Annotated in this window: 80 protein-coding genes, 2 pseudogenes and 2 riboswitches (1 of these 84 only partly in view); of the genes and pseudogenes, 51 read left to right on the forward strand and 31 right to left on the reverse strand. The window is 46.3% G+C overall.

All coding sequences use genetic code 11. From position 1 onward, the window contains the following. On the forward strand, positions 1–63 hold the final stretch of the coding sequence (locus tag FEF09_RS15420; protein ID WP_146305947.1) for a FecR family protein. The gene continues 1,098 nt to the left of window position 1, outside the view; 63 of the gene's 1,161 nt are visible here — the last part of the coding sequence; the start codon falls outside the window, past its left edge; it ends in the stop codon at positions 61–63. A 5-nt stretch (positions 64–68) separates the two neighbouring features. Here FEF09_RS15420 and FEF09_RS15425 read toward each other — a convergent pair whose 3' ends face one another. Both FEF09_RS15425 and FEF09_RS15430 read right to left on the reverse strand, forming a co-directional pair. Further along, positions 69–1,682 (reverse strand): Na+/H+ antiporter, encoded by a 1,614-nt coding sequence (locus FEF09_RS15425; RefSeq protein ID WP_146305948.1) that lies wholly within the window; start codon positions 1,680–1,682, stop codon positions 69–71. Positions 1,683–1,725: 43 nt separating this feature from the next. Beyond that, positions 1,726–2,388 carry a response regulator transcription factor gene (locus FEF09_RS15430; protein WP_146305949.1) on the reverse strand — a complete coding sequence of 221 codons (663 nt, stop codon included), beginning with the start codon at positions 2,386–2,388 and terminating at the stop codon, positions 1,726–1,728. 836 nt (positions 2,389–3,224) lie between these two features. Between FEF09_RS15430 and FEF09_RS15435 the strand changes: the two genes are divergently transcribed. Beyond that, positions 3,225–4,010 carry an SGNH/GDSL hydrolase family protein gene (locus tag FEF09_RS15435; protein ID WP_146305950.1) on the forward strand — a complete coding sequence of 262 codons (786 nt, stop codon included), beginning with the start codon at positions 3,225–3,227 and terminating at the stop codon, positions 4,008–4,010. 49 nt (positions 4,011–4,059) lie between these two features. Here the strand turns inward: FEF09_RS15435 and FEF09_RS15440 are convergent, their stop codons facing one another. The 4 genes from FEF09_RS15440 to FEF09_RS15455 all read right to left on the reverse strand — a co-directional run bounded on the left by FEF09_RS15440 (position 4,060) and on the right by FEF09_RS15455 (position 10,363). Further along, positions 4,060–7,104, reverse strand: coding sequence for an efflux RND transporter permease subunit (locus FEF09_RS15440; protein WP_146305951.1), 3,045 nt, complete (start codon positions 7,102–7,104; stop codon positions 4,060–4,062). A gap of 40 nt (positions 7,105–7,144) precedes the next feature. Further along, positions 7,145–8,215 carry an efflux RND transporter periplasmic adaptor subunit gene (locus FEF09_RS15445; protein ID WP_146305952.1) on the reverse strand — a complete coding sequence of 357 codons (1,071 nt, stop codon included), beginning with the start codon at positions 8,213–8,215 and terminating at the stop codon, positions 7,145–7,147. Between the two features lie 25 nt (positions 8,216–8,240). Beyond that, a complete protein-coding gene (locus FEF09_RS15450; protein WP_222596989.1) occupies positions 8,241–9,557 on the reverse strand; it encodes a TolC family protein in 1,317 nt (438 codons plus the stop codon). A gap of 203 nt (positions 9,558–9,760) precedes the next feature. Further along, the gene (locus FEF09_RS15455; RefSeq protein ID WP_146305954.1) at positions 9,761–10,363 is read right to left on the reverse strand and encodes a TetR/AcrR family transcriptional regulator; all 603 of its coding nucleotides are present in this window, start codon (positions 10,361–10,363) and stop codon (positions 9,761–9,763) included. Positions 10,364–10,462: 99 nt separating this feature from the next. Between FEF09_RS15455 and FEF09_RS15460 the strand changes: the two genes are divergently transcribed. From FEF09_RS15460 to FEF09_RS15475, 4 genes are all read left to right on the forward strand, one after another. Continuing rightward, a complete protein-coding gene (locus FEF09_RS15460) occupies positions 10,463–11,425 on the forward strand; it encodes an NAD-dependent epimerase/dehydratase family protein (protein ID WP_146305955.1) in 963 nt (320 codons plus the stop codon). A 58-nt stretch (positions 11,426–11,483) separates the two neighbouring features. Further along, positions 11,484–11,594: riboswitch (SAM riboswitch) on the forward strand. A 164-nt stretch (positions 11,595–11,758) separates the two neighbouring features. Continuing rightward, positions 11,759–12,931, forward strand: coding sequence for a trans-sulfuration enzyme family protein (locus FEF09_RS15465; RefSeq protein WP_146305956.1), 1,173 nt, complete (start codon positions 11,759–11,761; stop codon positions 12,929–12,931). A 47-nt stretch (positions 12,932–12,978) separates the two neighbouring features. Then, positions 12,979–14,298: an amidohydrolase family protein gene (locus FEF09_RS15470; protein WP_146305957.1), complete on the forward strand. Its 1,320-nt coding sequence runs from the start codon at positions 12,979–12,981 to the stop codon at positions 14,296–14,298. 38 nt (positions 14,299–14,336) lie between these two features. Further along, complete coding sequence (locus FEF09_RS15475) at positions 14,337–15,638, forward strand: YdcF family protein (protein ID WP_146305958.1); 1,302 nt, start codon at positions 14,337–14,339, stop codon at positions 15,636–15,638. Here FEF09_RS15475 and FEF09_RS15480 read toward each other — a convergent pair. After that, complete coding sequence (locus FEF09_RS15480; protein WP_146305959.1) at positions 15,583–16,845, reverse strand: dicarboxylate/amino acid:cation symporter; 1,263 nt, start codon at positions 16,843–16,845, stop codon at positions 15,583–15,585. The two genes, FEF09_RS15475 and FEF09_RS15480, sit on opposite strands and share 56 nt — an antisense overlap. A gap of 684 nt (positions 16,846–17,529) precedes the next feature. Between FEF09_RS15480 and FEF09_RS15485 the strand changes: the two genes are divergently transcribed. Further along, positions 17,530–18,021 carry a CPCC family cysteine-rich protein gene (locus FEF09_RS15485; protein ID WP_186774363.1) on the forward strand — a complete coding sequence of 164 codons (492 nt, stop codon included), beginning with the start codon at positions 17,530–17,532 and terminating at the stop codon, positions 18,019–18,021. 228 nt (positions 18,022–18,249) lie between these two features. Here the strand turns inward: FEF09_RS15485 and FEF09_RS15490 are convergent, their stop codons facing one another. Next, positions 18,250–19,005 carry a hypothetical protein gene (locus FEF09_RS15490; RefSeq protein WP_186774364.1) on the reverse strand — a complete coding sequence of 252 codons (756 nt, stop codon included), beginning with the start codon at positions 19,003–19,005 and terminating at the stop codon, positions 18,250–18,252. A 179-nt stretch (positions 19,006–19,184) separates the two neighbouring features. On the opposite strand from FEF09_RS15490, the gene FEF09_RS15495 reads away from it, so the two are divergent. The 5 genes from FEF09_RS15495 to araA all read left to right on the forward strand — a co-directional run bounded on the left by FEF09_RS15495 (position 19,185) and on the right by araA (position 25,028). Next, positions 19,185–19,841, forward strand: a complete 657-nt coding sequence (locus FEF09_RS15495) for an HAD family hydrolase (protein WP_146305961.1) — start codon at positions 19,185–19,187, stop codon at positions 19,839–19,841. Between the two features lie 433 nt (positions 19,842–20,274). After that, complete coding sequence (locus tag FEF09_RS15500) at positions 20,275–20,979, forward strand: NUDIX hydrolase (RefSeq protein WP_012791627.1); 705 nt, start codon at positions 20,275–20,277, stop codon at positions 20,977–20,979. A 171-nt stretch (positions 20,980–21,150) separates the two neighbouring features. Next, complete coding sequence (locus FEF09_RS15505; protein ID WP_146305962.1) at positions 21,151–22,794, forward strand: ribulokinase; 1,644 nt, start codon at positions 21,151–21,153, stop codon at positions 22,792–22,794. Then, on the forward strand, positions 22,791–23,492 hold the full coding sequence (locus tag FEF09_RS15510) for an L-ribulose-5-phosphate 4-epimerase (protein ID WP_146305963.1): 702 nt from the start codon (positions 22,791–22,793) through the stop codon (positions 23,490–23,492). The genes FEF09_RS15505 and FEF09_RS15510 overlap by 4 nt, the downstream gene beginning before the upstream one ends. A 30-nt stretch (positions 23,493–23,522) precedes the next feature. After that, positions 23,523–25,028, forward strand: coding sequence for an L-arabinose isomerase (araA, locus tag FEF09_RS15515; protein ID WP_146305964.1), 1,506 nt, complete (start codon positions 23,523–23,525; stop codon positions 25,026–25,028). A 665-nt stretch (positions 25,029–25,693) separates the two neighbouring features. Here araA and FEF09_RS15520 read toward each other — a convergent pair. Together FEF09_RS15520 and queG are read right to left on the reverse strand one after the other, a co-directional pair. Continuing rightward, positions 25,694–26,236, reverse strand: a complete 543-nt coding sequence (locus FEF09_RS15520; protein WP_146305965.1) for an RBBP9/YdeN family alpha/beta hydrolase — start codon at positions 26,234–26,236, stop codon at positions 25,694–25,696. Between the two features lie 101 nt (positions 26,237–26,337). Continuing rightward, a complete protein-coding gene (gene queG, locus FEF09_RS15525; RefSeq protein WP_146305966.1) occupies positions 26,338–27,264 on the reverse strand; it encodes a tRNA epoxyqueuosine(34) reductase QueG in 927 nt (308 codons plus the stop codon). A gap of 99 nt (positions 27,265–27,363) precedes the next feature. Between queG and FEF09_RS15530 the strand changes: the two genes are divergently transcribed. The 6 genes from FEF09_RS15530 (at position 27,364) to FEF09_RS15555 (ending at position 35,873) form a co-directional block, all read left to right on the forward strand. Then, positions 27,364–29,382: a DUF3858 domain-containing protein gene (locus tag FEF09_RS15530; protein WP_146305967.1), complete on the forward strand. Its 2,019-nt coding sequence runs from the start codon at positions 27,364–27,366 to the stop codon at positions 29,380–29,382. A 3-nt stretch (positions 29,383–29,385) separates the two neighbouring features. Further along, entirely contained in the window at positions 29,386–31,314 is a 1,929-nt protein-coding gene (locus tag FEF09_RS15535; protein ID WP_146305968.1) for a DUF3857 domain-containing transglutaminase family protein, read from the forward strand. A 152-nt stretch (positions 31,315–31,466) separates the two neighbouring features. Further along, positions 31,467–34,082, forward strand: a complete 2,616-nt coding sequence (gene clpB / locus FEF09_RS15540) for an ATP-dependent chaperone ClpB (protein WP_146305969.1) — start codon at positions 31,467–31,469, stop codon at positions 34,080–34,082. Positions 34,083–34,205: 123 nt separating this feature from the next. Beyond that, the gene (locus FEF09_RS15545) at positions 34,206–34,769 is read left to right on the forward strand and encodes a Crp/Fnr family transcriptional regulator (protein WP_146305970.1); all 564 of its coding nucleotides are present in this window, start codon (positions 34,206–34,208) and stop codon (positions 34,767–34,769) included. A 67-nt stretch (positions 34,770–34,836) separates the two neighbouring features. Further along, positions 34,837–35,166: a DMT family transporter gene (locus tag FEF09_RS15550; RefSeq protein WP_146305971.1), complete on the forward strand. Its 330-nt coding sequence runs from the start codon at positions 34,837–34,839 to the stop codon at positions 35,164–35,166. A 227-nt stretch (positions 35,167–35,393) separates the two neighbouring features. Continuing rightward, entirely contained in the window at positions 35,394–35,873 is a 480-nt protein-coding gene (locus FEF09_RS15555) for a nucleoside deaminase (RefSeq protein WP_146305972.1), read from the forward strand. A gap of 239 nt (positions 35,874–36,112) precedes the next feature. Here FEF09_RS15555 and FEF09_RS15560 read toward each other — a convergent pair whose 3' ends face one another. The 3 genes from FEF09_RS15560 to FEF09_RS15570 form a co-directional block, all read right to left on the reverse strand. Beyond that, on the reverse strand, positions 36,113–36,295 hold the full coding sequence (locus FEF09_RS15560) for a hypothetical protein (protein WP_146305973.1): 183 nt from the start codon (positions 36,293–36,295) through the stop codon (positions 36,113–36,115). A 142-nt stretch (positions 36,296–36,437) separates the two neighbouring features. Then, complete coding sequence (locus tag FEF09_RS15565) at positions 36,438–38,642, reverse strand: hybrid sensor histidine kinase/response regulator (RefSeq protein WP_146305974.1); 2,205 nt, start codon at positions 38,640–38,642, stop codon at positions 36,438–36,440. A 202-nt stretch (positions 38,643–38,844) separates the two neighbouring features. Then, positions 38,845–39,081, reverse strand: a complete 237-nt coding sequence (locus FEF09_RS15570) for a signal peptidase (protein ID WP_146305975.1) — start codon at positions 39,079–39,081, stop codon at positions 38,845–38,847. Between the two features lie 299 nt (positions 39,082–39,380). Here FEF09_RS15570 and FEF09_RS15575 point away from each other — a divergent pair, with 299 nt between their 5' ends. Beyond that, entirely contained in the window at positions 39,381–41,612 is a 2,232-nt protein-coding gene (locus tag FEF09_RS15575) for a transferrin receptor-like dimerization domain-containing protein (RefSeq protein WP_146305976.1), read from the forward strand. Between the two features lie 112 nt (positions 41,613–41,724). On the opposite strand, the gene FEF09_RS15580 is transcribed toward FEF09_RS15575, so the two are convergent. Continuing rightward, a complete protein-coding gene (locus FEF09_RS15580) occupies positions 41,725–42,420 on the reverse strand; it encodes a LytR/AlgR family response regulator transcription factor (RefSeq protein WP_146305977.1) in 696 nt (231 codons plus the stop codon). A gap of 127 nt (positions 42,421–42,547) precedes the next feature. On the opposite strand from FEF09_RS15580, the gene FEF09_RS15585 reads away from it, so the two are divergent. From FEF09_RS15585 to FEF09_RS15605, 5 genes are all read left to right on the forward strand, one after another. Beyond that, a complete protein-coding gene (locus FEF09_RS15585; RefSeq protein ID WP_146305978.1) occupies positions 42,548–42,913 on the forward strand; it encodes a hypothetical protein in 366 nt (121 codons plus the stop codon). Between the two features lie 78 nt (positions 42,914–42,991). After that, positions 42,992–44,413, forward strand: coding sequence for a TolC family protein (locus FEF09_RS15590; protein WP_146305979.1), 1,422 nt, complete (start codon positions 42,992–42,994; stop codon positions 44,411–44,413). 18 nt (positions 44,414–44,431) lie between these two features. Further along, entirely contained in the window at positions 44,432–47,590 is a 3,159-nt protein-coding gene (locus FEF09_RS15595) for an efflux RND transporter permease subunit (RefSeq protein WP_146305980.1), read from the forward strand. Beyond that, the gene (locus tag FEF09_RS15600) at positions 47,583–48,671 is read left to right on the forward strand and encodes an efflux RND transporter periplasmic adaptor subunit (protein ID WP_186774365.1); all 1,089 of its coding nucleotides are present in this window, start codon (positions 47,583–47,585) and stop codon (positions 48,669–48,671) included. Before FEF09_RS15595 ends, FEF09_RS15600 begins: the two co-directional genes overlap by 8 nt. A 125-nt stretch (positions 48,672–48,796) precedes the next feature. Next, positions 48,797–48,991, forward strand: coding sequence for a hypothetical protein (locus FEF09_RS15605; RefSeq protein WP_146305982.1), 195 nt, complete (start codon positions 48,797–48,799; stop codon positions 48,989–48,991). Here the strand turns inward: FEF09_RS15605 and FEF09_RS15610 are convergent. Both FEF09_RS15610 and FEF09_RS15615 read right to left on the reverse strand, forming a co-directional pair. Beyond that, positions 48,988–49,929, reverse strand: a complete 942-nt coding sequence (locus tag FEF09_RS15610; RefSeq protein ID WP_146305983.1) for a metallophosphoesterase family protein — start codon at positions 49,927–49,929, stop codon at positions 48,988–48,990. The two genes, FEF09_RS15605 and FEF09_RS15610, sit on opposite strands and share 4 nt — an antisense overlap. Before the next feature lie 324 nt (positions 49,930–50,253). Beyond that, complete coding sequence (locus FEF09_RS15615) at positions 50,254–51,126, reverse strand: phosphatase PAP2 family protein (protein WP_146305984.1); 873 nt, start codon at positions 51,124–51,126, stop codon at positions 50,254–50,256. Positions 51,127–51,284: 158 nt separating this feature from the next. Further along, a riboswitch (Fluoride riboswitch) is annotated at positions 51,285–51,370 on the forward strand. A 58-nt stretch (positions 51,371–51,428) separates the two neighbouring features. Here FEF09_RS15615 and FEF09_RS15620 point away from each other — a divergent pair. Beyond that, a complete protein-coding gene (locus FEF09_RS15620) occupies positions 51,429–52,715 on the forward strand; it encodes a voltage-gated chloride channel family protein (protein WP_261387522.1) in 1,287 nt (428 codons plus the stop codon). 67 nt (positions 52,716–52,782) lie between these two features. Further along, positions 52,783–53,688: an NADP-dependent oxidoreductase gene (locus tag FEF09_RS15625; RefSeq protein WP_186774366.1), complete on the forward strand. Its 906-nt coding sequence runs from the start codon at positions 52,783–52,785 to the stop codon at positions 53,686–53,688. 519 nt (positions 53,689–54,207) lie between these two features. Here the strand turns inward: FEF09_RS15625 and FEF09_RS15630 are convergent. Then, complete coding sequence (locus tag FEF09_RS15630; protein ID WP_146305987.1) at positions 54,208–55,152, reverse strand: aldo/keto reductase; 945 nt, start codon at positions 55,150–55,152, stop codon at positions 54,208–54,210. A 580-nt stretch (positions 55,153–55,732) separates the two neighbouring features. Between FEF09_RS15630 and FEF09_RS15635 the strand changes: the two are divergent. After that, positions 55,733–57,837 (forward strand): annotated as a pseudogene (locus FEF09_RS15635) (bifunctional alpha,alpha-trehalose-phosphate synthase (UDP-forming)/trehalose-phosphatase); the annotation flags it as partial. 219 nt (positions 57,838–58,056) lie between these two features. Here FEF09_RS15635 and FEF09_RS15640 read toward each other — a convergent pair. Beyond that, a complete protein-coding gene (locus FEF09_RS15640; protein WP_315898164.1) occupies positions 58,057–59,871 on the reverse strand; it encodes a glycoside hydrolase family 15 protein in 1,815 nt (604 codons plus the stop codon). A gap of 66 nt (positions 59,872–59,937) precedes the next feature. Between FEF09_RS15640 and FEF09_RS15645 the strand changes: the two genes are divergently transcribed. The 3 genes from FEF09_RS15645 to FEF09_RS15655 all read left to right on the forward strand — a co-directional run bounded on the left by FEF09_RS15645 (position 59,938) and on the right by FEF09_RS15655 (position 63,847). After that, positions 59,938–62,385, forward strand: a complete 2,448-nt coding sequence (locus FEF09_RS15645) for an AsmA-like C-terminal region-containing protein (RefSeq protein WP_146305989.1) — start codon at positions 59,938–59,940, stop codon at positions 62,383–62,385. Between the two features lie 57 nt (positions 62,386–62,442). Then, the gene (locus tag FEF09_RS15650) at positions 62,443–62,868 is read left to right on the forward strand and encodes a hypothetical protein (protein ID WP_146305990.1); all 426 of its coding nucleotides are present in this window, start codon (positions 62,443–62,445) and stop codon (positions 62,866–62,868) included. 70 nt (positions 62,869–62,938) lie between these two features. Continuing rightward, entirely contained in the window at positions 62,939–63,847 is a 909-nt protein-coding gene (locus FEF09_RS15655) for a YihY/virulence factor BrkB family protein (RefSeq protein WP_146305991.1), read from the forward strand. Here FEF09_RS15655 and FEF09_RS15660 read toward each other — a convergent pair whose 3' ends face one another. Further along, positions 63,848–64,090, reverse strand: a complete 243-nt coding sequence (locus FEF09_RS15660; protein WP_012791660.1) for a hypothetical protein — start codon at positions 64,088–64,090, stop codon at positions 63,848–63,850. A 305-nt stretch (positions 64,091–64,395) separates the two neighbouring features. On the opposite strand from FEF09_RS15660, the gene FEF09_RS15665 reads away from it, so the two are divergent. After that, positions 64,396–66,537 (forward strand): S9 family peptidase, encoded by a 2,142-nt coding sequence (locus FEF09_RS15665; protein WP_261387523.1) that lies wholly within the window; start codon positions 64,396–64,398, stop codon positions 66,535–66,537. Positions 66,538–66,546: 9 nt separating this feature from the next. Next, the gene (locus tag FEF09_RS15670; protein ID WP_146305993.1) at positions 66,547–66,927 is read left to right on the forward strand and encodes a hypothetical protein; all 381 of its coding nucleotides are present in this window, start codon (positions 66,547–66,549) and stop codon (positions 66,925–66,927) included. Between the two features lie 187 nt (positions 66,928–67,114). Here FEF09_RS15670 and FEF09_RS15675 read toward each other — a convergent pair whose 3' ends face one another. Genes FEF09_RS15675 through FEF09_RS15685 form a run of 3 tightly spaced genes read right to left on the reverse strand, consistent with a single transcriptional unit; the run spans position 67,115 to position 69,296 of the window. Then, positions 67,115–67,759 carry a VIT1/CCC1 transporter family protein gene (locus FEF09_RS15675; RefSeq protein WP_146305994.1) on the reverse strand — a complete coding sequence of 215 codons (645 nt, stop codon included), beginning with the start codon at positions 67,757–67,759 and terminating at the stop codon, positions 67,115–67,117. A gap of 6 nt (positions 67,760–67,765) precedes the next feature. After that, positions 67,766–68,998: an ornithine--oxo-acid transaminase gene (gene rocD, locus FEF09_RS15680; protein WP_146305995.1), complete on the reverse strand. Its 1,233-nt coding sequence runs from the start codon at positions 68,996–68,998 to the stop codon at positions 67,766–67,768. 37 nt (positions 68,999–69,035) lie between these two features. Beyond that, positions 69,036–69,296 (reverse strand): acyl-CoA-binding protein, encoded by a 261-nt coding sequence (locus FEF09_RS15685; protein ID WP_146305996.1) that lies wholly within the window; start codon positions 69,294–69,296, stop codon positions 69,036–69,038. Between the two features lie 129 nt (positions 69,297–69,425). On the opposite strand from FEF09_RS15685, the gene lepA reads away from it, so the two are divergent. Next, positions 69,426–71,213, forward strand: a complete 1,788-nt coding sequence (gene lepA, locus FEF09_RS15690) for a translation elongation factor 4 (protein WP_146305997.1) — start codon at positions 69,426–69,428, stop codon at positions 71,211–71,213. 392 nt (positions 71,214–71,605) lie between these two features. On the opposite strand, the gene FEF09_RS15695 is transcribed toward lepA, so the two are convergent. Both FEF09_RS15695 and manA read right to left on the reverse strand, forming a co-directional pair. Beyond that, positions 71,606–72,202: a DUF6580 family putative transport protein gene (locus FEF09_RS15695; RefSeq protein ID WP_146305998.1), complete on the reverse strand. Its 597-nt coding sequence runs from the start codon at positions 72,200–72,202 to the stop codon at positions 71,606–71,608. A 34-nt stretch (positions 72,203–72,236) separates the two neighbouring features. Further along, positions 72,237–73,463, reverse strand: a complete 1,227-nt coding sequence (gene manA / locus FEF09_RS15700) for a mannose-6-phosphate isomerase, class I (RefSeq protein WP_146305999.1) — start codon at positions 73,461–73,463, stop codon at positions 72,237–72,239. A gap of 75 nt (positions 73,464–73,538) precedes the next feature. On the opposite strand from manA, the gene FEF09_RS15705 reads away from it, so the two are divergent. Further along, positions 73,539–73,895 carry a YraN family protein gene (locus FEF09_RS15705; RefSeq protein ID WP_146306000.1) on the forward strand — a complete coding sequence of 119 codons (357 nt, stop codon included), beginning with the start codon at positions 73,539–73,541 and terminating at the stop codon, positions 73,893–73,895. 784 nt (positions 73,896–74,679) lie between these two features. On the opposite strand, the gene purB is transcribed toward FEF09_RS15705, so the two are convergent. Beyond that, positions 74,680–76,020, reverse strand: a complete 1,341-nt coding sequence (gene purB / locus FEF09_RS15710; protein WP_146306001.1) for an adenylosuccinate lyase — start codon at positions 76,018–76,020, stop codon at positions 74,680–74,682. A gap of 64 nt (positions 76,021–76,084) precedes the next feature. Here purB and FEF09_RS33105 point away from each other — a divergent pair, with 64 nt between their 5' ends. The 3 genes from FEF09_RS33105 (at position 76,085) to FEF09_RS15720 (ending at position 77,729) form a co-directional block, all read left to right on the forward strand. Beyond that, entirely contained in the window at positions 76,085–76,561 is a 477-nt protein-coding gene (locus FEF09_RS33105; RefSeq protein WP_261387524.1) for a menaquinone biosynthetic enzyme MqnA/MqnD family protein, read from the forward strand. Positions 76,562–76,577: 16 nt separating this feature from the next. Beyond that, a complete protein-coding gene (locus FEF09_RS33110; RefSeq protein WP_261387525.1) occupies positions 76,578–76,826 on the forward strand; it encodes an MqnA/MqnD/SBP family protein in 249 nt (82 codons plus the stop codon). Between the two features lie 243 nt (positions 76,827–77,069). Beyond that, positions 77,070–77,729: an NADPH-dependent F420 reductase gene (locus tag FEF09_RS15720; protein ID WP_146306002.1), complete on the forward strand. Its 660-nt coding sequence runs from the start codon at positions 77,070–77,072 to the stop codon at positions 77,727–77,729. A gap of 137 nt (positions 77,730–77,866) precedes the next feature. Here FEF09_RS15720 and FEF09_RS15725 read toward each other — a convergent pair whose 3' ends face one another. Next, a complete protein-coding gene (locus FEF09_RS15725) occupies positions 77,867–79,507 on the reverse strand; it encodes a M1 family metallopeptidase (protein ID WP_146306003.1) in 1,641 nt (546 codons plus the stop codon). Positions 79,508–79,600: 93 nt separating this feature from the next. On the opposite strand from FEF09_RS15725, the gene FEF09_RS15730 reads away from it, so the two are divergent. From FEF09_RS15730 to FEF09_RS15765, 8 genes are all read left to right on the forward strand, one after another. After that, the gene (locus FEF09_RS15730) at positions 79,601–81,277 is read left to right on the forward strand and encodes an ABC transporter substrate-binding protein (RefSeq protein ID WP_261387526.1); all 1,677 of its coding nucleotides are present in this window, start codon (positions 79,601–79,603) and stop codon (positions 81,275–81,277) included. 58 nt (positions 81,278–81,335) lie between these two features. Then, complete coding sequence (locus FEF09_RS15735; RefSeq protein ID WP_146306004.1) at positions 81,336–82,076, forward strand: AraC family transcriptional regulator; 741 nt, start codon at positions 81,336–81,338, stop codon at positions 82,074–82,076. A gap of 35 nt (positions 82,077–82,111) precedes the next feature. Further along, positions 82,112–82,222 carry a helix-turn-helix domain-containing protein gene (locus FEF09_RS15740; protein ID WP_222596990.1) on the forward strand — a complete coding sequence of 37 codons (111 nt, stop codon included), beginning with the start codon at positions 82,112–82,114 and terminating at the stop codon, positions 82,220–82,222. 77 nt (positions 82,223–82,299) lie between these two features. Continuing rightward, positions 82,300–83,322, forward strand: coding sequence for an oxidoreductase (locus tag FEF09_RS15745; protein WP_146306006.1), 1,023 nt, complete (start codon positions 82,300–82,302; stop codon positions 83,320–83,322). Between the two features lie 713 nt (positions 83,323–84,035). Then, positions 84,036–84,152: a TonB-dependent receptor gene (locus FEF09_RS15750; RefSeq protein ID WP_146306007.1), complete on the forward strand. Its 117-nt coding sequence runs from the start codon at positions 84,036–84,038 to the stop codon at positions 84,150–84,152. A 2-nt stretch (positions 84,153–84,154) separates the two neighbouring features. Then, positions 84,155–85,243 (forward strand): cytochrome-c peroxidase, encoded by a 1,089-nt coding sequence (locus tag FEF09_RS15755; RefSeq protein WP_146306008.1) that lies wholly within the window; start codon positions 84,155–84,157, stop codon positions 85,241–85,243. A 111-nt stretch (positions 85,244–85,354) separates the two neighbouring features. Continuing rightward, positions 85,355–85,852 (forward strand): molybdopterin-dependent oxidoreductase, encoded by a 498-nt coding sequence (locus tag FEF09_RS15760; protein ID WP_146306009.1) that lies wholly within the window; start codon positions 85,355–85,357, stop codon positions 85,850–85,852. Positions 85,853–86,202: 350 nt separating this feature from the next. Beyond that, on the forward strand, positions 86,203–86,778 hold the full coding sequence (locus FEF09_RS15765) for a fatty acid desaturase (RefSeq protein ID WP_261387527.1): 576 nt from the start codon (positions 86,203–86,205) through the stop codon (positions 86,776–86,778). An 83-nt stretch (positions 86,779–86,861) separates the two neighbouring features. Here FEF09_RS15765 and FEF09_RS15770 read toward each other — a convergent pair whose 3' ends face one another. From FEF09_RS15770 to FEF09_RS15785, 4 genes are read right to left on the reverse strand one after another with little or no spacing between them, the layout of a single operon-like run. Then, positions 86,862–87,452, reverse strand: a complete 591-nt coding sequence (locus tag FEF09_RS15770; protein WP_146306011.1) for an HAD family hydrolase — start codon at positions 87,450–87,452, stop codon at positions 86,862–86,864. Then, on the reverse strand, positions 87,449–88,180 hold the full coding sequence (locus FEF09_RS15775) for an SDR family oxidoreductase (RefSeq protein WP_146306012.1): 732 nt from the start codon (positions 88,178–88,180) through the stop codon (positions 87,449–87,451). The genes FEF09_RS15770 and FEF09_RS15775 overlap by 4 nt, the downstream gene beginning before the upstream one ends. Positions 88,181–88,213: 33 nt before the next feature. After that, positions 88,214–89,545 (reverse strand): FAD-binding oxidoreductase, encoded by a 1,332-nt coding sequence (locus FEF09_RS15780; RefSeq protein WP_146306013.1) that lies wholly within the window; start codon positions 89,543–89,545, stop codon positions 88,214–88,216. Continuing rightward, positions 89,545–90,432, reverse strand: a complete 888-nt coding sequence (locus FEF09_RS15785) for a decaprenyl-phosphate phosphoribosyltransferase (protein ID WP_146306014.1) — start codon at positions 90,430–90,432, stop codon at positions 89,545–89,547. Before FEF09_RS15785 ends, FEF09_RS15780 begins: the two co-directional genes overlap by 1 nt. A 145-nt stretch (positions 90,433–90,577) precedes the next feature. On the opposite strand from FEF09_RS15785, the gene FEF09_RS15790 reads away from it, so the two are divergent. The 5 genes from FEF09_RS15790 (at position 90,578) to FEF09_RS15810 (ending at position 96,694) form a co-directional block, all read left to right on the forward strand. Then, positions 90,578–92,275 carry a hypothetical protein gene (locus FEF09_RS15790; RefSeq protein ID WP_146306015.1) on the forward strand — a complete coding sequence of 566 codons (1,698 nt, stop codon included), beginning with the start codon at positions 90,578–90,580 and terminating at the stop codon, positions 92,273–92,275. Positions 92,276–92,345: 70 nt separating this feature from the next. Beyond that, a complete protein-coding gene (locus FEF09_RS15795) occupies positions 92,346–93,248 on the forward strand; it encodes an EamA family transporter (protein ID WP_186774367.1) in 903 nt (300 codons plus the stop codon). A 31-nt stretch (positions 93,249–93,279) separates the two neighbouring features. Beyond that, the gene (locus FEF09_RS15800; RefSeq protein WP_146306017.1) at positions 93,280–94,302 is read left to right on the forward strand and encodes a hypothetical protein; all 1,023 of its coding nucleotides are present in this window, start codon (positions 93,280–93,282) and stop codon (positions 94,300–94,302) included. Beyond that, complete coding sequence (locus FEF09_RS15805; RefSeq protein ID WP_146306018.1) at positions 94,299–94,565, forward strand: hypothetical protein; 267 nt, start codon at positions 94,299–94,301, stop codon at positions 94,563–94,565. Before FEF09_RS15800 ends, FEF09_RS15805 begins: the two co-directional genes overlap by 4 nt. Positions 94,566–95,437: 872 nt before the next feature. Beyond that, on the forward strand, positions 95,438–96,694 hold the full coding sequence (locus FEF09_RS15810) for a putative DNA modification/repair radical SAM protein (protein WP_146306019.1): 1,257 nt from the start codon (positions 95,438–95,440) through the stop codon (positions 96,692–96,694). Positions 96,695–96,925: 231 nt separating this feature from the next. On the opposite strand, the gene FEF09_RS33115 is transcribed toward FEF09_RS15810, so the two are convergent. Continuing rightward, positions 96,926–97,048, reverse strand: coding sequence for a hypothetical protein (locus FEF09_RS33115; RefSeq protein WP_261387528.1), 123 nt, complete (start codon positions 97,046–97,048; stop codon positions 96,926–96,928). A gap of 92 nt (positions 97,049–97,140) precedes the next feature. Here FEF09_RS33115 and FEF09_RS15815 point away from each other — a divergent pair. Beyond that, positions 97,141–97,710, forward strand: a pseudogene (locus FEF09_RS15815) (TIGR03915 family putative DNA repair protein); the annotation flags it as partial. Positions 97,711–98,972: the final 1,262 nt, after the last annotated feature.

Raw genomic sequence — 98,972 nt, forward strand, 5'->3', positions numbered from 1 at the left:
CTTGAACTGATCGGTGACATTCATCATACTTACGACGAGCATGGTGTATTACACCTGAAATAAGGGCTTTAGTGACTACTTCTGCCGTTTATTTCTGCCTCTTCAAGATCTAATAACGCCTCTTGTTTACGGAGCACCTCATCATCATAGAGGTGCTCTTTTTTTAGTCTGAACAACTCTTTTCGCTGCAAGGCTATCAGGTGTTTCTTAACCCCATGGAAACGCTCTATTTCATGTAATTCAGTATCGTCACATTCCAGTGATGCCAGTTTGGTGGCGGACAGAGAAATGCCGCTTTGCAGCTGCTGCTGCAGATTGGCCACCAGCTCGTTTTCTTCAATGTCTTTCCTGTAAGTGTCCTGTAACTGTTTATGCGCCACTTTCATCAACTGCAATCTGATGCCGGTTTCCTGCTCTACTTCCGGCACAATATTGTCAATCTCCTTCACATTCAGCAAACGGGTGATCAGTGGCAGGAAAAGCCCCTGAATGACCAGTGTAATGAAGATCACCACAAAGGTGATGAACAGGATCAGGTTACGGTGGGGGAAATTGGTGCCGTTGTCCAGCGCCAGCGGAATTGACAAGGCAGATGCCAGTGATACCACTCCACGCATACCTGCCAGTGCGATGACTAAGGGAGCTCTCCAGCCCGGATGGTTCTCATTGGTGCGAATGGATTTGAAAAGCAGGCGGGGAATATAGGTGGCCGGATACATCCAGAGTATACGGATGACGATGGCCAGCACACTAATGATCACACCATAACGGATGGCCTCTCCGAGGGAATAGTCGCCAAGGCCTTCCACTATTTCAGGCAATTCCAGTCCGATGAGAATAAACACAATGCCGTTTAACACAAACGCCACCGTTTTCCAGACGCTGACCGCCTGCATACGGGTGTTATAATTGAATATTTCGTGTGAACGGAAAGACAGGAATAATCCGCCGCTGACTACCGCCATGACGCCGGAGAAATGAAACGCTTCAGCGCCGATATACATAAAATATGGCGCCATGAAGGTAAGTGCCGTTGATATACTCGGTGTGGTCGGAAACCAGCGCAGGATCGCATAAAATACATGCCCGATGGCCAGTCCTGTCAGGATACCCATGATCGTTACCAGAAAGAAATCAGTGGCTGCCTCATGTATGGAGAAGGTGCCTGAGACGATGGAGAGTAAGGCAAAACGGAACACGATAAGGCTCGATGCATCATTTACCAAACTTTCTCCTTCGAGTATATAAAGTGCGCGTTTAGGTAATTTTATGTTCTTCAGGACGGCAGTGGCGGCGACTGCATCAGGCGGAGAAATGATTCCGCCCAGCAGGAATCCGAGTCCGAGTGTGAACCCCGGTATCATTGCATTGGAAACATAGGCAACGATACACGAAGTGAACAGTACTAATCCGAATGCCAACAGTGAAATAGGGCGTTTCCATTTCCAGAAGTTATGCCATGATGTATACCATGCCGCTTCAAATAAAAGCGGTGGCAGGAACACGAGAAACACTAGTTCGGGCTCCATTTTAATGCGCGGTACCCCCGGGAGGAATCCGATCACCAATCCTCCGAGCACTAAAAAGATCGGATAAGACACTTTGAGTCGCTGGCCGAGCATCATCAGCATGAAAACGACAAACAAAAGCGATAAAATCAACAACAGATTTTCGTAAATCATATATACCTGGCTTATAAGGGGAAACGCTTTCCCAGAGCCAAACTTAAGACAATATTTTGTATTGCTGTGTGAGGTTTTTTATGGCATATTTGATCAGTGAATTATGACCTGTCAGGTTTAGCTTTTTGGAAATGTTATGTCTGTGATTCTCGACAGTTTTGATACTGATGTTAAGTGTCTGTGCAATTTCTTTTGTGCTCATGCCTTCAGCGATCATCTGCATGACCCTGAATTCAGTTTTGCTGAGTTTGTGATGGGCTTCCTGTGGTATAGCGGGCACAGAAATAATGGTGGTGTGTTTATCCCTTTGTTGTACATTGAAAATGGTAAAGCGTGTAAGCCTTGACCTGATGCTCATCAGTAGCTCTTTGCTTTTGAATGGTCTGGACAGGAAGTCATCTGCGCCTAGGTTCATGCCCATGCGCATATCTTCTTTTCCTTCTTTACCGCTGATAAAGATAAAAGGAATGTGTTGCAGGGAGGTGTCATTCCGTAGTTCCATCAGGAAATGAAATCCGCTGCTACCACGCAGTTTTACGCCGCATACAACAATGTCGGGCTGGTACTGGCGGCAGATGTAAATACCTTCTTCAGCAGTGCTGGACGTATGTACGTCATAGTGATGCAGGGTTAATAACTGTTGAATCTTCCTTATTAAAGCAGCATCTTCTTCAATAACCAGTATTCTATAATTTGACTCTTTCATTGGCTATCTTAATTTGAGGCAGTTTGTTCGTCCCCGTTAGTCGCGTGTCCCTTATAATAACAGTTTGCCGAATATTCGCGTATAGTTTTTCCATTTAACGCATAACTGCTGCTAAAATTGGCAGGGGCAAAAAAATCTATCCACATAGTTATAGGTCCCTATAAAGTTTTTATGATCAAATAAGTCGTTTTAATGATCGGTGAACAATTCACTTCCTGTCGGGCCCGTAGCAATGTAATACTGGCCAGACAGGGGTAACATTTCAAATATGGTTTTTCAAGGAATGGTGGGCATTAACAGCCGAAACAGCGGGCTGCACGTAAATATGCGTCAAATATTGGGGCCTTAATAGCCTGGTCCGCTGCTCTTTCTGAAAATAAGTGTTTTCACCTAGAAACATGTGTGTCCTTACTCATTTTCTATATCAGGTTCCGAAATTTACGAAATCGACAGCAACAATTGTACATCTTTACGTAAGAAATGCATAAATCATTTAGCATGAGGTATGTTTGAAGTAAGATTTAATATCAATGTGCGCTAAATTTTATATGATTAATCGAGATATCTCACTTTATTATAATTCTGCCATATCCATATCCATAATAAAGCCACAAATGGTTTCGCAACCTGCGTATGCTGATTATGAGAATGTATACCAGATGAATGCGAAAATTTTTTAAACACAGGTTTTCATAGGATAGATAACTAAATTGCCGCTCATTCCTGAGCGGCATATTTATTTTTATTATTAATATTTATTAGCTTTAATCCCTACAGGTTTCACCATTTACGTGGTATAACCAGCCACTAAATCCATACTTAACTATCATAATTCCATGGAACAACAACAGCATTCCAACCGGAGGAGCTTTATCCGGAACGTGTCACTTGGGAGTCTGGCTGCACTTAGCCTTCCTCAGATTGTTTCAGCAGCTGTAAAGACCAGCGAAAGTGAAAGCCCGGCCCGTGCCAAAAAATTAACCCTGAAGAAGGATGCAGTTATCGTCTTTCAGGGAGACTCCATTACTGATGCAGGACGTAAACGTGATAAAATGGATCCTAATGATCAGGGCGCACTGGGTAATGGCTACGCTTATCTGGCGGCAGCTTCCCTGCTGACAGCATACCCTGAAAAAAACCTGAAAATCTATAACAAAGGGGTCAGCGGGAATAAGGTGTACCAGCTGGCAGAGAGATGGGATGCCGATTGTCTGCAACTGAAGCCGGACGTTCTCAGCATTCTGATCGGTGTAAACGATTACTGGCATACGCTGAACGGCAGTTATAAGGGTACAGTAAAAACTTACCGCGAAGACCTTATCAAACTGCTGGATCGTACGAAACAGGCACTGCCTGAGGTACAGCTGATTATCGGTGAGCCTTTCGCTGTCAATGGCGTGAAAGCGGTAGATGATAAATGGTTCCCTACGTTCAATGAATACCGTGTGGCAGCGAAAGAGATCGCTACCCAGTTTGATGCGGTGTTTATTCCTTATCAGGCCATCTATGACAAAGCACAGCAACATGCACCGGGTGCTTACTGGACTGGTGATGGCGTGCATCCGGCTATTCCGGGGGCAGGATTGATGGCGACTTCGTGGGTAGAGATGGTCAAAAAATAATTAAGCATTAAAAAAGGCGCTCATTTTATGAGCGCCTTTTTTGTTTGATTTACTGGTTGCCTGTTCTGGGCGGAATCAGTTTGTATACAACCGGCGTTACAATCCTTGACAGGAGGGTAGAACTGATCAGTCCTCCGATCAATACGATGGCTAATGGGGCAATCAGCGGATTGGTGGAGACTGCTATCGGCATCAGGCCGCCAATGGCAGTCAGGGATGTGAGCACAATCGGGAGGAAGCGGATCTCACCTGCTTCCCGGATCGCATCTTCCAGCGATTTACCCTCCTCTCTCAGCTGGTTGGTAAAGTCTACCAGCAGGATTGTATTCTTCACCTCGATTCCCGCAAGGGCGATCATACCGATAATAGCTACGAAAGACAATGAATTACCTGTTACCCATAAAGCAACGGCCGCACCTACTACACCCAGCGGAATAACAGACAATACGATCAGAGTGCTTTTGAAGGTTTTAAATTCCAGTACCAGTACTGCCACAAAGAGGAAAATAGTGACGATAATGATGCTGAGGAAGCCTCCGAATGAGTCCTGACGGGCTTCTACCTCGCCGCCCATTTCATAGCTATAACCCGCTGGCAGGTGGAAGGTATTCATTTTGGCAATGGTGCTGTTGATGACACGATCTGCCAGGAAACCTTCCTGTAAAGAGGCCGTAACAGATACCACACGTCTCTTTTCCTGATGATTGATATGCAGGGGAGATGCCTCCATTTTCAGACTGGCTACCTGCGATAATGGATAAGGCTTGTCGTCCTGATTGTTTACATAAAGGTTGTTGAAGACCTCCATTGTCGGCCGGCCATCCTTATTGCGTGTCAGCAGTACATCATAGTCATTGTCGTTTTTATCGGCATAATGACCAAGGTTGAGTCCTGCTACTGCCAGACGTACCGTACGGTCAATATTTACGCTCGGAATGCCCAGCAATTGTGCCTTCTCTTTATCTATATCTACACGGATATCTGTTTTCAACAGTTTCACCGGATTGTTTACATAAATAGCGCCGGGTACTTTCTGCAGCATGATTTCTACCTGAGCCGCCAGACTGCGGAGGGTATCCAGATTATCTCCGAACAGACGTACTTCCACAGGCGCCGGCGCTGGTGGTCCCTGTTCGAAGTTGATCACTTCTACTTTTGCACCGGGATAAGGTGTCCAGCGTTTACGCATCCTGTCGATGAGTTGCAGCTTTTTATCAGGCGCTGTGTGCTCGTCCAGCTGTACGAAGATCTGTGCGTAATCGGTCCTTTCGTGCTCCTGTACGACGTTATAGTAAACACGCGGATTACCCTTGCCGACATTGGTAGCGTAGTACTGAATAGATTTCTCATTCTTCAGTTCCTGTTCTACCTGTCTGGCGATACTTTTGGTGTAGGCCAGACTGGATTGTGGCGGCGTTGTAATGTTGATCAGGAACTGTGGTTTCTCCGATGCCGGGAAGAGGCTGAAGCCCACAATCTGGAAGAGGAACATAGAAGCGCCAAAGATCAGTACTGTCACGATAATGGTGATCACAGGTCTGTTCAGCGCTTTATCCAGTAAGCGGGAATAGCTGCCGTGGATGAGTTTCTTCAGTGTACGCATGAAGATGTTACCATCCGGGTGACCGGTATGTTCTGACAACAATTTGCTGGACAGGAAAGGGATGATGGTGAGCGATACAAGCATAGAGGCAAATACGCTCAGGATAACGGCCATGGGTAAACCACGGATGAAATCACCAGCACCTTCCGGCAGGAATACCAGCGGCATAAACGCGATCATGAGGGCTGCGGTACAGCCGACTACCGCCTGACCGATCTGTTTGGTGGCCTTGAGGGTCGCTTCCATTTTGGTATGTCCTTCCAGTATCCAGCGCTCAATATTTTCAACCACAACGATGCTGTCATCTACCAGCAGACCGAGCGCTACTACCAGTCCGACGATACTGAGCTGATTGAGGTTAAAACCGAATACATTCAATAAAACCACCCCGATGGCGAGGGACAGAGGAATCGAGATCATCACGATCAGGGCAGGGCGGAAGCCTAATGGCAGGAGGGTGATGGCTACCAGCAGGATCGCAATGATGAAGTCTTTTCCAAGTCCGCCGAGACGTCTGTTAACATTATCAGCCTGATCAAAGTGCTGGATCATGTCTATATTGGAAGGCAGTGTTTTCTTGAAGGCGGTCAGCACAGGGGCATATAGTGTTTTCGTCTGACTGATATTCTCACCTTCTTTTTGTGCTGCTACCACAAAGGCACAGCGGCGGCCATTCAGTCTTGTCTCGTATTGTTCATCAGCAAAGCCATAGTAGATATTAGATACGTCTTTCAGGAAGATATTTTTGCCTTTGCTGTTGAATACAACGGTGTTTTTGATCTCTTCCAGTTGCTGGTAACTACCGCTACTTTTAATGTTGTAGCTACGGTTACCTGCATCAACGCTACCACCGGGAATGTTAGCCATTTCATTCTGTATACTGGAGATGACTTTGTTAACAGGCAATCCAAGCTGCGCGATCTTTTCCAGATTCAATTCTATTCTTACCTGTCTGCCGGGGATACCGTGGATCTCTACATTCTTCAATGCTTTTATATTCTCCAGATCATCCTGCAGTTTTTCTGCGTAGTACTGTAATTTGTCTTTAGGAGCGGTTTCCGATACCAGCGCGATCTGCATGATGTTTACATCACTGGGTTGTACGCGTTGTACATCAATATTGATATTATCAGGGAGTTCGCCGCGTTTACCATTGACTACGCGGAGTACTTCCTGATATTTGTCGTCTACGTTGCTTCTGTATTTGTATTCTACGCGGATGACGGCCAGACCGTCACCGATATTGGTACGTACGCGTTTGATATTTTCCTGAGAGGAGAGTTCTTTTTCCAGAGGATCTACTATCAGGTCTTCCATGTCTTTAGGGCTGGTACCGGGGTATACCACCACAACACTGAACATGGGTGATTTCACCTCCGGGTCTTCGGAGCGGGGCATGGAAAGGATGGTCGTCAGACCTAAAACAATAATCATGATAAAGATGACCAGTGTAAACTGGTAGTTCTTTACCGCGTATGAAGAAATTTTCATGATTCGATAAGTTTAAGGAAGTGCTTGTTCGGGAGCTGCATTATTTAACGTTGATGGTGCAGCCTTCTGTGAGGTAGGCGCTGCCGGAAATAATGAGTGCAGCTGCTTGTTGCAGGCCATCGCTGATGATGACTTTATCTGCTTCCATGCCCGAGATCGTTACAGGCACTTTGTGTGCGGTTTTGTTATCGTTTGTAATGAAAACAAAGCCTTTATTGCCGTCGCCTTCCAGTAAGGCGTCATAAGGGATTGCCCATGGACCGGTGGCGGAAGTTGCGGTAACGGTTACGGGTGTGATCACTGCTTTACCGAACATGCCAAATGCGATAGCGGAGGGTTTTTCTCCGGTGAGCTTTATATCTGCAGTAAAGGAACCGCTCTGTGGCTGTACCCCTTCTGATTTTCGGGATACGCTACCCTGAAAAGTTTTGCCGGAAACGGCTTCTACTTCTACCTCGGCTTTATCCTGTATGCTGATCGCTGCCCATTCTTTGTTGCTCACGTTTACACGGAGGAGCCAGTTGCCTGATTGTGCGCCATTCGTTTCGAGCACGGGGGTACCCGGTTGTACGAGTTGCCCTTCACTGGCCAGTTTACGCAGTACATAACCGCTGGCAGTTGCTGTGATCTGAGAGTGTGTGCGATTGAACTGAGCTGTTTTAACCTGTTCGTTTGCGATATCCAGCGCGGTTTTGGCGTTTTGTAGCTGTTCGAGGGTGGCTACGCTGTCTTTGTATAAATTATCGACACGTTTGTAGTCCCGTTGTGCTTTTTCAAAACCGAGTTGTGCCTGTTGCACCTGTGCATTGATCTCCACCGGATTCAGTACGGCGAGTACCTGACCTTGTTTTACGGCATCGCCTTCCTTTACGAGGATGCGTTGGATGATACCGCCGGTTTTGAAAGAAAGCAATACTTCATCATCGGTGGTAAACTGTCCGGATACGGAGATGGCGGGATGTGCGTTCAGCTGGCCATTGAGCGGAAGCAGTTTTACCGGAATATCTGCGGACTGACGGTCGTTTTTATTTTCAGCAGCACTGGGTGCGCCGCAGGATATTACGAGGCAGGAAAAAGAAGCCAGCAGTGAGAAGGTGATAATATTTTTCATGTTGAATATTTTTAAGGAGGATGGTTTAAAGTTTATAGGAAGCCTGTGCACGTTCGATGTCTGCGAGGGCTGTCTGTACGGCGGCGAAGGCAACGGAGAGTTGCAGGCGGGCGTTGGTCAGCTGATTCTGGGCATCGAGTAATTCTATATAGAGCAACTGTCCTGCTTTATAGACCTTGGATTGGTCGTTGTAATATTTTTCGGAGAGTTGCAGTTGTTCGTGTGCGCTGTTGAAGTTGGCCACAGAGGTGTGGTAATTGTTTTCTGCTGTCTGTTGTTCCAACTGGAAAGAAAGGTTGGCTTCATTATAAGCAGCCTGCATGTTGCTGACGTCAATAGCGGCTTGTTGTGCTTTGTACTTGCGTTGTCCGGCAGCGAAGAGGTCCCATTGCAGATTCACCCCCCACATATAGTATCTGGACTGGCTATTGACTTTGAAGTTGAAGTCCTGCGAACCGAGGTCGAGGAAGGTGCTCAGTTTTGGCACAAGGTAAGACTTCGACTGGCGGTAGGAGAGATCCGCTATTTTCTGTTGCTGGGAGAGTTGCAGCAGTTCTTCTCTGACATTGGAGGTGGCAGTGGGTGCTGCGGAGATTTCTTCCGGCGAGAAAATGGTGCTGTCCAGTATGATACCTGCTTTGAGATCCCGGTTGAGCAGGAAATTGAAATAGGCGCCGGCGTTCTGCTTTTTATTTTCAGCTTCGGTGATGGAGGCTTCGATTCTCTGCAGTTCAGCTTTAGCACGCGTCAGGGCGGTGCTGTTGGTCACGCCATTGGTCAGGAAGCTGGTGTTCACCCTGATATTCTCCTGCACCTGCAAGCGTGCGGTATTATAGATGTCCACCGCTTTCCCGGCCTGATAGTATTGATAGTAAGCTGTTTTGATGTCTCTTACGAGTCTGCGTTTATAGACGTTTACACCTGCCTGCTGGAGGCTGATATTTTCCCGGCGGATCTTCTGAGCGTACCATATTTCGGTATTGACCAGAGGAAGTGTGGTGCGAAGGTGTACGTCATAGAAATTGTCAGGATTGAGGAGTACGGACTGATTTTCCAGCTGCGGGAATTTGGAGGAGTTGGTGAGCTGGTTCAGGGTACTATACGCCGGATTGAGCAGGTCTCCGATGGGAATATCGATGGTACGGCCTCCGCCTGCTTTGGTATAGTTACCGATCAGTCCTACTTGTGGGTAGAACAAGCTTTTCGCTTCCTGTAGTGCATAGAGTGATTTATCCAGCTGGAAATGCTGCTGTTTGAGCCCCTGATTCTGTGCAAAAGCGCTCTGAATATAGTCATCCAGCACCTTGCTCTGCGCAGACCCTTGCTGCGCGGACGTCCACATAATAGCCATTAGTATTATGAACGTTTTTCTTTTCATGATGGCAGTTGACATAATGAACACTGTTTAGTAATAACTGATAAAAAAAGACACTTTGAGTGTCAGTTGAAAATGTGAATGATTTTGACGGCGTCAGATAGTACGACGATTGAGACGCGGGAATATTGTATGAAAATGGATAGCGTCATTTTTTTGACGCTATCGCCTTATTTCCTAATGAGTCGGAGATATTCGTCAACGGTATTGGTAATCAAGGCCCTTTGTTCTTCGTCAGACAGGTGCATTACTTTGATACGTTGTCTGATAAAAAGGGAAATCAGTCCGTGACCCAATGCCCAGATGGAGAGTGCTGCTACTCCGGGATCTGAGAAGCGTAGCTGATCCATGCAGGGAGTTATGGTTTTAATAAGAAAGTCGAATGACTCATCACAGTTTGGCCAATCTTCGCTGACAGCTTTCATGGGGGAGCGGAGGATAAACATCAGGTCATAGAGGTCCGGATGCTCAAAGCCAAATTTGACATAAGAATGGAGCAATTGTTCCAGTTTTTCCATTGGCTCAGTGGACGTAGCTTCTTTTTCGAAGGCTTTGTATAATTCTGCGAAGGCTTCCCCCTGCACTTCGTATAATAGTTCGTCTTTGTCTTTATAGTAGAGGTAAATGGTGGCAGGACTGTACTCTATCTTTTCGGCGATGTTTCTGATGGAGGTTTTTTCATATCCATCATTGATGAACATGTCCATCGCGGTGCCGATGATCAGTTTACGCATTTCCTGCTTTTCCCTTTCCTTACGATCACTAATACCCATGTTAATATCTTTACGATGCAAACTTACTAAACGGTGTTTAGAAAATAAAATATTTTCAATAGTTTTACGTCACTATCTTATAAATCAAAGTCGCCCTTTATGACCAGCACAGCATCAAACGTATCAGAATCAGGAATTTATACAATTTTAGGAGCCGGTGGAATTATTGCGAAGGAGTTAACATCTGTATTATTGGAAAACGGGAAGCAGGTACGTCTGGTGAGCCGGAAGGCACAGGCGGTGGACGGAGCAGCGAATGTGATGGCGGCTGATATTACAGATCCCTTACAGACCCGGAGGGCCATCAGTGGTTCTTCTGTGGTGTTTTTAGTGGTGGGGCTTACCTATAATCATAAGATATGGCAGGAAGCCTGGCCAAAGATTATTCAGAATGTGATCCATGCCTGCAGTGAAGGGGGGATTCCGCTGATCTTCTTTGATAATGTGTACATGTATGGATTGGTAGATGGAAAGATGACAGAGGACACGCCTTTTAACCCACGTAGTAAAAAAGGAGAGGTGCGGGCGTTGATTGCCGGAAAGATCATGGACCGGGTAAAAGAGGGGAGATTGACGGCAACGATTGCGCGGGCGGCGGACTTTTACGGTCCGGGTGCAGATACGACCGGTATTCTCAACATGATGGTGATAGACAAACTGGCGAAAGGGCAGACGGCAAACTGGCTGGGTAACGATCATGTAACACATAGTTACACGTATACGCCTGATGCTGGTAAGGCATTGTATATGCTGGCATCAGATCCTTCGACGTATAATCAGGTATGGCATCTGCCCACAAAGAATCCTGCACCTAACGGGAAAGAATATATTGAAATGGTGGCAGAGGCATTACATACAAAGCCAAAATATACGAAGCTGGGCAGCTTTATGATCAGGATGGCAGGCTTTTTTAACACAACGATTGCAGAGTTGCATGAGATGATGTATCAGACTACGCATCCTTACATTTTCGATAGTACGAAGTTTGAAAGGCATTTCAATTTTACACCTACTTCTTATGAAGATGGCATTGCCGAAATTGTAAAAAAGATCAAAGCCTGAAAAAATAAATTTGGAGATATAAGATTTCCAGCTATATCTTTGCATCAGTTCTTTAAGATTCTTATTAAGAAAGGCAGAGGGAAATGGCCCTGTGAAGCCTTAGCAACCATCCGGAACCACCAAACCGGAAAGGTGCTACATCCAGCCCGCATAGCGGGAAAGATAAGTCAGTAGGTTTGATCGATATTTTAATCAAAATATATTCAACTCACCTGGCTACCAGGTGAATTTTTTTGTTTTAAGACCTTCCTGTTTTCTATCTGCCATCTCTGATAAGTTCCTGCTGAGGACCTGTTTAGTCAACAATTTTCATCAAACTCAAAAACACAAGAGATGAGCACAATCACACAACTGATCCATTCCATTCCCGTAGATCCTCAGACCGGTGCTATCGCAGTACCTATTTACCAGACATCTACCTTTGTGCAGGAGGCGCCGGGCGTCAACAAAGGATATGACTATGCACGTACGAATAACCCAACCCGTGAAACCCTTGAAAAGATTGTGGCTCAGCTGGAAGATGGTGCTACAGGTATTGCGTTTTCGAGTGGGCTGGCAGCTATTGACGCCATTCTGAAACTGCTGCAGTACGGAGATGAAATTGTAGCCGTGGATGACATTTACGGAGGGGCCTTCCGGTTATTCAACAAAGTGTATCATAAGTTCGGTATCAAAGTCACTTATGTAGATACTTCGGATACGCAGGCAGTGTTCAATGCCATCACGCCAAAGACAAAACTGATCTGGCTGGAAACCCCTACCAATCCCACTTTAAAGATATCAGATATCTCTGCTATCGCGAAGATTGCAGCTGCTAATAAATGCCTCTTCTGCGTTGACAATACCTTCGCTTCACCCGTATTACAACAGCCTTTGAACCTTGGTGCAGACATCGTGATTCACAGTGCTACAAAATATCTCGGCGGACACAGTGATCTTATCGCCGGTGTAGTGGTGGCAAAGACACCTGAACTGGGGGCAGAGATTAAGTTTTACCAGAATGCCTGTGGCGCGATTCTTTCACCTTTTGACAGTTTTCTGCTGATCCGTGGCATAGAGACCCTGCACCTGCGTGTAAGGCAGCATTGCAGTAATGCGCAGATCATTGCGGAATACCTTGCGGAGCATCCACTGGTGGATAAAGTATTTTATCCCGGACTGAAAACACATCCCGGACATGAGATTGCGAAGCGCCAGTCCAAAGGGTTTGGCGGTATTGTTTCGTTTACCCTGAAGGATGATACGGAAGCCGCTGCACTGGCTTTTGTGACAGGCACCCAATATTTTAAGCTGGCAGAAAGTCTCGGCGGTATTAAGAGTTTGTTATGTCATCCGGCAGGTATGACCCATAAATCCATCCCTGATGAGACGCGGAGAGCCGCCGGGGTAGCGGATAGTCTGATCCGTTTGTCCGTCGGACTGGAAGAACCCGCTGATCTCCTTTCAGACCTTGATCTTGCCTTTCATAAAATTCAACAGGCGACCGGGTCTGTTTTAAGTTTATAGTTTCGTAGTTTGCAGTTCTGGAATGATCAAACTGCAAATTGTTAACTATGTTAAAACCGATGTTTCTCAGTGTTTGCCTTTCCGCTGTATGTTTCCATATCAATGCACAGGACAACACTGCTGTTATAATTAAAGATGTTACCTTGATTGACGGGAGCGGGGGCGCCGCCCGTTCCCATGTCAGTCTGCTGATAAAAGACGATACCATTGCCGCTGTATTACCTGCCGGCACCAATTATCCCACTAAAGGCGCAGAAGAGATCAACGGTAGTGGTAAAACGATCATGCCGCTGATGGTAGATGCCCACAGTCATCTGGGCTTGCTGAAAGGCACTGAAATTGCCGCTGCAAACTTCACTCCCGATAATGTGACACGCCAGTTGAACCAATACCTGAGTTATGGTATAGGGACTGTATTGAGTCTGGGTACAGACCAGCCTACCGGCTTTTTTATGCGTGATGCATCCCGTGCCGGCATGATGAGCGGGGCTTCCTTTTATACTGCTGGTTTTGGGTTTGGCGCTCCACGCGGTACACCACCGGTTGCATTCGGACCCAGTATCCTGCGCCCCATTAATGCCGATCAGGCGCTGGAAGAAATGCGCCATCTGGCTACGCTGAAGCCTGATTTCGTAAAGATCTGGGTGGATGGTAGTCCGAAGATCCTGCCTGAAATTTACCGTGCTATCATCGCGGAAGCACACACTCACAATATCAAAGTAGCCGCTCACGTTTATTATCTGGAAGATGCTCATCAGCTGGTAGATGCCGGTGTTGATGTGCTGGCACACAGTATCCGTGATCAGGAAGTAGATGATGCACTCATCAAAGCGATGAAGCAGAAGAATGTCTATTATATTCCTACACTTTGTATAGAAGATTTTGGCCTGTCCTATGGCCTTGTCAGCCCCGGATGGTTTACAGATCCGTTTTTTATGCGATCGCTGGAACCGGGCGTATGGGATATGCTGAACAGCGATGACTATCGCAAAAAGCAGGAGGGGGATACCGACAAAGCCCGTAAAATAAAGGCGTTTGCTATTGCTAAAAGGAACTTCCAGAAAATGGACAGCGCGGGCGTAAAAATCGCGATGGGGACAGACTCCGGTGCGCAACCGGTAAGAGCGCAGGGTTTTTCTGAACACCGTGAGCTGCAGCTGATGGCCGAATTAGGTATTCCTGCGGTAAAGGTGATCAGTTATGCCACCCACGGAGGCGCTGCCTTATTGGGTATTGACGCGGAAACCGGCACCTTGCAGCCCGGTAAAAAAGCAGACTTTATGGTACTTGATGCAGATCCACAACTTGATATCAGGGCCACTACAAATATCAGTTCTATCTGGAAAAACGGAAAACAGATACAATAATCAAAATAAGGCGTTGCCAACACGCCTGGGGAAACAACATGAGATCAGCATTAAATATTGGCTTATGCCTGTTATTGTCTGCAACAGCGTTAACGGGATATGGTCAGCACAAAAAGAAAAAGACTGTAAAAGCTAAACCGAAGGCCAGAACAGCAGTCGTTGCAAAGGCAGTGGGACCTGCTTATTCCTCCGCACAACAGTTACAGATGCGCAAATCATTCTACCTGTTATACGTGCTTGAAAGAAACGGCGCCGCGCACAATGTGGTGGTAAAGGACGCTGCATTCAATGCTGTCGCAAAGGACAGGCACGAACGGCTGGCTGCCGCTTATGCTTCCTGCGGTGACGGGCGGTGTATGGGACAGGCATTTGCGTGGACACCGGAAGAGATCAACGCTGTCAGCGATGAATTTAAGCGTTTGACAGTAAGTGATAATGATATGGCGCAGATAGTGGAAAGACTGAAGATAGAATCCCGTTATCCGCTTTATAATAACGATGCGGATACTACTTTTATCAGAAAGGCATGGGAAGATGTGGCGGCAGGTATGAACCATATTTTCAGGGTTTATCTGCAGGGTGTTGCTCCCCGTTATCCGAAGATAGATTCAATTTCCTTCCGTCCGGAAGATGCCGCTTTTGTACAGAAAGTGAAAACGGCTACCCAGCAGGTAATGGCTGTTGGTGCGGGCAGTACTTTCTTTAAACAGTCGCTGATGGGATCACTGGAAGCGCTGGAAATCAATGGCAGAGATGAGGCTATCCGTTATGAACCTTTATATAAAGGGGCGAATGCGGCGCCTTTTGCCAAGTCAAGAAGGATTAACTGGAATGCTTATAAGTATACATCTATCATGGTGCCGGGTAGCGGTCCGGGTAAGCCGGGTAAGACCATGGATACGATGGGTATGTATCGTTGCGGATTGGCGGCGGAGATGTATAAGAAAGACCTTGCGCCTTTCATTATTGTTTCCGGCGGACATGTACATCCTTATAAGACGCCATTTTGCGAAGCAATAGAGATGAAAAAGTATATGGTGAGCAAGTTGGGTATCCCTGACAGTGCGGTCATCATTGAGCCACATGCGAGACATACGACGACCAACATCAGGAATGCCGTAAGACTGGCCTATCTTTTCAATATGCCGGCGGCAAAGCCGATGTTGATCGTGTCTGATTCATTTCAGTCACTGGCGATCGAAAAGATGGCCATCCGTTTTATGAATGAATTAGGTTATCTGCCATATGAAGGATTGGAAAGGAAAAGCCCTACAGAGAATGTGATCAAGCCTGACCTGCGGGCATGGCAGCAGGATCCTGAAGATCCGCTCGATCCTTAAGCCAGTTCCGGCCCTTCATCACCCTGGTTACCATCATGGCGGCTACTGTATCTCCGGTGGCGTTCAGAATGGTGGCCAGGGGATCCACAAGGGTACCGATGACCATCACAGCCGGCAGGGCTTCTATTGGAAAGCCGTATACAGACATAACGAGCAGTTCCCCGATATAACCACCGTTTGGAATACCCCCTTCCACAATACTTACGATCACAGTAACCCCCAGTGCCAGCAGGACCGTATCCACACCTGTCAGCGGACGACCGAACATGGCGAATACCACACCGATTTTAATAATAGACGAGATGCTGGAACCATCCTTGTGCAGGGTGCCACCTAAGGGCACAACTACGTTTCCGATGTGTGCAGGAATGCCCATACGCTGTGCTGCCGTCAGATTGGCCGGGATGGTGGCAATACTGCTGCAGGAACCCAGAGCCGTAAAGGTAGGGATGAGATTATTCTTCCAGTAGATCTTCACGCCTGCGAAGCCGCCTGCAAGAAAAGCGTATACACTAAACAGTACGATAAAATAGAAGAGACCAAACCCGTAATAAACAGCCATGGAACTGGCATAGGTGCCAAAGAGCTGTGGACCGAGCGTACCGACCTGATAGGCGAAGTAAGCTCCCAGACCGACAGGACCGAGTACCATGATAATGTCCAGCAGAGATTTCATAACCTCATTGCCGGAGTGCAGGAAGTTACGGAATGCTTTACCAGATTCACCTGCTTTAAGAGCTGCGAAGCCCGTCAGTGCGGAGAAAATGATAAAGGGCAGCATATTTTTCCGGGACAGGAGTTCGAAGAATTCTCCGGTGGTCAGCAGTTTTACGATCTGTTCACCGAAACCAGCCGGATGCGCGTTTTCATCAGGTACGAAGGTGCCGGGAGCCACTGCTTTCAGTGGGAAGATCCAGACAGCTACGATCGTCAGGAATGCTGATACGAGTACAGTACCAAGGAAAACGAAGGTCATGACAGAGATGACTTTGCCTAGTTTTTGTCCGGGGTCTATATTGGCAATCGCAGAAGAAATAGCAAAGAAAACCAGCGGGATGACCGCTGTAAAGAGCAGGTTCAGGAATATATCGCCTATTGGTTTGATGACTTCCACCCGTTGCCCGAAGATCAGTCCGAGAATACTGCCGGCAATGATACCGCCGAGTAGGGTCAGCAGGCTGCTATAGTTTCTAATAATGTTCCGCATATGGCGTCAAATATATCGAAAAGTCCATTTAATAGCCAGGGAAGTAATACCGATGGCTGCTAACCATGTTTTCCGCCAGATCCCGGACAAGGAAAAATATAATTGTAAAATTGACATTTATCATTAACTTGCGTTAAGTAGCGATTGAATTTGTAAGAATCGGGTGCCCCGGTTATTCCACTGTTATAGAAGACTTATCCGCCAGATATTCTCTTCTGATTTTATTGTTCTACATATACTGATATGCCGGTTGTGCGTATCGGAATAGTGTTTACAGCTGAGTTGATTGCCTGTGCGCTTCTGGTGCTGTAAATACAGCTGTTTTATCAACAAAGGTTTCTGCGAGCTGCATGCAAATTTCCCAGGTAATTTTTGCCGCATGCGGCCGATTCAATAACGTGAACTAGATCGGCGAAGGTCGAATTCATTCGACCTTCTTCTTTTACCTCTTTTCCTGATGATCATTTTGCGGGCAATGCTTACCCTGTTGCAGGAATTGTCTGTCTCCACTTCACTTTTACCGACTACTACTGATTGCCGGTTTTTATCGTAAGATATGGCGGATTGACCCGGTCAGTGATATCCATATAGCGCATATTGATGCAGGAGAAACGTGTCAGGGTATTTTGTCAAAGACGCACGGATAATTGCTGCTTTCCCCGGAAAGAGATAATTTTAGCCCTTATGACCGACGACGAAATATTAGCTGCTTTCAGTGAAAGGAGGACGATTTACGATACTTATCTTCAGGCAAACGGGATTGAACTGTGTACCTGTCCGGGCTGTGGTTTCCCGTCACTTACTGACCGTGGAGAGTTCGAGATCTGCATTATCTGCTTTTGGGAAGATGATGGACAGGACGATAATGAGGGGAGCATCCTGAGCGGCTTATTTGAAGAGCTTCAGTTATCCGGCCCGAATGACAAGTTATCTCTCAGGGAAAACAGGATCAATATTGGTCGTATACTGGAAAGTAGTGCCGAAATGATCGATGGAGAAATAGATCTGAACACTGCGCGGGTATTAGAGACGATTGCTTTCTATCAACTACGCAGAATGGATATTGAGGGGAGGATGACGGGAGAAGAGTCCGCACAGGATCACATCTGGCTGGAGTGGCAGGAAGTGAGGAAGGATCTGCAGACAGCACTTGTAGTACCGAAAACACATGAATAAGCGCTACTAAGGCGCTTGTAGTCCGGGCGAAAACGTGGACTTGATCCGGTATTGACAGGGTGATGAGTGGGAGGCGCTATGTATGATGCTGCATGTTGAGCCGTAGGGGCAAGGCAATGAAAGTCTGACTACAGCGGGATGCTGCAGCAAAAAGAAAGGTTTTATTATCGAAACAGTCACCGGGAAAATATATACGCATCAAAATACATCATGGCAATCGTGCAGTCATTATTCTAATTGTACAATCGCTTGAGAGCGGTGTGCAGGCGTGGCGCCTGACGCGGTCTGTAAACGTTTTGACAAGCGCTGTGGATGCGTATGTGTTTTAAAACGTTTTATTGTTTTGGGTGGCCTTACTGCAATGATATCTGCTGCGATGTATCGCTGGTCACAAGAGGGACCATCTTTACGCATACCTCTTACCTGCAAGGTCAGGATCAGGGTTCCTTCTCCGGGAACGAACAAGGGGATTGTCAGTCCACCGAAAGGCTTACCTGTATGTATAGTAGTAACAACCGCATCTGAGCCGGTCACACGCCTTGTATCGAAATCAATCCGAACGGCAATGGCTTTTATTTCCAGTGTATCAAACCGACCGTATTGCGATATCTCCTGTGCGGGAATATGTAATTCTTCCTGTCGGGAGAGAGTTGGTGCTATGGCGAGAAAACGACCGATACCAGTATGCTGATTAAAGCGGAAGCCGGTTATTGCGGTGTGGTCATTGGTAGCTCCGATCAATAAGCTGTTGAGGCGATTGATGTGGGAGCTGTCACAGCGTACGTTCAATTCGTGGTAGCAGGCATGCCGGATAAGCCGGCTTTTTCTGCTGGCTGTGCCGAAGCGTCTGGCGGCGTTGCGGGTGGCGATCGTCTGCCGCACTATTGTGGGTGCGCTGCGCAGGAAATATTTACCGTTGCGCTCATAGCCGATCTGTTGGCCGAGTTTACCGGTAAAGGTGATAAAGGATTGTTGTTTTGCCATTGATGTTGATTTTGTGCATGATGAATTTAATCATAATCCGGCGGCGGAAAAAGTTCACAGCCTCAAAGGTTTTCCACTTTTTGCAGTGGCAGATGTGGAAAATGCGTGGCAGGGAGAAGCCGTTATCGACTCTTCCCTTAATTTACTAGCTTTGGGCCTGCAAATCGTAAAACAGGCATATGAAAAAGGCATTTATTTTCGACATGAACGGCACTATGATCGATGATATGGCATATCATTTAGAGGGCTGGTTTAATATTCTGAATGATGACCTGGGGGCTGGTATGACCCGGGAGGCGGTGAAGAAGGAGATGTATGGTAAGAATCAGGAGTTACTGATCCGTATTTTCGGGAAGGACCGTTTTACGGAGGCTGAAATGGACGAATTATCTATGGAAAAGGAGCGGAAGTATCAAAAAGCATATCTGCCGCATCTGCGCCTGATTCCGGGACTGGATGTGTTTCTGGATGCGGCTGAGAAAGCGGGTATCCTGATGGGGATAGGTACGGCGGCTATTCCATTTAACGTAGACTTTGCGCTGGATAATCTGCAGATCCGTCATTATTTCAAAAGTATCATTACGGCGAATGATGTGGCGACCAGCAAACCGAATCCGGAGGTTTTCCTGAAGGCGGCGGAGGAACTGGGTGTGGATCCTGCGAACTGTATCGTATTTGAAGACGCGCCAAAAGGAGTGGAAGCAGCTGCGAATGCTGGTATGAAGGCAGTTGTGCTGACGACGATGCATACTGCGGAAGAGTTCATAGGCTTTGACAATATACTCACTTTTGTACCTGATTATACGACACTTAGCACCGGTGGTCTGTTCAGGTAATAGTAATTGTCTATCAGTATCCGCTTGTGGCGGGCTTAAAATATTCAAATGGTCCTGATGATTATCAGGGCCATTTTCATTGATGGCTGCTCTCTATCAGAAAAGATAGTAAATGTGAGGACGCCGTTTTACTGATCCTGCTAACGGCGTTTGCGGTTCAATACGACGATCGTCAGCAGATATATCTCCGATGTTTGCCGGAAATATCATGGAGGACCAGCAGCTGTTCAAAGGCGTGTTCAGTGCGCATAAACGGCTGTTTACATCTCACCTGATCCTGCTGTATTGCAGGCTATTCTACTCTTTAGTAAAAATTAATTGTAAAAATGACATTTATATTTTTATATTGTGGAGAAATAAGCCGTCTGCAGTTTTAAATGCTGGCAATATCAACACTCTGTTTTATATTAGCGGAATTAAATTCCTGCAAAGTATGACACGTTATTCCCGGCAAACCCGGATGCTGGTAGCTGTAGACTGTATTATTTTCGGTTTTGACGGACAGGATCTCAAGCTTTTGCTGATCAAACGCGGCTTTGAGCCGGAAAAAGGGAAGTGGAGCCTGATGGGAGGTTTCGTTCAGCCTGATGAAGATCTCGAGCAGGCAGCGGCCCGTACGCTGACCAAGCTGACAGGGCTGGACGGCGTATACATGGAGCAGCTTGGCTCTTTCGGTCATCCCGGCAGGGACCCGATGGAAAGGACGCTTTCAGTAGCTTATTTCGCCCTGATCGACATCAATCAATACAAACAGCAGATCACCGATGAGTATAAGGCAGAGTGGTTTCCGCTCAAGGACGCCCCTAAACTGATCTTTGATCACGCCGATATGGTTGAAGAGGCTCAGGCCAGATTACGTTACAAAGCGGCCATCCACCCGTTGTTGTTCGAGCTGCTACCTACCAGATTCACGATTCCGCAGTTACAGATACTGTTTGAAGCAGTATATGATGCCGGCTTTGACAAGCGTAATTTCAGCAGGAAGGTATTATCTACCGGCTTGCTTGTTAAGCAAAAAGAAAAAGAGAGGGCTACTTCCAAAAGGGGAGCATTCTATTATAAGCTGGATAAAAGAAAGTACAGCGCCAAATTCCACGCCTTCCTCAATTTTGTTTCCGATCCGGGAAATTTGAAATAGGCCATCACTGATATGATGGTCACTGTTTGCACAGTGATAATCATATCAGCGTTTTTTTGCCTTTTTTATAATTGTCGTTTTGACAATAAAGTAGATACGAACGATTATTTCATCTTTAAATTAAGCTGCTGTTTCCTGCTATTGGCGGGAGGCAGGTCAGAATTGTACGTTATGGAAAATTCTTTTGTAATAGGTGTCGATTTTGGTACCGATTCGGTGCGCTCTCTCGTTGTAAATACACAGACCGGACAGGAAGCCGGCAGTGCCGTGCACTATTACCCCCGCTGGCAGAAAGGATTGTACTGTGATCCGGCAACCCAGCAATACAGGCAGCATCCGCTGGATTATCTTGAAGGGCTTGAACATAGTATCCGTGAGGCATTACAGCAATGTCCTCCGGGCACGGCTGCCCTTGTAAAAGGGATCGCTGTGGATACTACCGGTTCTACGCCGGGTCCGGTAGATGAAACCGGTACGCCGCTGGCTTTAGTACCCGGATTTGAAGAGAATCCCAATGCCATGTTCGTACTCTGGAAAGATCATACAGCTAATAAAGAGGCCGCCCTGATCAACGAAATCGCACATAGCAATGGAATGGACTATACGCAGTACAGTGGCGGTATCTACAGCAGTGAATGGTATTGGGCCAAGATATTGCATGTTATTACAGCAGATGATGCCGTGCGTGAAAAGGCTGCTTCATGGGTAGAGCATTGCGACTGGATCCCGGCTGTACTCACAGGAAATAAAAGCCTCAGCACCTTGTTACGCAGTCGTTGTGCAGCCGGTCATAAAGCCATGTGGCACGCCTCATGGGGTGGATTACCTCCCCGTACATTCCTCGAAAAATTGAGTCCGGCACTCACAAAATACGATCAGACATATACCGATACCGTTGAAGCGACCGTTCCTGCCGGTACTATCAGTGCCGCATGGGCTGCAAAACTTGGTCTGCCGGAAGATGTAGTCATCGGTACCGGCGCATTTGACGCCCATATGGGCGCTGTAGGCGGCGGTATTCAGTCCTACTCCCTCTGTAAAGTAATCGGTACCAGCACCTGCGATATTCTCGTGGCTCCTATGGAGGAGGCAGGGCATCTGTTTGTGAAAGGTATCTGCGGACAGGTAGATGGTTCGGTAATACCGGGTATGCTCGGACTGGAAGCGGGACAATCTGCCTACGGTGACGTATTTGCGTGGCTGCGCAAACTGATTATGGGACCGATGTACGCGCTCTTACCTGATGAGAAAGATAAACTGGCCGAAGCAGAAGGGAAGTTACTGGGCTATCTCTCCGCACAGGCGCAGCAATTGCCGCTGAAGGACAACGATCCGCTGGCACTCGACTGGTTTAATGGTCGTCGTACCCCGGACGCTAATCATACGCTGAAAAGCACCATTACAGGTTTACACCTTGGTATAGACGCTGTACAGGTGTTCAAAGCACTGGTAGAAGCAACTGCTTTCGGCGCACAAAGTATCGCAGAGCGTTTCCAGAAAGAAGGTATTGCGATCAATGAAGTAATTGCACTGGGTGGCGTGGCCAAGAAATCAGGGTATGCCATGCAGGTACTCGCAGACGTGATGAACCGTCCGATCCGCATTGTGAACAGCGAGAATGCATGTGCACTGGGTGCTGCTATGTTTGCCGCTGTAGCAGCGGGTGTATATGCAGACATTGATCAGGCACAGCAGGCAATGACGTCAGGATTTGAAACCACCTGGCAGCCGCGCGCAGAGAATGTTGCTTATTACGCTGCCCGTTATCGCAAATTTCAGGAACTGGGCGCTATCACCGAAAAATTATACGTATGAGCAAGCAATATCAAAGCATAAAAGAGCAGGCTTACGAAGCCAATATGCAATTGCCTGCACTTGGACTGGTACTCTTTACTTTCGGAAATGTAAGTGTAGCAGACCGTGCCGCCGGCGTATTTGCCATAAAACCCAGTGGCGTGCCTTATGTGCAGTTGTCACCGGATCAGATGGTGATCGTTGACTTTGACGGTAACACCGTTGAAGGGAACGGTCGTCCGTCCTCAGATACCAAAACCCACGCAGTATTATACAAACACTGGGAAGATATCGGCGGCATCGTACATACACATTCCACTTACGCAACTGCCTGGGCACAGGCACAGCGTGACATTCCCGTATACGGTACCACACATGCAGATCATCTCACGGCAGACGTGCCTTGTGCAGCGCCTATGAGTGATGAAATGATTAAAGGTAATTATGAATACCAGACCGGTTTTCAGATCATGCAATGCCTACAGGAAAGAGGTCTTTCCCATAAGGATGTAGAGATGCTGCTGGTGGGTAATCATGCACCTTTCACGTGGGGCAAAACAGCTGATAAAGCTGTCTACAATGCAGCAGTGCTCGAAGAAGTAGCACGTATGGCTTTTCTGACGGAAAGCATCCGTCCGGAATGTCCGAAGTTGAAAGAGGCACTGATTAAAAAACATTTTGAACGCAAACACGGGCCCGATGCCTATTACGGACAATAGCGCAGGTCATCACCTATAAATTCCAACAGCATGATACAGTTGAAGCAATTTGAAGCCTGGTTCATCACAGGCAGTCAGCATCTTTACGGAGAAGAAACATTAAAGCAGGTAGCAGCGCATGCTGAAAAGATTGCGCAGTCACTGAGCAATGACGCCAATATACCAGTACGCATCGTCTTTAAACCAGTCGTAAAGACACCTGATGAGATCTATCGCATTTGTCAGGAAGCGAATACCGCACCTGATTGTATCGGGGTGATTGCATGGATGCATACCTTTTCTCCTGCTAAAATGTGGATTGGCGGACTGAAAATATTACAACGTCCACTGTTGCATCTGCATACCCAGTTTAACCGTGACATTCCGTGGGGAGAGATTGATATGGACTTCATGAATCTGAATCAATCTGCGCATGGTGACCGCGAGTTTGGTTTCATGATGTCAAGGATGCGTATGGACCGTAAAGTGGTGGCAGGTCATTGGCAGGACCCGGATGTAGTAGCAGAAATCGGTGTATGGTTGCGCGCCGCAGCTGGTTGGTTTGACTGGCAGGGCGCCCGCTTTGCCCGTATAGGCGATAATATGAGACAAGTAGCTGTTACCGAAGGCGATAAAGTGGAAGCAGAACTGCAGTTCGGCTACTCCGTTAATGGCTATGGTATCGGCGATGTCGTAAAATATATCAAAGCCATCAGCGATGCAGCTATCGGTAAACTGGTACAGGAATATCAGGATACCTATACACTGGCCGCCGGCTTACAAAAGAACGGCGCCCAGCATGCCTCCCTGCTAGAAGCAGCACGTATTGAACTCGGACTGCGTGCTTTTCTGGAAGAAGGTAAATTCAAAGGATTTACAGACACCTTCGAAGACCTGCATGGCATGGAACAGCTGCCGGGGATCGCTGTACAACGTCTGATGGCAGATGGCTATGGTTTTGGCGGAGAAGGCGACTGGAAGACGGCTGCATTGGTGCGGGCGATGAAAGTAATGGGAAGCGGTCTGCCGGGAGGTAACTCTTTCATGGAAGACTATACTTATCATTTTGATCCGGATAACAGATTGGTATTAGGTGCGCATATGTTGGAAATCTGTTCTTCTATTGCGGCTGATAAGGCGTCCTGCGAGATCCATCCTTTGGGTATTGGTGGTAAAGCGGATCCGGTGAGACTGGTGTTTAATGTTGCCGGCGGACCGGCGATTAACGCTTCTGTGATTGATATGGGGAATCGGTTCAGATTGTTGGTGAATGAAGTGGAGGCCGTTGCGCCATTGCATGAATTGCCGAAGCTGCCAGTGGCGAGGGTGTTGTGGAAGCCGTATCCGGATATGCGTACGGGTTGTGCGGCGTGGATACAGGCGGGTGGTGCGCATCATACATGTTATAGCCAGAATCTGGGCGCTGCGCATATGCAGGATTTTGCGGACATGGCGGGGATTGAGTATGTGAAGATTGGCAAGCAGACGGACTTGTATCAGTTCCGGAACGAGTTGCGGTGGAATGATGCGTTTTATCTGATGAAAGGTTTTAAGTAATTATAGATCGATAGGCTGAATAAGCCAATGATGACGTGGAATATCAATCGCCGGTCCGTTTCGTACGGACCGGCTTTTTATTTTTAAGTCGGTTTTGATTGCTTTTTGCTCTGGAAGTCAGGTTTGCTGCGGGTTTGTTTTAACCGCTTCTTGCACTGGAAGTTGGTTGGCTGTGGGTTTGCTTTAACCGCTTTTTTCTCTGGAAGTCGGCTTGCTGCGGGTTGAGATGGGACGGCGGGCTGACGCCCTTTTTCGAGGTGTGCTATTGGGCGTTGGGGGGCGGGTCAGGCGGTGGGATCGTTGATGGGGATTTTGTTGGGCGGTCAGGCTCTCAAAGGGCTAAGGCCCTTTGTCTCCATCTCAACCCCTCCGCTAATAGAGACAGCTGTTTTAGTAAGATTGGGTCGTAATTAATGAGCTGTAATCGATCTTGTAGTTTTAAATGCGTAGTTTTTGCTTACTCACTTGCTTTGATAGTTCATAGACACACTATCCCCTTAATTGTACAAATTTGTAGTTTTTGTTTACTCATTTGCTTTGATAGTTCATAGGCACACTATCTCCCTTAATTGTACAAATTTGTAGTTTTCGCTTACTCATTTGTCTTGATAGTTCATGCAGGCACTATCTCCCCAATTGTCTACAAATGCTTAATTCCTGATTTTTTACAGCGTTTGCCAGTTTCTTACCAGTTCCGTTAGAAGTGTTTGTCCGATTGGCCAGTCTCCGAGGTTAGAGTCGGCGTTGATGTGGCCTTTTTCGCCGGCATTGACGAAACGGCTTCCCCATGCGTTGGCAAAAGAGCGGGAGCGTTCCAGTGTGGCATACTGATCATTGGTGCTGGATACCACAATGCTTTTGAAGGGTAATGCAGACATAGGAATGGGAGCGAAGCCGTGTGCTTCTTCCGGGAATCCGGGTCTTTCTGCATCCGCGGGAGCGACAAGTAAGGCTCCTTTGATACTGAGTTTTGTGTGTTGTGCCCAATGGGCGAGTGCGATGCAGCCCAGACTATGGGCGGCAATGACAACGTCCGGACCGGCGGCAGCAACCGCTTCTTCGATTGTCTGTATCCACTCTGTCATTTCCGGCGTGTCCCAATTCTGCTGATCAATACGTTTGTAGCCGGGATTGTGTTCCCAGATCGTTTGCCAATGTAATGGCCCTGAACCATGTAAACCTGGTGCAGTCAGTACGTTAACTTCCATAAATAACCCTTTTTTAAAATACTCCCTTTAGCAAGACAGATGATGGTATAATTGGCATAGCGTCCAACAATGTACAAAAAAGGAATAGCAATGCAAATGGCTCAACCGTTAATGAAACGCAAATTTCTGCGGATGCCCGCATATTTCGATCGCTTCATGGGAGAGCGGCGGAATATTCTCCGGAATTCTTCTTCGGTCAGTTCCTCCCAGTCTTTGGTGGAGAGGTTAAGGATCTCCGGGATGGGAGTGAATTCGGCTGTTTTATTAGGTTTGGAAAAACGATTCCATGGACAGACGTCCTGACAGGCGTCGCAGCCAAACATCCAGTTATCAAACTGTCCCTGCATGTTGTCCGGGATCAGCAATTCTTTCAATTCGATGGTAAAATAGGAGATACAACGGCTGCCGTCTACCACGCCCGGTTCGACAAGTGCGCCGGTAGGACATGCATCCAGACAGCGGGTGCAGGATCCGCAGAAATCACCTACAGGACCATCATATAATAGTTCCAGATCGGTAATGAGTGTGGCTATAAAGAAAAAGGAGCCTGCCTGTTTATGGATCAGGTTACCGTTTTTACCCAGCCAGCCTAAGCCACTGCGTTGCGCCCAGCTTCTCTCGAGTACGGGGGCAGAATCTACAAAACCTCGTCCGCTTACGGCGCCAAACTCCTCCTGCATTCTGGCCAGCAGGGTGTTCAGCTTTGCTTTTATAACTTCATGATAGTCATGACCGTAGGCGTATTTGGAGATCTTGGGCGCGTCAGTACGCTGTTGCTCCTGCGGGTAGTAGTTCAGGAGCAGGGTGATGACGGATTTCGCATTATCGACAAGCTTCCGGGGATCCACTCTTTTGTCGAAGTTGTTTTCCATATAGTGCATGGAGCCGTGCATGCCCTTATGCAGCCATTTTTCCAGCCGGCGGGCATCATCATCCAGCTGCATTGCCTGTGCAATGCCACAATGATCGAAACCGAGGTCGGCAGCATGCTTTTTTATAAAGTCCGTATATTTTCCCCTGAGATCCATGAGCGGCTGCAAGTTACGGAAAAATAAAAGTATGCTATAGCAAGTGTTGGAATATCAATTTTCCATACCTTCAACCTCAAATAATCCTTATATCCTTATATGTGTAGCAGATCTATTGTATTCCCCCTGCACCTTATAGTAGGTTGCCTTATCTCTTGTACAGCATTCTCACAATCGAAAGTTAAATTCGGAAAGATCACACCGGAAGATTTTAAACCCACATCGTTCGAGAAGGATACATCAGCCCATGCTGTAGTCATTGCAGATGTCGGATCGTCTGAATACGAAGTAGACAGAGACGATCTTAATCTGGTTTTCAGACAGTACAGGCGTATCAGAATCATTGATAAGAATGCCTACGACGAAGCCACTATCAGAGTTGGCCTCTATCATGTCGGTTCAGCAGAGGAAAAATTACAGAATGTAAAGGCCGTTGCCTATAATCTGGTAGACGGCAAGGTTGTCGAAACCAAAATGGACAGCAAGAGTATCTTCAACGACAAAGCCAGTAAAACGGTGAACATTAAAAAGTTTACCATTCCTGATGTCAAAGAAGGTACTATTGTCGAGTATTCCTATTCAGTCAGTTCGCCATGGCAGTACCAACTAAGAGGTTGGAATTTTCAGGATGAATATCCGGTGTTACTGAGTGAGTACAGGGTGGAGATTCCTGAGTTCTATGATTTCGTTTTCCTGAAACAGGACGTTAACGGTCTGCTGAAACACAAAGCAGACATTGACAGGAAAACGTTTAATCTTACCTATGAGTCCAGTCCGACTGCTGCAGCCGAGCATTACAGTCTGTCGGCCAATACGGTTAAAAACGTATGGTGGGCCGAAAATGTGCCGGCAGTAAGAGAAGAGAGTTATACAACATCTCTCTCCAATCATACTACCCGTATCGAGTTTCAGATTGCGGCATTGAAGTTTCCCAACTCTCCTGTAAAGCCGATGATATCCAGCTGGGAAAAGTTCTCAGAGGAATTGTATAAACATGAAGATTTCGGGGTTGACCTGAGTAAGAATAATGCATACCTCGGCGATGTGGTTGATGGTCTTGTGGCAGGTTTGAAGGAAGATACCGCCAAAGCGCGCCGTATTTACAATTACGTACGCATGAACTTTACCTGTACAGATCATGATGGTCTGTATCTGAGTAAGCCATTGAAAACGGTGTTTACTTCCCATAATGGCAATGAAACAGATATTAACCTGTTGCTGATCGCTATGCTGCGTCGTGCCAAATTGAAAGCGGATCCACTGATTCTCAGCACCCGCGATCATGGTGTGACCAACGAAATGTATCCGCTGGCAGCACGCTTTAACTATACAGTCGCCACATTGACAGTAGACACGCTTTCCTATTTTCTCGATGCCTCCCTGCCGTATCTTGGATTCGGTCGCCTGAGCTCATCCTGCTATAATGGACATGCCCGTCTCTTACTGGAAGGTACTACGCCTGCGCCGGTATATCTGAATCCGGATGATCTGCTGGAGCAGAAAACCACTTATGTAATGGTCATGGGTGGCGAAGGCGGTTCACTGAAGGGTAGTTATCAGCAGGTACCTACTTATTTTGAATCCTGCTCTATGCGTGCCGGCATAAAAGATAAAGGCAAGGATAACTATTTCAAAGGGCATGAAAAGGACTTCGGTGCAGAGACAGTTATCAGTGGTGTGGAAGTGGAAGATCTGAATGATAATGAAGTGCCTATAAAGGTGAAATACGACTTTGAAATAAAGCCGGATGAAGCAGGAATGTTGTATATCAATCCGCTGTTTAAAGAAGCGACCCTGAAGAATCCTTTCCTGTCTGAAACGCGTTTCTATCCGGTGGAAATGTCATATGTAATAGACGAAACCTATACTCTGAATCTGACGATACCGGAAGGCTATACAGTGGAAGAACTGCCAAAATCTTCTGTGGTGAAACTGAATGAATCAGACGGTTTTTTCCAGTATCTGATTCAGGCAAATGAAACCGCTATCCAGTTCCGTTCCAGAATCAAGTTGAGCAGAGCGGTATTTGCGCCGGATGAATATACCGAACTACGCAGATTTTATGACATGATTGTAAAGAAACAATCAGAACAAATTGTACTGAAAAGAAAAAGTTAATCGATGTTTTCGTTTTTAACCAAAAAGTACGCATATGCAGTTTGTTACTGTGTATGCGTATTACTGTCCATAGGTCCGGCTTTTGCCGGCGACCCGATCTATCCGGCGATGCTGATACCCGATTCCCTGAAGAAGCACGCACACGCAGTAACGCGCAAGGAAGAAATAACGGTGAAGATCAATGACCCGGGAGATGTGCGCGTGACCAAACACTATGTGGTTACCATACTGGATGCGGAAGGCGAAAAATTCGCGCGGTTTGTCGATAGCTATGACAAGCTGAAGGAAATCCGTTCTGTCAAAGGTACGCTTTATGATGCCCTCGGACTGCCGGTCAAAAAGCTCAAACAGAGCGATATACAGGACCTGAGTGGCGCCGGTGCTGATCTGATGAGTGACGATCGTATTAAACATCACCTCTTCTTCCATAACCTGTATCCGCACACGGTGGAGTATGAAGTGGAGATCAGATACAATCACTCATTTTATCTTCCGGAGTGGCAGCCACAGAGTGAGGAATCCAAGGCCGTGGAACAGAGTAAGCTGACTGTAATCACGCCAAAGGATTATGTACTGCGTTATAAAACGTTGAATTATAAAGGAGAACCGGTACAGGGGAATGACGGATCGGATCGTTCTTATACATGGGAGGTGAAAAATCTTCCCGCAGTTCCTGATGAACCGCTCTCTCCACACTGGGATACCCGTGCCACAGCCGTGTTACTGGCGCCGGCTTCGTTCGAGATGGCGCAATACAAAGGAACAATGAATACATGGGAGGAGTTTGGGAAATTTACGTATGTGCTCAATCAGGGAAGAGATGTATTGCCGGATAATATGAAACAGACCGTACATCAGTTGACCGACGGCCTGACCCGCGAACAAAAGATTACGAAGCTCTATGAATACCTGCAACAACATACCCGTTATATCAGCGTACAATTAGGTATTGGTGGCTGGCAGACGTTCGACGCCACCTATGTGGCATCCAAGGGGTATGGCGACTGTAAAGCACTGTCGAACTATATGTGCGCAATGCTGAAGGAAGCTGGTGTCAAAGCTTCGTGCGTGCTGGTGTATGCGGGTGAAGACAGAAGTGATGTAACGCTGGCGGACTTTCCGTCACAACGTTTCAATCATATGATTGTATGTGCGCCCGGTGAAAAAGATACTACGTGGCTGGAATGTACTAACAGCACTGTTGCAATGGGGTACATGGGAGAATTTACGGGTAACAGGGCGGTGTTGATCATAGATGAAAAAGGTGGTCAACTGGTACGTACACCCGCTTATTCTATGGAACAGAATGTACAGATCCGGAACGTTGTGGCTAAAGTGGAAGAATCCGGCGAAATGACAGTAAAGGTTAATAGCCGATACAGTGCTTTGCAGACGGATGGCCTGCATGGTGCGTTGAACAGTCTTACAAAAGAAAAACTGATGGAAGGACTCAAACAGGTCGGCTTTTTCCCTAGTTATGAGGTCAAAAGCTACGATTGGAAAGAAACGAAATCAGTGTTACCGTATATTGACGAGCAGATCGAAATCACTGCCCGTAACTATGCTACGATCACGGGTAAACGTATGTTCATCGAGCCTAATCTGATGAACAAGACTTCCAGAAGACTGTCTGTTGATTCCGTGCGCATAGCAGATATCTATCTGAGCCATTCTTATCGTGATATTGATACGGTTACGATCACAATTCCGGAGGGGTATACACCCGAAGCAATTCCACCCGCAACGGCATTACAAAGCCCTTTTGGCGTCTATTCCTCAAAAGTGACGATTGCAGGCAATGTGATCACCTATACCCGTTCTATAGACCACAAAGGAGGTACTTACCCCGCCAGTTCCTATGGCGAGCTGGCTAAGTTCTATAATAGTATGTATAAAGCAGACAGGAGCAGGATTGTTCTTGTTAAAAAGTGAAATAATTGCAGTCCGGTACCGGAAAAGCTGTAAAAACAGCAGTCCGGTACCGGTATTTCTGACAAAATGCCCCAACTGTTAACCTTGGATCAGGTTTTGTTGTTCTTTATACGTCGTTTAGAAAGACGAAAAAGGAGAAAACAAAACTGTATATGAATCTGAACAACTTCACTATTAAATCGCAGGAGATACTGCAACAAGCGCAGCAACTGGCCTTCAATGGACAACAACAGGCCATTGAGACAGGGCACTTGCTGAAGGCCCTGCTGGAAGACCAGGACAGTGCTATCGACTATTTACTTAAGAAGAATAATATAAATGTCAACTTCCTGTCTTCCAGACTGGAAGATCAAATAAAGAAATACCCCCGTATTGCCGGTGGCGAAGCCGGGCAGGTATTGAGCCGTGATGCTAATAATGCCATGCTGCGAGCTGGCGCAAGCATCAAGGAGTTTAAAGACGAATTTGTCAGTGTAGAACATCTGTTACTAGGTATACTGGGTGGCAGTGATGACACTGCCAAATTGCTGAAAGATGCAGGTTTGACAGATAAAGGCCTGAAGGCTGCTATCAAAGACCTGCGCAAGGGTAGTACAGTCAATTCCCAAACGGCTGATACCCAATATAATTCCCTGCAGAAGTATGCCAAGAACCTGAATGAGCTGGCTCGTGCCGGTAAACTGGACCCTGTCATTGGTCGTGATGAGGAGATCCGCAGGACCTTACATATCCTTTCCCGCCGTTCAAAAAATAACCCTATTCTGGTCGGAGAACCGGGGGTAGGTAAGACGGCTATTGTGGAAGGACTGGCGCACCGTATTATCAACGGAGACGTACCGGAAAACCTGCGTTCAAAGATCATCTATGCGCTTGACATGGGTGCACTGATGGCAGGTGCCAAATACAGAGGGGAATTCGAAGAAAGACTGAAATCAGTGATCAAAGAGGTGACAGAAAGTAACGGGGAACTGGTACTCTTCATAGACGAGATCCATACCCTTGTAGGTGCTGGCGCCATGGAAGGCGCAATGGACGCTGCCAACATCCTGAAACCAGCTCTGGCACGTGGGGAACTGCGTGCGATCGGTGCCACCACACTGACAGAATACCAGAAATATTTTGAGAAAGATAAAGCTCTGGAACGCCGTTTCCAGAAAGTAATGGTAGATGAGCCAAACGTAGAAGATGCGATCTCGATCCTTCGTGGTCTGAAAGAGCGTTACGAAAGTCATCACCACGTGCTGATAAAAGACGAAGCGATCATTGCAGCGGTAGAATTATCACACCGTTACATTACTGATCGTTTCCTGCCGGATAAGGCAATTGACCTGATCGATGAAAGTGCGGCTAAACTCCGACTGGAAATGAATTCCATGCCGGAAGAACTGGATGAACTGGAACGTCGTATCAGACAGCTGGAAATCGAAAGAGAAGCGATCAAACGTGAGAATGACGAAGACAAACTGCGTGAGCTGAATAGCGAAATTGCCCGTCTGGGAGAACAACGCAGCACTTTTAAAGCGAAATGGCAGGAAGAAAAAGAGATTGTAGACAAATTGCAGGCTGCCAAAGGCGATATTGAAAATCTGAAGCTGGAAGCAGAACAGGCAGAACGTAACGGGGAATATGGCCGTGTAGCTGAGATCCGTTATGGTAAGGTGAAAGAGCAGGAAGAGCTGGTCGCAAGATATACTGCGGAGTTAAATGAAATGTCAACAGACCATAAACGTCTGCTGAAAGAAGAGGTAGATGCAGAAGATATAGCAGAAAACGTTGCCAAAGCAACAGGTATTCCGGTATCAAGAATGCTGCAAAGTGAAAGAGACAAACTGCTCAATCTGGAAGATGAACTGCACAAACGTGTGGTGGGTCAGGAAGAAGCGATTATCGCAGTATCTGATGCGATCCGCAGAAGCAGGGCAGGATTACAGGATCCTAAACGTCCGATAGGTTCGTTTATCTTCCTTGGTACTACCGGTGTTGGTAAAACCGAACTGGCCAAAGCCCTTGCGGAGTATCTCTTCGATGATGATTCCATGATGACGCGTATCGATATGAGTGAATATCAGGAGAAACACGCAGTAAGCCGTCTGGTAGGTGCGCCTCCGGGATATGTAGGATATGATGAAGGCGGACAGCTGACAGAAGCCGTAAGGCGCAAACCTTACTCTGTCGTGCTGCTGGATGAGATAGAAAAGGCGCACCCGGATACTTTTAACATTCTGTTACAGGTATTGGACGATGGTCGTCTGACAGATAATAAAGGTCGTGTGGTGAACTTTAAAAACACCATTATCATCATGACCAGTAATATGGGTAGCCAGATTATTCAGGAAAATTTCGAAAGGATTGACGAGAGCAATCGTGAGGATATAGTGGATGCTACCAAAGCAGAGGTGATGAACCTACTGAAACAGACTATCCGACCTGAGTTCCTGAACCGTGTGGATGAGGTGATTATGTTCCAGCCACTGCTGCGTGAAGAAATTAAGGGAATAATTAACATTCAGTTACAACAGTTAAAGGACCTTGTAGCGCAAAATGGCATGATATTGGAATTCTCTGATTACGCGCTCGACTATCTGGCCATTCAGGGTTATGACCCGCAGTTCGGGGCAAGACCACTGAAAAGGTTGATACAGAAAGAGATCATCAACCTGCTGAGTAAAAAGATACTTGCAGGAGATATCGACAAGTCCAAGCCGGTGTTGATTGACGTGTTTGACGGAGTAGTAGTAATCAGAAACAATCACACAGTAGGCGCGTAACAAAATTTTCTATTCAAATACGACGATATACAGTTACGAATACCCGGGTAATTCTTTATCCGGGTTTTTTTATGCAAATCCGATCATAATGATCTTTCCTATCTTTATAACCAATTGTATTTAATGACGCTTCAACAAATCCTGAATAATATCTATCCGCTTCCGGTGGAATCATCCGTCCTGTTAGAGCGGATCGCTGAACAAAAAAGTTACCCCCGGGGGCACTTATTGTTACGTGCAGGAAGGATTGAGGATCAGGTTTATTTCATCAAACAAGGCATTGCCCGGGCATTTTCTGAAAAACGCGACCGGAATGTGACATTCTGGTTCGGTCAGGAAGGAGACGCCGTGGTATCAATGCGTAGTTACGTTGAACAGAAGCCCGGGTACGAGCATATAGAACTGCTGGAAGATTGTGAACTCTACCAGATGGATGCCGGCAGACTTCAGGTGCTATACCGGGAGGATATCAATATTGCTAATTGGGGCAGGAAGTTTGCCGAAAAAGAGATCATCAAAACTGAAAACAGGCTGATCAAATTGCAGATTGGCAGTGCCAGCGAACGTTACAGGGAATTTATGGAGGAAAACCCAGCTTTGCTGCAGCGTGTTCCCCTCGGTCATATCGCCTCTTATCTTGGCATATCGGCGGTCAGTTTAAGCCGGATCAGGGCTGAAAAAGGCTAATTATTTAACATTTGTAAAGTCCATGCGTCCTTACACTGTCTAATTTTGCCCTGAAACAAAAAGGACTATGAACTGGATCATTCTGATAATCGGAGGACTATTCGAAGTAGGATTTACTTTTAGCTTAGGGAAAGCAAAAGAAGCGGCAGGCAATGCTGTTTATTTCTGGTATACGTGTTTTGCGGTCTGTCTGATACTCAGCATGTATACGCTGATGAAGGCCACCCAGACCTTACCGTTGGGTACCGCCTATGCGGTATGGACAGGAATCGGTGCCGTAGGGACTGTATTAGTAGGTATTCTGGTGTTTAAGGAACCGGCTACCTTCCTGAGAGTACTATTTATAGCGACCCTGATCGGTTCCATCATTGGGTTGAAAGTTGTGTCACCGCATTAAATAAAAAGCGCTTTAAAATAATTGACCGGGTCTTGCCCGGTTATGAACCTGATGAAACAGCATTCTTATATAGGGTGCGCCTTCATCAGGTTTCTTCTTTATGTCCGCTTTACCTGATAGATTGTTTTGCAGCAGTTTCCGCCTTACAGGTCTCCATCATACAAGCAGTATTATCCCTGCACACGCGGCGCGTCAATTTTGTGTATTTTTGGTACAAAGCAACATTTATGATCGGAGAAAGAGAAAAACGGTTTATGCAGATGGCGGTGGACCTTTCCCGCGAGGGAATGGAAAAAGGGGACGGAGGTCCTTTCGGCGCTATTGTTGTACGGGGAGAAGAGATCGTAGGACGTGGCTGGAATCAGGTATTGACATTCAATGATCCCACGGCACATGCAGAAGTCGTGGCTATCAGGGATGCCTGTGCCAATCTGAATACTTTCCAGCTGCACGATTGTGAGATATTTACATCCTGTGAACCCTGCCCGATGTGCCTGGGGGCTATTTACTGGGCCAGACCCCAACGCGTGTATTTTGCCAATACAAAGGATGATGCCGCAGCCATTGATTTTGATGACTCATTTATCTACCGGGAGATACAGGTACCACACTCTGACAAGAAGATCCCTTTTATAGCGTTTCCTTCTGAAGCCGCTGCTGCGGTGTTCAGGGATTGGCAGATCAAAGGAGACAGGACGCTGTATTAAATTAAGCATTAAAATTTAGGATGAAGAACTGGTGAGTCTCACTTAGTGGAGAGGCTTTCAGGGAAGGGGTGTGTCCAGAAAAACGCAATAATAAATCGGCTGCCCGATATGACCGGGCAGCCGATTTATTATTAATCAGGAATAAAAATCAAGAATTGTTCACTGTACTTATGTAGAGAGGCTTTCTATTTAAACGCAAGGCTAAGCAATTCCTGATTCTTAATTCCTGATTGAAAGAATTAAGCAGCTTTTTTAGCAGCAGCGTGATGTGCTTTATGCGCTTTAGCTGTTGTATCAGCAGCTGGTTTCTCAGTTTTAGCTTTTTCTTTTTTAGCAGGTTTCGCAGCTGGAGTTTGTGCGAAAGTGATAGCGCTAACACTCATAAATACCGCTGCTACAATAAGACCTTTTTTGATGTTCATGATCGTAAGTTTTAAAAATGTGTTTGAGAGATGAATTGTTTTCAATTACTGAAGTAAAGGTACAGCTGGAATGAGCGCGTATCGGGCGGTTTCGGTGAAAAGGGGCTAAGTGTCGTTGAAAAGCCTCAATCGGGAGTCGGAGTTAAAAAAGTAATTGCAGAGTTTCCTGCAAAGCCTGTATACACAAGCGTTTCAGGGTGTTAAACTGATCAGTTACCAATGCTTTGTCGTAGTTAAGTTCCACACGTTCAAGTGATTCCAGTATCGGGTAGAGATGTGTTTCCAGTCCGATAAAGGAAATAGTTGTTTTAAGCGTATGTGCGGTGCGACGTATATCCGTAGCTGCTTCCTCATCAATTGCCTTTTTGAGCATCGAAAGATCTTCTGGCAGCTGCGTAACGAATTGCGTCAGCATATTCTGTTCGAAAGCTTTATCTCCGCGGGAAAGCTGCTGCAGATACTCCATTTGTACAAGGGAGGATTCTCCGTTGGCAGGATATCCGTTATGTTGGTGTGCATAATGTTCCGGTGTACTGCTTTTACCCGTAAAGACCTGTATCATCCGATAGAGTTCTTCTTCCCGTATCGGTTTTGAGAGGTATTCATTCATACCGGCTTGCAGGCATTTCTCTCTTTCTCCTGCCATCGCGTGTGCGGTCATGGCCACGATTGGAATATTGGAGTGTAATTCTTCCCGTATCTTTCTGGTAGCGGTATAACCGTCCATTTCCGGCATCTGGATATCCATCAGGATCAGGTCAAAATGTTGTTTTGACAAGGTATTCAGGGCTTCCTGTCCGTTACTGACCAGCTGATAATGCAATTGTCTGTTCCCCAGCAGGTGGCGCAGCAGGTTTTGGTTCATGCGATTGTCTTCCGCTACCAGCAGACGTATATCCGGTTGTTGGGGCAGGGTAAAGTGTTCTTGTGAATAGCCGGAATGTTCTGTGCCTTCAGCCAGCAGTTCACCCTGTGTATAGGGGAGTTCTACGAGGAAGGTGCTGCCTTTTCCGGGCTCGCTTTCCACTTTGATAGTGCCATGTTGCAATTCTACCAGTTGTTTTACGATGGTGAGTCCTAATCCGGTACCGCCGTATTTACGGGTAATATCCGCTTCTGCCTGATTGAAACGGTCAAATATGGTAGACAGTTTATTTTGTGAGATGCCAATGCCTGTATCAGAGACGGTGAACAGCAGGCGCACACCGGACTCATTCCCGCTTACAGGTGAGACCCTGACATTCACGCGTCCCTGTGGGGTGAATTTGATAGCATTGTTGATCAGGTTGACAAGCACCTGTGTCAGCCGCATGACGTCTCCATAGAGGATGTCGGGCACGCCGGCGTCTATCTGGACACTCAGATCCAGTGATTTCTCCTGTGCTTTGGGCTGGAACATCAGCTGAAGGGAATGCATCATTCCCCTGAGACTAAATGATACCGGTTCAAGGCGCATCATGCCTGATTCTATTTTAGAGATGTCGAGTATATCGTTGATGATATCCAGCAGGTTTTCGCCGGCATGCTGAATAGAAGCTACATATTCCTTTGATTTCTCATTAAGGGGTTGTTGTTGCAGCAGATGAGTGAAACCCAGTACGGCGTTCATGGGTGTCCTGATCTCATGACTCATATTAGCAAGGAACTGGTCTTTCACGACGGTGAGTTTCTTTTCCTGTCGCTGCGAATGGTCGAGCGCTTCTATGAGCTGTTCCTGCTTATAAATACGGCTGGTGATATAGAGGAAAGACAGCAGACTGGATAAACAGGCAAAAAAGAGCATGATCGTGCCCCAGTTTAATGCTTTTTGTCCGCTGGTGTCTATAAGATGTGTCGTCCTGTTTACTTCCGTCTGCCGGGTACTGTCCAGCGCGTGTAATATCACATTGATTGCTTCGCCAAGGCGTTTCCCTTTCTGGGCATTGATCATCCTTTCGGCGGACCATTTCCCTTTCAGGTAAAAGCTATCCAGTACGGCTATGTTGAAGTTATTTTTCTCGTCTACGAGGTAGTTGAGCTGAGTGAGGAGTTTTTCAGTACTGTCATTCAGGACCAGTTTATTGATTTCACCCAGATCTGCTTTGATAACGGCTACTTCAGCTTCAATACCGGTAATATTGAGGGTGTCCTGAGAAATAACGGTGCCACGTACTTTGCTATCGGTTTTGGCTATATTGGTCTGCAGTTTCTGCAGTTCATTCTTGACGTTTAGTTCATCCAGCAGCTTTTCGTTGCCGGAAATGAGCTTACGGATGTTCTGAGCTGAGTTGAATTGCAGCACTATGAATAGTACGAGGCCTATTACGAACAGGCCCAGCAGGTAATATTTAATCAGCTTTGGCTGCATAGTGCTCTGCGGTGTTTTGTTAAAATTACGAATTTGTACAGTGTATTTCTCTTTCGGGGAGAAGGTATCTGGTTGGCGCCATTGTACAGTGATCAGGGGATGATGATTTTCTCACAATGCGAATGACGAATCACGAATGTGTTGCATTCGTCACCCGTCATTCGAAAATTTTGAACCAAAATCCTATTTATAGACAGCCTGCTTATTTAGCAGCTTTCTTTGCGTGATGTTTCTTGTGCGCTTTCTTTGCGTGAGGCGCAGCTGCTGGTTTGGACGGTTCCTGTTTAGCGTTAACAGTTGTAGCTTTAGTTGCTGCAGGTTTTACTGTAGCATGTGTAGTAGTAGCTTTAGCTTTTGCGGCGTGAACCGGAGTAGCAGCGAAGGTTGCGGTACCAGCGAAGATCATGGCAGCTGCCATCATTATTCCTAACTTTTTCATGACTGAATGTTTTGTTTGTGATTAACTAGTTTATAATTAGTAGTCCTTTTTAGCATTTTGCATCGGCAATCGTACTGTTATTGTGCTTGTGTTTTTTTGTTGTCCTTTTCTGTTGTTGTTCTCAGCACGACTGCCTTTGTTTGATTTGCTGACTCAAAGATAAGACGCCGCGGAACTGTGTCCGGGCGCATTTGGGTTAACAGGCATGAGTCATCGGTGGAAAAGGACGAACTGTCGTCGGGATATGTTATATTTGTTCGCCACCGCCTATCTCGACCAAAAAAAATCCTCTTTTTACAATGAATCTGAAGACAACTGCCTGCAGTATTACCCTGTTTTTGTCACTACACAGCGCCTATGCACAACAAAAGCTGAGTGGTTTCAGCAGTGAACATGCACAACAGCAACAGGATCTGGAAGCCCGTTTCGACAAAGGACTAAGCGCTGCCGCTATTGGTAATAATATCAAGACGCTGTCGGCCAGACAACATTATCTGGGCATGCCCCGGGATAAATGGGTGGCCGAAAATATCCTGCAACAATTCAAAAGTTATGGCTGGGATGCTCATATCGAAACTTATCAGGTACTGTTTCCCACACCGAAAACAAGGGTACTGGAAGCCAGCTATCCGGCAGGGTACAAAGCCGTGTTGAAGGAGCCTGCTCTGAAAGAGGACGCGAGTACCGGTCAGCCGGATGAACTACCTACTTACAATGCCTGGAGTGCCGATGGTGATGTAACAGGGGAATTGGTGTTTGTGAATTATGGTCTGCCGGAAGATTATGAATACCTCGAAAGACTGGGTATCGATGTAAAAGGGAAGATCGTCATTGCCAAATACGGTCGTTCGTGGAGAGGCATCAAACCAAAAGTAGCGCAGGAACATGGTGCAATCGGTACCCTGATCTATTCAGATCCGAAAGATGATGGGTACTATCAGGGGGATGTCTACCCGGTAGGTCCTTATAAAAGCGAATATGGGGTCCAAAGAGGCTCTATTATGGATATGGTGATATATCCGGGCGATCCGTTGACACCTGGCGTAGGAGCGACGGAAAATGCCCAAAGACTGGAAAGAGCTGCTGCCACCAATCTTTTGAAGATACCGGTATTGCCGATCAGCTACCATGATGCTGCTCCTCTGCTTGAGGCATTGGAAGGTCCGGTAGCTCCTGAAGGCTGGAGAGGTGCCTTGCCATTTACCTATCATATCGGACCGGGTAAAGCGAAAGTGCACCTGAAACTGGAATTTGACTGGAAAATGGTACCGGCATATAATGTGATTGCGATGATGAAAGGCAGTCAGTTTCCGGACCAATGGGTGATCAGAGGTAATCACCATGATGCGTGGGTATATGGTGCCGCAGATCCGATCAGTGGTCTGTCCTCTCTGCTGGAGGAGGCAAAAGCTATCGGCGAACTGGCCAGAAACGGTTACAAACCGAAAAGAACGCTGGTGTATGCTGCCTGGGATGGAGAGGAACCGGGGCTGCTGGGTTCGACTGAATGGGTGGAAGCACATGCTGCCGAATTGCAACAAAAGGCAGTGGCATATATTAACTCTGATGGCAACAGCCGTGGATTTCTTGGCGTAGGAGGTTCGCATGCACTGGAACCTTTTATGGGTGAGATTGCAAAAAGTATTACTGATCCGCAGACGAAAGTCAGCATCTTCGAAAGAAAACAGGCGTCTGATCTGGTATCTGCTGCTACCACTAAAGCTAAAAAAGATATACTGGCAAAGAAAGACATGACCATCAGTGCGCTGGGTTCAGGCTCTGATTATTCTTCTTTCCTGCAACATCTGGGTATTCCATCCCTTAATGTAGGTTTCGGCGGAGAAGGAGCCGGTGGTGAATACCATTCTATCTATGACACTTATGAGAATTATTCCCGTTTTAAAGATCCGGGATTTGAATATGGCGTAGCCTTGTCCCGTCTGGCAGGACATGCCGCTTTAAGACTGGCAGATGCCGACGTATTACCTTTTGATTTCCGCAGCCTTTCCAAAACAATCAATGGATATACTACCGACCTGCTTTCCCTGACTGAACAGATGAGAGAAACAACGGCTGTAGAAAATCAGGTGATCAGTAATAATGCCTATCAACTGGCAGGAGATGTTACGAAGCCACTGAAGGCACCTGCCGCTAAGTCAGAAGTACCTTATATCGACTTTTCGAAGCTGCAGAATGCACTGGTTGCATTGGATAAAGCAGCACAGCATATACAGGATGCCAAAAAAGGACAAGTACAGGTAGCTAAACTTGAGGCGCTGAACAAAGCCCTGTATCAGGCGGAACAGCAATTACTACATGAGGAAGGCCTGCCCAACAGAGCGTGGTATAAACACGTGATCTATGCGCCGGGATTTTATACCGGATATGGTGTGAAGACAATGCCGGGTATCCGTGAAGCGATCGAACAGCGCAGATGGAAAGAAGCGGAAGAACAGATCAGTATTGCGGCTACAGCAATCAATCGTCTGACTGACTATCTGGAAAAGACACTTGGTTCAATTAAGAATTAATTGACTGCCTGATTATTTTCAGACGGACTGTGATAACACGGCGGGAGGATACCTGATATACATAGACAATATTCAGGCATCTGTTATTAGTCAGTCTCCTTTAAGAAAATTCCTATAAAAGATTCAGTTTACTATTCAGTGCTGCGCGATAAGCATCTGCTACCGGCACTGAATTTTTGGCGATCACAATAGCGCCATCTTCTATTGAATCGATCTTGTCCAACGCCACGATATAAGAACGGTGTACTCTCATAAACCGTGGGGTGGGCAGACGTTCTTCGATTGCTTTCAGAGTAGAATGCACAGCATGAAATTTCTGGGCGGTATGTAATTTCACATAATCTCCCATTGCCTCCAGATAAAGTATATCATCGAGCTTGACACGTTTTAAGATACCGCTGTCCCGGATGAAGATAAATTCGTTATCCGTGTCATGTACTTCCTTTGTGCCCGCCTGCTGTAATTCTTTCGCTCTTTCGATCGCCTGTATAAAACGGGCAGGTGTGACGGGTTTAATAAGATAATCCGCTACGTGTAGTTCAAATGCCTCTACGGCATAGTCTTTCTTTGCGGTGGTAAAGATAATCACGGGACCATTCTTCCCTATGTTACGCGTCAGTTCCAGACCATTCATGCCCGGCATTTCAATATCCAGCAGGAGCAGGTCTATCTTTTCTTTCTGCAGCATATTATATGCCTCTATGGCACTGGCGCATTCACCGGCTACCTGAAGTTGATCCACATGGCTGACCAGTTGTTTCATGGCGGTACGCGCCAGCTTGTTGTCGTCTATAATAAGGCAGTTCATACCGCAAATATACTGAACCCCGTAATGTGGAATCGGACACAAGATTATAATTCCCTTAAAACATGACAGGAGGCTATGTATTATAAATTTGTTTAAATATCTTGCATGTGTATAAATGGGTCTCAACTTGAAACAGCTCAAAAGGCTTTTACTTTTTATTTCCTGTATCTTCCTGCTGCCTGCATTGCAGGGAGAGAGCCCTTTTACATCCTACACTTCTCACACTGTTTTACGGCCGACCAGCGCCAACACGGTTCACGCAGACGCTAATAAGGATCATGTCACCGACAGTTATTCCATCACCAGTAGTCCGCATAAATATAACCACCGTACAAGGGCGCTGAATGATTTCCACGAGTTATGTCTGTTCGTCTCCAGCATCCGTATCAAAACGATACTGATCTATATCCAGCCACAGTACAAAGGATATAAAGAATCTTATATCAGCGTTGCTGTCAACCTCAGTGACTGGCGTGGGCCTCCTATAGCCTGATCTCTCCATTTTTTCAAACATTTTCTTATTAATGCTGCAGGCGATTGCCTGTGGCCGGTTTAACACATTCTGTCAGTTATGAGTATGAAACATGCTGCAGGGATGTGGGTGATATGGCTATGTCTGCTGACAGGCCTGTCATCGCATGTCCGTGCACAGACGGAAGGGGAACATCTGCCTTTGGAAAAGGCGATTGCGCTGACCCTTCAACATTATCCGTCTTTGAAAGCGAAACAGACATTATCACAGGCAGGCGTTGCTCATACAACAGACGTCAGCCATAACTGGTGGCCTTCCGTAAAACTCGTGGAAGAAGCGACTGTTGGCACTGATAATGGCATTTATGGATCTTATTTTCCATTAGGTACCATCCCTTCTACATCAGGTGGTATCCGGGAGTCAAATCGCAGTGATGTGATGAGCGGCAACATTGCGTTGGCGCAGGTGCAATGGGAAGTCTACAATTTCGGCGCTTACCGCACCCAGAAGGAGGAGGCTGTACAGCAACAGAAAGTAGCCGGTCTGGATGCTGATATTACAGCAAATGACCTGACGGTGGCTGTCGTGCGTGACTACCTCGGTATGCTGCAATACCGGGCACTCATGAAAATTCAGGAGGACAATATAGAACGTACACGTTCTGTGCAAAGAGCGGTTACAGCGATTGTACTGCACGGCTTAAAGCCGGGCGTGGACAGCTCTGTGGCAGCAGCTGAATTATCCAAAGCAAGACTAAACTACATCGACATACAAAACAGCTATAACAGTGTGCGGATGCATATGAGTATGCTCACAGGGCTTGACACCAGCGCTATCCGTCCGGATACGCTGTACAATACCGGGCTGCTGTCATTGCTGGCCGGTACAGCAGATACTTCTTCCGTAGCGGCCTCCCATCCTGTATTACAGTATTATAACGGTTTGCTGTTACAGCAGGAGAAACATGGAGAAGTGATCCGTAAGGCAGCTTTACCAAAGGTCTCCATTCTGGCTTCGGGTTGGATGCGTGGTTCCAGTGGTGAATTCAATGATATCTATGGTAAGAACCTGCTGAACGGATTCGGTTTCAAGCGTTATAACTATCTCACAGGCGTGGCATTGACTTACAATCTCGCAGATATCGGTCATACGAAAGATAAAATGCGGGAACAGACTTTAAAGACCCGCGCTGCCGCGGAGCAACTGGAAGCCACACAGCTGGTGCTGGATAATAGTCTGCGTCAGGCGAAACTGAATATCCATACTGCGCTGGACAAACTACAGGAGATGCCCGCTCAGCTAAATGCTGCGAGGGCTGCCGCTTTACAGAAGATGGCGCTGTACAAAGGGGGACTGACCAATATTATTGAGGTGACGAATGCCCTGTATCTGTTAAACAGAGCAGAAACCGATCTCGTACAGACACGCAATGCTGCCTGGCAGGCGCTTTTTACGCAGGCTTTTGCCGCGAATGCAATACAGGAACTGGTACAACAACTGGAACAGTCCCGTGTGCAATAACATCAAAAACCGATTATTATGTCATTAGTTACCAGTGCACTGAAAAAGCCCTTGTCCGTAGTCGTACTGACCCTCGGCATGTTCCTTTTTTCATTGCTGGCAGTTTTTAATATTCCTATCGATATCTTCCCGAAGCTCAATCTGCCGACGATCTACGTCATAGAACCCTATGGTGGTATGTCGCCGCAGCAGATGGAAGGTTTCTTTGCGACCCGTCTGCAGGACCAGTTCCTGTATGTAAACGGGATCAAAAACATCAGCAGCAAGAACATACAGGGCCTGACCATGATCAAGCTCTCTTTCTACGAGAATACCAATATGGCCGAAGCGTCTGCGCAGGTGGCCTTACAGGTAAACAGGGCCATGAAATTCTTTCCTCCGGGGGCACTGCCACCACAGGTGGTACGTTTTGATGCGTCTTCGTTACCGGTAGGACAATTGGTGTTTAGTTGCCCGAACCGTTCACTGAAAGATATTTACGATCTGGCCAATACCCGTGTCAGACCCATGTTCGGATCTGTGCCGGGACTGTCCGCCCCGCCGCCGTTTGGAGCTAACTCCCGTTCTGTTATCGTGAATGTGGATCCTAATAGGCTACGTAGTTACAACATGAATGCCGATGAGGTAGTGGAAGCGATCGCCAAAAATAACGTGATGACGCCCTCCGGTAATATCCGTATTAATAACACCATGTATGTCACTACGATCAACTCGCTGGAAAAGGAAGTGCAGGATTTCGGTGAAATTCCTATTACGACGAATGGTAATTCTACTGTGTTTATCAAAGATGTGGCGAGAGTATCTGATGCTGCCGATGTGACCGTGGATTATGCGTTGGTGAATGGTAAACGTTCTGTATACATTCCGGTGGTAAAAACGGCCGATGCGTCTACATGGGATGTGGTAAAACAGCTGAAGGCAAGATTACCTGAGATGCAGAGCTTATTGCCGGAAGACGTACAGGTAACCTATGAATTTGACCAGTCTGTATTTGTGATCAATGCAGTAAAAAGCTTGATGACAGAAGGCTTATTAGGTGCGCTGCTGACCGGTCTGATGGTACTGTTGTTCCTGAAGGACCTGAGAAGTTGTCTGGTAGTAGTGATCACGATTCCTATCGCCATTCTGGCAGCAGTATTGGGCTTGCAACTGGCGGGACAAACCATCAATCTGATGACCCTCAGCGGACTGGCACTCGCGATCGGGGTATTGGTCGATCAGGCTACGGTGACGATTGAAAATATACACCAGCATCTGGAAATGGGGAAGCCGAAACGACAGGCGATCTATGAAGCGAGTGAGGAAATCGCTTTTCCGTTGTTGCTGATCTTATTGTGTATTCTGGCTGTATTTGCGCCTTCGCTGATCATGTCAGGGGTGCCCAAAGCCATGTTCCTGCCTTTGTCATTGTCTATCGGTTTTGCGATGATCGCTTCTTATTTCGCGGCACAGTCGCTGGTACCTGTATTGGCGAACTGGTGGTTGAAGGAAGGGAAATTTACGCAGCATAACCATCACCATGATGGTGGTTTCGAACGGTTCAAAAGGCGTTTTGTATCACTGGTTGAATGGCTGGGAAAACGTTCCCGGCTGGTGATCGGAGTATATATCATCATCGCCTTTGGTGCGGCAGGACTTGCTTTTATGACGATCGGGAAGGACCTGATGCCTCACGTCAATACCGGTCAGTTCCAGCTGCGTTTAAAGCAACCCGATGGTACCCGTCTGGAAAGGACGGAAGAGAAAGTGCATCAGGTATTGCAGCTGATCGATAGTACTACGAATGGTAATGTGGCGATCAGTTCAGGCTATGTGGGATTAATTCCCAGCAGTTATGGTACCAGTAACCTGTACATTTTTAACAGTGGTACGCACGAAGCGGTATTACAGGTAAATCTGAATGAGGACTACAAGGTAGACATAGAAGAGCTGAAAGATCAATTACGGGACGTTATAAAGGCACATATGCCCGAAATGAGGGTGAGCTTCGAACCGGTTGATATGACCGAAAAAATCATGGCGCAAGGGGCAGCAACACCTATTGAGGTCAGAGTTGCCGGAAAAGACATGCGGCAGATAGAAGGTTATGCCAGTCAGCTGGTGGATAAACTCGGGGACGTAGACTTCCTGAGAGACGTGCAGATTGCGCAGCCACTGCATTATCCCGTGATCAATATCAATATCGATCGTTTTAAAGTGGCGCAGATGGGACTGAATATGTATCAGGTGGCCCGTTCGGTAACTGCGTCCACTTCTTCCAGCCGTTTTACGGAGAAGAACCAGTGGCTGGATGAGAAAGTAGCCTATACTTATCAGGTGCAGGTACAGATACCGGAATATATCATGCAGACGATCAACGATCTGAAAGAGATACCGCTGGTAAAAGGACAGGCAAGACCGGTATTGGGTGACGTAGCGACTTTCTCCAACAGCGAAATGCCGGGAGAATTTGACCGGGCAGGCACAAGACGTTTTGTGACCGTGAGTGCCAATATCAAAGGCAAAGATCTGGGCGCCGCGACGAAGGTGGTAGCCGACGCCATCCGTGAGATGGGGGATCCGCCGAGAGGTCTGAAGGTGGAGATCAAGGGTAGTTCCAGTCTGCTGACAGAAACACTCGGTAGTTTACAAAACGGTCTCTTACTGGCGATCATCGTGATATTCCTGTTGCTGGCGGCCAACTACCAGTCCTTTAAAGTGAGTTTTGTGGTGCTGGTGACCGTTCCCGCGGTAATTGCCGGTGCGCTGTTGATGTTATTGGCGACAGGCGCTACGCTTAACCTGCAATCCTATATGGGGATGATCATGTCAACGGGGGTTTCTGTGGCTAATGCGATCCTTATTGTGACCAATGCGGAGAAGCTCCGGCTGGAATATAAAGACGCGTATAAAGCGGCCATTGCCAGTGCCGGATTACGTTTAAGGCCCATTCTGATGACCAGTCTGGCGATGATTGCGGGTATGATCCCCATGGCCACCGGTATGGGTGAATCAGGCGATCAGACGGCGCCACTGGGCCGTGCTGTGATCGGCGGACTGATAGCCTCTACTGTTGCCGCCCTGCTGATATTACCGCTGGTATATGCTGCTGTGCAGCGTAAAGCATCTTATGAGGATCCTTCACTGATGCCCGAAAACAAGATCGATGAACCTAAAACTGCTAATATTCATGTATAAATATGTCTTCATTATAACATTGTCAGGCGTGCTATTTACGGCCTGTCATCAGGAAAAGCCTAAAAAGAAAACCAATGCTGCAAAAGACAGTAAGGGAAAAAGATATGAACTGGTTTCCGTCGTAAAAGAGCCTTTATCTTCCAGCATACAGTTGCCCGCCGTATTGGAGGCCTATCAGAAGGTAAGCATCTATCCGAGGGTGAACGGATTTGTAAAGACGGTCAATGTAGACCGTGGTAGTGCTGTGCGTAAAGGTCAGGTGCTGATCACGCTGGAGGCGCCGGAGATCATAGAACAGTATTTTGCGGCACAGTCGAAGTATCTGCAGGCCAAGGCGGTATTTGCGGCATCAAAAGACAACTTTCAGCGTACACTTGCGGTAAGTGAGACACCGGGTACTATTTCCGCACATGATGTGGAAGTAGCGAGTGCCCGTATGGAGGCGGACAGTGCTATTATGAACAGCGAACTGGCCAATTTCCGCGCACTGGAAGCGACGCGTAGTTACCTGACAGTGACAGCGCCTTTTGACGGAGTAATCACCGAAAGAAATGTTCATCCCGGAGCACTGGTGGGGCCGGGTACCCGTGTGGATGGCGGTCCGATGCTCATGTTGGAACAGGAAGACCGGCTGCGTCTGGTGGTACAGGTACCGGAGGTTTATAGTGCACAATTATCTGCCAGCAGACAGGTGAGTTTTCATGTAAATGCGTTGCCGGGTAAGTCTTTTACCGGCAATATCAGCCGACAGGCGGGATCTTTAAGTGACCGTTACCGTTCAGAGGCGGTAGAGGTCGATGTGGTCAATAACCAACATCAGCTGAAGCCGGGTATGTATGCAGATATCTCTATTCCGGTGACAGGTTCTGTTCAGGCAATGGTGGTACCGGCGAGCGCTGTTGTAACCTCTACAGAGAAAAAATATGTAGTTGTGGTCAGAGAGGGACAGACCCGTTGGATAGACGTGCAGGAAGGCAATCGTCACAGTGATTCCACGGAGGTATTTGGTAGTTTGTTGCCCGGAGAAAAGGTGATATTACATGCCAACGACGAGATTAAAGAAGGGATTAAAATAGACTGAGTATGGTAGGATGATTGAATAAAAAACGAAGGTTGTATCAGATGATACAACCTTCTTCATTATGGGTTCCGTTTTTCTATTTTCCTCCGGCAGCATTTTTGTATCCTCTTTATAAAACGATCCGTATGACTATTAAGAAATCAACAACACAAAGACGCGTCATCAAAGAGGTAAAGCGCAAAAATGCGGGTGATACCAGCGCGGCCAAAGCGGCTCCTAAGAAGGAGTTTAACGATGACAAGAACAATACGATGGAAGGCTATGATGAGAATGAATACGATCAGAAGGACAAAACCGACGAGAAAAGGAAACAGGCTTAGACTGTCCATCCATAGGGAATGTATTCATTGTCGAAGGTACCGTCTTCATATAGATTGACCATTGCATATCCATTGTCTGTACGATACCGTTTTCCTTTCCACCAGTTGCCACTGACAGCGCCATTGCTGATGTAGGTCACGCCATTGTACTGTATCTGCTCATACAGGTGGATATGTCCGCTCATACAGAGCTTTACATTCGGATGCTCATCAAATAGGGCTACCAGTCTGGCGGAGTCTGTATGCATAGAGCCCAGTCCAAGTTCGTAACCTACATCTTCTTTGAACTTATTATCTACTACCACAGTAGCCGCTGATACGATTGGTACGTGCGAGAAGATTGCTACGGGCAATTTTGTATTTGCTTCGAGATCTTTTTTGAGCCAGTCAAACTGTTCGTCATCCAGTTTGCAGGTATACCATACGCCATCTTTCTTTGGCTGGATACTGTCCAGTACGATGAAGTGCCAGCCTGCTTTATCGAAGCTGCGGTAAGGTTTTTCCAGCTGCATCATTTCCAGCGCGTATTTCTTACCATAGAGGAGATCGCTTGTTTGTCCGGCGCCCCAGCAATCATGGTTACCGATACAATATTCTATCGGCAGACTATTGTCACTTTTCATCAATCCATGCCAGAGATTCCACTGTACTTCCACACGGTCTTTCGGTTGTTTGAGTGCATCCATGATACAATCGCCTGTATTCATGATGAAGGAAGGGGCATCTTTCTGCGCCTGTATGTGGCGGAGGCATTTTGCCAGTCCTTCGGGAGCGTGCATTTCCGGTTCGAGGTGTACATCCGTCAGATGGGCGAAACGTAATACCCGTTTTTTCGCTTTGATGATAGCGGGTGTGTTGGCGGCAAGTGTGCGGGTACCGGGGATGGCGCCGATCAATGCGCCGAGGCCGAGGTTTTTCAGTAAGGAACGACGATCCATATGTTTAATTAGAAATTAAGAATGAAGAATTGAAGATGAATAGCCGGCTAAGGGTAATACTGGCTGACTGTTCAACGGTGCAAACTTATTGGCTGGTATGTTCAGATGACAGTGGGGGAGTGGTTATTAATGTAAAAATAATATTCAGGATGATGGATGGGAAGTCGGTCTCAGGTGAAGATATCAGGCTGAGAGCATAAAGGAAAAGGCGATTTATAGAATGGAATATATGTTGCCATTTCAGAAAATTTTAGTCAATTCTCTTTGGGGCAATAAAAAAGCAGGACCCTTTAGGGAGTCCTGCTTAAGAACATAAAAGACTAATTACTTCATCATCAGCACAGCGGAAAGTCCTACGGATTTCCATTGTGTGTTGTAGTTCGGCATAAGGATCGCGCGGGTATTTGGTTCGCGGTCACGGTCCTTTGGCGTAAAGAGGCGTTGGATCCTTGGATAAGCCCAGTAAGCCGCTTTTGTACTCAGGATACCGAGGCCTGCACCGGCAACAACATCACTTAACCAGTGACGGTTGTTATAGATGCGCAGTACGCCTGTAGTAGTAGCGACCGCATAACCGGCCACACCATACCATGGACTAACATCTTTGTATTCCTCCCACATGAACTGTGCTGTCATGAACGCAACAGAAGTGTGGCCGGAAGGGAAAGAGTTGTAAGTACTACCATCAGGGCGCAGGCGACCTGTAGCATTTTTGATGAAAAAAGTAGAAGAAGTCACCAGAACGGACGACATTCCCAACAGTATGGTGCGATCTGCGAAATTATGTTTACCCTTGATACCAGCCATATTCAATGCGTATACAGCTGCTGCAGGAACATATTTCAGATAATCATCGATGCTGGTGCGGAAGGTCGGATGATCTTCCATGATCTCGTTCTTGGTGCTGCGATCCAGTGAGCGTAAGCCACCGCTAGTCAATGACACGGCGCCATAAGTTATCATGGCGGTTGGGACGATGATGCCGGCAAGTCTGGACGTATAATTGGGAATGCTGCGTTTATAGTTCAGGTTTGTGTTAAAAACCGGAACTGGCTCCATCACCTTTTCTGATGTTGTTGGCACATCATTTGCGTGATGGATAGTCGTATCCGCATTCACATTTACAATTGCTGTGTCAGCAGTAGCATAGACACAGTACGTCGACAGTTGCAGGCTAAGCAGTAAGAACAATCTCATGTTTGATGCTGGTGAATTCTTTATGTTACCGTTAATACTATTTAAATTACTACAAATTTCACAAAAGATTCTGTAGAGAATCTGAAAATCCCCCTTCTTTAACTATATTTTCACTAATTTTAACGCATAACTGGTATATTTGTGTTATATCAGTATCACCCTTTACAGGAAATGGTGTCTTCCTGCACAGAACCGTCTTCGCCCTGATCACATCTCCGGCAAGTCTGATGGCGCCTACAAATAAACATGGATCTTCCTGCGCATATCGGGAAGATGATAAATTTGTATTTATTTGTAGGCTAATGAAATATATCAAACACTCTGTAGAACAACTGACAATTGCATACCAGCTGCTACGCTGGACAATCATCATCGTCCCTGTCTCTGTTGTTGTCGGTTCTCTTGTTGCTTTATTTTTATGGTTACTGGATCAGGTCACTCAGTTGCGCTGGCAGCATGGCTGGTTGCTTTGGTTATTGCCCATAGCGGGTATATTGATCCACTTTTTATACAAGAAGCTGGGTGGTAAATCAGAAGCAGGTAATAATTTGATTATGGACGAGATCCATGAACCCGGCGGTGGTGTACCAGCCCGTATGGCGCCACTGGTTATTGCTACTACTATTATCACCCATTTATTTGGTGGATCGGCCGGAAGAGAAGGTACTGCTGTGCAGATAGGAGGCAGCATGGCGCATATGCTGGCCCGCTGGTTCCGCTTGTCCGCTGCAGATGTAAAGATCATCCTGATGACGGGGATTGCTGCCGGCTTCGGGGCTGTATTCGGAACGCCGCTCACAGGAGCCGTGTTTGCCCTTGAAGTACTCGCCATCGGTCTGATACGCTATGACGCCCTGATCCCCTGCCTGATCTCCGCCGTATTTGCAGATATCGTATGCTCCGCATGGGGTATTCATCATACACATTATCAGATACTTTTTGAAAGTAATCATATCTCTTTCCACTTCGTTCACTTCGATTTTATCCTACTTATCAAAGTAGTTGTCTGCGGTGTTGCGTTCGGTCTGGCCAGCTTTCTGTTTGCCACCTGCATGCGTAATATCAAAAGTTATTCAAAAGCATGGATAAAAACTGCATGGCTGATTCCCGCTATCGGCGGACTTATCGTCATCGGTAGCTGCTATCTGCTGGGTACGCGGGATTATATCGGGCTGGGAGTTACCACCCCCGACCCTGATGGTGTCAGTATCGTCAATGCCTTTACCACAAAAGAGATCTCTTCGTGGGGATGGCTGTGGAAATTACTCCTGACCGCTATCACACTCGGCATGGGTTTCAAAGGTGGTGAAGTCACCCCACTTTTCTTTATCGGTGCTACCTTAGGTCATACACTCGCGGTTTTAATGGGCGCACCGGTGGATTTGTTTGCAGGTCTCGGATTTATTGCCGTATTTGCAGGCGCCACCAATACTCCCATTGCGTGTACGTTGATGGGGGTCGAACTTTTTGGCACAACTCATGTGCTATATTTTGCTGTAGCGTGCTTCACCGCGTATTATTTCAGCGGGCATGCGGGTATTTACAGTGCGCAACGTATAGCCGTACCAAAGAACCATCATATTGATTAACCACACAACTGAATTTTAGCTTATGAAGGCTGTAGCCGTTCAGCAATTTAAGGGTGTTCCTGAAGTAATGGAACTGCCACGCCCTGAGGTAAAGCCGGGCACGATCCTCGTACGTGTAGCCGCTGCTGGTATGAATCCATTTGACTGGAAATTAATAGATGGCATCCTCGATGGGAAAATGCCGCATAAATTCCCGCTTGTGCTGGGAGTTGATGGTGCCGGTACCGTCGAAGCAGTGGGCGAGGGTGTGACGCTTTTCAAACCCGGTGATCAGATCTATGGTCAGTTTATCCATTCTCCTGTAGGAGAAGGGTCTTACGCGGAATACGTCGCTGTGCCGGAGAAAGCAGCCATCTCTCATGCGCCGAATTCCATTTCTCTCGTGGAAGCTGCTGCCATGCCTACCGCAGGGATGACGGCACAGCAGATCATCGAGCGTTCCGGGCTGAAACATGAGCAGATATTATTGCTTGTCGGAGCGACTGGCGGCGTGGGATCTTTCGTCGTGCAACTGGCAGCGATGCAGGGGATCTATGTGATTGCTACTGTTAGCAGTGATGAGGATGAGGTGCGGATGAAAAAGCTGGGGGCGAAAGAGACGATTAATTATAAAAAACTGTCGATAGAGAAGGAAATTCGTAATCGCTATCCTTCGGGAGTGGATGGGTTGATAGATCTGGTTAGTCCGGCGGAAGTGTTTAAGGCGTTGACGGAGTTGGTGGTGGTAAAAGGAGTGGCGTTGACGACGGCTTTTGTGGCGACGCCGGAGGTGTTGAAGGCGAGAGGGCTGAGTGGTGGGAATTTTGAGACGCAGGGGACGCCGGCGTCGTTGGATGCGTTGACGGATGCGGTGGATAATGGTGCGTTGGTGGTGCCGGTTGGGGAGGTGATCGGGATGAAGGATGTGCCGGGGGCGATATCGGAGAGTAGGGGGCTGAAGGGGAAAGGCAAGACGGTTATTAAGATTGAGTAGTGGCGGCGGCTGTTGTTGATTAGTTGCTTCTGGGGCTGCGGCGGGAATTGTGTGGGTCTTACTGCGTTCAAAGCAGAGGGGACCACAGGCTGTAGTTCTTTGAAGTTCCTTTCTATGGGGCTTTGGTTGGGAGGTTTGGGCAGTTGGGGGTGGATTAAACCCCTGGTTGCATGGGCTCAGCGTACTTCAAATAACTAAGGCCAGTGGTCTCCCTCTGCATTGAACGCGGTTGGCGACTGAATGGCTGATTAATGTTCTGAAGTCGTAATTGAGTGGTTGTATTGCTTGTATCTTTGTTTATTTACGGATAGGATAAATTTTTTAAGGCCAGCAGATTTCTCTTTTGCTAAATGTTAAGAGAAGTCTGCTGGCCTTTATTATTTTTTCAGACGATGTCATAGCGTTTGCGCTTCCTTCGTTATGCTCATCATATGGTATCATATACCTATCATCTGTGTGATATCCTACCATCCTATATAATTCCTTTCAGATGATGTCATAGCGTTTGCGCTGCCTTTGTTATTCATAGTCGCTTGCGATATTCAGCTTTTCTATGGCACCTGCATCCAATCCTAAATTTGTGGCCTTTAAAAGGTCTTCTAATTGTTGGGTGCTGGTGGCGCTCACGATGGGAGCGGTGATGCCGGGACGTTGTACAAGCCACGCGATGGCAACACTGGTAGGTGTTGTTTTGTAGTCGGCAGATACTTCGTCGAGGGTTTCGAGGATGCTTTGTCCGCGTTCGTCGAGATAGCCTACTGCTTTATCGCCACGGGTGCTTTTGGAGGCGTCTTCCTTTTTTCTGTATTTACCACTCAGGAAGCCGCTGGCGAGAGAATAGTAACTGATGACGCCAAGATGGTAGCCTTGTGTGATCGGTTGGTATTCGCGCTCAAATTTCTGACGGTCGTAAAGGTTATATTCAGGTTGTAAGGATTCGTATCGGGGGAATCCGTTGGTTTCACTGGATTCAAGTGATTGCAGCAGTCTTTCCGGACTGAAGTTGGAAGCACCAATCACGCGTACTTTACCCGCTTTTACCAGTTTGTCATAAGTGGCGAGTGTTTCATCTATCGGTGTTTTAAGATCATCATAATGCGACTGATACAGATCAATATAATCTGTTTGTAGTCTGCGTAATGATTCTTCTACCGTCTTCTCTATGTAAGCAGGAGAGAGGTCTTTTACTTTCCCTCCACCTACTTTGGTAGCGATGATCACCTGATCACGTTTACCACTTTTCTTTAACCATTTACCAATAATCGTTTCTGATTCACCGCCGCTGTTACCGGGCGCCCAATGAGAATAGGAGTCCGCCGTATCAATCAGGTTAAAGCCCGCTGCCACAAATGCGTCGAGAAGAGAGAAAGAAGTAGCTTCATCTGCTGTCCAGCCGAAAACATTTCCGCCAAAAGCCAAAGGTGCCACCTGTAATGCCGATTTTCCCAATTGTCTTTTTTCCATTATCGTCGTTGATTTGGTTTTTATGATGAGTAAAATTAGTTACTGTTTGTACGTGTCAGGGTGATTGTTCACCGTACTGTTGCTGTTGTTTTATTGTGCGTTTTTTTATACGCGGATAAGGATCTTTATTCATTTCTGCGTGTATGGTTATATTTATTTTTATCTGTGCATGATCAATTTTCCTGACACAACTCCAATGATATTGATCGTTGCAGATTTTTTATTTATACCATACATATTTTTTTGCAGAACTGCTGATGCCTTTTGTTGCTATCATGCTGATCCTTTATTGATAGTGCGTTTCAGCCTGCTTGTTTTTATTGTTTCGGTGAATGGACAACTTGATTTTTCTCCATTCATACTTCAATGTACGAGTTTGTTTCAAAACGAATACCATAAATTTCCGTATATTGGCAGCTATTGTCGTCTATTTGTCGTCGAACACCTGCAGTCATCGTTACCTGTTTATCAGACTGCTTTCTTTCCGTATCTATTTTCAGGTGCGTTTTTTGTAAAGTGCTTTCCGTATATCGGGACTGGCATTGATATCAGCATAGATTTTTTGATTTAAAACTGTATTATGAGTAAAACCATTATTGTATCTAACAGGCTACCGGTAAAGATCACTGAAAAGGATGGAGACTACGTGTTGAATCCCAGTGAAGGTGGTCTGGCTACAGGCTTGGGTTCCATTTACAGGCAAGGCTACAATATCTGGATAGGATGGCCGGGCATAGATGTGAGTGAGGCTGCACAACCAAAAATTACTGAACAATTAAGTGACATGAATCTGATGCCTGTGTACCTGACACAGGAGGAGATCAACAACTATTATGAGGGATTTTCAAACGAGATACTGTGGCCTGTTTTCCACTATATGTCCGTTTATGCCCGCTATGAACAGGTATATTGGGATTTTTACTATCAGGTAAATAGTAAATTCAGAGACGCTATCCTGAGAGTCGCCGAACCGGGGGATGTTATCTGGATCCACGATTATCAATTACTATTATTACCGGGCATGATCCGCGCGGAAGTGCCTGATGTGGCAATTGGCTATTTCCAGCATATTCCTTTCCCTTCATTCGAACTTTTCCGCCTCATACCATGGCGTGTGGAATTGCTGGAAGGTATGCTGGGTGCAGATCTCTTAGGTTTCCATACCTTCGATGACAGCCATCATTTCCTGAACGCTGTTACCCGCCTGCTGCCAGTGAATGCATCGGCTAACGTCGTAACAGTGAATGATCGCGCAGTGATCGCTGAAACCTTTCCGATGGGTATCGACAACGAGAAGTTTGAACAACTTTCTTTTGATCCCGAGGTATTACGACAACTCGAAAGTCTGAAAGAAACATTCCATGATACACACATGGTCTTGTCAATCGACCGCCTCGATTATAGCAAAGGGATTATTCAGCGTTTACAGGCATTTGAACTCTTCCTGCAACTCTATCCGGAATACACAGAGAAAGTGGTACTGTATATGATCGTTGTTCCTTCAAGGGATACCGTTCCGCAATACAAAGAATTAAAAGAAGCTATCGATATGCTGGCCGGCGGTATTAACGCGCGGTTCCGCACTATGAACTGGCATCCGGTGAATTATTTCTATCGCTCATTTCCGGTGGAAGTGTTGTCTGCCTTGTATAACTTCGCTGATGTCGGACTCGTAACGCCCATGCGTGACGGTATGAACCTTGTCAGCAAAGAATACGTAGCCAGCCGGAAAGATAACGACGGCGTACTGATTCTGAGTGAGATGGCCGGTGCATCTAAAGAACTGATTGACGCACTGATCGTAAACCCCAATAATATCGGTGCTATCGCAAGAGCTTTACACGAGGCGATTAATATGCCGCAGAAAGAACAGGAACGTCGTATGAAATCAATGCGGCAGGTCGTGCAGAAATTCAATATTTCTCACTGGGTAAAACTGTTCATGACACGTCTGCAGGAAGTAAAACAACTGCAGCAATCAATGCTGGCCCGTCGTATGAGTATGGACATGCAATCACAGGTACGCAATCATTATAAGAAAGCACCTGAACGTGTCATCTTCCTCGACTATGATGGTACACTCGTCGGCTTTCAGGCAAATATAGACCTCGCATCTCCCGATCAGGAACTCTATCAGCTGCTCAAAACACTCACGCATGATAAAGCAAATCATGTTGTGATGATCAGCGGCCGTAAACACGAAACACTCGAAGAATGGCTTGGACAATTGCCATTAGACCTGATCGCAGAACATGGTGCATGGCATAAGAAATATGGTGAAGACTGGCAGAAAATCCCCGGACTAAATGCTAACTGGAAACAAGATATCATGCCTATTCTCGATACCTATATGGACCGTACTCCGGGTTCGTTCATCGAAGAAAAAGTTATTCCCTCGTATGGCACTACCGTAAGGTAGAAACAGGTCTGGGTGAATTACGTGCGAATGAACTGATGAACACTCTCCGCTATTTTACCAATGATATCGGATTACAGATATTGCCGGGTGATAAAGTGATCGAAATAAAAAATGTGGAGATCAATAAAGGGAAAGCTACGCTGGCCTGGTTGCAGGACAGAAAGTTTGAATTTACGCTTGCAATCGGGGATGATCATACTGATGAAGATATATTCAAAGCCCTATCCGGTGATGCTGTGACAATCAAGGTGGGAAGCCAGGTGTCAGCAGCAAGATATTATCTGAGAAACCATCATGAGGTAAGAGCATTTTTGAGAACCCTCGTAGCAGGATAAACCATTCCGCTGATTACTAATGCAACATAAAAAAGGGCTCCGCCGCAGGCGGGCCCTTTTTACTTTTACCGTTTATTTAGCTAGTATAAAAGGAGGATGCCCCTATTCATCACAGACATCCTCTTACTTCAACAAAAAATATCCTGACTATTAAAGAAAGATCGGCACATCCAGTTTCATGGATATTCTGTACGCCGCATTCATCAGCCCCACATGACTGTAAGCCTGCGGGAAGTTACCCCACTGACTGCCACTTTCTTCCACCACATCTTCACTGAATAACTGCAGGTGATTAGAATATTGCAGCAGATTCTGAAACTCCCGTACCGCATCATCAATACGACCTACACACGCCAATGCTTCTACATACCAGAACGCACATACGAGGAAGGTTGCTTTGGGTTTTCCGAAATCATCTGAATGCAGATAACGATAGAATAATCCCTGTGGCGTTTTCAGTTCCTTTTCCAGTGCCGCCAGATGATCGCGTGCTTTTTCTGAAGCCGGGTCCAGATAGTTCATCATGATCAGCTGTAAAGTACTTGCGTCAAGATGCTGACTGCCGGCGGCATTAGTATATACTTTCCTGACAGGATCGTAACAGCTTTCAATATGCGCTGCCGCACGATCTTTTAATGCAATCGCTTTTTCTACCAGTTGCTGATTACCGATGGTACGCGCCATTTTTTCCGCAGCAGCACAACCCGCCCATTGGAACAGGTTACTGTAACAGTGAATATTGGCGAAGTTGCGGAACTCCCATATGCCCGCATCTTTTTCATCAATAGTGTGTTCAATCTTATTCAGCAGATATTCCAGCCACCACGCAGAGTCCTTTCTTTCCGAGAAGACAAAACGATGATCCGTATATAAAGGGAGCATGGAGATCAGTACCTGTCCGTAGATATCATTCTGTATATGCTCATACGCCTGATTACCGATGCGTACCGGCTGATTTCCTTCATAACCATCCAGATGAGGCAATATCTGCTCTACGAGGTTCTTTTTGCCCGTTATGCCATATAGGGGCTGATAACGGTAGTCCCCCGAGAAGGATATATCCGCCACATAGCTGAAATACTTCTCCATTTCCTCAAAATGCCCGATATGGTTCAGTGCGGTAATCACATAATAAGTATCCCGCAACCAGCAATAGCGATAATCCCAGGTACGTCCGCTGCCCGGATATTCCGGCAAACTGGTCGTACTGGCGGCAATGATGGCGCCGGTATCTTCATATTGGTGAATTTTCAGGGTGAGGGCAGAACGGATGACGGCCGGCTGGTAGAAATTGGCAATATTGGAGTGTTTGATCCAGGTACGCCAGTAAAGGGTGGTTTCACGGAGAAACCTTTCTGCTGTGGCATTCAATGGCGCCTCCAAAGGATGGCCATAGGTCAGCAGCAGGTATTTTTCATCATTTAAAACAAAGAATTCTTCTTCGAAGAGATAACTGATGGGAATGTTGGTGGTAAGGCGTAAAGTCTCCTCACATCCCAGAAATTCAATGTGGTTGCTACCCCTCTGGGCCTTCAGAAAACCACTTCCGTAATCACATACGGGTTTACATTTCACCTGCACGCGTGGATTGCCCTCCAGTGGTTCTATCTTGCGAATCAGCATGAGGGGCTTGAAATACCGTTCATACTGATAAAAACGGGGAGCAAAGTCCGTAATACGGTACTTTCCACTCTCACTGGTGACTTCCGTACACAGTACATTGGTGTTTTCCAGATAGTACTGCTTAGAAGTATATTCACCGGAAGGGCGGATATAGAATTCTCCCCCTTTATGCTTATCCAGCATACCGCCAAAGATAAAGGAGCTGTCCATGCGTGGCCAGCAAAGCCAGTCTATGTTCGTGTTTAGATTGACATGTGCGAGGTAAGCACAATTGCCAATAATGCCTGTCTGATACGTATGTCTTTCCATAAGTGATTCATTAAGACACAAAAGCCATTCCAATACGGCACATTTTGTGTTAATTAAGAACTAAAAACCTTCTTTTTTGATTTCACGTAAATTCCCTACATGCAGAAATGGCTTCGTATAACCCTGATTGTTTCCGGCAGCCTGATAGGCCTCCTCATATTGCTATGGCTCGGACTAGCATGGCATATCCGGCATAACAAAGACCAGATTCTGCGTCAGATCAGCGATCGGCTGAATGACAGACTACATGGAGGAGAACTGTTGATAAAAGACATGGAACCTTCTCTGGTGCGCAGTTTTCCGAATGTATCGGTCGCGCTGGAAGGGGTGAGTGTTAAGGATAGCCTGTGGAATATACATCATCATCCCTTAGTTGATGTTGCACGTATCTTCGTAAAAATAAACACTTTCTCGCTACTTAAAAAACAATTGGATATCAAACAAATATCTCTGGAGGAAGGTAATATCTATTTATTCACTGACAGCACGGGTTACAGCAATGCCGGCATGCTCAAAAAGAATACAAAAGTAAAAGCGGAAGGAAAAGGAATGGCCGCGGATATTACCCGTTTTCAGCTGAATAATGTCAATCTGGTGATAGACAATCAACAGAAACATAAATTATTCAGTTTTGCTATCAGAGACCTCCGGGGTAACTTCCGCAACCATGATTCCGGTTGGGTGTGTAATATGCGCACCGCCCTGCAGGTGGCCAGTCTGGCGTTTAATACCGAAAGAGGAAGCTTCCTGAAGGATAAATCATTACAAACGGATCTGGAAATCACCTACAACAGGAATAAAAAGTTGCTGGAAATCCCGCAACAGGTATTGTATGTGGCAGATCAGAAGATCACTGCCGGGGCTTCTTTCTCCTTTGGTGACCAGCCACGTTCCTTTACTGTGCATATTATTGCCGAACAGATACCTTTCCGCCTCGCCTCGTCTATGCTGACGCCAAAGATCACAGCCAAACTCGATAGTATTAATCTGGATAATCCACTGGATGCGGATTGTGTGATCAAAGGTGTGATGCAACCGGGCGACCAACCCGGGGTCAATGTAAGCTGGAAAACAGAAAATAATCATGTGACGACAAAAGGGATGGAATTGCAGGAGTGTAGCTTTACAGGCCGTTTTTCTAATGAATGGCAGCCCGGTGAGCATACGGATGAGAATTCTGTTGTCAGCATCTATGGGTTAAAAGCCCGTACTTACGGTATTCCCGTAGCCGCTGATACCATCGATATTACCAATCTCCGGCACCCTACACTGGCCGGTTATTTTAAGGCAGATTTCCCGCTGACTGACCTGAATAATGCGCAGGGAGAGGATGGCGTCTTCAAATTTACGGGTGGAACGGCAAAGGCGGGTCTCTACTATAAAGGGGGGATTACCGCCGGGGATACGATTATTCCTTATTTAAAAGGCCAGATTCAGCTAAAAGACGGGGCGATGGAATATACCCCCAGAAACCTGCAATTCAATGCCTGTAATGCCCTGATGAACTTTAATGGCCGGGACCTGTCCATGGAAAATATCTCCATCCGTACGCAGAAAAGTAGTCTGCAGATGGAAGGAAGTGTCCGGAACATTGCCACCTTATACTTTTCAGCGCCCGAAAAACTGGAACTGGACTGGAAAGTCAGCAGTACAGGGATCGACCTGAATGAATTCAAAGCCTTCCTCGGCAAACGCCGGCAGAGCAAACGTACAAGCATAGCGGCCAACAGACGGAAGATCAGCCGTATTGCCAGTCAGCTGGATGTGATGCTGAGCTCCTGTATTATCAATATCAGTGTGCAGGTAGATAAACTGACCTATGGCAACTTTCTGGCGCAACAGGTAAAGGCCGACCTTTCCATGAAAGAGAGTAATATCAATCTGCGGCAGGTCTCGCTGGCCCATGCCGGAGGCAGTATCAATATGAGCGGAGTGATGACACAGGACGGGATTAATAACCGTTTTAAGATCAATACGGGCATCCGGAACGTCCATGTGGACCAACTGTTCCATGCGTTCAATAATTTCGGGATGCAGTCGCTGAGTTCAAAAAATCTCAGGGGCATCTTCTCGGCTACGGCAGCTATCAGCGGAAATATTCTGGATAACGGGAAGATGTCACCACAGTCGATGTATGGAACCTTGTCCTTTGACCTGCGACAGGGTGCACTGGTGCATTTCGAACCCCTCGAAGATATCGGTAATCTGGTGTTCCGCCGCCGTAATCTGGACAATATCACGTTTGACAATGTAAAAAATACACTGACCCTGCAGGGGAATAAGATCATCGTGCCACCCATGCAGATCAATTCCAGCGCTCTGTATATGGATATCTCGGGGGTATATGCGATGACAAAGGGAACCGATATGTATATCACAGTACCATTGCGTAATCCGAAGAAGGATGAAGACCTTAATAAGGAGGAAAGAAAGCTCCGGAGGAAAAAAGGGATTGTACTGCATCTGCATGCGATGGATGGGGAAGATGGAAAGGTAAAAATCAAATTAGGGGGTAAAAAGGACAAGCCAGAGGAAGCAGAATTGTAACTTTTTGAATTGAACAGCCGTTTTATATTAATTTAGCGCCTGACAATCAATTCTTCTATGAAAAAACTGCTGGTTTCGGCATTGCTGCTGCTTGCGGCCTGTAAAAAAGACGACACAACAGTCAACCAACCTGCCTATGATGGGAAATGGTATATCCATCAGGTTATTAATAAAGAATATACCATTGAGGACGGAGACACTGCCTTTACGCGGTTCGATATCGTCAATCGTCCTGGTACGGATTATATTGATTTTCAGATCGATGCTCAGGGGAAAGGAGATGCCGTGATGCTTTGGGATAATAATTCGACGACCCGGCCCTACGAGGCGGTGACACATGCCTTTTTCAGACTGGATACAACGCTTTGCGAGATCACCCATCTCACAGACAGCAGTTTTCAATTCAATAGTATTCATTTTGATGGCGTCAGTATCCCTGACAGAGTAAAGGTTACACAAAACTTTTTCATCCTCGGGCGTTAGCCTGAGTGCTTTTCACTTTAAAAAGGCATGGTTTTTATACTTTAATGAGCGGACCATGTTTTCGTAATTAATGTCCAGAGAGTATTTCAAAAGCATTATACGCACCTTACGCGTATCATTTCAGGTATTACAAAATAACGACCCGTTACGACTGGCGGGAGCGACCGCTTTTTTCGCCAGTTTCGCTTTACCCCCGATCATGCTGATCTTATTACAGGTATTTGGTCTGCTTTTCGACCGCAGGTCTATTGGCAAACAGCTTATTGGACGGCTGGGAGAACTGGTAGGGAAAGACAGCGCCCAACAGGTGGTGATCACCCTCCGGGGGTTCCGCGGACTTGCACAGACCTGGCCTGTGGCTATTGTGTTATTTATCTTCCTGTTGTTTGTCGCCACTACCTTGCTGAAAGTAATCAGGAGCTCCCTCAATCAGGTATGGATGATACGTATCGCTGTCAGGGAAAGCTTTCTGGACTCACTGCTGGGACGCTTACGTTCACTGATCGTTATCGGTGCCGCCGGTATATTGTTTCTGGCCAGTCTGATGGCTGAAAGTGCGCATGCCTTTCTGGGTAACTATGTCAATGAATTATTCCCCAGCGCTGCCTTTATATTCAGCGGGGTATTTACACAGCTGGTTTCCTTGCTGATTGTTACCTGCTGGTTCGCGGTACTATTCCGCTACCTGCCGGATGCCCGGCCGACATGGAAAGTCGCTCTCTCGGGAGCCCTGCTCACGGGAGTACTTTTTAGTATCGGGAAATTGGTATTACGCCGTCTGTTATATGGAGGTAATATTGGAATCCTGTATGGGGCTTCAGCCTCCGCTGTGCTGTTGATGCTGTTTATCTTCTATAGTGCTATTATCTTCTACTACGGCGCTGCATTTACCAAAGTCTGGAGCGAATTTAAACATCGTCCGATGCAACCCCTGCGTCATGCTACGTTTTACGAACTGGCAGATGTGGAAGCCCGCTGATTATTCTCCGCGTAAAACCATTTCTATCTGGTCTTTCACCGGATTGCTGAAACCTTCTAATTCAATTTTTGGATGCTGATCAAGATTGATACGGATCTTCCCGGTTTCATTCACAAGAGAGTCGGAGAGAGGTTCCAGTAATGCGTGCATCTGCCTTACGCCTAATTGTACCAGCTGATTCATAAAAGAGTCTTCCAATTGAAGGAATTCACGGTTCTTATAGGTATACGTTACCTGGATCATGGTGTTGCTGTTTTTCAGAGGATATTAAAAAAAATAAAGTTTGATTAAATTAGAATATACGTATTCGGCGAACATTCACAGAAATTTATACTGCAATTTTCATGCACAATTTAACGGTATAAATATATTAATTTAAGTAATAACTTGTTGTATCTCACTTGTATAAAACTTTTCCACAATAGGTTTTCCACAAACTGGACGCGCCATTTTCCCTCCAATGATTTATCTTGCCGTTTCAAATCTACCAGATGCGTTTACGTTATTTCAGCTGCCCTGGAAGCAGGGTACTCACTTTTTTAGTCTGTATGGTCGCAGGCAGCGCCAGTGCACAGCCATGGAAACATGTAAAATGGTCCGGCGACGGTAAGACTTTTTACCAGACGGAAGACAATGGCGGTATTGCCGCGTATAGTGCCAAAGACGGTCAGTCAACCCAGAAGATCGCCCCGGCCTTATTGACACCCAAAGGGCAGTCAGTGATCGAAATAGAAGATTTCTCCTATACACCGGATGAAAAAAAGTGGCTGATCTATACAAAAGCGCAGAAAGTATGGCGGTACAAAACCCGTGGTGACTACTGGGTGTTGGATATTGCCAGCGGTAAACTGGTACAACTGGGTAAAGGATTACCCGCCTCATCCCTCATGTTTGCGAAATTTTCTCCCGATGGACAAAAAGTAGCCTACGTAAGTGAGCATAATCTATACGTGGAAGAACTCGCTACCAATAAAATCAAGGCGTTGACAAAAGATGGTTCCCGCCGTCTGATCAACGGTACCTTCGACTGGGCATATGAAGAGGAGTTTGACTGTCGTGATGGTTTCCGTTGGAGCCCCGACAGCCGTGCAATCGCTTACTGGCAGATTGATGCCCGTAAGATCAGAGACTTCCTGATGATCGACAATACCGATTCCCTGTATGCTTATACCGTTCCGGTGGAATATCCGAAAGCGGGTGAAAGTCCTTCTTCCTGCCGCGTAGGTGTGGTAGACATCACTACAGCCAAAACCATCTGGTTGCAGGTACCAGGTGATGCACAACAACATTACATTACCCGTATGGAATGGAACCCGGCCCGTACAGGTCTGATACTGCAACAGCTGAACAGAAAACAGAACCAGAGCATTCTCTATACGGCGAATGCCACTACCGGTAAAACCACAGAACTTTATAAAGAAAGCGATTCTGCGTGGATAGACATCCGTTCCCGCTGGAACGATGAACTGGCAGGATGGGACTGGACCAATGGCGGTAAATCCTTCATCTGGGTGAGTGAGAAAGATGGCTGGAGACATCTCTATAGCATCGATATGAATGGTAAAGAAACCCTGATCACCCCGGGACAATACGATATCATCAACCTGCTGCGTATCGATGAGGCGCATAATCAGGCGTATATACTGGCGTCACCTGAAAATGCAACCCAGCAGTATCTGTATAAAGTGTCTCTGGATGGTAAAGGTCAGCCGGAAAGAGTATCTCCGCTGGCAGAATCAGGTACGCATGAATATGAGATCTCTCCGACTGCGGACTATGCCCTGCATAGTTTCTCCAATCATTATTATCAGCCACATTCAGAACTGGTATATCTGCCTGAGCATAAAGATGCGACCAACAGCCGTATCATCCGTGATCTGCAGACATCCCGTTTTGCCATTCGTCAGGAGTTCTTTCAGGTGACTACTGCCGATGGTGTGACAATGGATGGCTGGATGGCCCGTCCGAATAACTTCGATTCTACCAGGAAATACCCGGTGGTATTCTATGTGTACGGCGAACCGGCAGCTGCTACCGCAAAAGACGAATTTGGCGCAGGACGCAATTTCATTTACAATGGCGATATGGCCGCAGATGGTTATATCTATATCTCTATGGATAACCGTGGTACGCCTTTACCAAAAGGCCGTACCTGGCGTAAAGCGATCTACCGGAAGGTGGGTCAGGTAAATATGCAGGATCAGGCGATGGCTGCAACAGAGCTCTTTAAACGTCACGCTTATCTGGATACTTCCCGCGTAGCAGTATGGGGCTGGAGTGGCGGCGGTGGTATGACGCTGAACCTGTTGTTCCGTTATCCGCAGATCTATAAGACAGGTATTGCTATCGCAGCTGTAGGAAGTCTGTTTACTTATGATAACATTTATCAGGAGCGTTATATGGGATTGCCACAGGAAAACCGTGAAGACTATGTAAAAGGTTCGCCGGTGACTTACACCAAAGGATTAGTAGGTAATCTGCTGTATGTACACGGTACCGGCGATGACAACGTACATTTCCAGAATGCTGAGTTGCTGCAGAATGAACTGATCCGTAATGGCAAGCAGTTCCAGTTTATGTCTTATCCTAACCGTACACACAGCATCAGCGAAGGAGCAGGCACGTTCCAGCACCTTTCTACATTATATACCAATTACCTGAAAGAGCATTGTCCTCCGGGAGCGAGATAACAACGAATTATGAACAGAGCAAATATAATAGGATTAGTTTCAGTCTTGATAGTCATCGTCAGCGCATTCCTGCCATGGCTGACCATCGAAAGTAAACATCTGGCATTCACAGGCCTCAACACTACAGGTTCAAGTTTTGGTGAACCCGGTAAACTGAATATAGCCGTTGCCGTAATCGCAGCTTTATTGTTTGCATTACGCGGTAAATGGTTTGCACGTATCAATCTTTTCATCACTGCTTTTCTGGTGGCGTGGACGTTCAGGAACTTCATATTGTTTTCCAGATGTGAGATGGGTGTTTGTCCGGAGAGAGAGATAGGATTGTATCTTTCGATTCTCGCAGCGATAGTAGCGTTTGTGAGTGTGATCCTTAGTAATGGGAAGAAGTAAATGTCAATCAGTAATTGAAATACAGCGGAGATAGACGAGGATGAGTGGTGGTGAATGCTTGTAAATTGATTTCAAGTCTTATAAATAAGAAGGCCTTCACTGTTTGTGAAGGCCTTCTTATTTATAAGATTTGAAGTATCGTCAGTGAATAGTTGTTATTGAAAAACAATTCTCACCAATTCCTGATTTACCTGAATATAGTCAGCATCACATAAGCCCCCAACCAGACAGCTCCTGTATAAGCCAGATTGCGCAGAATGATCGGAATAGGTGATTGGCTGGTCAGCCGTGACTTGATAAAGCTGAAAAGTGTCATCGCAAGGAAAGTGATCATTACACTGCCGGAAGCTGCCATTGCGAAGTTCTCATTCCGGAGGTAGGAGATGAAAGGAAGAATACCTCCTATGAGGAAGAAGATACCTGTCAGTAAGCCGCTGCGGAGTGCCGTAGAGAAACTAAAATGACGTTCTTCAACATGTTCCTCACGCAGGGTTTGTTCCCATTGTTCGGCGTCCTTTTGCATTTCAGCCGCGATATTCTGTATGATCGGCTCACTGATGTTGAGCTTTTCCAGTTTTTCTCTTTCTTCCGGAGAGAGGGTGCTTTCGTCGTGTTGTGTATCACCCCGGCTGGCCTGAAAGGCGGTAATCGTCACAAGGAGGCTGCCTGCCACCCATATACAGGTATTGATGGTATAGAATAGCTGTACTGTTATTGGTAGTCCCTGTGAGAGGAAGGTAGTAAATAACAGTAGTAGCAATCCTTCAGGAAATCCGATCAGGAAATCTGTTTTCCAACCGCTGCTACGGATGGCTTTCTGCTCTTTGGACATGCGCGGCTATAATATTTCAAGACTTTTAGCAATGATGGCAACAGCTTCTTTCACCTGTGCTGCAGTGATCAGCAGTGGAGGTGCGAACCTGATCTTATCGCCATGAGTGGGTTTGGCCAGCAGACCGTTTTCTTTTAATGCGAGGCAAAGGTCCCATGCTGCTTCCGGATGAGCGTGTTTGATAACGATGGCGTTCAGCAATCCCTTACCACGGATGGTGCTGATATGAGAGGAATTGAGGGCCGCCAGTTCACTTCTCAGCAGTTCGCCCATTGCAGCAGCATTTTCTGTCATTTTCTCTTCTTTCAATACTGTCAGTGCTGCGATGGCCACTTTACAGGCCAGTGGATTACCACCATAGGTACTGCCATGTTCACCGGGTTTGATGGTGAGCATGATCTCATCATCTGCGAGTACAGCGGCTACCGGTAATGTACCTCCGGAGAGGGCTTTACCAAGAATCAGGATGTCCGGACGTACGTTTTCGTGATCGCAGCAAAGCATTTTACCGGTACGGGCCAGACCAGTCTGGATCTCGTCAGCGATAAATAATACATTGGCGTCTTCACAGTACTGACGGGCTTTGGCAAGGTATCCGTCATCGGGTACCATGACACCTGCTTCTCCCTGTATCGGCTCTACGAGGAACCCGGCAACATTACTGTCCTGCAGGGCTTTTTCCAATGCCGGCAGATTATTATATGGTATCACTTCATATCCCGGCATAAACGGACCGAAGTTCGTACGGGAAGAAGGATCTGTACTAAAGGAAATGACATTCAGGGTACGGCCATGGAAATTATTGGCGCATACGATGATCTTTGCCTGATTTTCGGGAATACCTTTCACGACATATCCCCAGCGGCGGGCCAGTTTGAGGGCTGTTTCCACTGCTTCCACACCGGTGTTCATCGGCAATACTTTGTCATAGCCGAAGTAACGGGTGATAAAAGCGGCGTATTCACCAAGCAGGTCGTTGTGAAAAGCACGGGAAGTCAGAGTTAATCGTTGTGCCTGTTCGTTTAAGGCACGGATGATCACCGGGTGACAATGTCCCTGATTCACAGCAGAATAGCCTGAAAGGAAGTCGAAGTAACGTTTACCATCGACGTCCCAGAGAAAAACACCTTCTCCGCGATCCAGCACTACGGGCAATGGATGATAGTTGTGAGCCCCGTATTGTTCTTCGAGGTCCAGAAAATGCCTGGTCTTTTCGCTGATATTAAATGTGTGTAACATACTCCCCAAAGGTAATCAGGAATTAGGGAATTCGGCATCAGGAATTGGTCAGTCTGTTAACTAATGCCACATATTCTTCCTGCGCGGCCTCTTTCGTCTTTCCCTTCAGTTTCTGCCATGCTTCATATTTTGCTTTTGCAACAAAATCAAATGGGTTAGTGGGAGCTTCGCTGTTGATATCACCTTCAGTTCCTTGTTTGTACAGTGAGTAAAGTCGCAGAAGTGTTTCATTATCAGGTTTTTGGGTCAGGGTTTTACTGGCTGTAGCGGCCGTTTCAAACTGTTGTTGGAGATCCATAAAAAGATTTTTCTTAAATGTAGATAAAATAGTACCAAATCTGACGACCGGCACTATCCGGGAATAGCAAAATTTAAATAACTTTGCGGCTTGACGCGGGGCGTTAAACGCCTGGTTTTAAAAGCATATATGAAGAATATCAGGAATTTTTGCATCATTGCACACATCGACCACGGTAAAAGTACATTGGCTGACAGGCTGTTAGAGCATACCAAGACGATCTCAGACAGAGAAATGCAGGCTCAGGTATTGGATGACATGGATCTGGAAAGAGAGAAAGGTATCACTATCAAGAGTCATGCGATCCAGATGAACTATGTTCAGGATGGAACGTCATATGTATTTAACCTGATCGATACTCCCGGTCACGTGGACTTCTCTTACGAAGTATCCCGTGCGCTGGCTGCCTGCGAAGGTGCACTGCTGTTGGTTGATGCTGCTCAGGGTATCCAGGCACAAACTATTTCCAACCTTTATCTGGCTCTGGAAAATGACCTGGAGATCATCCCCGTGATCAACAAGATCGATATGGATGGTGCTATGATCCCGGAGGTAAAAGACCAGATCATAGAATTGATCGGTTGTAAGGAGGATGAGATCCTGCTGGCTTCCGGTAAGACAGGGATTGGTATCGAAGAAATTCTGGATGCTATTGTAAAACGTGTTCCAGCTCCGAAAGGAGATCCGGAAGCTCCGTTACAGGCGCTTATCTTTGATAGCGTATTCAACTCCTTCCGTGGTATCATTGCTTATTACAGAATATTTAACGGTACCCTCAAGAAAGGGGATAAGGTTAAATTCTTCAATACAGATGAAGAATATTTTGCTGATGAAGTAGGTATTCTGAAACTCGGTCTGCAACCAACACAGGCTGTCAAAACTGGTGACGTAGGTTATATCATCACCGGTATCAAAAATGCGAAAGAAGTAAAAGTGGGTGATACCATCACTACCAGCGTGAATCCTAGTCTGGAGCCGATCAACGGTTTCGAAGAGGTGAAACCAATGGTATTCGCAGGTATCTTCCCTGTAAATACAGAAGACTTCGAAGAGCTGCGTGACTGTATGGAGAAACTGCAGTTGAACGATGCTTCCCTGACTTTCGAACTCGAAACATCTCAGGCACTGGGCTTCGGTTTCCGATGCGGATTCCTCGGTATGCTGCACATGGAGATCATTCAGGAACGTCTGGAAAGAGAGTTCAATCAGACAGTGATCACCACCGTTCCGAACGTAAGCTTCATCGCCCATACCACCAGAAAGGAAACCATCATCGTGAACAACCCTTCTGAAATGCCGGATCCAAGTACATTGGAGCGCATCGAAGAACCGTTCATCAGAGCACAGATCATTACCAAACCGGATTATATCGGTAACATCATGACCCTGTGTCTCGGTAAGAGAGGTATCCTGATGAATCAAAGCTATCTGACCCCAACAAGGGTTGAACTGATATTTGAAATGCCACTCACAGAGATCGTATTCGATTTCTATGATAAGCTGAAAAGCCAGACACGTGGTTACGCATCCTTCGACTATGCACCGATCGGTTACCGTGACAGTGACATCGCGAAGATGGATATCCTGTTGAACGGCGACAAGGTGGATGCGCTGAGCGCCCTGATCCACCGCGGTCGTGCACAGGATTTCGGTCGTAAACTGTGTGAAAAGCTGAAGGAACTGTTGCCTCGTCAGCAATTTATGATTGCCATTCAGGCAGCAATCGGCGCCAAAATTCTGGCCCGTGAAACGATCAGCGCTATGCGTAAGGATGTAACTGCCAAATGTTATGGTGGTGATATCTCCCGTAAGCGTAAACTGTTGGAAAAACAGAAAGAAGGTAAAAAGCGTATGAGACAGATCGGTAGTGTGGAAGTACCGCAGGAGGCATTCCTCGCCGTACTCAAATTAGACTAATACGCCAATACATCAAATTTTGGGAAATTAAAGCGGCTGGAGCAATCCAGTCGCTTTTTTATTTATAATTAATTGTTTAGCAAACCGGACGAATGCGGCAGAGGCAATATGGAATTGCGGATTGTACGTGTGGATTCATGTACAAGCTGATTACACCGTCATTACGACGCTATGACTTCGTTTGTGAACGGATAGATGATGGTATAATAAGGATACACCTTCGTTGTACATGGAAGAATAAAGCATTATCAGGTTAAGAATCAGTGATTTAAGTCGATTTTGATCGAAGAAGCCTTATAGCAATCACAAAGTCAATAAGTTACACGACTATAAAACACAAAAAAGCCGGCAGGAAATACATCCTGCCGGCTTTTTTAATATGATCCGTTCGTTTAAGCCAGCTGGCTTTTCGGAACAATTACTGATGATTTCAATATGCTCCATACGCCAAACAGCACTGCTGTAAAGAATACGTTGCCCATCAGGCCATTCAGTGCAAAACTGCTGAACAGGTCGCCTTCTTTGTAGAAAGGAATACCAGCAGCATAGCAAGCCAGCAGACCAGCAGCTGTTTTAGGATACATGTCTGTTGTAAGGAATGTGCCCAGATTCGTGATCAGGAAGAACAATACGCCGGTGCCGATAGAAGACAACAGCAATGTCAGCGTGTTCACTTTTCTGATACGGGTACCGATGAAGGCAATCAGCATAAATGCTCCATATACGAAGAACAACTGTCCCAGATAGTCGCGGTTCAGCGCCTGAATGCTGGTGAACAGCTGCAGGAAAACGTCAGAAAGGAATAAAGACAATAATGGAACGATATACGCGAGGCGTTTATCTCTCAGAACGATGCCGCCGAAGAGGGCTGCTGCACCAATTGCATTAAAATTCCACAAACCAGCCTGATTTGTCAGAATGCGGCATAGGGCAGATAGAAATATCAGCAGACTAATAATCAGTATTTCCCGGATAGAATCCTTTTTCATAATGGGTCAATTATTTAAGCAAATATAATTGATTTTAAATAGATTGAACAGGTACACTTGCTTTAAAGATCACAGCACCTGCATTGCTCTGGATATCATAGGTCGTGTCGAAGTATGTAACAACCGATTCTCCTTTTTTCAGCTGAATCGGTTCACCGCCCTGCTCAGTAATGATTGCCGCGCCTTCCATTACCAGCATGATCTCTGTTGCTTCGCTGGTATGCTCATAACGTTGTCCGTTTTGTAAAACGATACGGCTTACCACAAAATCAGGCGCCGGAGAATGATAGATCGTTTCCAGTCCGCCGCTGATGCTTTCACTTGTCAGTATCTTCGGATGCACCGGCTCAAAACGGGTATGTTTCAGCAACTCCGGTACGTCAATGTGTTTAGGGGTCAGACCACCACGCAGCACATTGTCAGAATTCGCCATCAGTTCCACGTTCTGTCCTTCCAGATAAGCATGTGGAATGCCTGCATCCTGAAATACAGCTTCTCCCGGATGTACTTCCATAATATTGAAGAAATAGATAGAGAAGATACCTCTGTCCAGATTCTCCAGTCCCTGTGGATCATTTGCAATCGCTCTGCCAGCCCAGAATGCCGGATCAGATTTTGCCAGCCGGTTATTCTGATATGCTTCAGATACCGCTTCTGCCAGAGGACGTAACATGGTGTTTACTTCCGCCTGCGGCATTTCCATTACCGCTTTATATAAACCATAGTAACCCTCTTTTTCGAAGATAGGCGCCAGTGGTGCGAATTCTTTTACAGTCTGTAATACCTTTCTCAGTTTATCTTCCGGCAGAAATCCATGTAACAGCCAGAATTCGCTGAGCGCCACCATGATCTCAGGTTTGTGGTTGGCATCTTTATAATTACGATGAGGAGCACTCAGTGGAATGCCTGCTTCGTTTTCACGGGCAAAGCCTTTTTCTGCTTCTACTTTCGTAGGGTGTACCTGAATAGACAGCATGTCTTTAACGTCGAGGATCTTCAGCAGATAAGGTAATTCACCAAAGCGCTTCCATACTTTCGGTCCGAGTATGTGCTCCGGATTGGCTTTTACCAGCTGATCCAGTGGGGATGATTGTCCGTCGACAGCAATTGCTGACGGTGCGCTCTGGTGTGCGCCCATCCAGTATTCCGCGCTTGGTTTGCCGTTTTCCGGAATGCCTAATAATGCAGGGATGTAGTGATATCCACCCCATGCGTAGTGTTGTACCTTACCTTCCAGTCTGAATAATTTCTTCTCGCTCATGCGTAATATTATTTATTTTCCTGTGATTGTTAACCTGTTGTTTTTCCTGATGGAAGAGCAAAAATAGTCAAAACAATGGCATCCCATATAGCTTTGGGCAAAAAAGGGGAGTTGATTGCATGCGGGCATCTCCGGCTGCATCATTACGAGATTATAGCGGTGAACTGGCGGCATCGGCGGAAGGAGATAGATATTATCGCTTCGCGGGATGGTTGTCTGGTGTTTTTTGAGGTCAAGACACTGGCGAGTGATCTGTATGGCTGGCCGGAGAAGCATGTTACGGCGGCGAAGCGGCGGAATATACAGGCCGTGGCTACTGCGTATATGGACCGGATGAAGCAGCTGCCGAAGGTCATACGGTTTGATGTGATTGCGATTACATTCCAGCCGGATGGTACTTATGAGTTGGTGCATTTTGAGGATGCGTTTTAGCGGCTGAGTTTTAGTTATTGTATGGTTGTGCTGGTTATGAATATAACCGGGTGGTATTGGCGTGCCCTTTTTCCATCGGGGTTTCGTTTTTGAGCTGACTGATTTTTATTAACTGTATGGTTGTGCTGGTTATGAATATGGCCGGGTGGTATTGGTATACCCTTTTCCATCGGGTATTCATCTTTGAGCTGACTGATTTTTATTTACTGTATGGTTGTACTGGTTATGAATATGGCTGGGCGGGATGTTGCTGTTCCCCGGGGTTTTCGCCTTTGATGTGGCTGCGGGTTGTTATGGGCAGGGAGGAATGCTCCGGATTCAGTATGGGATTACGGGCTGTAGTTCTTTGAAGTTCCTGGCTATGGGGCGGTGGGTTGGAGAGTTGGGCGGTGTGGGGGTGATTAAACCCCTGGTTGCAGGGGCTCGGCATACTTCAAATAACTAAGGCCCGTAATCTCCATCTGAACCCTGCGCCGCGACGTGATCCTGAACTAATTATATGGCTGATGGCTGAAGCGTAATGTGGTTGTGAGATAGGTGTTGCTTGTTCTTTGCGCTTATTCTTTGTGCTTATTCTCTGCGTTTGATATCTGCGCTTCTTCTTTGCGATTGATATTTGCGGTTCTTCTTTGCGATTGCTATCTGTTGCATGCTGTCGTATAGTTGTATAGTTGTATAGTGCTGCATGTCATATGTTATAAAACAGAAAGACGAATTACAGTATGCTATAGTTAGCTGCTGTAATTCGTCTTCTATTTATTTTCAAGCCTTATTCCTTATTGCCTTATCCCCAGATACCGGTGTAGTTCTGTGGGGTAATCGCTTTCAATTCCTTCTTCAGGGTGGCGCTGATCTTCAGACCGTCGATGAATTTGTGCATGGTCTTCTGATTGATGTTCTGACCGCCACGGGTGAGTTCCTTCAGGGCCTCGTAGGGTTGAGGGAAGTTTTCACGACGGAGTACGGTCTGGATCGCTTCGGCGACTACAGCCCAGTTGTTTTCCAGATCGTCCTGAAGTTTTGCTTCGTTCAGGATCAGTTTGCCGAGACCTTTCTGTACAGATTTCAGAGCCAGTATGGTGTGACCGAATGGAACGCCTACGTTACGGAGAACGGTGGAGTCAGTCAGGTCACGCTGGAGGCGGGAAACAGGCAGTTTGGCGCTCAGGTGTTCGAAGATGGCGTTTGCCAGTCCGAGGTTACCTTCTGCGTTTTCAAAGTCGATCGGGTTCACTTTGTGCGGCATCGCAGAAGAACCTACTTCGCCTGCTTTGATCTTCTGTTTGAAATAGTCCATGGAGATGTAAGTCCATATGTCGCGGCAGAAGTCGATCAGGATTGTGTTGATACGCTTCAGGGTATCAAACTGAGCGGCGATGTTATCGTAATGTTCGATCTGGGTGGTATATTTCATACGCTGCAGACCGAGGGTGTTGTTAACGAATTTATCAGCGAATTTCTCCCAGTTGGTTTTAGGGAATGCCACATAGTGAGCGTTGAAGTTGCCGGTAGCACCGCCGAATTTAGCTGCGAAAGGAATGTCTCCCAGCAGTTTCACCTGACCTTCCAGTCTTTCTACAAATACCAGTATCTCTTTACCCAGAATGGTCGGAGAAGCCGGTTGACCGTGTGTACGGGCCAGCATTGGTATTTTCATCCAGCTCTTAGCCATTTTCTTCAGGTCGAGGATCAGATTAGCGATCGCAGGCATGAAAACATGTTCTACAGCTTCTTTCCAGAACAGTGGTGTAGCGGTATTGTTGACGTCCTGAGAGGTCAGACCGAAGTGTACCCACTCCAGTTTGTCTTCCAGTCCGAGCGCCTTCAGTTCATTCTTAACAAAATACTCAACAGCTTTTACATCATGATTGGTTACTTTCTCCGTGTCCTTGATCAGCTGCGCATGCTCAATGGTGAACTCCTGATAGATCTTACGCAGGGCAGGAACCTGAGACTTAGAGAGCGTAAATACTTTCTGCTCTGACAGGGCGATAAAGTATTCTATCTCTACCAGTACACGGTAACGGATCAGTGCAAACTCGGAAAAATAAGGTGCCAGTTCTTCCAGTTGTCTCCGGTATCTTCCATCCAGCGGAGAAATGGCGGTTAAAGCTTGTAATTGCATAATGTTATTTGATTAGTGAGCGTTTATCACTTTTTGCCTAATTTAGCCGGCAAAATTACAGAAATTGGAACGGAAAGTAAAAGTAGCGGCAGTAAGTTATTTGAATACCAGGCCATTATTGTACGGATTCAGGGACCATCCCGTGATGAATATGCTGGAACTGAGTGTTGATTATCCTGCTAAGATTGCACAGCAACTGATTGATGGAGAAGTAGATGTGGCGCTTGTACCCGTGGCGACCATCCCAAAACTGAAAGAATATCATATCATTTCTGATTTTTGTATCGGTGCAGAAGGTCCGGTAGCTTCTGTTTGTCTTTTCAGTGAAGTTCCCCTCAACGAAATAAAACGTATCTACCTCGATTATCAAAGCCGTACCTCAGTGGCTCTACTGAAAGTACTGGTACGTGAGCACTGGAAACTGGACGTAGAACTGATCGATACCAACGGCGATTATCAGGATAAGATCAAAGGTACCGACGCCGGACTGGTTATCGGCGACCGCGCCCTCGAACAGAGACATGTATCTCCTTATATATGATCTCGCTGAACATTGGATGAGATTCACCAGTCTGCCCTTTGTATTCGCAGCGTGGATCAGCAACAAGCCTTTGCCGGAAGCATTCATCCAGCAGTTCAACAATGCCAACAGCCTCGGTATACATAATATTCCCGCTGTTGTAGCAGAGAATCCATATCCGCTGTATGATCTGACGACCTATTATACACAGAATATCAGTTATCCGCTGACGCCCTCCAAAAGACAGGGTTTACAGCGCTTTCTGAGTCACCTGATGAAGAACTAAGCGTTAAGTATTAAAATACAGCTGAGATCAGAAAAGGTTGGCAGAACATTGGTACTGCCCTGAATGTTATAATTATTGAACAGCATTTATATAGAGGGGTACTTCTTTAAAAGAAGTGCCCTTTTTTAGTTATACAGACAAACAGCGGACTAAAAACTACTTATACCATAATTTTTAATTCTTAACTCTTAAGGCTTAATTTCTTAAATTACTTTCCCATCTGTTCACACAAACGCCTGTAACATGAAAATTGGCATCCTGGGTAGTGGTCCCGTCGGACTTACGTTAACGGAAGGATTGATTATGGCCGGTCATGACGTCATACTCGGCACGCGCAATCCCTCCAAAGAATCGCTTCAGCAATGGATCAAAAAGAAAGGAGGTGAGCATGTGATCGCCTTACCATTCCGCGAAGCGGCCGCTCAGGGAGAATTACTGGTGATCTGTACCAATTGGGCCGGAACCCAGAAAGCCATCGAGTCAGCAGGATTGTGGAATTTTAAGAATAAAGTCGTGGTAGATGTAACCAACCCCCTCGACGGTAAAGGCCCGGATCAACAGGGAAGACTGAGCTTTTCTATCGGACATACTAACTCCGCCGGCGAACAATTACAAGCATGGTTACCACCAGATGCACACGTCGTGAAAGCCCTCAGCTGTATCGGGCATGAATCTATGTTTCGTACCCAACAGGAGCAGGAAACACCTACCATGTTCATCTGCGGTAATAAAAGAGCCGCTAAAGCAGCGGTAACAACATTACTGAATGAAATGGGCTGGAAAGATGTGGTGGATATGGGGACCATTGAAATGAGCCGTAATATAGAACCGCTGAGCATACTATGGTATGCCTATGGTTTTCGGACAGGTACCTGGAGTCATGCTTTCAGACTGGTAAAGTGAAGTCCTGATCAGCCGTCTATATGTTAAAGTTAAGCTTTATTAAGAGATAGCTGTTACAGACAGCTTCAGCATAAAGAATGAGGGAGTCCATCATATGACGGACTCCCTCATTCTTTATACTGAAGCTTGCAGAAAGCTTAGATCTCCTTTACATTAATATAGAAGTTCGGATCTACTTTAAACTTCTTACGATCTGATAACGTCATCGTCATTGACTGCCAGTTTCTTCCCGGATAGATAAAAGTATAGCCATTATCTGTCAGGGTCACCTTTACAGGCATATTGAAGTTTTCTACATCCGTTACCCAGCGGAATTTCAGCTGAGAACCTTCAAAGTGATATTCGAGGGTAGGAATAGAAGTATGCATCAGGTACTGTTCAAATACCCTGTTGAAGTTCATCTTCGTTTTCTGATTGAAGAATTCCTCCACCTGTTGGGTAGTAACTGTCTGGTGATAGAAGGTTTTGTTCAGTCCGCGCAGGATCTCACGGAACATGTCATCGTTGTTCACGATCTGACGGATGGTGTGGATCATGTTCGCTCCCTTATAATACATATCGCCGCTACCTTCGTTGTTCACGCCATAAGCGCCGATGATAGGAATGTCATTTCTGATATTCTTTCTGATACCGGTGATATAATTAAAAGCGGCTTCTTTTCCGAACTGGCACTGTATGAAAAGGGTTTCAGAGTAGTTGGTAAAGCTCTCATGCACCCACATATCCGCGATGTCTTTGGTGGTGATATTATTACCAAACCATTCATGACCACTTTCGTGGATGATGATGAAATCCCATTTCAGACCCCAGCCGCTACCGGAAAGATCGGTTCCTTTATAGCCCATCTGGAACTTGTTGCCATAGGCAACGGCGCTCTGGTGTTCCATACCGAGGTGCGGAGATTCTACCAGTTTATAGCTGTCTTTGTAGAAGGGATATTTACCAAACCAGAATTCGAAGCATTTCAGCATGTCTTTTACTACTTCGAAATGTGTCTTTGCCGTATCCACGTTATAGTCCATCACCCAATAACCGAGATCCAGTTTGCCCGCTTCGCCGGAATAGGTGTCTTTGATTTCGGTGTAGTGACCGATGTTCATAGCCACATCATAGTTATTGATGGGATTCGCCACATACCATGTCCATACAATGTTACCGTCACGGTCTGGTGCTTTCTTCTTCAGCCGGCCATTGGAGACGTTTACCAGATCAGGAGGGGTGGTTACACTGATTGTCATGTTATCAGGTTCATCACTCTGGTGATCTTTATTGGGCCACCATACGCTGGCGCCAAGTCCCTGACAGGCCGTGGATACCCATGGTCTGTTTTGTTTGTCTTTTGTCCAGATCAGTCCTCCGTCCCATGGAGCATTCTTTGCCACACGAGGTTTACCGTGGTAGGCAATGTAGATCTTATTCGTTTTACCCTTTACCTGTTTCTTCGCTACCAGATCAATGAGGACCACATTTCCTTCTCTTTTAAAAGGCAGGCTTTGTTTGTCCTGTAAAACACTATCCACAGAAAGCGGTTCCTGCAGGTCGATCTGCATAATACTGTCCATCTTCAATACCTTGTAGGTAATGGTGTTGGATCCGGCTATGGAACTGTCACTGAGGTTGGGTTTTACCTGCAGGTTGTAGGATTTTACGTCCCACCACGCACGTTCACGGGTAATGGATCCCCGTAGCGTATCAGCCCGGGTAAATGTCGTTTGATGCTGGGCACCGGCAGACAAAGCCGTAAGCAAAACCAATAAAAGCATAGGAATGCCGCGCATAGAAATTCTTATTTTATGGCGGAAAGGTATTAATTTTCGTTTAATAATGCCTAACGCTGAACGTTTAATGCTTAACGCTTTATACCGATATCCATGAGCGGCAAGCCGGGGACGTTCAGTGGCCGTAAGACCCTTCGCATGTACAAGAGACTATTCTGCATACCGTTTATCGTATTTGTGGCTGCCTGCGGACATCCCGCTTCTACCGGCAAACAGGTGTTCCGGTACAATGTGCCGGAGGGGATTTCCTCACTGGATCCTGCATTTGCCAAGAATCAGGCTATCATCTGGCCGGTAAAACAGCTATATAATACATTGGTGGAACCGGATGAGCAACTTAATATCCGGCCCTCACTGGCAAAACGCTGGGATGTGTCTGCGGATCATAAGACGTTTGTCTTTCATTTACGGACAGACGTTTATTTTCATGACAATGTCGTTTTTCCGGAGGGTAAAGGACGCCTGATGACAGCGGCAGATGTGGTGTATAGTCTGCAACGCATTATGGATCCTGCTACGGCATCTCCCGGGGCATGGATCTTTAATGGAAAGGTAGATCCGGTCAAAGGCTTTCAGGCAATCAATGATTCTACCTTCCAACTGAACTTATTACAGCCTTTTCATCCCATCCTTGGTATTCTGAGTATGCAGTATTGCTCCATCATTCCACATGAGGCAGTCGAAAAGTATGGCAAGGACTTCCGGAAACATCCCTGTGGAACGGGACCGTTTAGTTTTTCTTTCTGGGAAGAAGGGCAGGCGTTGGTCCTGCACCGTAATCCTCATTACTTTGAAAAGGACAGTGCCGGTCATGCATTACCTTATCTGGATGCGGTGAAAGTCAGTTTTCTGGACAGCAAGGCCACCGAATTCCTCTTGTTCCGACAGGGACAGCTAGATTTCATGAATGATATAGACGCATCCTTTAAAGATGAAGTGCTGACAAAAAAAGGAAAACTGAAAAAAGAATGGGAAGGGAAACTGATCCTTGACAAGAGCCCTTATCTGAACATTGAATACTTCGGTTTTCTGCTGGATACCAGTAAGGCAAGCGTAAGACATTCACCATCAGCGATAAAGAAAATCAGACAGGCTATCAACTACGGCATCGACCGAACACGGATGATCACCTATCTGCGTAACGGTATAGGCTATCCGGCTACGTCCGGGTTTGTGCCTATGGGATTACCGTCTTTTGATACGGCCAAAGTAAAAGGCTTCCGTTATGACCCTGAAAAGGCGAGAGCATTGCTGAAAGAAGCCGGATTCCCGGAGGGAAAAGGACTGGCAACGGTCAGGTTACTTTCTATTCCCGTTTATGAAGATTATGCCAATTATGTAGCCAATCAGTTACAACAGGTAGGTATACCCGTGCAGGTGGAAGTGATGCAAAAAGCACTGTTACTGGAACAGACGGCGAAGTCAGAAGCGCTGTTTTTCAGAGGTAGCTGGATGGCCGATTATGCAGATGCCGAAAACTACCTTGCGGTGTTTTACAGTAAAAATCCTGCTCCTCCGAATTATACCCGTTATGCCAATACGGCATTCGATAAGCTATATGAAAAGTCACTGAGCGAAAACAATGATTCGCTTCGTTCCCTCCTTTATCAGGAGATGGATCGGATGATTATTGCAGATGCTCCTGTCGTTCCATTATTCTATGACGAAGTCATACATCTCGTCCAACCCAACGTCGAAGGATTTACAAGTAATGCCCTGAATCTCCTTGAACTGAGAAAAGTAAAGATCCGGACTTCTCAGCATCCCTGAAAAAATACCTGTGTGAGAATTGCCGGCAAAGTTTGAAATTTGCAAGAAAGCAATTGTCATGAACGGAGTTATGCATCCCTGGGAATCCCCTCATTTTATGATCGGCGGCGATCATCAGTCTCCCCGTTTTAATGCATTTACGATAGCGGAAAGGCTGGCATCCGGCAATACCTATCCGGCCTTCGTGCGCCGGGATTTTTATAAGATCATGCTCTTTCACGGAGAAGCGGTATTCCATTTCGGAGATGAAAGTATTGCCGTTTCCGGGGATACTTTATTGTTCTTTCACCCGCGTTTGCCATATACCCATGGCGACATCAAAACTGACATTTCAGGGTATTGTTGTGTGTTCACAGAGGAGTTCTTCCGGGAGTATTTCAGAGGGAAGCTGGATGACATTCCCTTATTTCAGTCAGGAGCGAAGCCTATATTTTCACTTGAAGCTGAAGCGGTTAAGGAAGTAACTATTGCTTTTGATAAGATAATCAGTGAGTTAAGAAGTGAATATGTATACAGATTTGAACTGATTCGCAGCTACATTATGGAGCTCATATATTACGCTTTGAAGCTTGCTCCGTTCGAAAATACGCAGCCTGAAACGAACGCAAGTGCCCGTATTACCGCTGTATTTTCAGAGCTGCTGGAGCGACAGTTTCCAGTGGATGTTTTCTCACCAAAGATACTTTTACGCACCCCTAAAGACTTCGCAGAACGACTCGCGATTCACGTCAATTACCTGAACCGGGCGGTTAAAAAAGAGACGGGTAAGACGACCTCCGAACTCATTTTGAGCGGCTGATCACAGAGGCAAAGGGAATGCTCCGCCATAGTAATATGAACATCGCAGAGATCAGCCATGCCCTCGGTTTTGAAGATCAGGCACACTTTACCACCTTCTTCCGGAAGCGGACGGATACCAGTCCGTCAGCCTTCAGGCAGGTTTGAATTTCACAAACATTGGTTTGATCATCGCAAAAGGTACATAGATAGTCATCCTACCTTTGAAGGGTAAAAATGAGACTATGGAAAAGATAAATGAACGCACTTTACAGGCGCCGATCGACTCGCCATTTGATGGCGCCTCCACTGCTTCGGCTGTAATCAGCGGTATTGACCTGTCCGGAAAAACGGCAATTGTCACGGGAGGTTATGCAGGTATCGGCACAGAAACAACCCGCGTGTTGGCGAAAGCCGGTGCAAAAGTGATCGTACCGGCGCGTGATATCCGGAAGGCAGCTGACGCATTGGCAGGAATAGATGGAGTGGTCATCGAGCAGATGGACCTCATGGATCCGGCATCAATTGCCGCATTTGCTGCGAAATTTCTGGCTGGCGGACAGCCTTTACATATCCTTATTAATAGCGCCGGTATTATGGCCAATCCGCTTACCCGGGATGCCAGAGGTTTCGAATCACAGTTTGCTACTAACCACCTTGGGCATTTTCAGTTGACCGTCAGCCTTTGGCCGGCATTGCAAAAAGCAAACGGTGCAAGGATCGTGGCTTTGTCTTCGTGGGGACATCGGTATTCGCCGGTCGTATTTGAGGATATCCATTTTGAGGAGCGTCCGTATGATCCGTGGAAGGCGTATGGTCAGTCGAAAACGGCGAATGTCTTGTTTGCTGTTGAGGCGGATCGCCGGGGGCAGGTTGATGGGATACGCGCTTTTGCGGTGCATCCGGGGAGTATTGTTAGTACAGATCTGAAACGCTATATACCTGAAGAACAGTTGATTAAAATGGGAGCATTGGATCAGGAGGGGAATCCGGTGATAGACCCGGCGAGACAGCTGAAGACGATTGAGCAGGGGGCGGCGACGAGTGTGTGGTGTGCGACGAGTCCTTTGCTGGAAGGAAAAGGTGGTGTGTATTGTGAGAATTCGGATATATCGCCGATGGCGGAAAGTGATGGTACGCAGGGGAGTAATGATCTGAGTCAGCGGAAGGCGTCAAAGGCGTTTGGGGTGTTGCCGTATGCGATTGCTGCGGAGGATGCGGTGCGGTTGTGGCAAGTGAGTGAGGAGTTGGTTGGTGTGCGTCTTTGAGGTTTGGTTTTGTGCTTCCGTCTTTGAAGGGTTGGTGGTTTTGAAGGGTTGGTCTTGTGCTTTAGTTTTGAGCGTTGGTGTTTTGAGTGGAGGAATTCGTTTTGAAGGGTTGGTCTTACGCTGCGGTTTCAGATGGGACCTCTGGCTGACGCTCTTTGAAGGTACTACGTATGAGGCGTGGGGAGGTCGTGTCGGGCTTTGGGGATCTATTGAGGGGATCAAGCGGATGGGCGTTCTTCAAAGACCTAAGGCCAGGGTCTCCATCTGAAATCCTTCGCTGTGACGAGGTTGACGATGTGTGAATTTTCCTCTGGAGGGATTGACTGAAAAGCTATTATGCAGATAGGTAGATCATTTGCAGGGTGATCAGGTTAGTTATTAAGCCAATGGCTTCCGATTATTTGGATGCCATTGGCTTATTTAATAACGGGGCATCATTGGCTTTTCATTGAATTATCATTATCACGACCACCATCACCCTACTATCATTATTACTACCACTACCACTATCACTACTACTACTACACTATTATTATTACTATTATTACTACTGCTATTAGTACTACTACTACTATTATTATCGCTATGACTGCTCGTGTTATTTCAGGGAGGTAATTATAATAAGTGCTGAATTCGTTATATTTTGAATACACAACGAAAATGCCCCCGTGAGAATTGCATTAATCATTTGCACAAGTTTTATCAGTCAGATCATGAACGGGCAATCTGAGGGAGGTATTAATAATATCACAGACAAAAACTATTCATTGGTAGAAGGTTATCCTGAGCCGGGACGTAACTATTTTGCCAATGTTGTATACAGTTTGTAAACATGCAGGTAAGCGGGTATAAAATATTGATTTCCATATTACTGGTGGCCGGATTGTCCATCGCAGGGTTCCACAGGCAGGGACCTGAACCCCTGCATATAGACTATCCGGCCTACTTTGGTAACAGGACCTTCATACCGGATGATAATCCGACTACGGTGGAGGGGGTGGCATTGGGCAGACGGCTGTTTTATGAAAAGAGATTGTCCGTCAGCCGGCAGATGTCCTGCGGAACCTGTCACCGGCAGGAGCTGGCATTTACAGATGGCAAAGTATTCAGTGAGGGAGCAGATGGGAGTCTGCAACCACGTAATACCATGTCGTTGGTAAACCTCCTTTGGGTACGTAACTTTTTCTGGGATGGCCGTGTCGCCGGACTGGAAATGCAGGCGGCGGTACCGCTGACCAACGCGCATGAAATGGGACAATCACTGGCTGTGTCTGCGGCGCTCCTCTCGGGAGAGCCCGTATATAGATCCTTGTTCAGCAAAGCTTTCGGGACAGATAGTATGACAGGAGAGGGGATTGTAAAGGCGCTTTCTCAGTTTGAGCGTACGCTGGTTTCTGCGAATGCGCCTTACGATCAATACCTGCGTGGCGACTATCAGCCGACGGTTGCTGAGTTGAACGGGATCAGTCTTTTTTATGGCAATCCGGATGCTGCAAGGAATGTACGCGGTGCAGGTTGCGCACACTGTCATGGTGGTCCGAAGACATATATCGAGTTATACCATAATAACGGACTGGATTCGATACCTGCGAATCCGGGCAGGGAGCTTGTCAGCGGTCAGTCTTACGACCGGGGCCGTTTCAGGGTAGTGTCATTACGGAATATTGCTTTGACGGCGCCTTATATGCATGACGGAAGGTTTAAGACTTTGGAAGAAGTATTGTCTCACTATAACGAGCATATTAAACTAAGTAAAACATTGAGTCCGTTTCTGCAAGGTGTTGGTAATTCGAATGCGCTGGATGGTCTGACGCTGGGATTGACCGATAGTGAAAAAAAGGACTTGTTGGCGTTTATGCATATGCTGACGGATCCGACTTTTATCTCAGATAAGCGGTTTTCTGATCCCTTTCAGGATTGATTGTATACTGTTGTGACACACGCTTTTAATTAAACGGGGTAAATGCCTGATAACGAGTTGCTTCGAGCGGCTCACATGTCAATACTTAATTTTAATTCTTAATTCAATATCATGAACATCTTCCGTAGTGTAATCGTCCTGAGTTTTCAGCTGGCATTTATTGTTTCCGCTTATGCCCAGACCGGTCCGGGCATAAAGATCAGTGGTGAGGTGACAAAACCCCTGACGTTATCCATAGAAGATCTTGCGAAGATGAAGCGGAGTACGGCGGTGCTGACTGACAGGGACGGGAAGCCGCATAATTATCAGGGTGTTGCTTTGCAGGAATTGCTTGAGCAGGCTGGCGTGACGATGGGTAAACAGTTGCGCGGTGAACAACTGACCAAATACCTGATGGTGAAATGTGCAGATGGGTATGAGGTATTGTTTTCGCTCGCAGAGCTGGACAGTAGTTTTACGGACCGTGTGGTGATACTGGCTGATAAATTGGAAAATGGTCCTTTACCCGATGGAAAAGGTCCCTTCAGACTGGTTGTACCCGGTGAGAAAAAACCGGCCAGAAGTAGCTTTCAGGTGGTCGAAATGGTGATCCGCTATGCTAAAGATTAATGGTTTTTATAATTTTAACATTTCTTAAACACGCCGCAGTGGCTAACCGCCACTGAATAATTATGCTCTGTAACTGATAAGTAATTATTTATGAGGCTTCACGATCATTTTAATCTAACTTTGTTCTCTTATTCAATTACGTTTAAAGAGAGAAAATGACTGCGATTCTGATATTCTTTTTTTCCCACTGGTTTTTGTCGTTGTTCTTTCACACCTTTTTCCTGCATAGATATGCATCCCATCAGATGTATACTGTGAGCAAAGGTTGGGAGAGAATATTTTACTTCTGCACCTGGTTTTTCCAGGGTACATCTTACTTAGTACCAAGAGCATATGGTTCCATGCACCGCATGCACCATGAATTCAGCGATACTGAACATGATCCGCATTCTCCACACTTCTTCAAAGATGTATGGTCAATGATGTGGCAGACACGTAAGCTGTACAACGACATTTATCATAAGAAGGTAGTTCTGGATGAGAAGTTTACCAAAAATCCTCCGTTACCGGTATGGGATGCGCTGGATCGTTTTGGCGATCACACGGCGGTTCGTCTGGCATGGGCAGGTCTTTACATTGCTTTCTATGTAGCATTTGCTCCAGCCTGGTATTGGTTCCTGCTGTTGCCTATCCACTTCCTGATCGGACCTGTACAGGGTGCCGTTGTGAACTGGTGTGGTCATAAATACGGTTATCAGAACTTTGATAATGGTGACAAATCCCGTAATAGTTCTCCATGGGGTATCCTGCTGCTGGGTGAGTTGTTCCAGAACAACCACCACAAACATGGTGACAGTCCTAACTTTGCGAAGAAATGGTTTGAATTTGATCCGACCTATCCGGTAATGAAGTTCTTCAACTTCATCGGCATCATCAAACTGAAGAAAGCGCAGGTGAAGGTGGTTAACATGAAAGCAGCTGCTTAAACAAGATAGTAAGTAGAAATAGATAGAAACACTACAGGCCATCAATTATAGTCAGACGACTATGATTGATGGCCTGAGTGTTTTTAGAACTTCCTGAAATATCCGAAGGTAGCCATCTGCAACATGGGCTTATCGCCACTGGTGTCGCCGTAGGCGTAAATATCTCCATAAGCGGGCAGGTCATATTGCTGACGTATGCGCCGTACTTTTTCTTCTCCATTACAATTGATCCCCAGAATACGGCCGGTCACTTTTGCATCGCTGACTTCCAGTTGTGTACCGATACATTCGATCCCCATACATTCGGCCCATGGCTTTACCCATTCCTGTGCGGAAGCAGTCACAACTACTACACGGTGTCCTTTTCTGAGATGTTGCTGTATTTCCTGTGCTGCATTTTCCCTGATTATTGCGGGCAAAGCGTCTCTACAGAAAGCGGCGCATTTGTCGCGGAATTCTTCAATAGGCATGCCTTTAAAAAAGTGACGCAGGACGATCTCTTTTCCTTTTTGTTTGGAGATCAGTTTACATTTCATCATGACAAGTGCCGGTGCCAGCAATGCGAGGCCGGCATACAGGGCCGCGTTACCTTTCTGAAACCGGATAATTTCAAACAGTGTATCACGGTGGGTGATGGTACCATCGAAATCAAAGAAGGCAATGGCTGGCTTCATAATTTGAGCTTTTTAAACATAAACTCAGGTATCGATTTGATAATGAGCATGATATAGCGCCAGAACCATTTCGTATAAATCGTGTTCTTTTTCGCTTTAACGGCCTTATAAATGTCTTTCGCTACGTCTTGCGGCTGAGCAGTCAGCATAGGCGGCAGTTTCAGGTTTTCGGTCATACGGGTATAAACGAAACCGGGTTGTACGCTAACTACGTGTACGCCCTTGTGAAACAATCGGTTACGCAGTCCGCTGAGGTAGGCAGTGAAGCCTGCTTTTGCACTTCCGTAGAGGTAATTACTCTGACGGCCACGTTCACCGGCTACAGAACTGATGCCGACAATAGTACCAGTGCCACGGGCGGCATAGTCTTCTGCTACAGCATTCAGGATGGACACTGCACCGGTATAGTTGGTATGCAGGATGCGGGCTGCTTCAGTCCAGTCGGACTGGCCTTTTTCCTGTGAACCCAGATAACCGAATACGGCGATAGTGATATCCGGTTTGGTGGACAGGGAATTATAGAAAGCCGGATGGCTGTTGAAATCGGTCGCGTCAAAGGCATAGGAGCTGGTCTGCACCTGATAACGGATGCGGAGGTCCTGCTCCAGTGGAGCAATGGAGGCAACGTTACGGGCAGCCAATTGAATATCGTATTTGTTAGCAGCGAACTCGCGGGCTATGGCAACAGCCATATCCGACCCAGCTCCCAGAATAAGAACAGTAGGCATATAATTGATCTCGGTATTTTAAGGTAGCAGTGTTTATTGTGTTAATAGCAGTCTGTCGGACTGTATTGAACGAAACAGCTTTTTACCGTTGTATGTTTTAATGATATCGGCAAATTTTTGCGCGTTGGGGTAGCTCTGCCAGAATACTTCCTGTTTCATACGGGCATCCTTAGACAGGTATAGGCGTCCACCGTATTGTAGCACGATTTCATCCAACTGATCGAGGAATTCGAAGAGACCTTTGCGTACAGGGAAGTCCAGCGCCAGAGTATAGCCTTCCATCGGGAAAGAGATGAGGCTGTCCTGTTTACCGAAGACTTTCAGTACGGCGAGGAATGATCCAAGACCGGCATCGCTGATCTTTTTGAGGATTGCGACAAGGCCATCTTTCTTTTCGAGTGGCAGGACGAACTGGTATTGTACGAAGCCGGCTTTACCATAACCACGATTCCAGTGCAGGATAGCATCCAGAGGATAGAAGAATGGTTCGTAAGGGATGACGTTGTTGATTTCCCGCTTGGTATTCTTCAGGTAATATAGCCAGTTGAAAGCCTTAACAGTCAGCGTGTTGAGTGTGAAAGACGGGAGATTGAACGGCATGGACAGTTTACGTTTCTGCGCCAGATGGAGGGGCGCTTTACGTTGCTGTTCGCTAAGTTCCTGTGGAGTAGCGTGTTCACCTACAATGAGGATACCACGGCCGAAAGCGTCACCTTTCTGCAGGCAATCGATCCATGCCATGGAGTATGTGTAGTCTTTATATTCTTCGAACAGGCGGATCAGGTCTTCGAGGTTCTTAGCCTTGATCTGTTTCTGACGGATATAGGCAGTATCAATCTTTTTAAGACCGAACTTCACACGGGTAATAATACCGGTGAGGCCCATACCACCGCAGGTTGCCCAGAAGAGGTCTGCTTCAATACCAGCGGAGCAGGTGATCGTTTCCTGATTGCCGGTAATAACGTCCATATTGATAATATGTCCTGAGAAGGAGCCATCCACGTGGTGATTCTTTCCATGTACGTCAGAGGCTACCGCACCACCGATGGTGATGAATTTGGTACCCGGCGTAACGGGAAGGAACCATCCATGGGGAACGATAATATCGAGGATCTGATCGAGTGTGATACCGGACTGACATTCAAAGATGCCATTTTCGATATCAAAAGCCAGCACCTTATCATATTTAAGGGTGGAGACACTGTGATTGGCAAGAGAAGCGTCGCCGTAACAGCGACCGTTTCCACGGGCGATAACAGATGAATGAGAGGATATAAAATCCTGTATTTGATCTTCCTGCGAAAATGATGTTTCATCGCAGGAGATAGCGGGGTAATTCCCCCAGTTTGCTAACCGTTTTTCCATTACTCAAAAAAACTTTTGTTAGTGGGTAAATAAATAATCACATAAAAACTCAGCACCCACAGGAGTATGGTTAATTGAATGAAACGGTCTTTGTATAGGATTTTGGTTGGAGAACCTGTATCGTTCTCCACATATGTTATTTGCAAATATCGCAATAATCCACCAATTACAAAAAGACATGTATAATAAAGGCGGTAAGTATGAAAGCGTGCCATTGTTTCGGGCGCCATGGTATACATCAGATAGGCGACGATAATCACTGCTGAGACCAGCGCCAGCATCACATTCATAAAATCCATATTATATCCTTTGGAGGCCTTCCGCATGTCTTTACCGGACTGTGTTTTGATCAGCACATCATCTCTTCTTTTAGCGATAGCCATAAACAGTGCCAGCAGGAATACCATGATCATCAGCCATTCGGAGGAGGCGATATTGGCTGCCACGCCACCGGCTTTGATTCTGAGTACGAAACCGGCTGACAGGATGAGGATATCCAGTATAGATATGTTTTTCAATCCGAAGGAGTACAACAGGTTGAGAATAAAGTAAATGCCTACTACGAACGCAAATTTTGGTCTGACGTACCAGGCGAGTAGTCCGCCGATACCCAGACATAAAACAAAAAATACGAGGGCAGCTGGTTTGGATACTGCGCCGGAGGCAATGGGGCGTTTACACTTTACCGGGTGGACCCTATCGGCCTCCACATCCATATAATCATTAATAATGTAGATGCTGCTGGCAACGAGGCTAAACGCGAAAAAACCGATCAGGAGTTCGAGTACTTTAGGTAGAATAAAAATTTCGCCCGCAAAGAAAAGGGGGATATACAAGAACAGGTTCTTTGCCCAATGGGAGGGTCTTAACAGTTTTAAATATTGCACGGGGATAGACTTATAATTGACGCCAAGATACGGACTCATTACCGAACAACAATGCTAAGAAATGCTTATTTCGGGTAAATTCTACTATTTTTGAGCCCGTTCGTGTTAAATTATACTCGATTTCATCATTTTATTATCCCCTTTTATGTCGTCAACTTTTGCTCCGTTCAGCCGTAAAAGTGCCTTTATTACGGAACTACTGATTATTATCGGTCTGGCTATTGTACCGTTGTTTGTCACTTTCCCTTACCGGGTAAACATCTTTCTTTCGTGGGAGGGTGCTTACAGATTATCTCAGGGGCAGGTGCCTTACAAAGACTTTGGATTGCCGTTGGGTTATGGTTTCTGGCTGATGCCTGCATTGTTTTTTAAGATTTTTGGTGCACAGCTGATTTCCCTTGTAAAAGCGCAGGTGGCGATGAACATCATTGCCGGTTTGTCTTTCCGTTCTATTCTGAAAAGTCTGCATGTAAAAGCGGGTATCAGGGTATTGTCGGTGTTGTTGTTTGTTTTGTCTTATTCCTTCTTCAATTTCTGGCCGTGGTATAACCAGACGGTGATCGTATATGAATTGGTTGGACTGGCTTTTTTATTCCGCTTCCTGACAGGGCCGGATGGAAAGATCCGTTATCTGTTCCTTTTCCTGTCTGCGGTGTTCACTTTTCTGTCGTTCTTTACTAAACAGGATGGCGGCGGACTGGCATTATTATTATCACTGGCATTGCTGGCCTACAACACACTCGAGCGCAAAAGCTGGCTGGATATTCCGGTGTACTTAGCGTTTTATGGTCTTGTGGCAGCGGCGGTTATCGTGCCTTTACTGCCTTATGGTTTCGGTTATTGGTTTAACCACGGACAGGCGCCGCACAATTCGCGTTTATCCTTATATGATATTATTACAGAGGTGATGGCTGCTTCGCAGTGGATCAAGTTTTACTTTGTGATGGTGGTGCTTTGTCTGGTGCCGGCGTTTGGTGACTGGAAGCGTTTCTGGAATAACCGGGAATCTATGTTATTCACGCTGTTGACGTTGGGGATTCTGGTAGAAGCGGCTATTTTTCAGGTGACCAGTTATACGCCGCCGGATAATAATATCTTCTTCCATGCCTTTGCTTTTGCATTCATTGTGAGTCGTTTACAGGATCAACTTCATCTGAAGCTGGAACGTTGGTCATCATTTGGTCTGGCGACTGCATTAGTATTATTATGGTGGTCAGGTTCTTTCTGGAAATACCTTGATCGTGTGGTAGCGCGTATTGTGCCACATGAGCAGGTGATAGCAGGTAAGGGAGAGGGGCAGGTTGCGGATAGCAGTAATTATGCGATTTACAATCCGCAGGTCAGTGCTACCGGAGAGAATGTGGTGTCTCGCAATAACTTCATGCTGAATACGGACACGACAGATGTTCCTACAGATAAATGGATCTTTTCTGATCTCTGGGCTTTTAAGAAGATCTATATGCCGCCTTCTACGGTAGAAGGTATGAACCGTTTGATGGCGATGCCTGTTGTAAAGGAGAAGAAAGGTGATCTTAAGCTATTGAATATGACTGAATTAACACCACTTGCGCAAGCCATGCCTTACAAGCTGGAAACGGGCAGTGATTATCCATTATGGTATCATCTGGGTGTGGGTATGTTTAACCGTCAGCTGGAAATGTTCAGCAAAAAGGTCAAGGGGCATTACTATGACGTTGTATTATATGAATATGCGGCGGGTAATAATAACTTTTTCCCGTTTGCACTGAGATATGAACTGCAGAAGCACTATCGTAAGGTAGATGAATTCCTTGCGCCCCGTCGTCCGACGAACGCTATTATTGAAGTGTTTGTAGCGCAATAGTGGGCTAGTTTTCAAAGCTTTGTGTGGTATTTCTTTACCCTTTACGCTAATTCACGTGAAAACTGATACTGTGCCAAACAAGCCAGATAACACAAAGCTCTGGCTATTTCTGTTTGCTGTATATATTATCTGGGGATCTACTTATCTGGGGATGAAAATCGCCACGGAGGTAGTTCCCCCTTTTTTATTATCTGCCTTTCGTTTTCTGGCGGCGGGGATTATTCTGAGTCTGATCAGTCGGGGAAGTGAAAAACAGTGGCCGACGAAGCAACAGGTATTGTCTGCTGCTTTTGTCGGATTGATGCTGATCGGTATAGGTAATTCCTGTACGGCGCTGGCGGTGCATTATATGCCATCCGGACTGGTGGCGCTGATTGTGGCTGCTATACCGGTATGGTTTGTCGGGTTTGACTGGGCATTCTTCAGCAAACAGCGTCCTACCATTATGACGTTTACGGGTATTCTGGTGGGGCTGATAGGATTGTTCCTCTTATTCAATCCATTTGCGGCAGATCATGAGAGCCGTTCGTATCCTTTATGGCCTATTGCGATTCTGGCGGGAGGCTGTGCCTGTTGGGCGCTGGGATCATTGTCTGTTTCTAAATTGTCTATGCCGGCGCCTATGACGTCTGCTGCCTTACAGATGCTGACAGGTTCGGTATTTTGTTTTATCGTGAGTTCGGTGATCGAACCCGGTGCGTGGAGTACGCTGGCGCATCTGAGTACCCGGACGATCAGTGCTTATCTTTATCTGGTGTTTATTGGTTCGCTGGTAGGTTTTACTTCTTACAGCTGGCTGACCCGCAATGCGCCGCCGGGGTTATTGTCTACGTATGCATATGTGAATCCGGTGGTGGCGTTATTTCTTGGATGGGCGATCGGTCATGAAAGTTTGTCTTCGCAGGCTTTGATGGCATGCGGGATTGTGATCGGAGGTGTTGTGCTGATGACATTGGGAAAGCGGAAGGTTTAAAAAGATTGATCAATAGCTAATTGATTATTTTATGTCTTACGAACATCTTTCTGAAAGAAAAGGTACACGGCCCGGCCGTGCTGTGGCCGGAGAGCAATTGAGAGGTGGCATTTCAATGCCTGCGATAAAGCCTTTGCTGAAAAAATCTGCTGCCAACGATGCGCCTGTTCAACGTTATGTACATCTGGAAGATGATCAACACAAAGTCGCTGATAACGGGGAAATGTATGTTGAGGGTGTGGGAGCTGGCAATAAGCTTTTTGCAACACAATCGTTGATTGCAAAAGCGACACAGGAGTTGCAGGATGCAGGTGTAGCAGTAAAATTAGTCAAAGGCCGTGGCACCAAAGATGTTCAAAAACCCCGGGCGAAAAAAGGTGAGATTAATACATTAACAGAGGTTTCGCTGAAGAATGCGCAAGGGAATCGAAAATTTGAGCATGTGGAAAGTTGTATTGATGAAGCGAGAAAGATTATGGAAGCCGGGAAAGCGGAAGGTTTTGAGAATGAAGAGCTCTATCAGGAAGTACTGGGTTACCTGCTCGAAAAAACCGGCAGTGGCGCAATTGTAAGAGAGCGAAAAGAGGAGATAGCTGGTAATGAACGCGCCAAGGAGACTGGTATTAACACACTGACTGTTGAAGTTTATGACGAGTTCCGGGATCTGTATTATAATGCGGTATACAAAACCGAACTTGACTTAGCGCCGGAATGGGAATACGTGAGAAAAATGATGAATAACAAATATCCACGTGAACCTTATCACACGGTTGAATCATTCTGGAATAATCTGGAGCGTGTTTCACATATGACAGATGAGCGCTTACCAGAAGATCTGATACCTGAAAATGTACAAACATTCAAAACAGCGTTGCAGGGTCAGCTGAATACCCGCCAGCTGTTGGCTACTCATAATTTACGTCCGGGACAGGAAGTGGAAGGCGTCAATGAGAAGGCAAATCCGAAGGTGGGTGGTGCTTTTCTTATCCTGAGCGGCGGCGATAATTATGAAAAACAGCTCACCTGGAATTTTCATTGGGGGCTGCTGTCATGAAAGGTGAAACAGATGTTGTAACGGTGGAAAGTTATGCGTTTAACAAAGCAATGACCGGTACCTGGGATATGTATAGTCTTGGGAGAGCCAGCCAATCTTTTCATAGTGAGCATGCTGGTAGCAACATGCACGGACGATCGCCGGTTACGGTGGGTACATGGGCGAATGGTGGTCAAAACTTGCGGGTTGGGTCGGAGGATGATCTGACAGAGAAAAATGTTTTGAAGCAGGAAACCGGTGGAACGTCAAAGAAGACGAAATAAGATATGATATTTGATATAGTCGGGTTTCATTTATAATAAATTTCATCCTTATCGCAGGCTTCTACATACTTTCATACTGGGTGTAAGGTGCACCTGATCAGGAAATGAGTTGGGAATGCTGGTCCTTACACCTGAATTATACATACTTCCTACCGGGTGTATAGGTGGACTTGATCGGGAAATGAGGAGGTAAGTCTGGCCACTATACCTGAATTATACATGCTCTATACATACTTCCTACCGGGTGTATAGGTGGACTTGATCGGGAAATGAGGAGGGAATGCTGGCCCTTATACCCGACTTATACATACTCTATTCATACTTCATACCGGGCGTATAGGTGGACTTGATCGGGAAATGTGGAGGTAAGTCCGGCCCTTATACCCGACTTATACATACTCTATACATACTTCATACCGGGCGTATAGGTGGACTTGATCGGGAAATGAAGAGGTAAGCCCCGCCACTATATCTGAATTATACATGCTCTATACATACTTCATACCGGGCATATAGGTGGACTTGATCGGGAAATGAAGAGGTAAGCCCCGCCACTATATCTGAATTATACATGCTCTATACATACTTCATACCGGGCGCATGGGTGGACTTAATAGGGAAATGAGGAGGTAAGTCTGACTGTTATACCCGACCTATACATACCTTATACATGCTTCATACACACAGTATAGCGAGACCTGATCCAAAGATCCAGCTTTAAAATCCCCTTATACACAGCTGTTATTTCCGGAGGGAAGCGCATCAGTACCGTCTGATAGCACTTACCAGCCTCTTCATGTGCACAAACTGTCAACTAATTTATTTAGTAATTACTAAAATAGTTAGTAATTTAGTTCCACAGTTGAATAGTTATGGAAAGGATACAGGAGAAACTTGCGATACTGGCGGATGCGGCGAAATATGATGCGTCCTGTGCCTCAAGCGGCAGTAACCGGAAAAACGAAACCAAAGGGTTGGGCAACGCTCATCCGGGTATGGGAATTTGTCATTCTTATACGGCAGATGGTCGTTGTGTATCGTTACTGAAGATATTGCTGACAAATGTATGCATTTATGATTGTGCGTACTGCGTGTCCCGTAAAAGTAATGATATTAAACGGGCGGCATTTACGGTACAGGAGGTGGTAGACCTCACCATTAACTTTTACCGCCGGAATTATATAGAAGGGCTTTTTCTGAGCTCCGGTATTTTCAAAGATCCGGACTATACAATGGAAAGGCTGGTAAGGGTCGCTAAAAAGCTACGAACGGAGCATAATTTCAACGGGTATATCCATTTAAAGGCGATTCCCGGAGCGAGTGATGAGTTAATGCGGGAGGCGGGTTTGTATGCGGATCGCTTAAGTGTGAATCTGGAGCTGCCGACGGAAGCAGGATTAAAACTATTGGCGCCGGAGAAAAACCGGCCGGCAATGATTCAACCGATCCGGTTTCTGCAGAACGAGATTATCCGGTTGGAGGATGAGCGGAAGGTGCTCAAGAAGGTACCGACTTTTGTGCCGGCAGGCCAAAGTACACAGGTGATAGTTGGCGCAGCGGGAGAATCGGATATGGAGATCATGCATCTGGCATCCCGGTTTTACCAGCAGTTCCAGTTGAAACGGGTGTACTATTCGGGATATGTGCCTATCAGCAATGATAACAGGTTGCCAGCTTTACATAGTCAGGTGCCATTGATGCGGGAGAACCGTTTATATCAGGCGGACTGGCTGTTGCGCTTTTATGGTTTTGAGCCCCATGAATTATTGAATGAGCGGCATCCGAATCTCGACACAGATATTGACCCCAAGCTATCCTGGGCGTTGCGGAATCTGGACAGCTTTCCGGTAGATATCAACAAGGCAGATAAAATGCTGATAGCCAGAGTGCCGGGGATTGGTATTGAAAGTCTGCGTAAAATCTGTGCCGCGCGTATGCATGGCACACTTGGCTGGGATCAGTTGAAACAGATGGGTGTACAGATTGGCAAAGCGAGATACTTTATTACCTGTAAAGCTGGTCCGCTCGAAAGACGGGATCTGACTCCGGAACAGATCCGGCAACAACTGTTGGCACAATCTCACAGTAAATGGGCGAAGGCGCATAGTCCGCAGTTGCAGTTGTTTTAATTGAACAGAGAAGGATCTTACAGTGAATGAGCGAAGCGCACAGTCCGCAGTTGTTTGATTGAACAAAGAAGGATCTTACAGTGAATGGGCGAAGTGCATAGTTCGCAGTTGCAATTGTTTTGATTGAATAAAGAACGAGAATCAATATACAGAGTCTATGCTATGAATTCCTCAATACCTGCCGTCCGGCGGACTATCACAGGCTGTGGTTGATAGTCTGCCGACGGTAGACTAAATGTTACTAAAATGACTACGTGGTTGTATGATGGAAGTTTTGATGGCTTCCTTTCTGCCGTATTTGATCTGTACTGGCAGAAGAAGACGGATGTTACTATCCGGAAGGAACAGGATCATGTCCAGGGTTTGTTTGAGAATGTCATATTTATGCCGACGATCACGGCTAACGCCGACAGGGTATGGGCTGGTTTAAGTAAAAGTTATCTGAAGAACATCTGCAGCAGTTGTTTTGCTGTTATCTTTCAGAACTGGCTGGAGAAGAGGATCATATGGTGGGATTCATACGACATGTGTTCTCCAGCGAAAAGGATATTACCGGTGATTTTGGAAACAAATATATACTGCATGTTGCACAGACGGCACGTAAGGTATTGCGTGAAAAACATCGGATGGAAGCGTTTGTGCGTTTCCAACTGACAAAGGATAATATCTATTATTCCTTAGTAGCTCCGGATTATAATGTCTTACCCATTATTGCCAAACATTTTAAAGAGCGGTATGCTGATCAGTATTGGATCATTTATGATGAACGCAGGCGGTTTGGTATCTATTATAATCTTGAAAAAGTAGAGACAATACGTTTGCAGTTTAATACGGAATATGATCCGCATTATCATACGACGGGGAATGTGTGGGCGCCGGAGGAAGAGTTGTATCAAAAATTGTGGAATACGTATTTTAAAGAAGCGAATATTGTAGGCAGGAAAAACCCGCGGTTACAGCTGCAACATATGCCGCGCAGGTATTGGAAGTATCTGACGGAGATGCGGTTAGATTGAGTGGTTTAAGGTGAGTTGGAGATAGAGAACTATCTTAAAGGAATTTGTAATGTTTGTTTCAATAGTGCTTACAGACAGCTCGTCTGACCAGCTATTATAGCTTGTGAAATACAAATGGGCAAGGCAGTTTTAATATCTCTGTAAAGGCATGTAGACAGTCCATACAGTGAAGGACTTCAAAATGCCGGGATACTAAAAGCCGGCTTGCCCATGATGTATTCGTTACGTTGCTCAGTAAGGTTAAGTAATTAATAGCAGGAGTAAACTTCATGATATGCTCCGCAAGTTCCGCTGATGGCTGTTGCGTAAATCGTCATTAGTGGTGATTCGCCCGGTCTGACAGGAGAAAGCGCAAGATTGGGGGCGGCTACGGTACAAAGATTCTCTGATTCTATGGCACGCAGGTAAATGTTACAGCGTTCAGGATCACCGGAGGACTTAAAAGCTGCGTATACTGCAGCAGATAGTGCAATGGCGCATATGCAGATCATTATCATTTTTGCTTTTAACATCAGGAAGTATTTAGTAGTTAACAATAGGATCGCAGATCAACTGCAGGCATAATAGGTAACAATATTAGGGCACGGACCCGGAACGATCGTTGCATAAGTTGTTCCCCATGCCGGCTGACCCGGATATCTGGTAATAGTTGTCGCCGCGTGCAATGTGACCGTACATATGGTTGTATTGGGGCCTTCTGTACATAGTACAGATGTCCTGATTGGCCGTATTGGTTACTGCCGCCAGCACACGCCTGCGACAGCTAAAAACGCTACAATAGAAAGAATAATCCGTCCTTTTCTCATACAATAGTATTACAGGTGAACAATACCTGAAATTATACAGAGGGCTGTTACGGAGCTGCGTTGTTGTGTGAAGACTATTCCTCAGGAACTGGACAGTATTAGTTCTCCTTGGCTTATTGGTCAAATTTGCGATGAATTCTGTCATGCTTTTGCCGCTTTTCTGGTCAATCTTCAATATCTCCAGTTTTCAGTACTCTGTCCTTCTGCAGAATGAAATTGCGTTCGGTAGCGGCGAACTGTAACATAATAGCTGCTGCCGTTTCCTGATCATCTACCTGAATCGCAAGTTTTAATGCGGAGAGTTTGAAATTCAGGTTGGTGATTTCGTTCTGGAAATATTTGATTTCACCAAGGTTGTTTTAATACAGTTTCAGGAAGAAGAAGGCAAAGACTTCTATGATGATAACAGTGGCCACTCTGGGAAGGAAGTATTGCAGGAGGTCGATGGTGGTTGTC

It is taken from the genome of Chitinophaga pinensis, assembly GCF_007896845.1.
Taxonomy (GTDB): Bacteria; Bacteroidota; Bacteroidia; order Chitinophagales; family Chitinophagaceae; genus Chitinophaga; species Chitinophaga pinensis_C.

Bases quoted from the DNA above. Each gene is read 5' to 3' on its own strand.
- FEF09_RS15425 (WP_146305948.1), bottom strand. From the start codon at position 1,682: ATGATTTACGAAAATCTGTTGTTGATTTTATCGCTTTTGTTTGTCGTT.
- FEF09_RS15430 (WP_146305949.1), bottom strand. From the start codon at position 2,388: ATGAAAGAGTCAAATTATAGAATACTGGTTATTGAAGAAGATGCTGCT.
- FEF09_RS15435 (WP_146305950.1), top strand. From the start codon at position 3,225: ATGGAACAACAACAGCATTCCAACCGGAGGAGCTTTATCCGGAACGTG.
- FEF09_RS15440 (WP_146305951.1), bottom strand. From the start codon at position 7,104: ATGAAAATTTCTTCATACGCGGTAAAGAACTACCAGTTTACACTGGTC.
- FEF09_RS15445 (WP_146305952.1), bottom strand. From the start codon at position 8,215: ATGAAAAATATTATCACCTTCTCACTGCTGGCTTCTTTTTCCTGCCTC.
- FEF09_RS15450 (WP_222596989.1), bottom strand. From the start codon at position 9,557: ATGTGGACGTCCGCGCAGCAAGGGTCTGCGCAGAGCAAGGTGCTGGAT.
- FEF09_RS15455 (WP_146305954.1), bottom strand. From the start codon at position 10,363: ATGGGTATTAGTGATCGTAAGGAAAGGGAAAAGCAGGAAATGCGTAAA.
- FEF09_RS15460 (WP_146305955.1), top strand. From the start codon at position 10,463: ATGACCAGCACAGCATCAAACGTATCAGAATCAGGAATTTATACAATT.
- FEF09_RS15465 (WP_146305956.1), top strand. From the start codon at position 11,759: ATGAGCACAATCACACAACTGATCCATTCCATTCCCGTAGATCCTCAG.
- FEF09_RS15470 (WP_146305957.1), top strand. From the start codon at position 12,979: ATGTTAAAACCGATGTTTCTCAGTGTTTGCCTTTCCGCTGTATGTTTC.
- FEF09_RS15475 (WP_146305958.1), top strand. From the start codon at position 14,337: ATGAGATCAGCATTAAATATTGGCTTATGCCTGTTATTGTCTGCAACA.
- FEF09_RS15480 (WP_146305959.1), bottom strand. From the start codon at position 16,845: ATGCGGAACATTATTAGAAACTATAGCAGCCTGCTGACCCTACTCGGC.
- FEF09_RS15485 (WP_186774363.1), top strand. From the start codon at position 17,530: ATGACCGACGACGAAATATTAGCTGCTTTCAGTGAAAGGAGGACGATT.
- FEF09_RS15490 (WP_186774364.1), bottom strand. From the start codon at position 19,005: ATGGCAAAACAACAATCCTTTATCACCTTTACCGGTAAACTCGGCCAA.
- FEF09_RS15495 (WP_146305961.1), top strand. From the start codon at position 19,185: ATGAAAAAGGCATTTATTTTCGACATGAACGGCACTATGATCGATGAT.
- FEF09_RS15500 (WP_012791627.1), top strand. From the start codon at position 20,275: ATGACACGTTATTCCCGGCAAACCCGGATGCTGGTAGCTGTAGACTGT.
- FEF09_RS15505 (WP_146305962.1), top strand. From the start codon at position 21,151: ATGGAAAATTCTTTTGTAATAGGTGTCGATTTTGGTACCGATTCGGTG.
- FEF09_RS15510 (WP_146305963.1), top strand. From the start codon at position 22,791: ATGAGCAAGCAATATCAAAGCATAAAAGAGCAGGCTTACGAAGCCAAT.
- araA (WP_146305964.1), top strand. From the start codon at position 23,523: ATGATACAGTTGAAGCAATTTGAAGCCTGGTTCATCACAGGCAGTCAG.
- FEF09_RS15520 (WP_146305965.1), bottom strand. From the start codon at position 26,236: ATGGAAGTTAACGTACTGACTGCACCAGGTTTACATGGTTCAGGGCCA.
- queG (WP_146305966.1), bottom strand. From the start codon at position 27,264: ATGGATCTCAGGGGAAAATATACGGACTTTATAAAAAAGCATGCTGCC.
- FEF09_RS15530 (WP_146305967.1), top strand. From the start codon at position 27,364: ATGTGTAGCAGATCTATTGTATTCCCCCTGCACCTTATAGTAGGTTGC.
- FEF09_RS15535 (WP_146305968.1), top strand. From the start codon at position 29,386: ATGTTTTCGTTTTTAACCAAAAAGTACGCATATGCAGTTTGTTACTGT.
- clpB (WP_146305969.1), top strand. From the start codon at position 31,467: ATGAATCTGAACAACTTCACTATTAAATCGCAGGAGATACTGCAACAA.
- FEF09_RS15545 (WP_146305970.1), top strand. From the start codon at position 34,206: ATGACGCTTCAACAAATCCTGAATAATATCTATCCGCTTCCGGTGGAA.
- FEF09_RS15550 (WP_146305971.1), top strand. From the start codon at position 34,837: ATGAACTGGATCATTCTGATAATCGGAGGACTATTCGAAGTAGGATTT.
- FEF09_RS15555 (WP_146305972.1), top strand. From the start codon at position 35,394: ATGATCGGAGAAAGAGAAAAACGGTTTATGCAGATGGCGGTGGACCTT.
- FEF09_RS15560 (WP_146305973.1), bottom strand. From the start codon at position 36,295: ATGAACATCAAAAAAGGTCTTATTGTAGCAGCGGTATTTATGAGTGTT.
- FEF09_RS15565 (WP_146305974.1), bottom strand. From the start codon at position 38,642: ATGCAGCCAAAGCTGATTAAATATTACCTGCTGGGCCTGTTCGTAATA.
- FEF09_RS15570 (WP_146305975.1), bottom strand. From the start codon at position 39,081: ATGAAAAAGTTAGGAATAATGATGGCAGCTGCCATGATCTTCGCTGGT.
- FEF09_RS15575 (WP_146305976.1), top strand. From the start codon at position 39,381: ATGAATCTGAAGACAACTGCCTGCAGTATTACCCTGTTTTTGTCACTA.
- FEF09_RS15580 (WP_146305977.1), bottom strand. From the start codon at position 42,420: ATGAACTGCCTTATTATAGACGACAACAAGCTGGCGCGTACCGCCATG.
- FEF09_RS15590 (WP_146305979.1), top strand. From the start codon at position 42,992: ATGAGTATGAAACATGCTGCAGGGATGTGGGTGATATGGCTATGTCTG.
- FEF09_RS15595 (WP_146305980.1), top strand. From the start codon at position 44,432: ATGTCATTAGTTACCAGTGCACTGAAAAAGCCCTTGTCCGTAGTCGTA.
- FEF09_RS15600 (WP_186774365.1), top strand. From the start codon at position 47,583: ATGTATAAATATGTCTTCATTATAACATTGTCAGGCGTGCTATTTACG.
- FEF09_RS15605 (WP_146305982.1), top strand. From the start codon at position 48,797: ATGACTATTAAGAAATCAACAACACAAAGACGCGTCATCAAAGAGGTA.
- FEF09_RS15610 (WP_146305983.1), bottom strand. From the start codon at position 49,929: ATGGATCGTCGTTCCTTACTGAAAAACCTCGGCCTCGGCGCATTGATC.
- FEF09_RS15615 (WP_146305984.1), bottom strand. From the start codon at position 51,126: ATGAGATTGTTCTTACTGCTTAGCCTGCAACTGTCGACGTACTGTGTC.
- FEF09_RS15620 (WP_261387522.1), top strand. From the start codon at position 51,429: ATGAAATATATCAAACACTCTGTAGAACAACTGACAATTGCATACCAG.
- FEF09_RS15625 (WP_186774366.1), top strand. From the start codon at position 52,783: ATGGAACTGCCACGCCCTGAGGTAAAGCCGGGCACGATCCTCGTACGT.
- FEF09_RS15630 (WP_146305987.1), bottom strand. From the start codon at position 55,152: ATGGAAAAAAGACAATTGGGAAAATCGGCATTACAGGTGGCACCTTTG.
- FEF09_RS15645 (WP_146305989.1), top strand. From the start codon at position 59,938: ATGCAGAAATGGCTTCGTATAACCCTGATTGTTTCCGGCAGCCTGATA.
- FEF09_RS15650 (WP_146305990.1), top strand. From the start codon at position 62,443: ATGAAAAAACTGCTGGTTTCGGCATTGCTGCTGCTTGCGGCCTGTAAA.
- FEF09_RS15655 (WP_146305991.1), top strand. From the start codon at position 62,939: ATGTCCAGAGAGTATTTCAAAAGCATTATACGCACCTTACGCGTATCA.
- FEF09_RS15660 (WP_012791660.1), bottom strand. From the start codon at position 64,090: ATGATCCAGGTAACGTATACCTATAAGAACCGTGAATTCCTTCAATTG.
- FEF09_RS15665 (WP_261387523.1), top strand. From the start codon at position 64,396: ATGGTCGCAGGCAGCGCCAGTGCACAGCCATGGAAACATGTAAAATGG.
- FEF09_RS15670 (WP_146305993.1), top strand. From the start codon at position 66,547: ATGAACAGAGCAAATATAATAGGATTAGTTTCAGTCTTGATAGTCATC.
- FEF09_RS15675 (WP_146305994.1), bottom strand. From the start codon at position 67,759: ATGTCCAAAGAGCAGAAAGCCATCCGTAGCAGCGGTTGGAAAACAGAT.
- rocD (WP_146305995.1), bottom strand. From the start codon at position 68,998: ATGTTACACACATTTAATATCAGCGAAAAGACCAGGCATTTTCTGGAC.
- FEF09_RS15685 (WP_146305996.1), bottom strand. From the start codon at position 69,296: ATGGATCTCCAACAACAGTTTGAAACGGCCGCTACAGCCAGTAAAACC.
- lepA (WP_146305997.1), top strand. From the start codon at position 69,426: ATGAAGAATATCAGGAATTTTTGCATCATTGCACACATCGACCACGGT.
- FEF09_RS15695 (WP_146305998.1), bottom strand. From the start codon at position 72,202: ATGAAAAAGGATTCTATCCGGGAAATACTGATTATTAGTCTGCTGATA.
- manA (WP_146305999.1), bottom strand. From the start codon at position 73,463: ATGAGCGAGAAGAAATTATTCAGACTGGAAGGTAAGGTACAACACTAC.
- FEF09_RS15705 (WP_146306000.1), top strand. From the start codon at position 73,539: ATGGCATCCCATATAGCTTTGGGCAAAAAAGGGGAGTTGATTGCATGC.
- purB (WP_146306001.1), bottom strand. From the start codon at position 76,020: ATGCAATTACAAGCTTTAACCGCCATTTCTCCGCTGGATGGAAGATAC.
- FEF09_RS33110 (WP_261387525.1), top strand. From the start codon at position 76,578: ATGAGATTCACCAGTCTGCCCTTTGTATTCGCAGCGTGGATCAGCAAC.
- FEF09_RS15720 (WP_146306002.1), top strand. From the start codon at position 77,070: ATGAAAATTGGCATCCTGGGTAGTGGTCCCGTCGGACTTACGTTAACG.
- FEF09_RS15725 (WP_146306003.1), bottom strand. From the start codon at position 79,507: ATGCGCGGCATTCCTATGCTTTTATTGGTTTTGCTTACGGCTTTGTCT.
- FEF09_RS15730 (WP_261387526.1), top strand. From the start codon at position 79,601: ATGAGCGGCAAGCCGGGGACGTTCAGTGGCCGTAAGACCCTTCGCATG.
- FEF09_RS15735 (WP_146306004.1), top strand. From the start codon at position 81,336: ATGAACGGAGTTATGCATCCCTGGGAATCCCCTCATTTTATGATCGGC.
- FEF09_RS15740 (WP_222596990.1), top strand. From the start codon at position 82,112: ATGAACATCGCAGAGATCAGCCATGCCCTCGGTTTTGAAGATCAGGCA.
- FEF09_RS15745 (WP_146306006.1), top strand. From the start codon at position 82,300: ATGGAAAAGATAAATGAACGCACTTTACAGGCGCCGATCGACTCGCCA.
- FEF09_RS15750 (WP_146306007.1), top strand. From the start codon at position 84,036: ATGAACGGGCAATCTGAGGGAGGTATTAATAATATCACAGACAAAAAC.
- FEF09_RS15755 (WP_146306008.1), top strand. From the start codon at position 84,155: ATGCAGGTAAGCGGGTATAAAATATTGATTTCCATATTACTGGTGGCC.
- FEF09_RS15760 (WP_146306009.1), top strand. From the start codon at position 85,355: ATGAACATCTTCCGTAGTGTAATCGTCCTGAGTTTTCAGCTGGCATTT.
- FEF09_RS15765 (WP_261387527.1), top strand. From the start codon at position 86,203: ATGCACCATGAATTCAGCGATACTGAACATGATCCGCATTCTCCACAC.
- FEF09_RS15770 (WP_146306011.1), bottom strand. From the start codon at position 87,452: ATGAAGCCAGCCATTGCCTTCTTTGATTTCGATGGTACCATCACCCAC.
- FEF09_RS15775 (WP_146306012.1), bottom strand. From the start codon at position 88,180: ATGCCTACTGTTCTTATTCTGGGAGCTGGGTCGGATATGGCTGTTGCC.
- FEF09_RS15780 (WP_146306013.1), bottom strand. From the start codon at position 89,545: ATGGAAAAACGGTTAGCAAACTGGGGGAATTACCCCGCTATCTCCTGC.
- FEF09_RS15790 (WP_146306015.1), top strand. From the start codon at position 90,578: ATGTCGTCAACTTTTGCTCCGTTCAGCCGTAAAAGTGCCTTTATTACG.
- FEF09_RS15800 (WP_146306017.1), top strand. From the start codon at position 93,280: ATGTCTTACGAACATCTTTCTGAAAGAAAAGGTACACGGCCCGGCCGT.
- FEF09_RS15805 (WP_146306018.1), top strand. From the start codon at position 94,299: ATGAAAGGTGAAACAGATGTTGTAACGGTGGAAAGTTATGCGTTTAAC.
- FEF09_RS15810 (WP_146306019.1), top strand. From the start codon at position 95,438: ATGGAAAGGATACAGGAGAAACTTGCGATACTGGCGGATGCGGCGAAA.
- FEF09_RS33115 (WP_261387528.1), bottom strand. From the start codon at position 97,048: ATGATCCTGTTCCTTCCGGATAGTAACATCCGTCTTCTTCTGCCAGTA.